Origin of the sequence: Lagierella massiliensis (assembly GCF_001407835.1) — a bacterium.
Lineage (GTDB): Bacteria > Bacillota > Clostridia > Tissierellales > Peptoniphilaceae > Mediannikoviicoccus > Mediannikoviicoccus massiliensis.
In genome coordinates, this window is the sequence record NZ_CYUO01000005.1 from 1 (window position 1) to 115343 (window position 115343).

A 115343-nucleotide genomic window follows, 5' to 3' on the forward strand; every position below is an offset into this window, starting at 1 on the left:
GGAGGTATTTAATGGGAGTAAACTTAAGAGGAAGAAGCTTTTTATAATTATAAGAGTACATAATAGAAGAAATTGAATATCTAATGAAGTTATCAGAAAACTTCAAAGATTTAAAACGTGCAGGAACACCACACAAGTACTTAGAAGGAAAGAACATAGTTCTTCTATTTGAAAAGACATCAACAAGAACAAGATGTTCCTTTGAAGTAGCAGGATATGACCTTGGAATGGGAGTAACCTACCTTGACCCAGGCAGCTCACAAATGGGACACAAAGAAAGTATCAAAGATACAGCAAGAGTACTTGGAAGAATGTATGACGGAATCGAATACAGAGGATTCTCACAAGAATTAGTAGAAGACCTTGCAAAATATTCAGGAGTGCCAGTATGGAACGGTTTAACAGACAAATTCCATCCAACACAAATGATAGCAGACTTCCTAACAGTAAAAGAGAACTTCGGATACCTAAAAGGACTTAAATTCGTATACCTTGGAGATGCAAGAAACAACGTAGCAAACTCACTAATGATAGTATCAGCAAAATTAGGAGTAAACTTCGTAGGATGCTGTCCAGAAAAATTAAAACCAGAAGAAAGTCTAATAGAAGAAGCAAAGAAGATAGCAAAAGAAAACGGATGTACAATAGAATTTGAAACAGACGTAAAGAAAGCAACAAAAGATGCACACGTTCTATACACAGACATCTGGGTATCAATGGGAGAACCAGCAGAAATTTGGGAACAAAGAATAAACCAACTAAAAGCATACCAAGTAAACAAAGAAGTTATGGAAAACGCAAACGAAGAAGCAATCTTCTTACACTGCCTACCATCATTCCATAACCTTGAAACAACAACAGCAGTAAAAGTAAATGATCAATTTAACATTCCAGAAATGGAAGTAACAGACGAAGTATTTGAATCAGCAAAATCTAAAGTAATGGATCAAGCTGAAAATAGAATGCATACAATAAAAGCAGTAATGTATGCAACATTAAAATAAGGTAATAATTGCATAGCAATTAAATATAAAATAGGAGGAACAAAATGAAAATAGTTAATTCATGGAACGACTTTGACCCTTTAAAAAGAGTTATAGTAGGTAGAGCAGATAATTGTTGTATTTCACCTTCAGAACCAGCTTCTGAAGCTAAAGTACCACTAGACAGCCCAATGAGAGGTATGACAGGCCCAAGACCATTGGACACAGTTGAAAAAGCAAATGCACAACTTGATAATTTAGTAAAAGTATTAGAAGATCATGGTGTTACAGTAGATAGACCAGAACCACTACAATTTAACCAAGCTATAGTAACTCCATTCTTTATGACAGGTTCTCAATTTGGCTGTATGCCACCAAGAGACGTATTACTTACTATTGGTAGCGATATAATCTGTGCATCTATGTCATTTAGATCAAGATTCTTTGAACATTATTGCTATCATAAAAACCTTCGTGAATATTTCGAAAAGGACCCAGAATTTAGATGGTTCTACGGACCAAGACCACAATTAAGTGACGAAAGTTACGATATGCACTACTGGGACGACGTAGATGGACACCCAGTTACTGAAGAAATATTACTTGAAAGAACTGCTAACTTAGAAATGGTTACTAAAGAACACGAAATTCTATTTGACGCAGCAGATGTTATGAGACTTGGTAAAGACTTATTCATCCAAAAAGGTTTAACAACTAACTGGAAGGCTATGGAATGGTTAAGAAGAATGTACCCTGATTTCAGAGTTCACTCACTAAACTTCCCTGGCGACCCATACCCAATCCACATTGACGCTACATTTGTACCATTAAGACCGGGTCTAATTATAAATAACCCACATAGAAGATTACCTGAAGAACAAAGAAAGATTTTCGAAGCTAACGATTGGGAAATTGTTGACGCAGCAATGCCAGCTCACAAGGAACCACCAGAATTATGTTACTCAAGTGTATGGCTATCAATGAACTGCTTAGTTCTTGACCACAACACAGTAATAGTAGAAGCTTCTGAAACTGCACAATGTGAACAAATGGATAAATTAGGTATGAACGTAATACCTGTACCATTTAGAGATGCATATCCATTTGGTGGAGGATTACACTGTGCTACAGCTGACGTTTACCGTGAAGGAGAATGTCAAGATTACTTCCCTAACCAAGTTGAAGATCCTACTCTTATCACTTACGCAGACAAGAGATGGTAATTCATTAGTTAAAAACAAAGCTGTTACAAGAAATTGTAACAGCTTTACTTTAACAGAAAAAAATTAAAATAAACCTTTCAAGGAGGTAATTATGACAAGTTCATGGGCAGTTAACTGCTTTATAATAGGAAGTATAATACTTTTGGTCTATCCTGCAATAACGTTTATCTACAGAGAGACCAAATCTAAAGGCAAAAAGAGGTAATTTATGGCTAATTGGATAATATTTATAGTGGCTTCATGTGTCCTAATTGGTGTAGGATACATGTCAGGAAGAAAAATACAAAAAGACCAAGTAGAGGGAGAAGGTTTTCTTCTGGGAGCAAAACAAATTGGACCGTTTATCGGTGCTGGAACATTAATGGCAACAGGATATAGCGGTTGGGGATTTATAGGTTCTCCTGGTACTGCATATGCCTATGGAACAATTGAGCTATTGGCAAACTTTTTCTTTGCACCTGCAATAACCTTTGGTACACTTTGGTTTGCAAATTACATGAGAAAAAATGCAGAATCCATGGGTGGACTTACCGTACCAGAGTATCTATCAAAGATACATAGAGGTACAGAAGCAGAACAAAGAAGAGTACACTTGTTAGCAGGATTTGCTACACTTATGTTCTTAACTGTATATATAGTTGGACAAATCAGAGCTGTCGGCCTTGTCGCATCAAAATGGCTTGGAGTATCTGAAGCTATAGCAGCAACAATATTGTTATTAGTAGTAATCATATTCACTATGCAAGGTGGACTTTTAGCGGTAGCTATAACAGATACAATCATGTGTGTAGGAATGTTGGTTTCAGCAGTTATAGTAATAACAGTTATAAAACAAGATATTTCTATAATGGAACTTATTGATAAATTAGGTGAAATAGATCCTAAAATAACAAACCCTGTTACATCAGTACCTTATGGACGTAGCAAATACCAGGTATTTTTAGTATTTATCTATGCCTTGTTATTTACAACAACACTTCCATATATGTCAGTAAGATTTCTGTCATTGAAAGAAGATTTAAAAGTTCATAAAATGGCTCTATATATGGCACCTATGGGACTAATACTTAGTTTTATTCCTATGGTAGGTCTTTATATGAGATATAAAAATCCTGGACTTGACAATCCAGATGCAGCAATGCCAGTATTTCTAAACACCTATGTACACCCTGCAATAGGTGGTGTAATAACACTATTCATACTATTTGCGATGCTATCAACAATTAGTTCAGTATTACAAACACAGGCATCAGCTTTATCTCACGATATGTATGTTTCAATAAAGAAAAAAATGCATCCAAAAGGAGATAAATTCAACAGACTTATGGTGCTTGTAATAGCGTTAGTATCTTTATGGTTAACATTCGTTGCACCACAAGGTATGTTAAATCAAATAGCATATATAGGAACAGGTGGTCTTATAGCAATGTTCTTAGGACCTACAATTGTACAAATTTTCATAAAAGCTAATGCTAAGACATGTTTTGTTTCAATGCTTGCAGGACTTATTACAAACGTAGTATTAGTATTAGGTGTAAATACAGGTTGGGTAGAAGCTCCAATTCTTGGAGGACTTGCTTCAGCAGTTGTATATGCAGTTATGGGATATATAACAAATGGAAATAAGAGAATACCTGATGGTTACAGTGAAAAGAAGGTACAAGCAGCTCTTGACGATGCAAAGATCCAAGAAGAACTAAACTAAACAACAATTCAAATATTTAAATAAACAAAGAAAGAGGAGTTCTATAACAATAGAATCTCCTCTTTTATTCTTAAAAAAAGTGATTAAATTAAATCTTCAAGTAAATCTGGGCGTAAAACTTTTATATTAACACCATTTACTTTTATAATTCCCTCGCTCTCCATATATTTTAATTCTGTATTTAAACAAGATCTATTAACTCTTAAAAGGTCTGCAAGCATCTCTTGAGTTTTTGGAAGCTTTAAAGAATCTATTTCATCTATATGTAGAAGCCAATAGGCTATGCGTTGATTTATTTTGTAGTACTGGGTAGCACGAAGTACAAATTTATTGAAGCATAGATATTCGGAAACGAAAGCCAACACATTTTTCATAAGAATTGGATCCTTATCTATTATTGGTTCAAGTTCATCAAAGGGAACAAAATAAACTTCTGATTTTTTCACTGCATATACATCATATGGAAAATTTGTATAGTTACCATAATGAAGATAAAAAGGAAAAGCGTCTCCTTCACTATAGTAGGAAGAAACAATTTCCTTACCATTAATCATATATTCAGTTGTCTTTAAACATCCCTTCTTAATAAGTAATACGTATTTTAATGTTTCGTCATTTCTTATAGAAATATTCTTTGGTTCATAGTAATAAATTTGTGGATTTATATCCATAATCGCATTTTTACTATCTTCTGATATACCTTTAAATATTTTAAAATCCAATAAATCCATGAAACTCTCCTTATAAAATGTAATTTCAATTAAATAATTCTTCAGCTAAATTGAAATAAAAATATTTATTGATTGTAAATTACAAGACTGAAAACAATATTATTTGTTACTTTAAGTTTAACATATTACAGTTATAACTAAAAGAGTAAATAATAGTTGACAAAACATATTAGTAATATCAAATTATTAGCATTTTATAGAAGTAGACAGATAATTATTCTTTCGTATTACTTAAAGTTGTAACAAGTTCTTTTAGAAATATCCATACTCTCCTTACGGAATCAATACTAAGTCTTTCGTTTGGGGTGTGTACATCATGCATAGTCGGACCAAAACTTATCATATCTACATTTGGTAGATGTTTTTTTAAGATTCCACATTCCAGACCACAGTGGATTGTGTGAACGGTTGGATTTGCATAGTATATTTTTTTGTAAACATCAACGGCAATGTTTTTTAAAGTAGAGTTCTCATCATGCTCCCAAACAGGATATCCACCATCATCAGTCAAAGTAAAACCAAATGCATTGACTATAGTTTCATAAGATATTCTATATTCATCAAGACATGACTGTACTGTTGAACGAAGAAGAGCTACAAGGGATATTTCGTCATCAGTTTGCCTTAATACACCATTTGAAATACTTGTTTGAACAAGACCCTTAAACTCTGGATCCATATATATAACTTGGTCAGGAACAGAAATAAGACAATTTAAAACATCTACTTTACTTTTTTCGCTCCAAACCATGTCAAAGACCTCTTCTTCTTTCTCAATATCTATCTTCATAAGAGGATCAGTTTTTCTATGTTCAAATTCTAAAACTCTTGCTCTTTTTTTTATTTCATCAATAGAGTTCTCATCAGTATAAAAATAGACTTTTGCATATGAAGGAATTGCATTTCTTTTGTAACCGGCATCTACATAAGCTATTTCAACATTTTTTAAATTATGAAGAAGTCTTGCCACAAACTTAATCGAGTTTGATCTGAAGTTTTCTATCTGCATACCAGAGTGTCCACCTTTTAATCCGTATATACGCATACAGTAGTGATCACTAAGAGAAGGCTTTACAAAAGTAATCTTCTTTGTAGAAGTCATTGTAACAGCTCCAGCACAACCAACTAATAAATCACCCTCAAGCTCTCCATCCATATTTATAAGATACTTGCCTTCTAAGTCAGAACCATCAACCTTGGAAGCTCCACCCATGCCGAGTTCTTCCATAGTTGTAAAAAGTATCTCTAAGTTTGAGTGGGGAATGTCCTTGCTATCTAAAAGAGCAAGACAGTAAGCAACAGCAATTCCGTTGTCAGCACCAAGAGTAGTCTTATCTGCACGAATCCATCCATCATCAATCTTTAACTTCAGAGGATCCTTTAAGAAGTCATGTTTCGAATCTTCAGTCTTAACACAGACCATATCCATGTGACCCTGCAAGATAATGGTAGGACCATCTTCAAGTCCCTCAGTTGCAGGTTTTTTTATGATTACATTGTATACTTCATCCCTCTTTGCATAAAGACCCCTCTCCTTTGCAAAGTTTAACATATACTCACTTATTTCTTTTTCATTTTTTGAACCCCTTGGGATATTGCTTATCTCTTCAAACCAGTGTAGAACATCCCTTGGTTCCAATTCTTCAAACATATTATCTCCTATATTTTAAATCTTTCAATACTATTGTACATCAACTTAATACATATGTTAAAAGTTATATTCTTCATAAATCAACAAAAGTGTAATAACCAGTAAATTAGGGATATGTTTAAGGCAAGTTAAAGGTAGCTAATCTAAAATAAAGTCATAAAGAGGTGATAAAAAATGAATGATGACAGATTCGAAAATAATGGATACGAATCAGATAGCGAAAGAGATGAAAACAGATATTATTACAATGGCGGAGGCTATGATTATTATAATGGAAACTATAGAGAAGCCTCTCCTTCAATGGACGATATTAAAAAAGTTGTAAGAGATGAAGTAAAAAGAGTTCCTCAAAAAAAGACTCCATGGCTTAGAATAATTATTATTACACTTTTATTCTCTGTGCTTTCATCAATGGCTACTGCAGTCAAGGTGAAAGACATTGTGGAAGCTGAATATGGAAGAGAAAGTCAAAAAACTACTTCTGCAAAGACCACAATAAATGTAAAAGGCGATGAAAATGTAGAAAACGCAGTTGCAAAGAAAGCTATTCCTTCAGTTGTAGGTATCACAACAGTAACTCAATCAAACGACATATTCAATTTAAACAAATATGTTCAAGGAGTTGGGTCAGGTGTAATAGTAAGTTCAGATGGATACATTCTTACAAATTCCCATGTGGTTGGAAATGGAAATGCAAAAGAGATGAATGTAATATTTAGCAATGGAGAAAAGACTCCAGGAAAACTTATCTGGCAGGACGAAAGCTTGGACTTAGCTGTAATAAAAGTTGAAAAGACAGGACTTCCTGTAATGGACATCGGCGACTCAGACAAAGTATCAGTTGGAGACAAGGCAATAGCAATTGGAAACCCTCTTGGACTTGACCTACAATCTACACTAACTTCTGGATACATCTCAGGACTTAATAGAACGATAAATATGGAAAATGGAGCGTCAATGGACGGACTTATCCAAACGGATGCAGCTATAAACGGAGGAAACTCTGGAGGAGCACTTTTAAACGCAAAAGGTGAGCTAATAGGGATAAACACTGCAAAGGCAAGTGGCGGTGAAGGAATTGGTTTCGCTATACCAATTAATATTGCAAAGACAATCGTTAACGAAATAAAAGAAAAGGGTAACTTCGACACAGTTAAACTTGGAATACAAGGTGTAGACTTGAAAATATATGAAAAGTACTTCCAAGTTGAAACAGGAGCAGAAAACGGTGCAGTAGTAATTAAAGTTGAACCTACATCACCTGCAGGAAAAGCTGGACTTCAAGCAAATGATATAATTTTAAAACTTGGCGACAAAGAGGTAAGTGGAATGAATGACATTAGAAAAGCACTTATAAACTATAGAATTGGCGATGAAGTTGAGCTTGAAATATTAAGAAATGGAAAGAACGAAAAAGTAAAATTAAAGTTTGAAGAATTTACACAAACTGAAAATTAGAAAAAGGGCGTAGAGATACGCTCTTTTTTAGGAATTTTTTTAAAATTAAGATATAATTAAAGGGAGGTGAATTTATGAAAAGAAAAATAATATCATTATTAATGATTTTTGTATTTGTACTTACATCATGTAAAAATAATCAAGATAATGTTAATCAAAGTGAAGATAATCAAAAAGAAACTACTCAAAATATTGCTACAAAAGATAATACTGAAATAGAATACGAAAAATATTCAGATACATTTTTTGACGTGTTTGACACAATAATAAGCTTTACTGCATATACACAGGACAAAGAAGAATATGATAAGTATTATACAGTAGTTAAGTCAGAATTTGAAAGACTTCATAAACTCTACACACATTTTGATGAGTACGAAGGAATAAATAACGTCAAGACCATTAACGATAATGCAGGAGTAGAACCAGTTAAGGTGGACAAAGATCTTTTTGACCTTATAAAATTTTCAAAAGAGATGACAGAAAAATACTCAGATAAAACAGACATGGCGTTTGGCCCAGTTTTAGATGTGTGGCATAATTATAGAGAAGAAGGAATGAAAAACCCAGACAGTGCAAAAGTTCCTACAGAAGAAGAATTGAAGAACGCTTCTACACATACCGATATCAAAAAGGTAATTTTAAACGAAGAGGACCAAACAGTATTCTTAGAAGAAAAGGGAATGGCACTTGACCTTGGTGCAACATCAAAAGGCTTTGCCTCACAAATCGTTATGGATAAAGTAAAAGAAGCAGGATGTAAGTATGCCATCCTTTCAGCAGGAGGAAATATTATTGCACTTGAACGACCAAACATTGAAGGTAGAGATAAATGGGCAATAGGAGTTCAAGATCCAGATGTTGAAGGAGAAGAAGAAAAACAACCAATAGAGATAATTCGAGGAAATAACCTCTCTATAGTTACAAGTGGAGACTATCAAAGATTCTATACAGTTGATGGAAAAAGATACGCTCATATAATTGATCCAGAAACCCTACAACCGGCAGAAAAATTTAAATCAGTAACCATAATTACAAAAGATAGCGGTCTTGCAGACTATCTTTCAACAACACTTTTTATATTAGACCAGGAAAAAGGGCTTGAATTGTTGAACAAATTTGAAGATGCTGAAGCTATGTGGGTTGACAAAGATGGAAATATAAAACAGACAGAAGGATTTAAAGAATATACAAAAAATTAGAGGCTTAGCCTCTTTTTTGTTGGAAGAAAAAAGCTTTTGAGGTTTTGATGTGTACCCATAAAACTGGACACATTATTAAATTAATTATTTGCAAGTGGATGCTAACTTTAAGGGAGAGCATCCCCAATGGATTCTTTAAAGCCATAACTTTTTCCACCACAGGGTGGCTTTTCTTTGCTAAATTTTATCAAAGCATTGAAATTGACAATCTCTAAGCAACAGGCTAAAATAGTGTTGAATTGATATAAATAGATAATTATTAATTAATGATGAAATAGAAGGAGATATTATGACACTAACATTACCGGAACGTTTTGAAGAGCTTTCTGATGCAAGAAAAGAAGGCTTTGTAAAAGTTATGAAGTTAAAGGAAGAGGGCAAGGGCATTGTAGGAGTTTTTTGCGCATACACACCTACTGAAGTGCTTGATGCAGCTGGACTTGTGTCTGCGGGGTTATGTGGAACAAGTCAAGAGACTATTCCAATTGCTGAACAGACTCTACCAAAAAATCTTTGCCCCCTTATTAAGTCATCTTATGGATTTGCTGTTTCTGAAAAGTGTCCGTATACATATTTTTCTGATCTTATAATTGGAGAAACAACTTGTGACGGTAAGAAGAAGATGTATGAATTATTAAGGGACTTAGGTAAGGATGTTTATGTAATGCAGCTTCCTCAAAGTAACAAAAGGGCATATGCAGCACAGGTTTGGAGAGAAGAGATAAAGCTCTTAATAGAATATATCGAAAAGAAATTTGATATTGAAATTACAGACGAGATGCTTCGTGAATCTGCAAGAAAGATGAATAGACTTCGCAGGGCAAAGCATAGAATGTTTGAACTTCAAAAGATGGATCCACCTCCAATGTATGGTATAGATATGGTAAAGGCAACTGAAGGAGAAGGATTTAAACTTACAGTTGATGACAGAATAAAAGCGATTGAAGACCTATGTGAACATATTGAATCAAATTACAAGGAAAATGGTACCGACGTGCCTAAGACTCAAAAGAGGATTATGCTTACAGGTTGCCCAATGGGTGGAGTTATGGACAAGGTTGTAAAGACCCTTGAAGACAGTGGCGGAGTGGTTGTAGTATATGACACTTGCGCTGGAACCAGAACTTGTGAAGATCTTGTTGACGAGGATGCAGATGATATATTACTTGCAATTGCAGAAAGATATTTAAAGATCGGATGCTCTGTAATGCATGACAACACAGAAAGAACTGACAACATGGAAAGACTTATTAAAGAATATAAAGTTGATGGGGTTGTGGAAGTTATTCTTCAAGCATGCCACACATTTAATGTAGAAGCAGTTAAGATCGAAAGAGAAGTTCGACGTGCAGGAGTTCCATACACAAAACTTGAAGTAGACTATTCAGATACCGATAGAGGACAAATTTCAACAAGGATTGAAGCCTTTCTTGAAATGATTGACAAATAGTAGAAAGTGTACCTTAACTGGTGCACTTTTTTAATGATATACTAAAAATAAAAAAGGATAAGATATGAAAAGACAAATTATTATTGACACAGATCCTGGAATTGATGATGCTATTGCCATTGCATTGGCACTTTCTTCAGAAAAACTTGACGTAAGATTAATAACCACAGTAAATGGCAATGTAGGTATTGAAAATGTTACTGAAAACGCCCTAAAACTACTTTCCTTTTTAGATAGTGATGTAAAAGTTGCAAAGGGAGCTTCAATGCCACTTTTACGTAACAGAATAAACGCAGCCAATGTCCATGGTGAAACAGGAATGGAAGGATACGTTTTTCCAAGTGCAAATAGAAAAAAACTATTAAAAGAAAATGCAGTTGAAGCAATGTATCATACTTTGTCAGATTCAAAAGATAAGATTACCCTTGTCCCAATTGGGCCTTTAACAAATATTGCAATGCTTATTAGAAGCTATCCAGAAATTACTCCAAAGATAGAAGAAATTGTAATGATGGGAGGAGCATTTGCAAGAGGAAATTTTGGAGTATATTCAGAGTTTAATATTGCATGTGACCCAGAAGCTGCAAAAATAGTTTTAGAATCTAAAATACCAATAATTATGTGTACCCTTGATGTTGGATTAAAGATACCGATATATAAAGAAGAGATTGAAGAAATTCGTAATATGAATGAACTTGGTGAGATGTTTTATGGATTATTTCAAAGATATAGAAGTGGAAGCTTTGATGATGGATTAAGAATGTTTGATAGCTGTGCAGTGGCATATTTGTTAAAACCAAACATGTTTCAGATGAAGGATGCCTATGTTGCAGTTGAAACAAAGGGACACTACACCTATGGAGCAACCTGTATTGATTACTTGGGAATACTTGGTGAAAGTCCAAATGTAAAATTCACCTATGATATAGACGTTGAAATTTTTAAAAAGTGGTTTTTAGAATCCATAAGACAATGGAAGAAGTAGATATTGAAGGAGAAGCAAAATGATTTTATATTTTTCAGGAACTGAAAACAGTGAATATTTAGCAAAAAGACTTGGTGCTTTTTTGGACGATGAAGTAATAGATTTATTCAACTACATTAAAAACAACGATAAGAAAAACTTTAACTCAGAAACACCATTTGTACTTGTATCTCCAACCTATTCATGGAGAGTACCAAGATTTTTAACAGATTATCTTGATAGATGTAGCTTTACGGGAAATAAAAATATGTATGTTGTTATGAACTATGGAGATTCATGTGGCAATGCTACTAAGTACATAGGAGAAGACATAAAGAGATGGAATTTAAATTACAAGGGATTATACGGAGTAAAGATGCCTGAAAACTACCTTGCACTTTTTGAACTGGATTCAGATGAAAAAAATAGAAGTATAGTAGAAAATGCGGACAAAGAAATTAAAAAGATAGGACAAGTTATAAAAGAAGGAAGGGACTTCGATAATATAGAAGTAAGTTTAGGCGATAAGTTTTGCTCTGGAGTTGTAAATAAAATATTTTTCAAATTCATAGTTAAAGATAAAAAGTTTTATTATACCGATAAGTGCATAAAATGTGGAAAGTGTGCTAAAGTATGCGTACTTAATAACATTAGCTATAAAGATGGATACCCTAATTGGAATGGAAACTGTACTCACTGCATGGCTTGCATCTGTAAGTGTCCAACAGGAGCGATTGAATACGGAAAGAAGACTGTGGGCAAAGAAAGGTATTTACTTAGTAGGACTGTTGGAGGGGAAAAGAATAATTAAAAATGGGATTTTCAGGTATAGGATATAGCATATTTTCATGGGTGTAAATTCAAATTAAATTTATATATAAAACTGTAGTTAAGAGCCAAAATATATTAGCTCTTAACTAATTTTCTAAATACTCTTCAAAGCCAGTAATTTCTTTTAATACATCCCTTAGCGACTCCACTTCAAAGCCATTAAATCCCGTTATTTTTTCTGCATGGAGCATGGAACTTAGGATGGATTCGTGAATAGCTTCTATTGTTGCGGAGAAAACAGCATCTATTTTATCGTCTGCTAAGCACTTAATATTAAAAAAATTATCTTCTTCGTGAGGGATTTTGTTAAAAGTTGAAAAGGCGAGAGCTACTTCACCACTTCCATTTCCTGAGTTTGCTCCAGTTCTTGAAATGCCAGACATAGCTCTTTTACAAACTCTCTCTAATTGTCTTGATGACAAGGGAAGGTCTGTAGCTATAACAACTATAATTGATCCCTGTTCTTTTTCTTTATTAATAGGTATTTCATTTTTTAATTTTTCTTCTTTTAATTTCTTAATATTTTTCCCATCTATGGTGAGTTCGTTAAATTTTGCATGATTAGTAAGAACCAAAACACCTATAGTATAGTCTTTGTCATAACGAAGTACTCTTGATGAAGTTCCTATTCCGCCCTTTAGTTCATGGCACCTCATGCCACGACCTGCACCTATAGCACCTTCTTCAACTTGTTCAGATGAATTTTCTATTGCGGCTATAACATCGTCTTCTCTAATGTGAAGACCTCTAATGTCATTTAATCTCATATCGTTACATTCTAAAATGGGACAGTTTATGGTTCCAGTGTTGATACCTATTTCAGGATTTTTACTGAGCATATATTTTACACAGGCTGTCAATGCAGTTCCTACAGAGAGTGTATTTGTCAACACAATAGGGGATTCAATTGTACCGAGTTCATCAATTTGGATTAGGCCCTGTGGTTTTGAAAAACCATTTACAACATGGCTTGCTGATAGAAGTTTCTCTTTAAAGATGTTTTCCTTAGGGACTATTGCTGTTACTCCAGTCTGTATTCCGCCTTTATTAATTGTAACTTGACCGACTTTAACACCTTCTACATCAGTGATTGAATTTTTAGCTCCTTTTTTGTATATGCCAATTTGTTTTTTTATTCCCATAAGACACTCCTTTTGAAATATTATATCATCATATTTTTTGAATAATTTTGTAAAAAAACTGTTGAGATGACAAATACCAAACTCAACAGCTTCTTAAAATATAATAATCATTACATGCCATATCAATTTTTGAATACAATTTCTCCATCAATTAAAACATATTTAATTTCTGTTTCAAGTTTCATAGGGTTGCCGTTTGTGATTACAAGGTCTGCATCTTTTCCATTTTCTATGGAGCCAACTCTGTTTTCAATCCCCAAGTGCTTGGCAGGATTTATTGTTATCGCCTTTAATGCTTCATATTCATCCATTCCCCATTTTACTGCAAGGCCTGCACAAAGTGGCAGATACTCTTGTGGGATTACTGGAGCATCTGTGATTATCGAAACATCACAACCTGCCTTTGAAAGAACTCCTGGTGTCTCAAAGGTAACATGTTGCATTTCAAATTTTACTGGATGACTAAGTGATGGACCTACTGCCATTCTAACATTTTCTTTTGCAAGTTCATCTACTATTAAATGGCCCTCTGTAACGTGTTCTAATGTTATATCCAAATCAAACTCTCTTGCGATTCTAAGGGCAGTAAAGATGTCGTTTGCTTGATGTGCATGGGCTTTTAGAGGAATTTCTTTTTTTAGAACGGGTATAAGGGCTTCGTACTTTGAATTGAATTCAGGTTTTTTGCTATTATCGTCTTTGGCGATCTCTTTCTTTTCCATGTATTCTTTTGTCTTATTCAACATATCTCTAAAGTTTGCTGCAGTAGACATCCTTGTACTGATTCCCTTTTCTCTGTAGACTCTCTTTGGATTTTCTCCAAATGCACATTTCATTGCAACAGGATCTTTAACTACCATGTCATCAATTCGCTTTCCAAAAGTTTTAATAGCAACAAAAGTTCCTCCAATTATATTTGCAGAGCCAGGGCCAGTACCTACAGTTGTAACTCCACCCTCATATGCCTTTCTCAAAGATGGATCCATAGGATTTAACCCATCGATTCCTCTAAGCTCTGGAGTTAAAAATTTATTAAGTTCATTGTAGTCTTCGCCCTCATATCCAATACCAGATCCATCAAGTCCAAGGTGGCTGTGACAGTCGATAAATCCAGGATAGATTTCAAAATCTGTTCCATCAATAACTTCACCTGAAAAATCTTTTTCATAATTTCCCTTAACAATTTCTTTAATTTTTCCATCATCAACTAATATTGAACCTAAAAATCCTTCTTTAGAATCTTTTTCGTCCATTGTGTGAACGGTTATATTTTTTATAAGTAGCATTTTTCTTCCTTTCTGTAGTGTTTGTTAATATTAGTTTATTACAATTGATTGACAAATACAAGAATATAAAATTTAGTTGTTGACAATGTAAAATTTAGGTGTTATATTAAATATGTAATCGGTTACATATCTAATGCTGGAGCAAACGATTACAAGGAGGTGAAGGCTTGAACATAAAGGATATTGCACGGATTGCAGGGGTATCTTCGGCAACGGTTTCAAGGGTTATAAATGACTCTGGGTATGTGAGTGATAAAACAAGAGAAAAAGTTACAGAGACTATAAAAAAATATGATTATGTACCTAATCTCACTGCCAGGAGTTTAAGTAAAAAAGTTTCAACATATATAGGAGTGGTAATTCCAGATATTGAGAATGAATTTTTTTCGAAGATGACTACTGGTATAAGCACTGTTGCTGGAAGTGGTGAGTTTAATATTCAGCTTTTAAATTCCAATGAAAATGTAGAAATTGAAAATAAATTTTTACAGGGCATAGTGGGACACGACTTAGCTGGATTAATTATTGCGCCGGTTGCCTGTGACAATATCTATTGTAAGGAAAAATTAAATTCATTACATGAGCAAGGCCTTCCAATTGTCCTTATTGATAGAGATATTGACGGATTAAAATTACCTTCGGTATTTGTAGACAATATAAATTCGAGTTTTGAAGCTGTAAAGGCATTGATTGATGAGGGTCATAAAAAAATTGGAATAATAAAAGGTACTATGAATTCTAAACCAGGAAGGGAAAGATATTTAGGTTATTTGAAAGCTCTTGAATATGCAGGAATAGAGATAAAATCTGAATACATAGTCCAAGGAGACTTTAGACTTGAAGGGGCTTATCAAGCTTGTAAGAGTTTGCTTGATTTAAAGGATCCTCCAACTGCAATCTTTTCTTCAAATAACTTTTCCACATTGGGATGTATTAAGGCTTTTAATGAAAAGGGATTAAAACTTAGCGAGGATATTTCTCTGATAGGTTTTGATGATATTGAAGTGTTGAGCATTTTGAATTTTAATTTGTCGGCAGTTCATAGACAGGCGAAGATGCAAGGAATGGAAGCGATGAAGCTTCTTCTTAAAATGATTAATGGAGAAGATGTAAAGAACAAAGAGATTATTGTGCCCAGCAAATTGATTTTAAGGGGTTCAGAAAAAAGAAAGGTGGATAGAAATGAAACTGAATAAGATGATAGATCATACTATCTTAAAAGCAGATGCGAAGAGAGAAGACGTTTTAAAATACTGTGAGGAAGCAAAGGAATATGATTTTATGTCAGTTTGTGTAAACAGCTGTAATGTAAAAATTGTAAAAAAAGCGCTTGAAGGTTCTGATGTTAAAGTGTGTTGCGTAGTTGGTTTTCCTTTAGGTGCCATGGCAACTGAAACAAAGGCCTTTGAATCTAAGTACTGTGTTGATAATGGTGCAGATGAAATAGATATGGTTATAAATATCGGCGCATTAAAAGACGAAAATTATGACTATGTAAAAAAAGATATTGAAGAAGTTGTAAAGGCTTCAAACGGCAAGGTTGTAAAGGTAATTATTGAAACCTGTCTATTAAGTGATGAAGAAAAGAAAAAAGCATGTGAACTTGCAAAGGAAGCAAAGGCTGATTTTGTAAAGACTTCAACAGGTTTTTCATCAGGCGGTGCTACTGCGGAAGATGTTAAGCTTATGAAGTCTGTTGTTGGAGATGAACTAAAAGTAAAAGCTTCTGGTGGAGTTAGAACTAAGGAAGATGCCATGAAGATGATAGAAGCAGGAGCAGATAGAATTGGTGCAAGCTCTGGTATAAATATAGTTAAGTAGGTGAATTAAATGGGAAAAAAAGCAGTAGTTTTCGGTAGCTTTGTAGTTGACCTTATGTCAAGAGGATCACATTTGCCAAGTCCTGGAGAAACTGTAAAAGGTACGGATTTTGCAATGGGTCCTGGTGGTAAGGGATTCAACCAATGTGTTGCGGCTCACAAGGCAGGTACAGATGTTCTAATGATGACAAAGCTTGGTGATGATGAGTTTTCGAATGTGTGTCTTAACACAATGGATTCACTTGGAATGGATAAAAAACATGTAATTATAACTGACAAGAGTTCCACTGGTACTGCACTTATTATGGTGGATGAAAATACTGGAGAGAATCAAATTCTTGTAGTTCCAGCAGCTTGTACAGAAATTACAGATGAAGAGGTAGAAAGTTTAAAGGAAACTTTGAAAGATGCAGAATATGTCTTAACGCAACTCGAAACAAATATTTCAGCTGTTGAAAAGTTAGTTGAAGTTTCAAAAGAAACTAACACTAAAGTAATACTTAACACAGCTCCAATCCAAAAATTTGATGAAGAAATGTTAAAAGACATCTATATGGTTACTCCAAATGAAGTAGAGGCTCAAACTCTTACAGGAGTAAAAGTTACAGATTTAGATTCTGCAAATGAAGCTTCAAAATGGTTTATGGACAGGGGAGTAAAACAAGTAATTATAACTCTTGGAAGAAACGGAGTCTATGTAAATGACGGACACAAGTCCGATATAATCAAAGCTTTTAAAGTTGATGCCATTGATACAACAGGAGCAGGAGACGCCTTTAACGGAGGACTTTTGGCAGGCCTCAGCGAAGGAATGGATATATGGGAAGCTTCCAGACTTGGTAATGTTGTTGGTGCACTATCAGTTCAAAAACTTGGAACTACACCCTCAATGCCGACAAGACAAGAAATTGATGAATTTAGGAGGTCTTTAAATGATTAAAAAGGGAATTTTTCATCCTCAACTTCTAAGAGTTTTAGGAGAATTAAGACATAGAGATATGCTTGTAATAGGTGATGCAGGTCTTCCAATACCAAAAGGCGTTGAAAGAGTTGACCTTGGATGGATTGAAGGAGAGCCTTCCTATTTAAAAGTTCTGTCCGAGATTTCTAAAGTTATTGTGGTTGAAGATGCCATTTTTGCAAATGAGGCAAAGGAAGTAAGTCCTGAGATTCATAAAGAAGCATTAAAACTACTTCCAGAAGATGTCAAACTAAAATATGTGGATCACTCAGAATTAAAAGAAATAAGTAAAGACGCAAAAGCAATAGTATTAACAGGAGAATTTACAGGATATACGAATGTGATATTAGTTTGTGGATGTGCGTATTAGGATTAGATATGAATGATAAACCAATACTTGAATTAAAAAATATTGTAAAAACATTCCCAGGAGTTAGAGCTCTAAAGGGAGTTGATTTAAATATATATCCTGGAGAGGTGCACGCTCTATGTGGCGAAAATGGTGCAGGTAAATCTACATTGATGAAGATTATTGCCGGCGCTCAACCATATACCAGTGGAGAAATGATACTGGATGGAAAAAAAGTTGAGTTTAAGTCTACAAAAGAAGCTGAAGAAAATGGCATCGTTATGATCTACCAAGAGTTTAATTTGATTAGAGATGTCAGCGTAGCCGAAAATATGTATATGGGCCATCTTCCAAAGGGAAAGTTAGGAACTGTAGATTGGAAAAAATTAAATACTGATGCTAAAAAGATGTTGGATAAATTAAAACTGAATCTAAATCCTGAAACCAAGGTGAGAAATCTAACTATTGCAGAATGTTCTATGGTGGAAATAGCAAAGGCTTTAACTGTGGGAGCAAGAATAATTATCATGGATGAACCTACAGCTGCTCTTGCAGAAGAGGAAATGCAAATTTTATTTTCAAAGATAAAAGAACTGAAGGATGAGGGCATAGCAATTATCTACATCTCCCATAGGATGGATGAAATTTTTGAAATTTCAGATAGAATAACTGTTTTTAGAGATGGTCACTTCGAAGCTGAAAAGAGAACCAAAGATACTGGATATGAAGAAGTGGTGTCACACATGGTTGGTAGAAAGATGGATAGACTTTACCCGGACAGACACTATGTGGAAGATGAAGTTATATTTGAGCTTGAAAATATTTCAGGAAGTATTGTAGATGATGTTAGTTTAAAACTACACAAAGGTGAAATCTTAGGAATAACTGGACTTTTAGGTGCAGGTACCCACGAGCTTTCAAAAATGATTTACGGAGCAATGAAGAGAGATTCTGGAAATATCATTTTAAATGGAAAGAAGGTTGAAAACAAAAATCCTAAGCAAGCCCTTAGAGAAGGAATAGCTCTTATATCAGACGATAGGAAACAGGAAGGATTAGTTCTAATCAGACCGGTAAATGAAAACATATTGATGGCTTCACCAAAGAACTATACAAAAAAATCTATTATTGATTCTAAAAAAGAAAAGGAAATAGTAGATGAACAGATAAAAAAACTTAATATAAAAGTTTCTGGACAAAATCAAATAGTTAATAATCTATCTGGAGGAAATCAACAGAAGATTGTATTTGCTAAAGCTTTAGAGTCAAATCCCGATGTCATGATATTGAACGAACCAACAAGAGGTGTTGACATAGGAGCAAAATCAGAGATATATGACATCATAAACGACCTTACCAAGGAAGGAAAGAGCATTATATTGATTTCAACTGATTTACCAGAAATAATTGGGATATCAGATAGAGTCATTGTAATGAGAGAGGGTCAGATTGTAAAAGAACTTTCTAAAGAAGAGGCTAATGAGGAGATAATATTGGCATATGCATCAGGAGGAGTAAATGGATAAAAAGAAAAAGTTTGTAGGTAAACTAAATATTTATAGATCCCTTATTATACTTGTGATAATGTGTGCAGTTGCATCCATACTTTCACCAAGTTTTTTAAGGCTTAATAACATATTTAATGTCTTTAGACAGGTGGCAATAGCAGGTATATTAGGTGCTGGGATGACTTTCGTCATTTTAACTGGAGGCATAGACCTTTCAGTAGGCTCAATATTGGGACTTGCAGGTTCAGTTGCAGCAGGGGTTTTGGCTAAGACAAACAATGCGCTTTTAGCCTGCCTTGTAGCTATTTTAATTGGACTTATAGCAGGAACATTAAATGGATTTTTTGTAGCGAAACTTAGAATTCCTCCTTTTATTGCAACTTTGGGAATGATGACTTTACTTAGAGGTTGCGTGCTTGTGTATACAAAGGGATCGCCAATACCTATCAAGTCAGATGCATATAAATTTATTGGTAAAGCGTCAATAGCAGGTATACCTTTACCGGTATTAATTTTGATTGTGGTATTTTTGATAGCCCATTTTATTTTGTCAAAGACAATTTTTGGAAGAAATGTGTATGCACTTGGTGGAAATAGAGAAGCAGCAAGACTTTCAGGGATTGATACAGTGAGAACTGAATGGTTAGTATATATAATAAACGGTTTACTTTGTGGATTAGCTGCCATTGTATTAACTGCAAGACTTGGTTCGGCACAATCAACCCTTGGAGAAGGAATTGAAATGGACGCCATTGCGGCGGTAATACTTGGTGGAACAAGCCTTTCAGGAGGAACAGGATATGTGCTTCCTACTGTAGCTGGTGCGATGATTATGGGGATTATAGATAACATTCTAACTTTGATGAATGTAAACCCACATGCAACAAGCATAGTAAAAGGCGTGGTAATATTGCTTGCAGTTATTTTAGATAAAAAGGTTAAAGACCTATCTGAAAAAACTGAAATAAATCAAAAAAATAAGAAAGGGGCAAAAAAATGAAAAAAATTTTTAAATTAGGAGTTTGCGCACTGCTAACAGTTTCATTGTTCGCATCATGCACAGGTAAAGGTGGAAATGATTCAACAGAATCAGCAAGTGACAAAGGTGGAAAAAAGAAATATGTTATTGGCTTAGCCATGAATACACAAACAAATCCATTCTTTGTAACCGTTAAGGAAGGTGTTCAAAAGGCAGCAGATGAACATGGAATCGAACTTCATATAACTGATGCTCAAGATGATCCGACAGTTCAAATGAAGGATATGGAAAACTTGATAACAAAAAATGTAGACGCTATTTTAGTTGACCCTTGTGACTCCGATGCGATAGTTTCCTCTATTGAAGCTGCAAACGAAGCAGGAATACCTGTTTTCACAATGGATAGAGAAGCTAAAGGTGGAGAAGTTGTAGCCCATATCGGATATGATGCAATCAAATCAGGAAAGATAGCAGGACAATTTTTAGTTGATGAACTTGGAGGAAAGGGAAAAATCGTAGAACTTCAAGGTATAATGGGAACAAATGTTGCACAAAACAGATCAGAAGGCTTTCACTCAATCATAGATAAAGAAAGTGGAATGGAAGTAGTTGCTTCTCAAGTTGCAGACTTTGACAGAGCAAAGGCAATGAGCGTTATGGAAAATATTCTTCAAGCAAATAAAGAAATAGACGGACTTTATGCAGCAAATGACGAAATGTTATTAGGTGCATTAGAAGCTATTGAAGCGGCAGGAAGAAGAGATGAAATAAAGATGATTGGATGCGATGCACTTGATGAAACAATAGAAGCCATTAAATCCGATAAAGTTGAAGCAACCATTGCAGAACCACCTTTCTTCTTAGGTAAAGCCATTTTAAATACAGCTTTTGACTACCTTGAAGGTAAAGAAGTTGAAAAAACAGTTATTTTGGATAACTCTTTAGTAACTAAAGAAAATGTAGACGAACTTGTAACAAAAGAAGAATAGAATAACAAAAGAAGAATAGAATAACAAAAGACGGCATAGAAAAAATTATGCCGTCTTTTCTATTTTGATTATCAAATTATTAAAACTAAAAAACTTATGATAATATCTATAAGAGGGCAATAAAATTGTAATAAAGGGGGATTATTATGAGATATTTTGATATAGGGGGAGTAGAGGTTTCAAGACTTGGATTTGGATGTATGAGATTTCCAGTAATTGATGATGACAATGGAAAGATTAATAAGGAAGAATCTGAAAAGTTACTCTTAGATGCTATTAAAAGAGGACTTAACTACATAGACACAGCCTATCCATATCATGAGGAAACTTCTGAAGATTTTGTAGGAGAATTTTTACAAAAACACAATCTTCGTGATAAGGTACAGCTTGCTACAAAGTTACCATGCTGGCTTGTAGAAAAGGAAGAGGATTTTGAAAGACTTTTAAATATTCAGCTTGAAAAACTTCAAACGGATCATATCGACTTTTATTTATTACACTCCCTTGACATAAAGAGATTTAGAAAAATTATGGATTTAGGAGTGCTTGATTTTTGTAAAAAGATTAAGGAGAAGGGAATTGTAAAACATATAGGTTTTAGTTTTCATGATGAATATAAAGCATTTGAAGAAATTTTCAATGCCTATGACTGGGACTTTTGCCAAATTCAATTAAACTACTTAGATATAGATTATCAAGCGGGGATGAAGGGCTATGAACTTGCAACAAAAAATAATGTTCCTGTTATCATAATGGAGCCACTTAAGGGAGGAAGACTCTCTAATCCACCAGAAGAGATAAAAGATATGTCTAAAAAATTTGAACCGCTATCATATTCACAAGTTGCATTAAAATTCCCCTTAAGTCTTCCAAATGTAATGACGGTTTTAAGCGGAATGAATAGTTTTAAACAGGTCGAAGAAAACTGTGATATGGCAGATAAGGTAGATTACAATAGCTTGACCGACGAAGAAAAAGAATTTTATAAGGTTTCAAGACAGGTGTATAAAAATAGAGAGCAAATTGGATGTACAGCTTGTGAATACTGTATGCCATGCACTGTGGAAATAAATATACCAAAAGTTTTTAGTCTTTGGAACAAGGCCTTTTTATATGACGAAGAAGAAAAAAGCAAAAGTGACTACGAAAAGTATTTAAAAGATGGAGTAAGCCCAGAAGAGTGCATTGAATGTGGTAAATGTGAAGACATCTGTCCACAACATCTTGAAATTATTAAGGGATTAAAAGATGCTCATGAATTTTTAAAATAAGCCCATAGGGCTTTTTTTAATGAAATAAAAATTTAAATTAAAGAGGGCTATTTCAATTAGGGATAAGTTATTGAAATAAGAATTTAAAAATCGACTCTTTATTTCAACTAATATTGACTTACTGAAATAACTTAGAAAAATTCGTATCTATTTAAAAATAAAAAGGTAGTAAGGTCGTCCCTACTACCTTTAATAATTATAAAATTTCTAAAACTTTTTCCATTGGAAGAATTTCCTTTGAAATAGCCGCTCTTATTGTAACTTTTGGGTCAACCAGTTGAGAAATTCTTAAATCAACAGCAAGACTTGACAATATTAAACTCTCTTCAAAGCTTAAGTCAAGAGATTTTTGAATTAACTCCATTATGCTTTCGAGGGCTTCTTTATTTGCTTCATTTATATCTTCTTCGCTTGAAAGAATCATTACTTCATTTTCAGTTTCAAGGATTGGCCAGTCAAAGCTCTTTCTCTTTAGAACTTTTACTTCTAAAGTCACTTCTCCAGGTATTTCAAGACCTGTTCCACTGACTTCCCCATCTCCCATTACAGCGTGCAAATCTCCAAGTGCAAGCATTGCACCTTCAACTGCCACAGGAAAGTATAGAATTGAGCCTTCAATTATTTCAGCTGTATCCATGTTTCCACCATGTCTATAAGGAGTGTCTGTTTCCCACTCGCCGTCTTCTTTATAGGTTCCAACTCCAATAACGCCAATCATAGGCTTTATAGGAATCTTTATATCTTTTGAGAAGTAAGCATAACCATCTTTAACTTCGATAATCTTTGTAGCGGGAGTTGTGACCTTGTCGCCCAATACTCCAAACTTTGGAATCGCCAAAGAACATCCTGAGTCTGATACATCAATTTTTTTTATTTTTACTTTTAGCAAATCTCCCTTTTCAGCACCTTCAACATAAATTGGACCTGTTGCAGGGTTTAAGTTATCATGATTTATTTCATCAAGAACCTTGTCTTCATTTTTGATTTGTTGGTAAAAGCAGTCATTTGTTTCAACTATAAATTCTTCATTCTGTTTAACTTTTTGAACTTCTTTAAGGTCGTTAGTGAACTTGTAAATTACATTGTCTGAACTAATTTTTTGCATTTTTTACCTCCAATTTTTTTGCTTTTTTGTCGATGATAGTTATTATTGCGCAGTTACCTGCAACTGAACAAGCTGTTCCAAAACTGTCTTGTGCAAGGTATAGGGCAATCATCAATGTGCTTTGAGTGTCATTAAATCCAAGATGTGCACCTAAAAGTCCAAGTGCTGCCATAATTGCACCTCCAGGAACTCCTGGCGCTGCCACCATGGTTACACCCATTAATAAAATGAATATCGCAATAGAACCAATGCTTGGACTCATATTGTCCATTAACATTACTGCCGTTGCAAACATAGTAATTGCGATTGAACTTCCAGGGAAGTGAATAGTTGCAGATAATGGTATAAAGAAATCTCTAATGTCCTTTGAGGTACCATTTGCCTCTGCAGTTTGTAATGTGATAGGTATTGTTGCCGCTGATGATTGAGTTCCAATAGCTGTAAGCCATGACGGAATTTGATTTTTTATAAACTGTGCAAGGTTAGGAGCTTCTTTATTGTATGCTTTCGCAATTATATACTCTAAAATATTTGCGATTATTTGGAATAACACAACTGTTATAAACACGGTTCCATAAGATTTTAAAATCTCTTTTATATTTCCACTGAAAGTCAATTGTGCAAATATTCCAGCTATATACCAAGGTAGAAATGGAATGATTGACTTTTCAAGCACCATATTTATTATTCCGTGAAATTCGTTGAATAGACCCTTTATCTTCTCAGCTTTTAATATAGAAATACCAATTCCAAGAATGAATGCAAGGATAAGTATTGAAGTTATATTTGCAAGGGGAGGCATTTCTATCTTGAAGAAGGGTTCTATATCTCCCATCTCTGACACGATTGAAGTCCCTGAAAGATCTAACATCTTTGGAAATAGCAACATTGAAATTATGTATGCAATAACTCCCCAAAGAACTGTTGAACCATAGGACATAAATACAGAAAACCCAAGTATCTTTCCAGAACCATTTCCAAGATCGGAAATTCCTGTTACTACAAAAGCAAGAATAATAAGAGGAACTACAAAGTTAAGATAGTTACTGAAGATGTCAATAACTGTTATAACGCCTCGCATAAGAACTTCTGGAGCGAAGGATCCTATTAAAATTCCTGCAATTACACCAATAATGAGTTTAGGTAATAAACCCAATTCAAACGTTTTCTTCTCTTTCATAATACACCTCTTTCAAAATAATAAAAGCTCCAACACTTTACTTTACTATATCATAAGATTCTGTTACAAACAAATAAAAAAGTTGATATGGATATCCACATCAACTAAAATTATTTTATTAAAGATTTTTTTAGAGGTCTAATTATAAATCCTACAAGCACAGAAGTAGCAAGTATTTCAAGGGGCAAGTTTGATGCTGCAACACCAAGAAGTACTTTTCCTGCATTTGCTGAGTCAAAAGCTTTTGCTATCTTAGGTGCATATAGAATATAACCCATACCTAAAACAAGAACTGTGTTTATTATCGCTCCAATAGCACCAACTAGAAATGGAACAAAGAAGTTGTTCTTAAATTTTTCATTTAACTTTTTATATAACAGTCCAGTTAATACTCCTATTAAAACCCTTGGAACAACAGAAACGAGAGGATTTATAAACATAAAGTAAAGCACAGATGATGGAGCTGTCAGGTTTGTGAAAAGAGAAAACAGTCCAAACACCAGTCCAACCAGTCCTCCTATTAAAGGTCCACATATGATTGCACCGATTATAGTTGGTATATGTAATGTGGTTACTCTTATTACTCCAAAGGGAATATATCCTAATGGAGTAAGTCCAAACAAAATTGTTATTGCTGAAAGAAGTCCAAGTATTGTTAAATCTTTTGTAGTTAATTTTTTCATTTCTCCTCCTAAGTTAAATAATAAATAATTTCATAAGTTATTATAACAGATATTTCAAACGAAAAAATTCGACTTTAACACATGTTGAAAAATAAATTCATTCGATAAGTTTTTAATTTAAATTTAGTCCAAATGTTTATTATTTTTTTTATTTTAGGCATATAATTATTGAGAACCTGTTATTGTTAAGCCTTTGTGGTATAATATTAGAAGTTAATTAGTTAATTTTTTTTGGAGGAATTGTGGAAAAAATAGTAGTAAGTAATAGTGGTCCATTATCCGGAAGTGTAAAGGTATCTGGTGCAAAGAATGCTGCACTACCAATTATTGCAGCTTCGCTTTTAGGAACAGAACCGATTATTTTGGAAAATGTACCCAAATTAAGTGATATTAATGTAATTTTAAAAGTTTTAGAATCTTTAGGTTCTAAAGTTAAATATTTAGATGAAAACACAGTAGAAATAGACTCATCAAACCTTACAGGTCATATAGCACCTATGGAACTTATGAATAGAATGAGAGCTTCATTCTTAGTTATGGGTCCTCTTCTTGCAAGAAGAAGAGAGTCTATGACATATCTACCAGGTGGTTGTGCCATTGGTAAAAGACCAATAGACTTACATCTTAAAGGATTTAAGGCCCTTGGAGCAAAAATAAATGAAAGTCTCGACAGAATAGAAGCTGTTGCAGAAGACGGACTTAAAGGTGATGTTATATACATCGACTTCCCTTCAGTAGGAGCGACTCAAAATATAATGATGGCTGCTACCCTTGCACAAGGAGAGACAGTTATCGAAAACGCAGCTAAGGAACCAGAGATAGTTGACCTTGCAAACTTTTTAAACAAACTCGGTGCAAATATAAAGGGAGCTGGTACTTCAGCCATTAGAATAAAAGGTGTTGAGAAGCTTGGAGGAGGACAACACGCAATTATACCTGACAGAATAGAAGCGGCAACCTACATGATTGCGGGAGCGATTACAAGAGGAGATGTAACTGTAGAAAATTGTATTCCAAGCCATGTTATGCCAATAGTTGCAAAGCTTAAAGAAGTTGGATGCAAAGTGTATGTAAATGAAGACAAAGATGTTATAAGAATTATCGGAACAGATAACTTAATTGGAACAGATGTAAAAACACTACCTTATCCTGGTTTTCCAACTGATGCACAGGCGCAGTTTATGGCTCTTTTAACAACTGCAAAGGGTCAGTCAATGGTTACAGAAACTGTATTTGAAAATAGATTTATGCATGTTGATGAGCTTTTAAAAATGGGAGCAATTATTGCAACGGACGCAAGAGAAGCAAGAATTGCAGGAGTTCCTACCCTTAGAGGAGCAGAGGTAAAAGCAACAGACCTTAGAGCAGGAGCAGCCCTAATACTTGCAGGACTCTGTGCTGAAGGAAAGACATATGTATCTGGTGTTGAACATATTGATAGAGGATATGACGATATTGAAGGCAAGTTAAGAAAACTTGGAGCAAAAATAGAAAGAATCAGTGAATAGATGCGGGGGAAACCCCGCTTTTTTAAGATGGGAACATTATGAAAATTGAAGGTATAGTAGAAAATATTATCTTTAAAAATCAAATAAATAACTACACGGTTTTAAAAATGAAAACTGATGATGGAGAAATAGTTGCAGTAGGATACATTGCAGATGTAAAGGTTGGAGATAGTATCGATGTGGAAGGCGAACTTATCTACCATGATAAATACGGTGAGCAACTAAGTGTTTCTAATTATTATGTAACGGAAGGATCTTCAATAATTTCAATAATAAAGTATCTGTCATCTGGTGCTTTTCCTCATATTGGACCAGTTATGGCAAAGCGAATCGCAAATAGATTTGGCAAGGAAACTTTAAACATTATTAATGAAACACCATCAAGACTTCTTGAAATAGATGGAATTGGCAAAAAGAAATTCGAAGATATTGAACAGGCTATAAAAGAGCAAGAGAAGAGCCAAGAGACCATTATGTTTTTACAAAGTTTGGGAATTTCTCCAACTCAAGCCCAAAGGATCATAAAGGAATATGGCGATGATACAGTAGAGCAAATTAAGACAAATCCCTATGCGCTCATTAACGATGTTTGGGGAATTGGATTTAAAAGAGCCGACGAAATTGCCCTTAAGACGGATATTAAAAAAGATTCTCCATTTAGAGTTAAGGCATGCTTGTCTTACTTTTTAACCAACGAAGCAGTTTCAAATGGTCACTGCTACATGCCCTATGAATTTACCCTTTCAAAAGTATGTGCACTTTTAGACCTTTCAAGAGAGGAAGTGGAAGAGCATATTGCTCCTGCAGTCTTTGATGCAACCTTAGTCTTAGATGAGTACAGTGACGAAAAAATTCTTTATACTCCACATCTTTATGAATCGGAACTAAAAGTAGGAGAATCCTTTGGAAGACTTTTGACAAACGAAGACATCTTTACGGGAATAGATTGGGATAAAGAAGAGAAAAAGATTTTAAAAGATAAGTCCATTACCTATGACGAGGAGCAGATTAATGCAATTAAATATGCCTGCACCGAAAATATTCTTGTAATCACAGGGGGGCCAGGAACGGGAAAGACCACTATAGTAAAACGAATTGTAGATATCTATAACGAGCATAAGTTAAAGGTGTTACTGGCTGCACCAACGGGACGGGCAGCAAAGAGGATGGAAGAAACTTCGGGCATGGAAGCGAAGACTATTCATAGACTACTTGGATACACTCCAGTGGATTCAGGAAAGGGAATGATATTTGAGCACAATCAGGAAAATCCTCTTGAAGGAGATATACTTATAATTGACGAAGCATCCATGATAGACTTAGTCCTTTTGGAAAATTTATTAAAGGGAATTTCAGCACAGACTAAATTAATATTTGTAGGAGACATTGACCAATTGCCCTCCGTTGGAGCGGGAAATGTATTAAAAGACATAATCGACTCAAATCTAATTAAGACGGTAAAATTAAAAAAGATTTTCAGACAGGGACAAGAGAGCAATATTGTTTTAAATGCCCACAAGATAAATAAAGGAGAGTTTCCAATCTTAAATGAAAAGGGAAAAGACTTTTATTTTATAGAGGAGAATGATCAGCTAAATATAAAAAAATCCCTACTGAAACTGGTATCAAAAAGGCTTCCCGACTTCTACAATATTGAGAGTATAGAAGACATTCAGGTGCTTACACCGATGAAAAAGACAAGTATTGGTACGGTGGAACTTAATAACAGTCTTCAAGAAGTGTTAAACCCTAAGACTCCGGATAAAGAAGAATTTGTAAAGGGAGATAGGACATTTCGAGAAGGGGACAAGGTTATGCAGATTAAGAACAACTACGAAAAGGAATGTAAAAGTATTGAAGGACAAGTTACCCAGGGAGTTTTTAACGGAGATTTTGGTACGATAAAAAATATAGATACTTACTATGACAAAATAGAAGTTCTCTTCGATAACGATAGAACCGCTTCCTACAGCTACAACGAAGTGGACCAACTTTCCCTTGCATATGCTATCACCATACACAAGTCTCAAGGTTGTGAGTTTCCAGTTGTTGTTATTCCAGTCGGTCCGGGACCATACATGCTTATGACCAGAAACCTAATCTACACAGCCATAACAAGGGCAAAAAAACTGGTTGTAATGGTTGGAGATAGGAGATATCTTGGTGCAATGATACAAAACGAATATGTAGTTAATAGAAATTCAACACTAAAAAAGAGGATTGAAGAATATTATAAAGTATATTCAGGGATAGGAAAATAATATGTTTAACTTAGTAGACTTAATATTTCTTCCAAAAAACACATGCTATTGTTGTCGTGAAGAAAAAACAAAAGACTATATCTGCGATGATTGTATAAAAACTCTTGAAAGTATAAGTGATTTTAAGACCATTGAAGGCTCCACTTGCTACAGTCCCTATCTCTATGCAGGTCACATTGAAAGAATGATAATAGAATACAAGTTTAGAGAACAAAGGTACTATGCAAAAGTATTTGCAAAATTACTCTCTGACTTTTACATTTCAAATGGGCTTGATTATGATATTATCCTTCCAATACCACTGTCTCAAGAAAAACTAATAAAAAGGGGCTTTAATCAATGCGATTTAATTTGTGATTTCTTGTCGAAGCGCATAGGTGTTCCCGTAGATAAAGAGATTTTATTTAAAGTGAAAGACACTAAAGATCAACATCTTCTTTCAAGGGCAGAAAGAAAGGACAATTTAACTTCAGCATTCAAAGGAAATAGAAAAGAAGGAACTTTAAATAAAAAAATATTAATTGTAGATGACATTATAACTTCTGGTTATACTTTGCAAGAAGCTATAAAAACACTAAAAAAAATTGGATACAAAAATATAGATGCGCTTGTGATCGGAAAGGCAAAACCAGAGAGCATTTTTAAAAGTGGAAGATAAAATTAAAAATATTTATTAAACATACCCCATTAAAACTATAGATTAGAAAAATAAATATAAGTTTAAAATATCTTGAACAATTCTATTTAACGTGCTAACATAAAGATGTACTCTTTAATATACTAAATTTCTTTAAAAGTGTGGTTAATATGATTAGAAAGAAAGTTAAAAAAGTTGAAAAGGTAGATAATATTATTTTAGATGTAAATGAATTAATTTTTGAAGCTGTTCAAAGAGGTTGTTCCGATATTCATATTGAACCCTTTTCGGAAACTGTAAGGGTAAGGTTTCGTATTGATGGGAGACTTTATAATGAAAGAACTCTTTTGAAATCAGAGTATGAGAGGTATGTTAGCAGAATAAAGGTAATGTCAGGACTTAATATCGCTGAGAAGAGACTCCCACAGGATGGTTCTTTTAATTTTGATTATGAGAATTTGAATGTGGATATTCGTGTATCTACAATTTCTACTATCTATGGGGAAAAGGTTGTACTTAGGATTCTTGAAAAAGATGAGAAAAAGATTAGCCTTAAGAACTTAGGGCTATATGATGAAGATTTAAATATGCTATTAAACTTAGCTAAGGTTGATAATGGTTTAATTTATTTAACTGGGCCTACTGGTTGTGGCAAGACTACAACTCTATATTCTTTGCTTAGGGAATTAAATGATGAGAGGGTAAATGTTATCACAGTTGAAGACCCTGTCGAGTTTAAAATTTCTGGAATAAATCAAATTCAAATAAACGAAAAAGCGGGGATTAATTTTTCTACAGCTCTTCGTTCAATCTTAAGGCAAGATCCAGAGATTATTTTGGTTGGAGAAACCAGGGACAAAGAGACTGCACAAATTTCCGTAAGGTCATCTATTACTGGACATAAAGTTTTTTCAACTTTACATACTAACGACGCCTACTCTGCTATTATTAGACTACTTGATATGGGTGTTGAGGATTATTTGATTAGGGCAAGTCTACGAGGTGTGGTATCTCAAAGGCTTATTCGAATTTTATGTCCTCACTGCAAAAAAGAAGTTTCTTTAGACTCTAAAAGGATAGATTATCTAAAATCTTTTGGAATTTCTGAATTTCCTGAAAAGGTATATGAACCATGTGGATGCGAGCTTTGTAACGAAGGTTATCTTGGAAGAAAGGCTCTTGTTGAAATAGTTATTATCGACAGGGATTTTAGAGATCTTATTAAACACGATGTTAACTTGGACGAATTAAAGGCACTTGGTAAGAAAAAGGATATTAAAAATTTACAGTATAAGGGTTGCGTTGAGTATTTAAAGGGTAACACTTCCTTTGAAGAACTCGCCAATCTTTCTATAGTATGATTATGGATATTTCAACTGTTAGGGAAATAATTAATAAGCCTATATATCTAAAACAAAATAATAAAGAATTATCGATTTTTCTAAAGGAGTTTTCCTCTTTGCTCAAGGCTGGAATTAACTCTGAAGAGGCGATTTTTATCCTCAAGGACCAAAAGGAAATTAAAAGTTTAAATTATATTTTAAATGCAGTATATGATGATCTTTTAATGGGACATAGTCTTTCCGAGAGTTTTTTAAGACATGGAAAATTTGAAGAATTTTTTATAACTATGATTAAAACTGGCGAAGAAACTGGTAGAACCGAAGAGATTTCAAGAAATCTTTCCCTTTACTACAAAAGAACTGACCAGATTGACAAAAAGATAAAGGGTGCTTTAGTATATCCAATTATTTTGGTGTTGACAGCAATCTGTGTTCTATTTTTTATTTTTACATACGTTATGCCAACTTTTTTAGAATTGTTTAAGGAAAGTGAAACATCTCTTCCTAAGTCTACTAAAGTTTTAATTGCAATAGTTTCTTTTTTTAACAATCACGGTGTTATACTGCTGGTTGCTATTTTAATGCTTATTTTTATCTTTATTCTTTTGTATAGAAGGACCGATTTTAAAGTGCCTGTTGATAAAGCTAAATTCAAAATTCCCATAATTGGGAAGAATTATTCAAAAGTTTTAACTTCGAAATTAGCGATGGCGTTGTCAATTTCAACAAATGCAGGGCTTAATTTCATAGATGCGGTTTCTATAATTTCACAGGGTCTTGGAAATGGATATTTAGAAAAGAGAATTAAGGATGGGATTTTAGAAATTGAAAATGGAACAAGTATTTCTGAAACTTTTCACGAGATAAAAGAACTTCCAAAATTATTTTCATCTATGATTGAAGTTGGGGAACAAACAGGAGAACTTTCCGATATATTACAAGTTATCTCAACTCACTATAGCGAAGAAAGTGACTATGCTATAGATAACATGCTAAGGGTTTTTGAGCCTGTAATCATCATAGTGATGGCTATAATAATTGGATTTATTGTTATTTCCATTGCCACTCCTATGTTTGATTTAATAAATAATTATAATTTTTAAGGAGGAGCTATGAAAAAACTTATTAAAAAGAAGTCAAAGGGTTTTACATTAATCGAACTTATCATTGTTATTGCAATTCTTGCAGTTCTTGCGGCGATTGCACTCCCTAAGTACAACAACTCCAAGAGGAAATCTGTTATAACTGCCCACAACTCAAATGTTAGAGTGCTTGAATCAGCAGCACTTAACTATGTTGCAAATGGAGGAGTGGCTGTTACTTGGCCAGATGAAACTAACAGTCAAAATGACTATATAAAGAACTATCCAAAGGTCCCAAAGGGAATTGAAGAATTAAAGGATAAAGCAGGACAGGACTACACTGTTACAATTACTGGAGATGGAAATGTTACAGTATCCCCTGGGATTATAGAGCTTGATGATTAATGGAGTTTTTTTATTTATACTGGGTTCTGTTATGGGATCATTTTTTAATCTTCAAATAATGAGAAAGACTTCTGAAAACCCTATAACAGAACCTTTTTCAGTATGCGATTACTGTCATAGAAGGCTTCGATTTTATAATCTTATTCCAATATTATCCTTTCTATTTCAAAGGGGACGAAGTAGCTGTTGTAATAAAAAGTTATCAAGTAGGTATCTGATTACGGAAGTTTTATTTGGATTTTTATTTGTCATAGTCTACTTAATGGTTAAAAATTTTTACAAAAGTATTTTTATGGCTACTTTAGTTTCTACACTAATCGCCATGTCTATAATAGATTTAAAGACAAAAGATATTTATTACTCCCATATAATTGGCGTATTTTTTATTTGCATTATTCTTTCCTATGATAATTTTTGGTTTAAAGAAGAGGCTATATATAAATTTATTTTTTCGAGCCTAATCATTTTGATTGGATATATGCTTAGTAAAAAAAACTATGTTGGCTTTGGTGATATTTTACTTATAGTATGTCTAAACCTTAGCCTAAATTTTTATGAAACAACAATTTTTCTATTTCTTATTAGTGTGGTAGGTGGTTTAGTGGCACTCGTGTTATACTTAAAGAAGAGAGATAGAAAGATGGAGATTGCTTTTGTGCCAATTATTTCTTCGTCTTTTGTCATACTTGAAATAATAAAGGGCATGATAGGATGAAAAAATTACTAAAAGTATTTATATTTTTAATAATGTTAATAACAATTGCCTGCTCAAGGGGGCAGGTAAAAGAAGTGGAAAAGGAAGAGTACAACATTCAGGACATGGATATTGATTACAGCATGATAGAGTATAAGCTTCCTCAAATAAAAGAAGAACATGAGATTTTAAAGGCAAATAAAAATAGACTCTACATCTTAATTCATGATGTGGAGGATGAAGAAAGTAAGAAGTTGATGGATTCTCTAATGGTATATGACTTTCAAAGTGAAAGAGAAGTTAAAAGATATAACTTTCAAAATGGAATGAAGATTCACGACCTAATGGTCTACCAAGGAGATATTTATATAAGTTTTGGCGATGGAGAAAAAGCCTTTTTTAATGAACCAACGGAAGGAGTTTCCACTGTTGATACCACAGAGAGTTCAGAGGAAAGAACTGAAGCAACGGATATACAAAAAAAAGTTGAAAAAAATATTTTTCCGACAAATAATAGACAAACCGAATCATATTTTGGGAAGAATATTGAAAACAAAACCTATTCTATCGGAAAGTTAAATCATAGTGGAATAAGCCTGATTAAGACTTTAGAAAAACAAAAGTTTGCACCAAAGTTTTTGTTTGTGTTTAACGACCTTTATTACCTTGGGCTAAAGGATGGAAATTATATTGTATCTCCACTGCTTGACGAAAATCAAAACAATGAATTTTCCTTCGAATTTGTAGATGAGATACAAGATAGAATATATACCAATGGTAACCGTTTGATTGCCCAGGGCAAAGAGAAAAAAGAAAGCTATTTTTATATTGTTGATGAAAAGAACAATGTTGAAAAAATTCCTATAGAGCCATCAGAACAGTTTTTTTCTTTTATCGCACTAAGAAATGGGATTTTTTCTTCCTATACCGATATATTTGACAGAGAATCTTTAAAGATTATGTATATTGACACCAAGCCAAAGGGTGAAGAGAAATATAAGAAAAAAATCGTGTCATCAGATAGCCTTTATAAATTCTATTCAAATAACACAGATAATATCTTGGCAGAAGGATCTAATGGAGAGATTTACTTTATACGTGTTAAAAGAAGTCAAATCTATCGAGGAAATGTTAATGGTATCGGAGACAATAAGTATAAGATACTACCAAATGAAGATGCAAGGTATGGTTTTATAGATGAAGAACATGGAATGTATTTAGATATTTACTTTAATTAATTATGAAAAAGACAAAGGGATTTACATTAATTGAACTACTTTTAACCCTACTTATAATGGGGTTATTAGTCGGAATTGCCTCTTTGCGATTTGATTTTTTGAACCAGTATCAGGAGAGGCTCGAAATAAAATCGGTTATTATGACTATAAACGAGGCGAGAAACAAAGCTGTTGTAAGTGGATATTCTTCAATTGTAGAGTTTGATAGAAGAGAAAATATAGTACAGCTATATGAAGAAGGGGAAGTAGTAGAAAAAATATATCTAAAACACATAGCTGTTAAGGGAGATAATAATAGAATCAAATTTAATTCTACAGGTGCGCCTAATAAAGCAGGAGAATACCTATTTGAAGGACAAAAAAAGAAATATTTTATTACTATTGAAATTGCCACAGGGAAGGTGAATCTTGATGAAAAAGAAATTTAGAGGATTTACATTAATGGAATGCCTGGTGGCACTTTTTATTTTAGCTATAATAGTGGTGTTTACACTGCCAGCTCTTGGTAATATTTCAAATCTTCGTAACAGACAAAAAAACTACCTGGAGTTTACAAACTACTCTAAAACGGTTACAGAAAAAATAATTTCGGAACTTTCAACGAATAGAGAAATTTCAATAAGAGAAAACGAAAAGTATATTGTAAACTACGATATATCTTCAGAAGGTGACTTTAGAAAAGTAGAAGTTAGAATAACTGACAGAGAAAGTGAAATGGAGCAAATTTATGAAACAATCATTCCTAAATAAAAAAAGCAAGGGATTTACTCTAATTGAAATTATACTTGCAATGGCTATTTCTCTTATAATACTTTCAGTTTTAACGGTTTTGCTTGGATTTTCATTAAATATCTTAAAAACTGACTTTGACTACAGCAAAAGAGAAGCCTCTGTTTCATATGCTCAAAGTTATATAGAAAAGGAAGTTGCAAGGTCATATAAGGTATATGAAGCAAGTGAATTTCCTTTAAATCTTAGGGAAAACAACTTAGGTTTTGTAATTGAAATACTACCCTATAACAATTCAGATGGATATAATCATGACTACGTATATTATTATTTAAAGAAAGACAAAATTCAACGAGCTATTTACAGTAGCCCTACCCCTGTGGAAGAAAAAGGCTACTTAAATTATCAAGGCACAAATGTTATCTGTGAAAACGTGACTTCAGTTGAAGGAAGTTACTTTGATAAAGCTTCTAACTATATGGAATTAAACTTTTCTTTTGAAGAAAGTGGTTTAGAAAAAGAGAGCTTGTTAGGTATATTTGTGGAGGCTAAAAGTGAAGAAGACTAAGGGATATGTTTCAATTTATACTCTGATAATATTTATGCTTTTAGTTTCGATAATAACTGTGCTTATATTGGGAATTAGGATGGAGTCAAAGAAAGTCATAAACAAAGGAGATTATTATCAAAATAAGTTGATTGCAAGGTCAATCTACTACAAGATTATAAACAGTGAAGACTTTATGGAATTTGCAAAAAATCCTTCAGAACAAAAATTAAAACAGATTCAAATAGAAGATACAGGTCTTGACTGTTACAATGAAAAAATCAATTTAAAACCAGGAAAAAATGATAGAGGATTTTTAATCAATTACAATATAAAGTATAAGGATACTATTACAAAAAATACAATTGTAATAGAAAAAAACAAATCTGAACTTCTAAGTAAATATTCCATAATCAAGTTAAGTGATGAAGAAATTGAAAAAATAATTGATAACAATCTTGAAAAAATTGGAGATGATTTGGTTTTTTATCAAGATGGAGAAACTCTTTATTATCTACAAAGGGATGAGTATGAAAAACTTCTTAATGAAATTATAGAAAGTTTAGAAGATAATTTGATAGAAGGTACTGAAGATGAAGAAGTTGAACCCAACGAAGAAATAGAAATAGATATAAAAGAATATTTAAATAGATTTAAAGTACTGGAGGGAGATTATTTTTATACTTTAAAGAGTTTTGAAGTTCTATCGGTAGATATGCCACAACTTAAAGGAATAGCTGTTTTAGAAGAAGGTGAAAAAGTTGGGAAGATAAAGTTAGATGGGATACTTATTAATTACTCACCCTACTCCGATATAAGAGTTTTGGGAAAGGTTGTTGAAGTTCAAAAATATGAAGGAAGAGCAACCTTATCAATAGATAATATTTTTAGACTAAATGAATATATTGGACTTAATTTAAATCCAAAGGTTCATAGTCTAATGATTAAATAACCTATGCTATAATTAAAATAGGTGAGAAGATGAAAGATAGATTTGGACGAGAGATAGATTATCTAAGAATTTCCATTACAGATAGATGCAATTTAAGATGTAGGTATTGTATGCCAGAAGATGGTTTCCACAAGGTGGACTCAAGGCAGGTACTTACCATTGATGAATATATAGAAATAGTAAAGGCTTTCAAAGAGCTTGGCATAAAAAAAGTTAGAATTACCGGGGGAGAGCCACTGGTAAAGTATGGAGTAATAGACCTAATAAAGGGGATAAAAGAGCTTGGAATTGAAGATATTTCAATGACCACCAATGGAATCCTCTTAAAGGACATGGCGAAGGAATTAAAAGATGCTGGACTAAATAGAGTAAACATATCTTTAGACAGTTTAAAAGAAGATAGATATAGCCACATAACCAGAGGTGGCAAACTAAAAGACGTACTTGAAGGCATTGAAGCTTGCAAAAAGTATGGTATCAGTCCAATAAAAATAAACACTGTAGTACTAAGGTCTTTTAACTTAGATGAGTATAAAGATTTTTTAGAACTTACGAAGGACGAAGATATTATCGTAAGATTTATCGAGCTAATGCCAATTGGAGAAGCTATAAAGAATAAAGACGACTTTATTTCAAACGAAGAGCTGATAAATTTATGTGGCAATTTGAAACCGGTTAGAGAAAGTATTGGATCGGGACCAGCAAAGTACTATAAGATAGATGGCTACAAGGGAGAAATTGGATTTATAAACCCAATATCATGTAACTTTTGCAAAAACTGTAACAGAATTAGACTTACAGTTAAGGGGAATTTAGTTTTATGTCTACATTCTAAAAAGACAGTGAATATTAAGACGCCACTTAGAAATGGCGAAGATATAAAACAAGTTATATTACAGGCAATTGACGAAAAGCCCGAAAGACATTCCCTAATACAAGGCAAGTACAATGAAACCGACATGAATGAAATTGGAGGATAAATGGATTTAACTCATATTAACGAACAGGGTAGAGCCAAGATGGTGGACGTGTCATCAAAGGAAGATACCCTTCGAGTTGCTACGGCAAAGGCAACTATAAGAATGAAAAGAGAAACCATTAATAGGGTTAAAAGTGGTGGAATAAAAAAAGGCGATGTGCTTTCAGTGGCACAAGTTGCAGGAATTATGGGAGCAAAGAACACTCCACAGCAAGTTCCAATGTGCCACACCATATTACTAACGGGAGCAGACATTGAGTTTGAAGTAAAAGAAGATTGTATTGACATATATTGCACAACAAAGACAACGGGGAAAACCGGAGTTGAAATGGAAGCACTTGTAGGTTGTTCAACAGCAGCCCTAACAATATATGATATGTGTAAGGCTATAGACAGAGGCATGGTAATAGAGGAAGTGAAATTAATGGAAAAAGTTGGAGGAAAGTCCGGTCACTACAAAAGAGGCGTTGGAGAAGTAATTGACGTAAACATCTCAAGGGAAAAAGGTGTAATAAAAACTCCTGTAGAAGTTGGAAATTTAATAGAAAACTTTGGACTGGAAGGAGACGCCCATGGAGGAAACTGGCATAGACAAATAAGTTTACTTGCAGTTGAAAGCATTGACAAGATGAAGGCCATGGGGCTCCCTGATTTAAAAGACGGAGACTTTGCAGAAAATATTACAACAAAGGGACTTGTTCTACACGAAATTCCCGTTGGAACAAAGTTTAAAATAGGAGATAGCCTTTTAGAAGTTACACAGATCGGAAAAAAATGCCATAAGGGCTGTGCAATAAAACAAAAAGTTGGAAGTTGTATCATGCCAACGGAAGGAATTTTTGCAAAAGTATTAAAGGGAGGACTTATTAAAAAAGGTGACAAGATAGAGCTGTTAGACTAAGGAGTTATTATGTATTCAAAGATATATACCTGTTTTCTTGAAGGTTTACAAGGATATAAAGTAGAAGTTGAAGCAGACATAGCGAGAGGACTTCAAGCATTTAATATAGTCGGGCTGGCAGATGTATCAATAAAAGAAGCAAAAGAGAGGGTTCGTTCAGCAATAACAAACTCTGGATTTAAATTTCCCGTTGGAAGGATCACCATAAACCTGGCACCGGCAAATTTAAAGAAGGAAGGTTCACAATTAGATATTTCAATTGCAATCTCAATTCTTACAGCCTATGGAACAATAATAAAAGAACCAAAGGACAACATTGCATTTATAGGAGAGCTTGCCCTTGATGGAAGGCTTATGACGGTGGACGGAGCCCTGCCCATGGCAATATCACTAAAGGAAATGGGCTTTGAAAAAATTATAGTACCTGTCGACAACAAAGAGGAGTGTTCATTAGTAAAAGACGTTGACATAATACCTGTGGACAATCTTACAAACCTTGTGGATTATCTAAATGAAAATATAGATATAGAACCATTTAACGAAGATGTGTTTAGCGACTTTGAAGAAGAAGTAGAATACGACATAGACTTTTCTGAAATAAAGGGACAAAAAAATCTAAAAAGAGCTATGGAAATAGCAGCAGCAGGAGAACATAACCTGCTTATGATAGGGCCACCAGGGGCAGGAAAGACAATGGCGGCAATGAGACTTCCTACCATTCTACCACCACTGGACTTTGAAGAGTCAATGGAATGTACAAAAATTTATTCGGTGAGTGGCGAATTAAAAGAAAATCGACTTATAAAGAAAAGACCATTTAGAGCACCACACCACACAAGTTCTTCAGTGTCCATCATAGGTGGAGGTCGAATTCCAAAGCCGGGAGAAATATCCTTAGCACATAACGGAGCGTTGTTTTTAGACGAGCTTCCAGAATTTCCGAAATCAACCATAGAAGTTTTGAGACAACCCTTGGAAGAAAAAACCATAACAATTTCCCGTGCAAACGCAACACTTACTTATCCTGCAAATTTTTTATTTATCGCAGGGGCAAATCCGTGTCCATGTGGATACTACGGTAGTGAAGAACACGAGTGTACATGTAGTGCGTCACAAATACAAAGATACCTTGGCAAGATATCAAGGCCAATCCTTGATAGAATAGACCTACATGTAGATGTTAAGCCAGTAAAGCTAAAGGACTTAAGAGACAAAACACCAGAAGAGTCTTCTAAAGAAATTAGAAAAAGAGTTGTTAAGGCGAGAAATATTCAACGAGAGCGTTTCAAAGGAGAAAAGACCAAGACCAATGGTCAAATGAACAATAGACTTATTAAAAAATATGTTAAACTTGACGACAACTTAAATGAGTTATTAGAAGCGGCGTACCAAAAATATAAATTCTCAGCAAGAAGTATCAATAAAATTCTAAAACTTTGCAGAACCATAGCAGACCTTGATGGAAGCGAAGATATAAAAGAAAAGCATTTGCTTGAAGCGATACGCTTTAGAACAGTTGATACAAAGTATTGGGGATAGATAATAACACTGGAAGTTTTTAAGATTTTATTGTAGCTTATAAAGAAAAATATTTCATTTAAACTTTAAGAAGGTGGTAAAAATGAAAAAGAAAAATATATTAACTTTATCATGTATATTTCTTATTCCAATCATGCTTTTATTATCAGGTTGCAGAGGGGCTGAAAATAAAACGACAAAGACAGACTTTCCACTGGATGAAAAAGGATATCCGAAGAATGATGTTGTCTTAATTAATGACAAGTCCTATCCAATAAAAATTGCAAAAAGTTCAAAAGGAAATTCTGAAATTGTTATTAAATTGGAAGAAGAAAGCGATGTCGTTGATCTTGTTGTTCCTCAATATCTACCCATCAATATTTGGAGTGTAGACGAAAAAAATATTTTAGATTTAATATCATATAGCAGAGTTGATTGTTCAATAAAAGATAAAGATATGGTTGAAGGAATATCAAATTCAGTACAAAAATTTAAGTTTCAAGTTACACAAGGTGAAACAATATTTTTAAAATGGTCAAATATAAATGAAATAGAGAAACCATTTAAAGATAAAAACGAAGACTACTTATTAAAGGTTGTGGTTTCAAAGTAAAAGAATATAAAGCTATCACCCTGGAAATTTCCAGGGTTTTTATTACAAAATTTAAGATGTATAACGTATATTTGAAATAAATATATCATATTGTACATAGATTGATTTTATATTATAATATGGCAAGGTGATTAAATGAAATATTTATTTTTGCTCAGCAAAAAAGCGGGGAGTGGTTTTTTTACTGAGTTGGAAAATAAAATTGTTCGCTGTTACAGTGAAAAAAATTTAGAGTATGAAATCATAAAAACTGAATACAAGAATCATGCAAAGGAAGTTGTTAGTAAGTATCATGATGAAAAAGATTTGTTTTTTTATGTTTGCTCTGGCGATGGAACTTTAAATGAAGTGGTAAATGAGATGAAGAAAACTGATGCAAAGTTTACTCTGGGACTTATTCCATCTGGTACTGCCAATGATTTTTCAAAGAATTTCAATTATAAAAATTTTAGTATAGATAAAACTATAAATCCAATTGTTGAAGATATCGACTTAATCAAGGTGAACGACAGATATTGTATTAATGTGTTAAGTTTTGGATTTGATACAATAATTTTGAAGGATGCCTATGACTTGCTAAAAAAGAATCCAAAATTAGGAGAAAGAGCATATCCAAGGGCAGTGTTTAAAAATATATTTAAGATACCTAAGTTTAAGATAAAATCTACAATTCAAAATGTTGAAAATACTTCTGTTAGTGTAGATGGTGAGTTTCTTCTTGGTGCAATTTGTAATGGGGGATACTATGGTGGTGGGTTTAATCCATCTCCAAATGCAAATATAAAAGATGGTGTGCTGGAGATTTGCTTAGCGGAGAAGATGTCTTTAATTAAGATGGTCCCTCTTATTTTTAAATACAAAAAAGGAAGGCATCTTTCACATAAATTAATTCACTTTCATAAGCTAACTAAGGGACGAATAGAGTTTGAAAAAGAGATTATGGTCAATGTTGATGGTGAAATTTTTAAAACTGATTATTTAGATTTTAGAGTTTCACCAAAAGCTTTGAAATTTGCAAACATATGTAATGAAAAAATATAAAAATGTCTCTTTACCATGTGATTTGGTAAGGAGACTTTTTTATGCTTTTAAATCCTATTAGATTTTGAATTCTTTGTGTAGTCTCAAGATTTCAAGGAGCATTCCATCTCTGTACTTTGCGAGACTTTCGTTGGTGTTTCCTATATTGGACGGTCTGTTTTTGATAGCTTCTTTAACTCCGTCTACAGTTTTTTTCTTTATGTCATCGGTAAACTCGGTCCATGTGGCTGCGTCTTTTAACCAGGTTTCCATAGAAGGACCTATATGATCAAGAAGTCCTTTAAGCCCGTGTTCACCTCCACCGAGTTCAAATATCTGTCCCGGTCCCATAATCGCCCATCTTATTGCTGGACCAAAGGTAAGTGCAGTTTCAGCATCTTCCATACTGACTACATCTTTATAAACTAAGTCCATCATCTCTCTTAATACCACAGCTTGAAGTCTGTTAGCAATAAATCCGGGAACTTCGTTTCTTATAATAATTGGTTTTTTACCTAATTTTATAAAAAGTTCTTTTATCTCATCTGCCAATATAGGGTCTGATTTTTCTCCTTGTGAAATCTCTATTAGAGGGATTAGGTGAGGAGGGTTGTAGGGGTGAACTCCAAAAATTCTTTCGGGGTACTTGGCGTCTTCTGCTATTTTTGTAATGAGTAGTCCAGAGGTTGCAGAACATAGAACGCATTCTTTATCTGAAAAACTATCAAAAGTCTTTACAAATTCTTTTTTTATATCATAGTTTTCTGGAAGAGCTTCTTCAATTATGTCAGCGTATTTGATAGCATCTTCTTGACTATTGGTAAAACTTATTCTTGAAAGAATAATATCTCTGTCTTCTTCTGAAACTACATTTTTTTCCACTAACTCGTTTAAGTAGGTTTCGATCGTATTTTTAGATTTTAGTTCTCCTTCAGAACTTCTGTTATAATTTTTTACATTCATTCCGCCCATCGCAAAAAGCAATGTAAAAGACGAACCTATTACTCCACCGCCTATGACGGATGCTGTTTTAAATTCTCTAACCATTATATCCTCCTTTTTAATTTTCTATTTTTATATTATATACCCAAAAGCATAGTTGTTTTTATAATAGATTAATACTTTATTTAAAAATAGACATACCCATTAAATAAATTGGACATTTTAACGATTGACTGATATTATAAGTGTGTAAATAAATTTATTCAGGAGGGAAAAAAATGAACTTTTACGAAAAATCAAAGGAATTTGCTAAGGAACATGTTGAACCATTCAATCGTCGTAGTGACGAAGAAGGAAAATTCCCAGTAGAAACATTTAAAGCTATGGGAGAAGCAGGATATTTTAAACTTCTTATTCCAGAAGAATTAGGAGGACTTGGAAAAACTGCTGTAGAACATCAACAAGCTGTTTTGGCATTTGCAGAAAGCAATCCAACAACAGGTCTATGCTATATGATGCACAACGTTGCACTTATGACAGTACTAACTAATGGAAATGATGAATTAAAGAAAAAAGTTGTAGATGACATTGTTAACAACAACAAATTTATGGCTTTAGCTTATTCGGAATTCGGAACAGGAACACATTTTTACATTCCTGAAGTTAAAGTAACTAACAACAATGACGGTTCATTTACATTTAATGGAACTAAGTCAATGGTTACAAGTGCTTTAAACGCAAGTTATTACTTAATCTTAACTCCATCAACAGAAAAAGAAGGAGCTATAAACAACTGGTTGGTTCCGCTTGAAGCTGAAGGATTAGAATTTAAGATGGAACACTGGAAAGGCATAGGAATGAAGGGAAATGTTTCTTGCCCAATGAGATTAAATGATGTAAAACTTGATGAAGTTAATAGAATCGGTGAAGAAGGATCAGGACAAGACCAAGTATTTAATGTAGTAGCTCCATACTTCATCTTAGGACTTGCAAGTGTTTACACTGGATTAAACTTAAGATTATCAGGTGTTACAAACAATTACGCTTTAAATAGAAAATATCCTGATGGAAAGAACTTAGCTAACATAGAAACAGTTCAAATACACCTTGCAACAATTTACAAGAATGCAATGAGTTCAAAGGCTCTTACAGAACTTGCTGCAAGATCATTAGTTGATGGAGAAGCTGATGCAGTAGCTAAGATTATCGCTGCAAGAATCGCTGCAATTGACAACGCAATAGCTTCTTCAACACTTGCAATGAGAGTTGGTGGTGGAAAGACTTACAACAAGGCAAGTGAAATCGAAAGATTGATGAGGGATGCTTATGCAGGACAAATTATGGCTCCATCATTAGACGTTCTTAATGTATGGTTAGGCAAGGCAATTACAGGACAACCACTACTATAATATAAAAAAAGGAATGATATAATGAAAAAATTAAAGGTTGGAGCAGTTATATACGCTCCTCGTGTTACAGTTATTTGGGAAATGATAGAAAAGTTTTATAAGGATCATGGAGCTGATATAGAACCAGTTTTCTTTAAAGACTATAAACTTCAAGTAGATGCTTTAGTGAATGGAGATATTGATGTGGCTTGGAACTCTCCACTTGCACAACTTGATGCAAGACTTAGACTTGAAGGAAAAGAAAAAATAGGCTGCATGAGAAACACCGACAGAGATAGAAGAACTTATCTTGTTGTAAAAAAAGATAAATTCAAAGAAGTTAATGACCTAAAGGGAAAGACTATTGGTTTTGGTGCAATCGACTCTCCTCAAGCAAGACTTATTCCTATTAACCACCTTCATAAAAATGGTTTAGAATTTGGAAAAGACTATGAAGAAAAGAGATTTGATATTGGTGTAGGATTACACGGAGACCATGTTGGTGGAGAACTTGACAGCATGAAAGCTATGTTAAATGACGAAGTTGACGCAACTTTCTGTCTTGACTTAAACTATGACGCATGGGTAGCTGATGGAACTATTGACAAAAATGCTGTCGAAGTTTTAGATAAGACTGACCACTTTGACCACTGTATCTATACTTTTAATCCAGAAGTTTCAGATGAAGATATAAAAGCTTTTGACGATATAATGTTCAAGATGGATTACAACAAAGAAGAAGACAAGGAAATTATGGATCTTGAAGGACTAACTGAATGGGTTCCTGGTAGACGTGACGGATTCAAACAAATCACAGAAGCCAATGAATATTTAGACAATTTCATAGAAGGCTTTAATAGTGGAAAGTAAATTATTTCAAACTGCTCTTATAGGCTCTATGCCAAGGGGTAAAGAGATTTTACTGGCCCGTAGAAAACTTTCAGCAAATTTGATAGACAAAGCGTCTTATGATAATTTGGTAAAAGAAAAAACTAAAGAAGTTATCAAATTACAAGAGGACTTGGACATAGATATCATCACAAGCGGAGAAATCGAAAGAGATAACTATGTTTCATTTATATCTGACAAACTTGGTGGAGTTACCCAGATGAGCATGGCAGAGATGCTCGATTATGTAGATGACAAGAGAGAATTTGAAAACATCTTGACAACTTTAGATGTTCCCGCATCTTCAATAAAAAATGCTATATGTACTGGCAAATTGGAATATAAGGGAGACATAGTTTTAAATGAATTAAAACTTTTGAAATCCCTTACAAAGAAACCGGTTAAAATAACAATGCCAGGACCATACCTTGTGACAAGAAGCATGTGGTTAGCAAATGTTAGCTCAAATTTCTACGATAGCAAGGAAGATCTTGGTGAAGATGTAATTAGAATTTTCAAAGAAGAAATAAAAAATCTACAAGAAATTGGAGTTGATGTAATTCAATTTGACGAACCAGTTCTAACAGAAATTGTATTTACTGAAGGTAGACCGAGAACTTTTATGTGCGCATCTTTATCACAAAGAAAGGATCCGACAGAAGAGTTAAAGTTTGCAACTCATCTTATAAAAGGTGTTATGAATGGAATAGATAGAGAAAAATCCATTGCATCAATGCATGTGTGTAGAGGAAACTGGAGTAAAAATGAAAGTATTTTATTAGAAGGACCATATACACCATTACTCGATTTATTTGCAAATATTAATGCAGATTTACTTTCCCTTGAATTTTCTACACCAAGGGCTGGAGAGATAAAATCTCTTTTAAGTGACGATAGGATTAGGGACAAAATAATCCTTGGACTTGGTGTAATCAATCCACGCTTTGATGAAAAAGAAAATGAAGATGTGATATATAATAGGGCTAAGGAGGCGCTTGAATATATTGAACCAAAAAATCTGTGGTTAAATCCAGACTGTGGCTTTGCAACTTTTTCAAATAGACCGGTAAATGAATACGAAAACATCAAAAACAAATTACAATCTATGATTGATGCTCGTGACAGACTAAGGAAAGAATATGGAAGATAATATTAATTTCTTTGAGAAAAACTATAGAGCAGTAGTGAAGAGTGACGAGGTAAAGGTATATAACGAAAAGTCACAACTTGCCATAGACTCCGCAATTTCATTTGACTCAGAGAAAGAAGAATTTACATCCATAGACTATTTTATTTCAGCAATAGTATCTGAAATAATCCTTACAATGGAAAGAGTAGCAAAAAAACGTGGAGAGATTCTTCAAGATATTGAAGCGAAAGTCAGTTTAATAATAAAAAATCCGATGTATCTGCTTAATGTAATTGGATTTGAAGAAAGTGCTTTAATAGAAAAGATAAATATAGATATCTATTTGTTTTCGTTTTTAGAAGGTGAAGAGTTAGAAGATTTTTTAAAAGAAGTTTTAGACAGGACATTAATCTACAACTCCTTTAAAGAAAAAATTGAGGTTAATTTTAAAACTGTCTTATAGGACTGTTGGGGTGTATGAAAGTACGCTCCAGCAGTTTTTTATGTTTTTATTCTGTTTAAAAACTTATCATTTTGGTATAAATTTACTATAAACCTTAGAGGTGATAAAATGAATAGAAATAAATTTTTTGTAATTTTGGTGATAATTTTAATCGCCATTGGAGTTAAGTTTTATAAAAATAACTTGAGCACAAATTCGAACAAGGGAAATACGGAAGGGACTGATATAGATATGAGTAATATAAAAAATAGAAATGAAATCTACTTAGCTGGTGGTTGTTTTTGGGGAGTGGAAGGCTACTTCAAGAAGATTCCAGGTGTTCTTGACACATCTGTTGGGTATGCAAATGGCAAAACCAAAGACACCACCTATAGAAAGGTAAAGGAAACCGACCACAGCGAAACAGTAAAAGTAATTTATGATGAAGATAGAGTTTCACTGCAAGAGCTATTGGAGCATTATTTTAGAATAATTGATCCCACATCTGTAAATAAACAGGGCAACGATAGAGGAAGACAGTATAGAACTGGGATTTATTATACAAATCGAAACGATAAACTCATCATTGATGAAATTATTAGGCAAAAACAAGAAGAGTATAGTGAAAAGATTGCAGTTGAAGTTGAACCATTGAACAACTTTGTTCTTGGAGAGGACTATCATCAAGATTATTTAGATAAAAATCCAGGAGGCTATTGTCATATTAACCTTGCACTGGCAGATGAACCACTGGACACAAAGGGCAAAGTCATCGAGAAGGATCAAAAGGAATTAAAGGAAAAACTTACAGAAGAACAGTATAAAGTAACTCAAGAAAATAAAACCGAAAGAGCCTTTACTTCTGAATTTGACGACTTCTATGAAGAGGGAATCTATGTAGATGTAGTAAGTGGAGAACCGCTATTCTCATCAAGGGACAAGTACGATGCAGGCTGTGGATGGCCTTCATTTACAAAGCCAATCGACTCAAATATAAATTACAAAAGCGACAACTCTTTTAATATGAGTAGGGTTGAAGTGAGAAGTAAAAATGGTGATTCCCATCTTGGTCATGTGTTTAATGACGGTCCAAAAGACAAAGGTGGTGCAAGGTATTGTATAAATGGTGCATCACTCAGATTTATTCCGCTAAGCAAGATGAAAGAAGAAGGATATGGAGACTATATTGACAAAGTAAAATAATTAATAGGGAGACGAAAGTCTTCCTTTTTTTAAAATTCAAATGTCTTTATCCAAGGGATGGGGGTTATTGCTATAGAAAAAATATTATGGTATTCTAAGCTATGAAGTGTTTACTTGGCACCCACTTAAAAAATCAAGATGTGATGGATATCTGTCTCGTCTTTTAGCGAGACTTTTTTTATTTTATATATCCTTGGTGTCATAAAACATAAATATTTTTTAAGGAGATGTTTTATGAACAAAAAATTTAATCAAAAATTCTTAGTTAGACAGGGAATCGTTGCGGCGCTTTACGCAGTGCTAACACTGGCATTTCCAAACCTTGCCTATGGACCATTACAGTTTCGGGCATCAGAAGCAATGACTCTGCTTGCATTCTTTAACCCAGAGTACGTTTGGGGACTTACTCTTGGATGTTTTCTTGCAAATATTTTCAGTCCATATATACTGGATATAATAGTAGGAACATTTGCATCCTTCATAGCAGTTTACTTTATGAGCAAATGTAAGAATATTTTTGTGGCGTCTATTATACCAGCCATAGCAAATATTTTAATCGGAGTGCAAATCTACTTTGTAACGAAGGGAGAGGCGGCGTTCTTTTTAACAACAGGACAAATAATGCTTTCTGAGATAATAATTGTTACAATAATAGGTGTACCACTATTTAAACTACTTACAAAAAACAAAGAGTTCGTAAATATTTTAGACTTAGATAAGAGAGGACTCGTTTAAAGGAGAACAAAATGAAATGTATAGGAACCATCGGTAGATATTTCAATGGACCACTTTATAAATCTTCATATATAAAAGAAAGTTCGCTAAACTTGGCGAAAGAGTCGGACATAGTACTTTTTTCACTGCCAATAACTAAGGATGAATCAATAATAGATGAATTACTTTTAAAACTGGACGGGCTTTTTATCAGTGGAGATGAAGAAGTAAATCCATTTTTATTTGGACAAGACCCTATAGACAATAGAGGAAAGTTTGACCTATTACAAGATGATGTAGAACTTATCTACATTGAAAGGGCAATAAAAAATAATATTCCACTACTTGTTACAGGTAGGGGAGCGCTTTTATTAAACATCTACTTTGGTGGAAACCTATATCGTGATTTAGAAAAAGAATTAGGTCAAGAAGTGTATCACAAAGGTGAAGAAGAAAGTACATTTCACTTTGTGGAATTAGAAAAATCATTTTTAAAAGATGTTTTTAAAGAAGAAAAAGTTGTAGTGCCGTCAAACCACAGACAGGGAATTAAAGTCCTGGGAAGTGGTGTTAAAGTTACAGGAGAGTCTTTAGACGGAGTTGCGGAAGTTATAGAACCTGAAGGGGACGAAAAGTTCCTGGGACTACAATTTAACTTGGAAGATATGGAAATGGAAGCAGCAGTTAAGATATTAAAAAGCTTTTTTGAAGGGGGACAAAATGAGTAAGATAATAGGAATACCTCTTTGGACACATTCAGATGTAGTCAGGCGACAAGAAACAAATAATAGTTTTGTGGAAAAATTAATATCACTTAATGCCATTCCTCTAATGTATCCACAACAAAAAGACGACAGGGCAATTGATGAGTTTATAAATCGAATAGACGGACTTATCCTTACTGGAGGTGCAGATGTGTCCACAGTGTTATATAAGGAAGAGATGTCTAATGCTCTACAAGAGACCCAGTACCATAGAGACCTTGTAGAAATAAAAATATTTGAAAGGGCAGTGGAAAAACAAATCCCGATCTTTGGAGTGTGTCGAGGGCTGCAGCTAATAAATGTATTCTTTGGAGGAACCCTTTATCAAGACATTTACTCACAGTTTGATAATCCCTTCCTACATTCAGATAAAAATGACAAGGGATATGAATACCATCATATGATCGAAACGATGGAAGGAAGTATATTAAGAAAAGTCCTTGGAGAAAGGGATTATGTAAACTCCATTCACCATCAGGCAATTAAAGATTTGGGACAGGGATTAAAAGTTACTGCTACAGCTTCAGACAAGATGATTGAAGGCATTGAACATGAAAGCCTTCCAATATTTGCAACGCAGTTTCATCCCGAACTTGATAAGTATAATGAAAAGTATATAGATATATTTAAAGCCTTTTTAGAAATGATAAAGTAGCCGCGAATTGACGGCTACTTTTTAATTTATTTTAAATTAGTATTAACACACCCAAATTGTTGGGTAGAAATTAGCAAAATAATGGGTTAAGATAAAATCATAATAGAGAATAAATCATTTTATTTTTAGAATTGTTGGAGCGAGTGTAACTTGGAAGGTGATAATTTGAGAGATAACGATAAACTCTTATTAAATATCGGCGAAAGAGTAAGAGAATATAGAAAAAAATTTGGATATAGTCAGCTTAAATTATCTGAAGTTTTAGGAGTGTCTTTAAACACCATTCAAAATATTGAAGCAGGAATAAGGATGCCTTCCGTTGAAGTGGTTATACAACTGGATGCTTTATTAGATACAAATATCGGAAAATTAATTCAAGAACACATAAGTGCTCCAGAGATAAAATTCAAAGATTATGTTGAGCTATTAGAAAATGCTTACTTTTTAGGAAGATACAAAGATTTTAGCAGATACTTAGAAGAACTTATATACTTTAGCGATGAGTACAAAGCTTATTTTGAAATCAATTCCTATGAAAGAAAGATATACAAATATTTTTTAGGCAAACAGCAGATTATAGAAAAAAATTACGATAAGGCTTACGATTTATTATCCGAAGCTCTGAAAGTAAGAACAAAAAAATCAGAAAAAAGTATAACACTTGATAAGAGAATAGAAGTTAATAAGCTCAAAGTTAAAACAGATATTATAAAAGCTACAAGAGATTCGAAAAAGATTTATAAGATAGTCGATAAACTTTGTAAGTTGCTAAAACAAGAGAGAGACAATTCACTCAAAATGGATCTCATTCACTGCATTGCTGAAATCTATATTTTCAATTTAAAAGACTATCAAAATGGTTATGAGTTTTTAAATGAAATAGAAGATGAACATTTTATTACTACAAATCCTTCATATTTTACAAGAATTTTCTTTTTAAAATCATTTTGCGCGCGCAAGTTAAATTATGATAATGCAGGTGAACTGGAAACGGCTCTTAGATTTTTCGAAGTGTTTGGTGGAGGAGAAGAGTACGAAAGGTTAAAAAGAATGTACTCTGATATGGATGGTAAATTTTAAATATGATAATGCATTTAGGATAAATTAATTTTAAAAAGACATAAGGAGTTATTATGCGTAGATTAATTAAAAATCATAAGTCTAATTTTATTTTAGACATGGTACTTACAGTAATTGAAATACTAACCGACATACTTTGGGCTTTTGTTGGAAAGTACATTCTTGACTATGCTACTGGCGAAACGAACATGACCTTACAAAAGGTTATTTTTATTGCTATCGGCGCAATTGTAATAAGAATTTTGTTTTTCTCTTTAAGGGAAGCTCAGGATGAGAAGCTTGTAAGGAATATTATGGCGGAGTACAAAACTGATATCTTAAATACATATATTAGTTCAAAGGGCGAAAAAACAGGCTCGGATATTATAAACACGCTAACTAATATTTGTACTAATTTAGAACAGATGTACCTGAAGCCAAGCCTTCAATTAATTCAAAAGATATTGCTTTTTATAGGTGCTTGTACAGCTGTCATAATGATTCAGTGGAAGTTATTTGTAGTTATTATTTGTACAAGTTGGATTCCTTTGGTTATACCAAGAGTGTTGGATAAAAAAACACAGAGTTTAAGAGAAAAGGCAATAAAGCAAACAGAATATTTTATTTCTCGTCTTAGAGATATTACTAATGGATTTGAAATAATAAAAGCTTTTAACATTGAAAACAAGATGAAGAAAATTGGGCAAAGTGAAATTGAAGACAACGAAAAGGCTCAAAAAGATGCAAATGTGTTTCAAGTTGCCCATGAAGGTTTTGGCGCTTTTCTAAGCTTGCTAACCTACATTATAATTTATCTTGTTGCAGGATATATGGCAAAGAAAGGCATAATTACCATAGGGGAAATTATGGCGACAACAATGCTATACAACTCCATTGGAAATGCAATTAACTATATAACCAAACTAACAATTATGATAAAGGGATTTAGTGGAGAGTATCAAAAGTTAAATGAATACATTGACTCTTCTAAGAATTTTGATGGATACAAAGACTTTGAATTCAATAGAGAGTTAGAGATAAAAGATTTAAGTTTTGCATATGACGAAAAGACAATTCTAAACAATATTAATCTAAAAGTCGAAAGAGGTAAAAAGTATGCAATTATAGGTGAGTCAGGATCTGGAAAGTCTACTTTAGACAAATTGTTGTTGAGAAGTCTTTCTGGATACGAGGGAGAAATACTTTTTGATGGAATAGAATTAAAAAATATAGATCAAAAATCTTTTTATGAAGGTGTTTCTCCAGTAACTCAAAATGTATTTATATTTAATGACACCATAAGAAATAACATAACATTATATGCAAATTACTCTGAAGAAGAAGTTCAAAGTGCAATTGAAAGCTCGGGACTTGATAAAGTTATTAGAAATCTTCCCGATGGTATAGATACGGTTATTGGTGAGTATGGAACTGACTTATCTGGTGGGGAAAAACAAAGAATTTCAATAGCGAGATGTTTGATTAAGAATACAAAAATAATCGTTATGGATGAAGCAACATCATCCTTGGATAAAACGACAGCAAGAAATATCGAACAATTATTATTGGATTTGGACAAGACAGTAATTGTCATAACACATAGGATTGATTCAGAAATACTTTCTCAATACGAAAGAGTGTTTGTATTAAAAGATGGAGAATTTATAGAAGAAGGCAAGTGGGATGAAATAAATTCATATAAGAATTAAATAAGGCACCCTGTTCAAAGTATTTGAAAGAATAGGGTGCTCTTTTTATTTTTTTATTGACTCATTATGCCTTTTTGCATACTCTTTTAAAATTTCATAAAATTTCTCGCCTATGCTTGACAGTGTTACGTCTTCATGGACAATGGTGCCAATAATAATCTCTTCATCCGCGGACACAGGTATTGAAATAATATCCTTGTCATGCAGATACTCTGGAAAGATACCTGAAGAGAAGGTGTAGGCGTTTAGTCCCATCATAAAGTTTACCACGGCGGCTCTGTCTGACACATTAATGGATCTTTCCACTGGGAGGTTGCTAAAGACTTCTTCGCTATAGTAAAAGGCGTTATACATTCCCTGGTTAAATGAAATCTTTGGATACTCTCTTAGGTCCTCCAGGTCGATTAACTCTTCCTTTGCCAGTGGATGTTCTTTATAGAGGAAAACATGGGGTTTTGCCCTAACAAGCTCTTCAAAGATTAAGTTGTTTTCTGAAAGAATTTTTCTAATAACTGCCTCGTTGTACTTTGAAAGGTATAGTATTCCAATTTCAGAGTAAAGTGTCTTTACATTTTCGATAACTTCATATGTAGTCGTTTCGCTAAGTGTAAAGTTGTAGTCATCTTCTTCATATTCCTTTACCAGTTCCACAAAGGCATGGGACACGAAGGGATAATGTTGTGACGATGCACAAAAGGACTTAATCTGTTTTGTCTTCTTAATATATTTTTCTTCCAAAAGGTCTGCTTGGGTTATAACCTGTCTTGCATAGCCTAAAAACTCCATCCCTTTGTGGGACAGAGTTACTCCTCTATTTGTCCTTATAAATATTGGAAAGCCCAGTTCTTCCTCTAACTCTTTGATTGAGTTTGAAAGACTTGGCTGTGATACATATAAATATTTTGCAGCTTCATTGATAGAACCCTTTTCTGCTACAATAATAATATAGCGTAATTGTTGTAATGTCATTTTCTTCTCCTTTGTAAATATCATACCACAATTTAGGGGTATAATATAAAAAGGGGGATGATCATGGTAGATAATAAAATTTTAAGATTCTTCAAAGTAATATTACTGGTACTGATTGCTTCATACATCATTTATGAGGTGTATGGGCTATATAGCAAATCATTTAAAAGTGTGTTTGTTCATGTGCTTTTAATTGTTTTTTTGCTTTATGTTTTTTACAAGATAATTGTAGGACTATACAGGTATATCAAAGAAAATAAAATAAAAAAATAAGACGGTCACCCGTCTTATTCAAAGGAAGTTGTTATGAAAAAAGTCATCTCTCAATTATTATAGTAGTACAACTTGCTTAAAAATTTCTTAAAAGGAGAAAAGAATGGAAAAAGAGAAAAACAAAAAGAAGACGAATAGGCTTCCCATAGCCATTGGTCTTGGAGTGGTGTTTGCACTAATTTATTTTTATGTGGTGCTTCCACCAATAAATCTATACTCTGCAGAGTTTTATGTGTCACTTACAATTGTTGTGGCAGTGACATCACTACTGGTGGTGCTGTTACATACCAGAACATTTAAAAACTTTTTGCAGACTGGGAAGGTCTTTATTGGAATATTGGTTCTTGCATGGGGAATTTTTATTTGTATGAACATAATATCCCTTCCAATATTTCACGCAAAAGCCTATTCAAACCTGCTTGGTATCGAAGATGGCGTGTTTAAAGAAGATGTAACTCAAGTGGACTTTAATAGAATTCCCGTAGTAGACAGGGATACTGCAGCAAAACTTGGTTCAAGAAAGATGGGAGAGATGGGAGAACTTGTTTCACAGTACAATATCGACTCCTCCTATAGCCAAGTTACCGTTGACGGAAAGCCAGTTAGAAATACGCCACTGGTGTATTCGGATTTAATAAAGTGGTTTCAAAATAAAAAAAGTGGAATACCATATTACATCTCAGTTGATATGACAGAGCAAGATGTTAAAATGGTTAAACTGGAAAAGTCAATTAAATATTCCTTCTCAGACAAGTTTGGAAGAAATATTCACAGACTAATAAGATTTAAATATCCAACAGCGATTATTGACGAAATAAACTTCGAAGTTGACGACAACGGAAAACCATATTGGGTTGCATCAACAGTAAAGCCAACCATTGGACTTGCTGGAGGCTTTGACTCAAACTCAGTTATAGTAGTTGACGCTTCAACGGGAGAAGCCAATAGATATGATGTGGGAAATGTACCAGAGTGGGTTGACAGAGTTTACTCTGCAAACATAGTTATGAAACAACTAAAATGGAATGGGGGGTTAAAAAGAGGTTTTATAAATCAATATATTGGTCAAAAGGGAGTTAACCAACCAACAGACGGATACAACTACCTTTCAATAGATAACGACATCTATATGTACACAGGAATCACATCCGTATTACAAGATGAATCCAACATAGGCTTTGCACTTATTAACCTAAGAACCAAAGAGGCGAAGTTCTATCCAGTATCATCAGCAGACGAAAAGTCTGCAATGGAATCGGCGGAAGGCGCAGTGCAGGAAAAGGGATATAAGGCTACATTTCCAATCCTTATAAACCTATACAATAGACCGACATACTTCCTTTCATTAAAGGACAACGCAGGACTGATTAAGACCTATGCATTTATAGATGCACAGAACTACCAAACTGTAGCAACGGGGGCAACTGTAGAACAAGCCCTTAACGCATACGATAGCACTTCAATTTCAAAGGAGACCCCGACAGAAGAGCTTGACGAAAAGACCATTACAATTTCAGAAATAATTCCAGTAACAATAGATGGAAACACAAATTACTTTATTAGAAATAAAGGAGATGACGTGGTCTATGTTGCACCAATTTCAGCAAGCAATAAATTGCCATTTATGAAAGAGGGCGACGTGATTAAGATAAAGGGCGAAGATTTGGGCAAACAGTTTAATATAGCAAATATTGAAGAATAGTTTATGAAAAGAAGGCAGAGATGCCTTCTTTTTTAAGTACATTAAATTTAGTGATTTAAGAAAGTTAATGGTATTAAAATTATTCTTGAGTAATCGTGAGAAAGACAAAGGATATCCGATTTAATCAGACGATGTTTATTATTTTAAACAACAAATGATATACTGAAGTTGAAGCTTTAAAATTAATAAGGAGAACAAATTGAAAAAAATTTTAATCATAGAGGACAATAAAGAAATTGCATTGCAGATAAAAAAATTTCTTTTAAAAAATCAATATGAAGTTGATGTTGCGAATTCATATTTTGATGCCCTTAATAAAATTGATATTAAGTATGATGCTTGTTTGTTGGATATTAATTTGCCAGACAGAGACGGACATCATTTAATAGATGAACTTAAAAACAAAGATATTCGAATCATAATTACTACAGTTAAAAGCGATGAGAACTTTATTATAGATTCTCTCGATAAAGGGGCAGATGATTATTTAATTAAACCATTTTCACTTGCCATATTGCGAGCAAGAATTGATGCGGTTTTAAGAACAATTCCTCTAAGTCAAGACAAAAAAATTACTTACAAGGATATCAAAATAGATTTAAATCAGTCAAAAGTTTATTTTAAATCTAAACTTATAGAATTAACTCCACTTGAATACGAAATGTTATTATTATTTATCAAAAATCCTCACAGAGTTTATACAAGAGGCCAGCTGCTTGAAATGTTTTGGGAAGATAGGGATAAGTTCGTAAATGATAATACTCTCACATCAACTATTAAGAGAATCAGAGAAAAGCTTGATAGGGAAGTTATCACTACTGTTAGAGGAATTGGTTATAGGATGGATTGAGATGCTATATGTATTTTGGATAATAAGTCTGGGACTACTTTATTATTTCTTGGAAAAAAGAAAGAAAAATAGAATAAATGAACTTATAGATCTGATAGAAAATATGAAAAATCAAAATTATAAAATTCCTATGAAGCAAGATGATTTTTCAATTTTAGAAGATAAAATTTACAAGCTATTTACAGAAATAGTAGAAGCCAAAGAGAAAAGCACTAAAAATAGCGAAAAGCAAATCGAATACTTGGAAGATATCGCCCATCAAATCAAAACTCCCATCACATCTATGCTTTTTTCCATAGAAAATTTGGAGATGGACTACCCAGATAACGAAGATGTAGAAATTTTGAAAAGACAAACAATTAGATTAAACTCTCTTTCCGATATACTACTTAAGCTTTCAAATTTAGATGCAAATAAGAATATGATGAAAAAAGAGTCTGTGAACTTGAATGAAGTTTTAATGTATGCACTTGACACTCTAAACGTAAAAAGCGGTATAGATGTAGTAGTGGATAACAGTTTAAAAGAAAAATATATTGAGGGAGATTTTTATTGGATCTGTGAAGCTATAATAAATATTTTGAAAAATGCTTCAAATAGACCAGCTTGTGACAAGATTATTATTAATTCATACAAAAATCCACTCTACACTTCGATTACAATTGAAGATAATGGAGGAGGAATAGAAAAAGAAAATATAAAAAAGATATTTAAAAGATTTTACAAAACTCCCGACTCAAATGGATTTGGAATTGGACTTGCCATGGCAAAGACAATTGTTGAAAAGAATAATGGAGAAATAGTTGTTAAGAACGTAGATGACGGGGCAGTTTTTGAAATAAAATTCTATAATGTCACTTAATAATCACATTGGTTTTATATGATGACCTTAGACAGGGAGGTTATTATGGAGATATTAAAAGTAGAAAAATTAAGAAAAGAATATGGCGAGGGTAATTCTAAGGTCATTGCCTTAGACGGTGTCAACCTTGAAATTGAAAGAGGAGAATTTGTCGCTATTGTTGGACCAAGCGGATCTGGGAAGTCAACGCTTTTACATATCATTGGAGGAGTGGACAACCCAAATGATGGGAAAGTTTATATAGATGGTAATGATATTTCAAATTATACTTCAAAGGAATTGGCATATTTTAGAAGGAGAAAAGTTGGACTAATCTATCAGTTCTATAACTTGATTCCAAATTTAACAGTCAGACATAATATAGAACTTCCTCTTAAATTGGATAAAAATAAAATTGAGACAGAATTATTTGATGACATTGTAAAAAAATTAGGTATTGAGGACAAATTAGACTCTTTTCCAAGTGAACTATCTGGAGGACAACAACAGAGGGTTGCCATTGCAAGGAGTTTGATTTATAGACCTTCAATTATTCTTGCAGATGAGCCGACGGGTAATTTGGACAGGAAAAATTCGAAGGAAATAATTGAAATTTTCAAATACTTTAATAAGACATTAAAACAAACCATCATACTTATAACTCATGATGAAGAAATGGCCTTACAAACAAAACGCATTATCACAATAGTAGATGGAAAAATTGTAGGAGATGAAAGAAATGAATAAAAAGAATTTTCCTATTTTCATTTCCTTATTTATTGTAAGTCTATTTTTCACCATTATTTTTTATTTTGGATATAGAAGCTTGACATCCAAATATGGTAATTATATGGCTTCAAGCTTTTATCATGGGGAGATTAAAGAAGAACTTTCAAATGAAGATGTTGAAAAGTTAAAATCCATTGAAGATATAGACTTGGTTGGGAAAATGTCCCTTAATCCTGACAACGGAAAGCTTGGCGACGATTTAGTCGTTGTCAACTACCAAGACGAAGCAATCAATAAAATGAGAGAGTATTCAAGACTTATTGATGGTAGATTTGCTGAAAAGGAAGACGAAATTATACTATCTGAAAGTCTTGTAAAGGAAAATGAACTTAAAATAGGCGATCGTGTAGAACTTGATTTAGGCAAAAGATTTTTAGATGGGGAAGAGATAGGCCCTACAAGTGCAAATACTGGCAGGGAAAAATTTGAGAGCAAAGGTTCTAAGAGTTTTACTTTAGTCGGTGTTTATGGAGATGTTTATAACAAGTACAGTAAACTAAGTTTTGCCTTGGGGCTACAAGATAAAATGACCACTTTTAGAACCTTTGTAAAATTTCATTCATTTGAAGAAGCTTATAAAAATAGAGATAAGATACAAAATGAAATAAATAATACACTTGGTAAAGATGTTCATTTAGAATTCTCCGAGAGTCTTATAAATTATTACGGAGTAGAAAACGACCCCTTACAAAACATAACGAGCAAGGCCGTTCTTGTTTTATCAGTCCTTGGATGTATAGCAATCTTTGTGTTTTTTATAAAAAACATCTTTTGGGTTTGGGGGCTAAGTAAGATTCGAGAGCTGTCCATTTACAAATCTATAGGATCTACCAATGGACAAATCTATCTGCTGCTCCTAAAGGAAGGACTTCTTACATCTGGAATTCCAATACTTTTAGGACATCTTGTAGGCTTTTTCTCTATATATTATCTGTACAAATACATTCAAATAGACAAACAATTAAGTGAATTTAATCTAGTAAAGTTTAATCCCTTATTAAGTTTGGCAATAATTTTAGTTTCTTTTATTATTGTGGCAATAGCCATTAAATCCCCTGCGAAAAAGATTTCTAAAATAAACATTATAGACGGCATAAGAGGAAATATAGATTTTTCAAAATCAAAGAAGAAAAGAGCCAAAGATTTTTGGAAGGAATTAAAACTCAACAACTTGGCTTCAATAAAATCACAGAGATATATTTCTGCAATAGGGATAATAATTATCTCAATGTTTATAATCATCATAGGCATCGGAAGTTACTACAGAGATTTTTATCATTACGATGATGGCTATAATTTTTCTGTGGACTATTTTAGCAAAAATAACCAAGTCCCAAAAATATTAAAAGAAATTGTAGATAGAATTTCTAATGAGAAGTCTTATATTTCAAAAGACAAGTATGTTCAAGTTGAAAACAATAACGAATTCTCAAAAGAAGCAAAGGCAGCTGGCTTAGATGAGGAAGCGAGAAAGAATATTAAAAAATATAAGTCAGAGGGTATGGCTGGATTTATCATCGCCTTGGAAGAAAAAGACTTAAGAGAACTTGGAGGAAAGAAGGGCGAATTTATTCTCTACAATACAATTCAAGAAGATTCTTCTATTCCAATAGCTAAGGCAAAGAGAATATCCTATTTTGAAAACCCACAGACTTTAGATATCAACATAAATGATTATAAGAAGACGATTGAAATTTCAAAGACAATAACAGATTTGGGAAAATATAAGTCGAGAACAATGCCTTTTGATGTAAAAGTTTATACAGATTTTGACACTTATTTTAAACTTATGGAAGAAGCAGGTGATGAAAAACACACAAACTATGCTTATAAATTAAATATGAAGATAAAAGATTCTGACACCAAAGATGTAAAAGAATATGTAGAGGCCATGATTAGAGAACAAATTTCACCTGAAGATAGATTTAATATCACAACAGGTGAGGAAACCACAAAAAATGAATATAATGATTTGAAAAGTCTAATAAAAATTGTAATAGGAATTGCATCGATCATTTTTGTATTAAATATCACTAACGGCTACTCATCCATTAATTTAAGTCTCATGAGCAGAAAAAAAGAAATCGCCAGCCTTTACTCTTGTGGAATGGATGTAGATGAGTTAAAGAACATCTATCAAAAGGAATTTATTGAAGAACAGGTAAAATCCTTTATAATTTCTATTATGGTGAGCTTAGGAGTTATGTTTGTAATATCATTAATCGCTTCTGATTTAAGGATGAGTACTTTAATAAAATATTATGACTACAAAAGCTTCCTTGGATTTTCCATAGTGGTCTATGGAATAAATTTATTGATATATCATTTCTCCCTAAAGAGGATCTTAGATAGACCGACTATAGATTTGATTAGGACAATTTAAACTAAGTAAAATAGCCCGTGAAAAGGGCTATTTTTAGTATAAGAGATAATGGTATACTATTAGTAGCTATAGAAAAGGAGACTAAGTAAGTGAAAAATATTTTAATAATAGAAGATGATAAACATCTTAATAAGGGATTATCTATAGCATTAGAAAAAAACTATGGAGTGATTTCTACATTTTCTATAAGCGAGTCAAAAAAACATATTAATGATTCTGATTTAATTTTACTTGATATGAATCTTCCAGATGGAGATGGACTTGAAATAATAAAATACACGAGGGAAATTTCAACAATACCTATAATAGTTCTTTCTGCTATAGATTTAGAAGCCTATATTATTTCAGCAATTGAATTAGGTGCGGATGACTACTTAACTAAACCTTTTTCTTTGGGTATTTTAGAGGCTAAGATAAAGAGGGCATTTGAGAAAATCAACTCTGATGATTTAACTACTTATAAAAGAGATGGAATTGATTTCAATTTTAGTGAGAATAAGTTTTCAGTCGATGGTGTTAATTTTGATTTGACGAGAACAGAAATTAAAATTTTATATGTATTGATAAAAAACAAAGGGCAGGTTTTAACAAAAGAAACACTATTTGATTTAGTTTGGGGAATTGATGATGAATTTATAGATAACAACACTCTTAGTGTAAATATTTCAAGAATCAGAAATAAACTAAAGCCCTATGATCCAATTGAAACTGTGTTTGGAGTTGGTTATAAATGGCAATTTTAATAGGTCTTTTAGCTCTTATAATTGGAATTATTTTATATAAATATATTGTCTTGAGAAGTGAAATGAGTGAACTCTCAGAGTATATTGATAAGGCTTTGGATGGAAATTTAGAAATTACAGAATTTGATGAAAAGGAATTATCTAAAATAAAATCAAAACTTGTGAAATTTTTATATGCTAATCAAGTTAAGGAATCTAAATTAAATTTGGAAAAGAATAAAACTAAGGATTTAATAGCAGATATATCCCATCAAACCAAGACACCAATTACAAATCTTTCTCTCTACATTAGTTTATTAGAAGAAGATCCAAAAGAAGAATATATAGATATTATAAAATATGAATTGGACAAACTTAAATTTTTAATTGATAACCTGGTAAAATCTTCCAGGCTTGAATCAGATATCATTGTTTTGCAAAAAAATAAAGCTAATTTAAGAGAGTTGGTAGATGATGTGTTAAGAGAATTTAAAGAACCACTATTAAATAAAAATATAAATATTTAATTTAAAAAAGAGGATTGCATTTTCAATTTAGATGAAAGATGGATGAAAGAAGCAATTCATAATTTAATAGAAAATGCGATTAAATATTCACCAGACGATTCAACTATAAATATATCTGTTTATAAATCTTACCTAAACTATAATATAGACATAGAAAATGAGTGCAAAGACTTATTAGAAGAAACTTTGCCAAAGATATTTGAAAGATTTTATAGAGGAAAAAATTCAGTTTCCAAGGACGGTTTGGGTTTAGGTCTATATATAGCCAGAGAAATTATAGAAAAACATGGCGGAAATATAAAAGCGTCTTTGGACAAAAATAGAATAAAATTTTCAGTAGACTTCCCATTGTGAGAAGTCTTTTTTCTTACAAAACTGTAAGAAGTATTGTAAGTTGTTTGTAAGATGAGTTTGGTATTCTTTTAGGCAAGAGGTGATAGAGATGTTAAAAGTGGAAAATTTAAAAAGATATTATAAAACAAATGACGTGGAAGTAAGGGCTCTTGATGGAGTTTCTTTTGATGTGAAAAAAGGAGAATTTATTTCTATAATTGGAGCAAGCGGTTCTGGTAAATCGACTCTATTACATTTATTAGGGGGACTTGATTATCCTACAAGCGGGAAAGTTTTTATTGATGATACGGACATTTATGCTTTAAAAGATGATGAGAGAACTATTTTCAGGAGAAGAAATATTGGTTTTGTCTTTCAAGCATATAACCTTTTGCCCATGCTAAATGTGTATGAGAATATAATTATTCCCTTTGGTCTTGATGGGGACAAGGTAGATAAAAAATATGTTGATTCTGTAATAGACATACTTGAGATAAGCGATCAAAAAAATAAAATGCCAAACGAATTATCTGGTGGACAGCAACAAAGAGTTGCCATAGCAAGAGCCTTGGTTACCAAACCTTCTTTAATTTTAGCCGATGAACCTACAGGTAATTTGGACTCAAAATCATCTTCGCAAGTTGTTTACTTATTAAAAAAGATTAATAAAGAGCTTGGAAATACTATTCTTATGATTACTCACGATGATGCTGTAGCTCAAGCTGCGAATAAAGTGATTCGAATTGAAGATGGGAAGTTGGTGGAATAATGAAAGTCAAAAATAAAGCTTATATAAGGCATCTTGCAAAAAATATTTTAAATGCGAATAAAAATAGAAGAAATATTCTCTTAGGTGCAATTGCTTTGACTTCTATACTATTTACAAGTCTGTTTTCCGTAGCCTTAGGTTTAGGGAAAAGCATGGAAACTCAAACGATGAAAACTATTGGATCAATCAGCCATGGTTCTTTTAAAGAACTCTCTGACAAAGACATAAATATTTTATCTAAGGATAAAGACATAAAGGAATTTTCAATAATAGAGAAAGTTGGAATACTTGATGATGAAAAAGTGACTGCGGAACTATCTTATATGGATAAAAAAGGATTTGAATGGTCTCTAATAGAAAAAGTTAAGGGAAAGTTTCCAGAAAAAGAAAACGAAGTTTTTATAGATATATCAACTGCTAAAAAATTAGGTTGTAAGGGTGAAATTGGAGAAAAAATAGAAATTCCCTACAATATTGAAAAACCTTACATTGGAGAAATTATCGAAAAGAAAAGTGATAAATTTATTATTTCTGGAACTTTTCAAAATCCTATTGACTCCAATGTGGGTGTAGGTCAAATTTATTTATCAAAAGCTTATGTAGATAAATTATCCCTTCCAGAAAATAATAAAGACTTGGAGGTAATGTTAAAGAATTCCTTTATGATAAGGGATAATCTTTTAAAAATTGCAGAGAGAAAGGGCTATAAAGTGGTAGATGAGCCTGGAAATTTATCCGACAAGGAAATAAGGATTGGTGTTAACTTTGCCTATCTTTTATCTGGTGATAGTAGTTTTGATTTTAATGAATTTCTACCTTACTTAGCTTTCTTGATTTTGGTAATGGTCGCAGGATACTTAATAATAAACAATATTTTCAAGATATCCGTAAATGAAGATATTAAACTACTGGGGCTTTTAAAAACAATTGGAATGACAAAGCCACAAATCAAAAAACTTGTTCATCTTGAGTCTTTAGCAGCCTCCCTTCCATCAATAATAGTTGGAGATATAGTAGGAATTTCTATAGGAAAAATTATTTTAAATAAAATATTTGTAAGTAATGAGATGTTGACGAATGTAAAATTATCGCCTGCAGTAATAATCTTAATTATTTTATTTTCCACAGCCTTTACTTTGCTTACAGTATTTCTATCAGTGATGAGACCTGCAAGATATGCAGCAAAAGTTTCTCCAATAGATGCCAGCAGATACAACGAAACCACGATAAAAAAGAAATATAAAAGTGATAATATTTCTTTAGGCAAGCTGTCAAGAAGACAAGTATTTTCCAATAAATTTAGATTTATATCCATAGTTCTTTCCATTAGCCTATATGCTGTTATTTTGAACAGTGTTTTAACTTATACTGGTAATATTGATTTAGAAAAGGGGATATCTGATGTAATTGCAACGGATTATAATATAGCAAGCCCAAAATATTTTAGATACATGTACTCAGGAATTGATGACGAAATTGACAAAGAATTTATTGATAAAATAGAAAATCAAAAGGGATTTATAGGTGGAGGCGCCTTATATTCCTATGGATATGAATACTATTATCCAGATATTAAAATAGAGGACAAAAAATTCGCGCCGTTTCTATTTGGAATGGATGATTTTCTGATAAACAAACAAAAATTTATTGATGGAGAGTTTGATAAAGAAAAATGGCAAACAGGAAATTATGTTATCATAGGAGAATATGAAGATAAAAAATCTGCATTTAAACCTGGCGATAAAATAAAGATTAATGTAAATAGCAAGGTAAAAGAAGTCCAAGTGATGGGCAAGATTGAATATAATTTTTCAAATGGATTTAGATACTTTCCTGTAATTAAGGAAGATATAAACGACGAATCAAGTCCTACTTTAAACTTGGAATATATTTATATGAATCCGAATGAGTATAAAGAGCTCACAGGAAATAAAAGTATAATGTCCTATGGATTTGATGTGGCGGATAGTGAAAAGGAAAATTTTGATAAGTTATTAAAAACTTTTGAAAATGAGCCAGAATTTTCCTACGATTCAAGAGACCTTCAGATTAAATCTACAACGGAATTCAAAAATTTAATAGAATTTGCTGGCTATAGCTTATCTATAGTATTGTTCTTAATTTCTGTGCTGAACTTTATTAATGTTATTGCTACTGAAATCTTGAAAAACATGGTGAACTTGTCAATCCTTGAAGCAATTGGAATGACAAAGAAAAATATAAAAAAATATTTGGTGAAAAAGAATTTGATTTATTCTTTATGTGGCTTAGTATTTTCTTTCATCATTATGCTTCTTGTAGATAAATTTATTTTGATTGATTTCATGGAACAGACTAAGTGGACTTCATATAAATTTGTAATTATGCCACTTATCCTTGTAAACTTTGTAAATATAATTATCGGGATAATATTTACTGGAAAGTTCTATGAAAAACACAGTAAAAACAGTCTGGTTGATAGAATTAGAAGTTTAGAATAATATATAAAATTCAATTTTAAAAGGCGATGAAACCCATCGCCTATTTTCTATTCTATTTCATTTAACAACTGGAATACTTTCTTTTTTAAAACTGGATGTACCAAAAAGGGTTCAATTTCATTTAGTGGTTCCAATACAAATTTTCTTTCTTCTATATATGGATGTGGAACTTTTAGTCTGTCGTTATAGATTATTTCGTCGTCAATGAAAAGTATATCTATATCGATTGTTCTTGGTCCCCACTTTTCGTGACGCTCTCTACCTAGTCCCAGTTCTATTCTTTGAGTAATATCTAAAAAGTCTAAAGGCTCTTCAAAGGACTCTACCACCACCACTTTGTTTAAAAAGTCATCTTGGTCAGTCTTTCCCCATGCCTTTGTCACATAGTCACTGGACTGTCTTATTATTTCAAAATATTTAGACAGTTCTTCTATGGCTCTATTCATATATTCTTCTTTGTCACCAATGTTTGAGCCAAGGGACAGGTAGTATCTTCTCTTTGTTCGTGATATTTCAACTGAAACTGTATCCAGTGGAAGATGTACCGGCGCCCAAGGTTTTTTTAATTCCAGGTCAACTCTTTCTACCATTTTATATTTATGGAAGATAAATTCCACAAGTTTTAAACATGCCTCTTCAATAAGGTCATAGGACTCTCTTTTAAATTCTTCAGTTAGCTCCTCTGCCAAGACTCCATAGTGAATTGAAGACTCAAGGTCATTTTCACGGGCAGCCTTTGTCATGTTATAATAAATTTTCAAATCTAACACAAATTTTTGTCCAAGATTTTTTTCTTCTTCAAACACGCCATGCTTACCAAAAATTGTTAAATCTTTTATTCTGAGTGTATCCATAACTCTCCTCTAATAGGTAATCCTGTGATTTTTCTTCTCTTCAGACCAATAGCAAATATCATAAGCTGGGCATCTAAAGCAAATTCGTGAAAGCTTGTCTGCCTTATAAAAAATTTCGTTTAATGCAGTGCTCTCTTGTTTTTCTCTATGCTTTCTGATGCAGTCCAGAATCATTTCTATTTCTTCTTCATTAAACGAAGTAAGAGGAAGTAATTTTTCTGCAATATCGGCGGAGGCCTTATCATGGTCCGTTCCATATCGGTACTGCATAACCCTTCCAATGTCGTGAAGAAGGGCAGTTGTATAAATTAAGTCCTTTGATATATCAAGACCTTCTTCCAAAACCATAATGTAACATATCCTCGCCACGTCTAAAAAGTGAGCAAGATCATGTTTGCAAAATGGTCTTTCTCTTTCAAACTCCTCCAACTCGTTTAAAAGTTTTACATACTCCTCATTAAACATTATGATATTTGTGTTTTCCATATTACATCTCAATCAATCTATAGGCTTCGTTTCTAAGATCTAAATCTGTTTCCATTTCTCCAAGGGCAACTGAAGTTACTGTGTAAGAGCCGGGTTTTTTTACTCCACGCATTGTCATACACATATGTTCAGCCTCAATAACTACAAGCACAGCCTTTGCCTGTAAATAATCCATCATAGCCTCAGCCACTTGAAGATTTAATCTCTCTTGAAGTTGTGGTCTCTTTGCATAGGTTTCAACTGTTCTTGCAAGTTTTGAAAGACCGGCAACTCTTCCATTTGGTACATAGGCGATATGTGCCTTGCCATGCACCGGTAAAAAATGATGTTCACACATTGAGAAGAACTCAATGTCTTTAACCACAACAATATTGTCATTAACATATTCGAAGGTCTTTGAAAGATGTTCTTTAGCATCTTTTCCAATACCTGAAAAAATTTCTTCATACATTCTTGCCACCCTTTGAGGGGTTTCAAGAAGTCCTTCTCTATTTGGGTCTTCTCCTACAGCTTCAATTATCATCGATACTGCTTGTTCAATTTTCTTTTTATCCATTCTACATACCTCTTTCTTGTTTTTACAAATAAAATTAACCAGTACCAATAGGTACCGGTCTTCCGCAAGTATGATAATAATATTAGCGGAAGCGATAAGACACCGCAATTTAAAATTTTCGTTAAAGGGCAACTCCCTATCCCTTTACACTTAACGCGTCTTACCTACTCTATTCTGTATTCAATTATACCATACAAAGGGGGTATGGTATTCTAATTATTATAATACCCGTAAAATAAAATTTTTAACATGAGTTACAAATTTATTAAACAGGGTATATATTTTATGAAATATTTTACATAAAAAATTCAAGGAGGATGTTATGGAAGGTGTAAAGAGCGCAAAGAAAGGCTTCACAGTTAAATTAATCGTTGTAATTGCTTTTTTAGCAATACTCTATCTGTTCAGAAACACAACATGGGTTCAATTGACATCCATAGGTGCTTTTGGTTCTTACTTAATCTACGATGAACTTGCATCACATGGTGCTAAGGAATTAGCTTTACGTGTCATAATATTATTTTTGGTACTTGAAGCCATTACAATTTCAATTTTTATGAGGTGATAAGGTTACAAAATAGTTTACAAAAACCTAAACGTACATTATAATGTACTTGGAGGTGCATTCTATGAGTTACATTAATATTACAAATTTTAGAAAAAATGCATTCGAATATATTAACTCTGCTGTAGAATTTGGAGATGTGATTAATATAAGTACAAAGAATGGAAATGCAGTAGTGCTAAGTGAACAAGATTATAGGGACATGTTGGAATCAATATTTTTTGCTCAAAACAGCACAATGGCAGACATTTTAATAGAAGGTAAAAACACTCCGTTAGAGGAATGTGAAGAATTCGAGTGGTAATGTACAAGCTTGTTATGACTAAATCCGCAAAAAAGGATAGAGATAAAATAAAAAATGAGAAGAACTTGAAGAATAGAGTTCAATCTCTTTTAGAAGTTATACAAGAAGATCCATATAAGAATCCACCGCCATTTGAAATGTTAAAAGGAAATTTTAAAGGATTGATTTCAAGAAGAATCAATATACAACATAGACTTGTATATGAGGTATTTGAAGAAGAAAAGATAATAAAAATAATTAGTATGTGGACTCATTATGAGTTTTAGAAAAGAGAGCTGGTAAAACAGTTCTTTTTTTGTTTTAGCAATCAAATAAAATCTTTTAAATATAACTCTTTATTTTACATTTTACTAAATTTGATGTATCTTTATCATAGAGTTCCTAAGGGAGGTATAAAGGTGGAAAGAATATTTAAATATAGAGATAAAGTTATAAAATCCGGTGGCAAGACTATTTTATGTGGAATTGTAAATGTGACTCCGGATTCTTTTTCTGATGGTGGCAAGTGGTTTGACACTGAAAAGGCCATTGAACACGGTCTTGAACTTGTAAAGCAAGGTGCGACTATGATAGATGTTGGTGGCGAGTCTACAAGGCCCGGTGCTACAAAGGTTGATGTGCAAGACGAAATTGACAGGGTCGTTCCTGTAATAAAGGGACTTAAGGAACGTACTGATGTACTAATTTCCATTGACACATGGAAGAGTGAAGTTGCAAAGGCTGCCATAGATGCAGGTGTTGATATTATAAATGATATTACAGGAATGCTTGGAGACCCTAACATGGGTAGTGTTGTTGGAGACTCAGATGTTGGAGTTGTTGCAATGTTTAATCCAGTTATCCTTAGACCAGAGCACAAGTCATCAAAGGCCTTTATGAAGTTTGGTGGCGACGGTGTGTTCACAAAAGAGGAAGAAGAAAGGGCAATGAGGGAATCAATAGTTGACTCATGCAAGATGTACTTTGAAAAGACTTTGGAAGTTGCAAAGAAAAATAATATTTCTAAAGAGAGAATCATGCTTGATCCAGGAATTGGATTTGGACTTACAAAGAGAGAAAATCTTGAGCTAATTAAAAATTTTAAATTCATTCATGAATGGAATATTTTTGCATTTATCGGAGTATCAAGAAAGAGATTTATTGTAAATATTCTTGAAGAGGGTGGATTTAATGTAGACTCAAATACTGACGAAGGCTTTATAAATAGGGACGACGGCTCAGCTGCCCTAACATCAATTGCAGCATTTATGGGTGCAGAGGCCCTTAGGGTACATGTTATTCCAAGACATAAGATTGCAGCGGACATTGCAGACGCTGTTAGGATGGCGGAAGAAACTGAAGATATAAACTTTGAAGCATATAAAAAATAAATTCCATGGTTCTGCCGTGGATTTTTTTATTTTGATGTTCTCCATATAAATATATGTTAAAATATACCTGAAAGGAGAGGGCTATGAAGATTAAAAAAAAGGATTTAGCAAATCTTGAAAAAGAAGCAAGAAGAAAAGAATACATAAATATGACAATAGGAGTTATTTTAATTGCACTTGGAATACATTTGTTTTTGGCTCCTAACAATCTAACTTTAGGTGGGGGAGCAGGGCTTGCAATAGTACTAAGTTCGATATTTCCTATATCAACAGGACCACTACTTGTGATTATAAACGTGGTTTTATTTATTGTTGGGTTTATCTTCCTTGGTCCTTCCTTTGGGAAGCGTACTATAGTTGCATCGATTGGACTTTCTTTGTTGGTATGGGCGCTGGATATATTTTTCCCTATTAATGAACCGATAGTTGACAATCTTTTTATACAACTTGTAGCATGTGTGCTTATGTATGGTAGAGGGGTTGCAATGGTTTTAAATAACTATGGCTCTACAGGGGGATCAGACATATTTGCAAAGATTTTAAACAAGTATTTTGGTCTTGACTTAGGTAAGGGATGTTTAATAGTTGACTTTGCAATAACTATGTTTGCATGGTATCAATTTGGTACAGAAATTGCTCTTTATTCACTTGTGGGAGTTGTACTTAATGGAACCATTATTGACAACACTATAAACGGACTTAACACTTCAAAACTATGTTTTATAAATACATCCAAACCAAAAGAAGTATGCAGCTTTCTTACAGATAATCTAACTCGTTCAGCAAACGTATATAAAGCTGTAGGCGCATACACTGGACTTGAAAAGGATGTTATTCAAACTGTCGTATCAAACAGGGACTATATTATTTTAAAGAGATATATAAAAGATCTTGACCCACTTGCCTTTATAGTTGCGGCGTCAGCTTCAGAGACACTTGGTTGGAGATGGAGAAGTATTATAAGATAGACGGAGATGAAAGTTTCCGTTTTTTTATTGGGCATTTATTAAATTTTATACCTGCTTTATCTATGCTATAATAAAATGGCTGAGGTGATAATGTGATCGTTGTAGAAAATAATAGTGTAAATCCTTCTTATAACCATGCACTGGAAGAATATTTTTTTAATAATTATGATGATGACATCTTCATAATTTGGAGAAACAGACCGACGGTGTTACTTGGAAGGAATCAAAATATATATAAAGAAGTAAACTTGGATTATTGTATTGAAAATGGAATTGATGTGGTTAGACGACCTTCAGGAGGAGGCACAATTTACTGCGATTTGGATATTATACAATACAGTTTCATAACTAAGGAAAGAGAAGGAGACTCTTTTAGATATTTTACAAAGCCAATTATAAATACTTTGGCGAAGTTTGGAATAGATGGGGAGTTCACGGGAAGAAATGATCTTGTGATTGAAGGCAAAAAATTTTCTGGGAATGCTCAATATCACAACAAGGGAAAAGTACTACATCACGGTTCAATTCTTTTTGGTGGCAACGTTGAAGTGATGAAACATGCCCTAAGACCAAATCCATTAAAATTTGTTGGAAAAAATGTTTCTTCCATCTCCAGTAGAGTGGGGTGTCTAAAGGAATTGTTAGACATGTCTGTAACTGAGTTTATGGATGAAATTTCTAAAACCGTAATGGAAGACTTTGAAATTACAAAATTTATAAAAATTGATAGAGATATTGACAGAGAAATTAGAAAAATTGTAGACAACAAGTACGGTTGTGACGACTGGAACTATGGAAAGAATCCAAAAGCAAACATAAAGTATTCAGTAAAACACGACTTTGGAATAGTTGAATATGCTATTGGTATAGAAGAGGGCATAATAAAAGAGATGAAGATGTATGGAGATTTTTTTGGAATGGAAGATGTAAAGTCTCTTACAGATAAGCTTCAAGGAATAAAGTTTTCAGAAAAACATTTAAGAGACGCTCTAAAAGACGAAGATATTTCTTGCTACATAACAGGACTTTCAATAGAAACCCTAATCAAAGACCTGTTCTATAAAGATTTGATTGACAAAGAATTAGTTGCAAATGAATAAGGATGGTGACGTTTTGAAAATAAAAAGAAAACCAGAATGGATGAGAATTAAAATTCAAGGTGGAGAAAAGGCTGCAGAAGTTAGAAATCTAATTTCCGATTTACATTTAAATACAGTTTGTTCAGAGGCTAACTGTCCAAATAGGATGGAATGTTTTGAAGCAAGAACAGCTACATTTATGATTCTTGGAAGTAGATGTACAAGAAATTGTAACTTCTGTGATGTTATTCATGGAACTCCAGACATGGTAGACAAGGAGGAGCCAGCACATATTGGAGAGGCGGTAAGAAGACTTGGACTTAAACATGCAGTAGTAACATCAGTTACAAGAGATGACCTTCCAGATGAAGGAGCTACTCAGTTTAGAGATGTTATTAGAGAAATAAGAAAGAAAAATCCAGGCACAACTGTGGAAGTATTAATTCCAGACCTTCATGGCAAAGAAGAATTTATGGATATAATCTATGACGAAAAGCCAGACGTGCTTAACCACAATATCGAAACAGTTCCATCACTATACAAGAAAGTAAGACCAGGAGCGAATTTTGAAAGATCATTAAAAGTTTTAGACTATGCAAAGAAAAAAGGTCTTGTTACAAAAACAGGTATCATGGTTGGTCTTGGCGAAACTGAAGAAGAGATGATAGAAACATTTAAGGCACTTAGAGAGATTGATGTAAATATGCTTACCATCGGTCAATACTTAAGACCATCACTTGATCACTTGGAAGTTGAAGAGTATATAACACCAGAACAATTTGACAAGTACAAGGAGATAGCTTTAGACATGGGCTTTAAAGAAGTTGCATCAGGTCCATTTGTAAGATCATCCTACAAGGCAAAGGCTATAAAATTAGATGAATAAAAAGAATTATTATATAGAATTCGAGAAGGTGATTAGGGAGATAGATTTAGAAAATCCTCCCTCTTTACTTTTACACTCCTGTTGTGGTCCATGTTCCACATCGGTTTTAGAACTGCTCAGTGACTACTTCAAAATTACACTGTTATATTACAATCCAAATATCTATCCAAGAGAAGAATACTATAAAAGGCTGGAAGAGCAAAAAAAGGTTTTAGAAAAGGTTAATGGAAGATTTGAAATTAAATTTTTAGAAGGAAGGTATGACCCTGCAGAATACTTTGATGCGGTCAAAGGAGTGGAACAACTTCCCGAAGGTTCACAAAGATGTTTTAACTGCTATGAGCTTAGACTAAAAGAAGCGGCGCAGTTTGCAAAAAATTTAAACATGGATTACTTTGCAACAACCCTTTCAGTAAGTCCATACAAAAATGCACAGATAATAAACAAACTTGGAGAAAAAATTGCACAAGAATATGGAGTTAAGCATTTACCAAATGACTTTAAGAAAAAAGATGGATACAAAAAGTCGGTGGAACTTTCAAAGGACTGGAACATCTATAGACAGGACTACTGCGGATGTCCATTTTCAAAAAGAGAAGCTGAAGAAAGAGAGAAAAAATAATCTCTCTTTTTTAATTATTACAATTTGTCTAAGTCGAATAAATAAAGTTTTAATAATGTATAATAAAGTCAGGAGGGCAATATGAAGATATTTATTGTAGAAGACGAAAAGAAAATCTGTGAAGAATTACAGTTTCAACTTCAGACCTGGGGATATGAAACAGGTACAGTTAAGGACTTTAAAAATGTTGTGGAGGAATTTAAAGAGAAAGACTATGACTTGGTGCTAATGGATTTAAAACTTCCATATAAAAATGGATTTATATTTTGTGAAGAGATTAGAAATTTTTCAAATGTGCCAATAATCTTTTTAACTTCCGCCGGTGACGACATAAATTTAATTAACGCCATCAATTATGGTGGAGATGACTTTTTAGCAAAGCCATTTCAAATGCAAATACTTCGTTCGAAAATAAAGGCGCAGCTTCGCCGTGCATACACATTTAACAAAAACTCCAACTCACAAATAAAACATGGAGACGTGGCACTGGACCTTGACGCTATGACAATAATATATAAGGACAAAGAACAGCCACTAAGCAAGAACGAATATCTAATTTTGGAAATACTTATGGAAAATATCGGCCGAGTTGTAACAAGGTCACAAATTATGGATAAGCTTTGGGCAACAGACTCTTACATTGACGACAACACCCTTACTGTAAATGTGACAAGGCTTAGAAAAAAGTTACAAGATGTGGGAATAGAAGACTTTGTGGAAACTAAAAAGGGCGTAGGTTATATAATAAAATGATTGATTTTTTTAAGATAAATAAAGGCTATGTAATATCATACATAATCATGTGTGTGGCAAGTGCATTGGTGTTCTTTGCCTTTGAAATAGATTTAAAAATAATCGCCTACTACATGGGACTGTCACTATTTTTTCTGTGTATCCCCATGATAATAAGGTATTTTATATTTAAATCAAAACTTAACTCAAATGAATATGTGGTTTTAGATAAGAACACATTAAGTTTGAAAAATAAAAAGGCATACGTAGAACTGGAAAGGGAAATGATTGAAATAAACAGTAGAAACCAAAGTGATTTAAGGGATTTAAACTCATACCTAACACTTTGGGCACACCAAGTAAAGACACCACTGGCGGCAATTTCCCTTATGGCAGAGAGAAGTGCAGAAAGTTCTGTGGAGCTTGAAGTGCAAAAGACAGAAGAATATATTAGTCAGATGATAAACTATATGAAGTCCATGGAAAAATCAAAGGACTACAGCTTTAAGAAAGTATCACTTGAAGGGGTTGTGAAAAAGACCATTAGAAAGTATAGACTATTCTTTATTGAAAAGAATTTAAAATTGATTTTAGATGTTAAAGACATTGAAATAGTCACAGATCCAAAGTGGTTTAGCTTTGTGTTAGACCAAATTGTGTTTAACTCACTTAAATACACAAAAGATGGCTATATAAAAATTACAAATAGTGAAGACACTAAGGTACTTGTTATAGAAGATAGTGGCATAGGTATTCCAAAGGAGGACTTGCCAAGGGTTACTGGCTTTGGCTTTACAGGCGAAAATGGCAGAGAGTTTTCAAACTCCACAGGCATTGGACTGTTTTTAGTTAATGATATACTTCATAAATTAAAATATGATTATGTAATTGAGTCAGAAGTGGGAGTTGGAACGAGGTTTAAAATTAATTTACAAAGAAGAGAGCTAATAGAAGATTGAGAGTGAAGTTCCTTCGCTCTGTCATTCTGAGCGAAAAAATCCCAGAGGAATTTTGCAGTCGAAGAATCTCAAGAAAACAAATAGAATTGTTAAAATAATAAAGACTGAAAAAGAAAATCTTTAAAAACACATTACCAAAACAGGAAAATCCAAAAGATTTTCTTCCCCTTTCACAACGGGGTCTCGGGGCTGGCCCCGAGTCGTTGGGAGGTAAAGGGGGTTCCCAAGGGGGAAAGGAACGTACGAAACGGTTCCTTTTTCCCCCTTGGTGGAATAATAAAGCAATAGAAATAATAAAATAATAGGTCACAGACCTACAAAACAAATCAATAAACTTTTACCGAGATTTTCTTAGAAAATCTCGAGGTCGCCTTCTGACACTTTTCTATTGGAAAGTGAAACGAGATCGACATTTGACCTACAACGAAGACTTCGTCTTCTGTTAGGTCAAGAATACTTCGACTCGCTGTCGCTCGCTCAGTATGACAATACTGGACAACCTAAACCTCGTAGGGTGTAACCCTACATAACAACCCCCTCTAATCTTACAACTTGTAAGTTTAGAAAAAAACTGTAAGGTTAAATTTGGGATTAATTCCAAAAAAAACTATATTATAATCTCAACGAAATATTAGGAGGTTAAAATGAATATTCTTGAAGTAAAGAATTTGAAAAAAGTTTATAGAGGAAAGAAGACTTCGGTAGAAGCCCTTAAGGACGTTAACTTTACAGTTGAAGAGGGAGAGTTTGTTGCAATTATGGGAGAGTCTGGTTCTGGAAAGACTACATTACTAAATATTATTGCAACTGTAGATAGCCCAACTTACGGAGAGGTCAACTTAAAGGGTGAGAGCATTTTTAAAAAGAGTGATGAAGAAAGAGCCGTCTTTAGAAGAAATAATTTAGGTTTTGTGTATCAAGATTTCAATTTACTAAACTCATTGAATAACAGGGACAATATCTATCTTCCACTGGTGCTTTCAAATGAAAAAATATCTCTAATGGAAGAAAGGCTTAACAAAATTTCAAAGGAGTTAAGGATAGAAAGGCTTATTGACAAGTATCCATACGAAGTGTCTGGAGGACAAAAACAAAGAGTTGCCATAGCTCGTGCCATGATAACAAATCCAAAGATTTTACTTGCAGATGAACCGACAGGAGCTCTTGACTCAAACTCCAGCATGGAACTCTTAAATGTGTTTGAGGACTTGAACTTAAACGGGCAGACCATACTAATGGTAACCCACTCCACCATGGCGGCAAGTCGTGCATCAAGGGTTCTCTTTATAAAGGACGGAATAATCTTTCACGACATTTACAAAGGTGATATGAATAACGACCAGATGTATAAAAAGTTAGTTCAAACACAAATGATGTTACTTGCGGGAGGTGGAAGCCTTGAAGAAGCTGGAATTTAAAGTAGCCCTAAGTAATATCAAGAACAACAAGCTTATATACATCCCATATATCTTTGCATCATCAATTTTTGTATATATCTACCTTTTACTTTTGAACTTGGACGGTTCCGAGTTTATTAAAGAAAGTGAAGGGTCAAGAACCATATTTATGGTACTGGGATTTGGAACATGGATTATAATGGTCTTTGCAGTACTGTTCCTACTATACATTAACTCTGTCCTTAGAAAGAGCAGGCTCGGTGACTTGGCACTTTATTCCATGATTGGTGTTTCAAAAAAGAGCATTGGCAAAGTCATTGCCATAGAAACTTTTTTAACCGCCATTATATCGATGATTATAGGAATAGTTACAGAAATTATAACCTATCCATTAGTGTTGAGGATGGTTGTTAAAATACTTGATGTAAAAGCTATTGACGTGTTTTCAGTAAATAAGTTTTTTATTTTTGAAACAGTTAGAATTTTTATAATAATCCATTTGGTTTTAGGTTTTATAAATATCATCTCCACAAGAAAGCTAAATCCAATTGAGCTTATGCAAAAGAGTAGGGAGGGAGAGAAGGAACCAAGGGCAAATATTATTGGAATAGTTATAGGTATGGCTCTTTTAATCTTTGGTTACTATCAGGCCCTATCCACAGACTCCATATTTACAAGTATAAAAATATTTTTTGTTGCAGTAATTGCAGTTATAATTGGAACTTTTTTTCTCTTTGGCTCAATATCAGTGATAATTTTAAAGGCGTTAAAGAAAAATAAAAGAGTTTATTATAAAGAAAAGAATATGAACTTTATCTCAGGACTTTTGTTTAGAGTTAGACAGTCTTCCGCATCCCTTGCAAGCATCTGCATAATCTCCACAATGTTTTTAGTTGTGTTTACTTGTCTTACGGGAATGTTAAAGAGTAGAGATGTATTTTTAGAAGATGCCTTCCCGGCTGACTACAATATAAGTTATTATGCCTTTGATGACCAATTGGAGAAAGATATAGAAGGGGAATTACAAAAACTTTCAAAAGAAACTAATATGCCTATAAAGGATATTAAATCTGTAAAGACAATTAAGTTTGAAACCAAAAGTGAAAAGGAAAACTTTACACCAAAGCTATATGTAGATGGGTTGGAACAAAAAATGGAAGATAACACCGACTTAATCAGTGTAGTTGACATAGAAGAAATGAATAAGATTTCAGAAGAAAAGTATGAGCTTAGTGACGGAGAAGTTTTAATTTACTCAAACAAGAAAAAAACTTTCGAAAACTTCCATATGGGAGATTTAAATTTCAAAGTAAGAAACTTAGAAGAAAAACCAAAATATATTTCAGATCCTGCCCAAGGCCTATTTCACAATTTAATTATTGTGACAAAGGATACTAAGGCATTTACCGATGAAATCGATAAATTGATTAAAGACCATGAAGATAATGGAAGCTACCATAAATTCACAGACATTTTTATCGACTTAGTTGACAATAAAAATGTAAAGAGCAGTTTTTATAATGGAATCGGTGAACATATTGTTGTAGGCCAGATAGACGGAAAATATGAAGCATCATTTGGAAATGGCATAGCATCAAGACAGGAATTTAAAGAAATCTACAGTGGAATCTACATTGTCTCCACATTGCTTTCCATAATATTTATAATAACCACTTCAATAATAATATTTTACAAACAGATTTCCGAGGGAATTGAAGACGGAAAAAATATTTCTATTATGAAAAAAATCGGTATGAGCAATAGACAGATTAAAAACCAAGTGGGAAGACAAAACTTTTTTATGTTCTTTGCACCACTGATAGTTGCCCTTTGCCACACCATGGGAGCGTCGAAAATAGTCTTTGACATCGTAAAGATAGTAGGAGTTATGGACAAGACGACATTTATTAAGTCCACCGCCATTGGCATGGGAATATATCTTGTGGTTTACTTTGTAATGTTTAAGCTTTCAACAGTGGTGTATTTAAAGATGGCAAAGAGATATGAAAATAGATAATATTAAAAGAGCGAATAAATTTCGCTCTTTTAATATTTGTTTTTGGTCAGTAGGGTTTTTCACCCTATTACCTTTTTTTATTTCTAGTATATTATCATTTTTTATTCCACCAAGGGGGAAAAAGGAACCGTTTCGTATGTTCCTTTCCCCCTTGGGAACCCCCTTTACCTCCCAACGACTCGGGGCCAGCCCCGAGACCCCGTTGTGAAAGCGGAAGAAAATCCAAAAAGATTTTCTTTTGGTTTTGTAATTGTATTTTGAAAGATTTTTATCCTTATTAGAAATGTGACTCCCCGCTTTGTCATGTTGAGCGAGCGAGAGCGAGTCGAAACATCTCCGAGCGAAGCGAGGCTATCCCTACATCATGAAGCGAACTTTTTAGTATGGAATGTTATCATCTTATATACTTTTTTATTTCCATGTATCTTTTCAGCTCCGCGAGATTCTTCGACTTCAATTTTTGCTATGCAAAAATTTCCGCTCAGAATGACATGCAGGAAAGATAATCACTATATTTCAGCGAAAGCATGTCGCAAATTTTAATCTAACTTTTATTTATTGTTATGCAATATCTTTACAATCTTTTCCGCTGCGTTTCCACTTCCATAAATATTTTCTTCAAATACTACATCGTCATTACTCATAATATGTTTATAAATATCTTCCGGAGCGGAAAGCATATTTATTCCCTTGTCCGTAAGTTCTCTCCATGAAGTGTCTTCCATAACTACTACTGCACGCTTGTCGGCAAAGTAGGATTCTTTTTGAAATCCACCGGAGTCTGTTAAAACCATTTTACATTTTTCTGTAAGACCCATTAGGCTTAGGTAGTCAATAGGGTCTAATACTTTTACATTTTCAAGTAGTTGAGACAGACCGAACTTTTCAACCCTCGACTTTGTTCTTGGATGAATTGGAAACACCACTGGAATCTCCCTTGAAACCCTGTCAACCTGTGTAAGGATTTCTTCTAAAGTCTCTTTTTTATCCACGTTGAAGTCCCTGTGTAGGGTCATAAGTATAAATTTATCTTCTTCCAGGGACAGCTCCTTCATTAGTGAGTCGTCAAAGGAAGGTCTCATCCTTAAGAAGATGTCATACATAACGTCTCCAGTGAAGTAAACATTATTTGTGATGTTTTCCTTCTTAAGATTTTCAAGGCCATATTCGCTTGGAACAAATAAAAAGTTTGAAATTCTATCGGTAAGAACTCTATTTATCTCTTCCGGCATTGTCTTAGGTTCCTGTCTTAGGCCTGCTTCAATATGGCAGACACTTATACCTAACTTTGACGCTGCAATTGCTCCCGCCAAGGTGGAGTTGGTGTCACCGTATAGGATTAAAAGGTCCGGCTCTTCCTTTAGTAAGATTTTTTCTATTTCAATAATCATATTGCCGGTCATTTCGCCATGGGTCATGCCATTGATGCCTAAGTTGTAGTCGGGCTTTTTCATCTTTAGCACGTCAAAAAATACTCCCGACATATTTTCGTCATAATGTTGTCCAGTGTGAACAACAACTTCTTCAATATCATCATATTTATTTATTTCATGTTGCACAATGGCCTCTTTTACAAACTGAGGTCTTGCACCTATAATTGACATAATCTTCATTTACTTAGATCCTCCTTTACCTTCGTTGCCCTTGCAGTCCAAGTGTTTCGTGGAATAATTTCCCTTGTGTTTCTCGTCTTAATTTCGATTTCATTTTTGTCTTCGAAAAATTTTATAAGTAAATTTTTTAGTTCATATGATGAGTAGGGCAGTACCCAACCAATATCATTTTTTTCTACAAAGTTAGAAACGGCAGAGCCTTCGACGGAAAGAATTGGCTTTGAGTACTTAATATATTCAAAAAGTTTTACTGGAATTGCAAAGTCCCAATACTTTATTGGCTTTACAAAAAGCACAGCTATGTCTGATTCTTTTAAGTATGGAGCATAACCAGAAGGACCTTCATGAATAATTTTAACCCTTTCATTTAAGTAAGGAGAATATCTGTCTTTAATGTTTTTCCATTCATCTTCCCTTGTGCAAACTGTGACCGTTACAAAATCAAGGGAGCTTACAGCTTTAAAGAACTCATCCAGTTGATAAAGTTCTCCCATTCCACCAACATAAAATAGTTTTAATTCTTTGTTTTCAGTTTTTTCATATTCTATTTCTTCATCTATGGCTGGGGGAAGCTCTTTAAAATTAAGATTTTGATTTATAGGGATATAGTTTTTCATCTTCAAACTTGGCAAGTAGATTATATCCACAAGGTCAACATACTTTTTCAAGTCGTATTTATAAAAATAAGTTGAAATTGCTCTTTTCAAAAATGAAACATTGTTCTTGTATTGTTCAAAGAGCCAGTGTATATCTCTATAAAAAAGTCCAATCTTTATATTTTTTGATTTCAAATATTTAAAGAAGCCAAAGTCTAAGTTTGGGTACTTAGGTAAATGATTATTTTCTGTAAGTAGTGTTGGCATGGTGGAGCTTTCGCTGTAGCAAAAGTCATATAAAACTCCCTGTTCAATATTTTTTTTAATATTTTCTATTTGAGTCTTTCTTTCGGCGCCATAGCCCATAACCACATCAACATTGAATCCAATCTTTTCAAAGGCTTCAATCATCTTATATGGTCTTATATTTGAACCACTTAAATGGTTTTTGTCCGCATAAAACGGAATGTGAAATATAATATTTTTATTCATAATAATCCTTTCTTTCCGTATGATTATAACATAGCCTTTCAAAATTTACATTAAAAAAGGACAATCCGAGGATTGTCCTATAGTCTATAAATCGACTTTGTTATCTAACATATATCTGGTTAAGAAGTAATATACTATACAAAGCACTGTGAATAGTACTGCTGCTGCAAGGTTAAAGGATAAAAACATATCTTGAGGAGGACCCTGTGCAAACATATCAAAACTTCTTTCAACTAATTCAATTCTCTTAAAGAACTCAACTCTATATGGCACCATTAGGTTTATAAAGTATGATGCTATTGAATGTGCAATAGAGAAAGCTAAATAAACTAATAGCCAAAGTATTCCTGAGTTTGAATTTTTAAACACTGCCTTTGTAAATGTTATGGAAAAGTATAATAATACAAAGGAAAAGATGCTTTGTAAAAACTGAATAACGGCTATAATTATCACATGGCTAATATTTATTTCTGTATTGGTCAATGCCATACTAATTGATTTTATAACTGCTTCATGAATATTTGGGATTAAGAACTTTGAGAAAAAGTAAAATCCTGCTGTTATTGTTACATTTAGTATTATTGTCCATATTATTATGTTGATAAGTTTTGAGTTTAAGAAGTCCTTTCCATCTATTGGAAGGGTAAACTTAAGTAGAGATTGGTTGTTATATAAATCTCTTTTGTAGTTTGAAACAACATAAAATATAAAGCATATCAATATGGCAGTAGCAATTATTACTGATACTATCATTGTTATTGGAAAGATTAGACCATTATCATTAACTGTGTTAAGTCCTGGTTCAAGATTATCGCCAGTAAAGGATTTAATTCCTAAAATTAATAGACATGAGGCTATAAATCCACCTACTATAAGATACAAGAAGTAGGACGAAGCCTTTTTAAATTCATATTTTAAAAGTTTTCCCATTGTAAACCTCCAAATACTCTTTTGTATTTTTCTTCTATAGAAGAGCCATCTCTTTCTCTAATATTTTCTGCTGTGTCAAAAAGAGCTATCTCTCCGTCTTTAATAAATATTACTTGTTCAAAGATGTTTTCGATGTCCTTAACCAAGTGGGTTGATATAATCATAAGACTTTCCGGCGCAATATTATCTATTATGGTGTTTAAGATTTCGTCCCTTGCCACAGGGTCAACTCCTGCAATAGGTTCGTCCATAATATAAATCTTTGCCTTTCTTGAAAGGACCATGGCAAGGTGAAGCTTTTCGTTCATGCCCTTTGAAAGTGAAGAAATCTTTTGACTTGGATTAAGTCCAAGGCTTTCTAAAATCTTTACAGATTTTTCTCTGTCGAAGTCTTCATAAAAGTCCGCATAATATTTTATGCAATCAGAAATCTTTTTAAAAGTGTATAAGATCTCTCTGTCTGCAAGGTAGGACACAAATGCTTTTGTAGTCTTTCCTGGTTTGAAGTCATCAAGTAGTACTTCGCCTTGGTAGGTGTTGATAAGCCCTGCGATAATTTTTATTAGCGTTGTCTTTCCAGAGCCGTTAGGACCTAAAAGACCAATTACCTTACCTTTTTCTAAAGATAGATTTATGTCTTTTAAGGCGTAGTTGCTACCATATTTTTTATTTAATTCTCTTATTTCAATTAGATTGCTCATGTGCCTGCCACTCCTCTTCTAATAAATTGAAACACTCTTCTTTATTAAGTCCAAGGCTTTTTATTTCGTTATAGAAATTTGAAATAATCTCTCTGCCTTTAACGACATTTAATTCTTTTAATATCTTTTCATCTGATGTTATAAAATTTCCAAGTCCTCTTTGAGAATAGATAATCCCTTCGTTCTTAAGTTCTTGAAAGCTTCGTTGAACAGTGTTGGGATTGACCTTTAAAACGGAGGACACATCCCTTACAGATGGAATCTTTTCGTTAGGTTTAAGTTCACCTCTTATAATCTTGTACTTAAAGTAATCCATAATTTGTACATAGATAGGTTGAAAATCATTAAATTCCATAAAGCACCTCCTGCTGTGTTATCTTAATAATACAGCAATATGATAGGAATGTCAATATTTTTATTCTACATATAGATTGTTTAAGTCCTTTGAAAAGTCTGTAAACACCTTAACGCCATTTTCAATTAAATCCATTAAGTATGTTACATCTTCTTTTTTTATTATGTCACCTTTTTTTAAATATATATTTCCAGGTGGATAGATAATAATATTTTCCTTTAATTTTTTTCCTTCAGACTTTGAAAGTGAAGATGTATTTTCTTTATTTATATTATCATAAGTTATAAAATCCTTATAGTCCTTCAGATTAAAAGATTTTATTGCTTTTGAAAGTGCTTTAAAATCTTCCTTTTTATCCATCGGGCTTGTAATTAAAACCATAATATTTTTTGTGATCATCTCAATATATATTCCCTGTTCTTCAAGGTGATGACGAAGATAAACTGCGGGGAAAGAGGTTTGTAATATTATTCTTGAAAAATCTTGTTCCAAATCTTTAGAAAAGGAAGGATAAAATACAAAATCCAAGTCCTCAATAGACTTATAGAAGTCATTCACATAATTTTTTAAATCTTCAAACTTTTTTTCGCCACACTTTGTCATATAGGCGCTACTTAACTCCAAAGACATCATAAAGATGTAAGAGGGAGAAGAGGTCTGAAGTTTTTCAATCATAGATAGGACCTTTGCAATATCTTCGTCACTCATATTGTAGCCAAAGTTTATGACAGATGTCTGTGTAAGTGCTGGCAAGGTCTTATGAAATGAGTTTACTGAAAGACTTGCTCCAAGTTCCATTGCATCTACAGTCAAGGCACTATGGTATTTAAGATGTGATCCATGGGCTTCGTCCACAAAGAGATACACATCATTTTCATTGCAGTACTTTGCAAGCTCTCTAATATCTCTTGACAGTCCAAAGTAGTTTGGTCTTGAAAGAATAACCATCCTTATGTCTCTATCATTTTTTAAAACCTTTAAAAATTCTTCTTCTGCAATTGGAATTTCAAGTCCAGTCTCAGTTTTTTCGTGTTCCAAGATAATTGGAACAAGTTCATTAAGTTCGATTGCATTGTAAACGGACTTGTGACAGTTTCTTGCAATTAAAACCTTGTCTTTGTGATTTGTCAGCGCCATTATGCCTGCAAGAATCCCAACGGTGGTACCATTGGTAAGATAAAAAGATTTTTTTGAGCCTCTTTCCTTGGACAAAAGCTTTAACGACTCTTCAATAATTCCATTAGTGTTATATAGGTTGTCAGAACCGTTGATTTCGGTGAAGTCAAGTTGTAGTAGATTATCTATAATCGGTTTATAGAGTTCATCAGCATGGCCCTTGTGCCCAGGCATGTGAAATCTTATTTTGTCATTGTCTTTTAGTTTTAACAGTCCCGACAGTATTGGCGTATTAAGTTTTGTCATTTAATTTTCCTTTAACATCTTTTCAACTTCCGTGTATATTGCACATTCCGTTCTCTTCTTTTGCATTTCACAGCCGACAGCATAAGGCTTATGGATATCACCATTAAAGTTATATGCATTGGCATGACATCCTCCAGAGCAGTAAAATTTGTTCCAGCAGTCCTTACAGTCTTCCTTTTCAAATACATGGGCTGAGCCAAATAGTTCTTGTGTTTCTTTAGGCATTGTAAAGTCTTCGTCTAAGATATTGCCCATTTTAAAATCTTCGTTACCTACAAATTGATGGCATGGATACACGTCCCCTTCTGGAGTAACAGCCACATATTCACATCCGGCGCCACAACCAGAAACTCTCTTTAAGATACATGGGCCCTGGGTTAGGTCCACCATAAAGTGGAAGAACTTAAAATGGTCACCTTCAACTTGAAGCTCTGCGTAGGTCTTTGCATAGTCTTCATATTCCTTTAAAATAACTGGCAAGTCCTCTTCTGTAATTGCATATGGATTGTTGTCTGGGTCCACGACCGGCTCAACGGAAGATAAATTAAAGCCTAAACTTCTAAAAAGTTCCAAGTCCTTTGAAAAGTCCAAATTATTTTTGGTAAAGGTTCCTCTAACATAGTATGACTTCTTTCCTCTTTTTGAAATTAGCTTTTGATACTTTGGAACGATTATGTCATATGAGCCCTTGTCATTTAAAGTTGGTCTCATCTCGTCATTAACTTCCTTACGGCCGTCAAGACTTAGCACCACATTGTGCATATTTTCATTTATATAGTCGATGATTTCGTCATTTAGTAAAACTCCATTGGTGGTTATTGTAAAACGGAAGTACTTTCCATTTTCTTCTGCGATTTTATTTCCGTACTCTACAAGTTTTTTCACAAGGGGGAAGTCCATAAGGGGTTCGCCACCGAAGAAGTCAACTTCAAGGGCCTTTCTTGAACCAGAGTTTTCAACAAGGTACTTTAGCGCTTTCTTGCCAACCTCTTCCGTCATATATGCCTTGTGTCCACCAAAGTCCCCTTGGGATGCAAAACAGTATTTGCACTTTAAGTTACAGTCGTGTACCACATGAAGGCACATTGCCTTTAAAACAGGTTTTTTATTTTTAATTGCATCAAAGTCGATGTAGTCGTCGGAGGAATAAAGCAGTCCATTTTTCTCCATGTTTTCAATTTCGTCATAACAGTCGGACACGTCAGTCGCATCGTACTTTGAAAGTAATTCTATTATCTCTTCCTTATTCTTATCTTTATAGTAGTCTAAAATATCAAAAGAGATGTCATCAAATAAGTGAACAGCTCCACCGTTAACATCAACTACGATATTTCTACCATGCATTTTATATTTATGAATCATAAAATCTCCTTCAATAATCTATTTAAATTTATAAAGTAAAAAAGGGATGAAATTAATCAACCCCTTCTCAGTTATCTGTTTTCGTTTTCACACTCTTGGTTACCTACAGTACAAGAAGTCTTGCAAGCAGATTGACAAGAAGTTTGGCATTCTCCACATCCACCTTTACAAGCAGATTCTTTAAGAGAATTACCTGAAATAGTAATAATATGTTTTTCCATTATGTACCTCCTCATTGGTCTTATTATAACATATAAAGATAAGGGAGAGAAATAAAATTTTTAGATTGTGAGAATTTGTGGAAAGAAAAGACAATCCCATTTGAAAAGGGATTGTCTCATAAAATTATTTGACTTGATTCAATTTCTCATCTTTATTTAATGCAAATAGCATTAACAATATTAACCAAACCATTTTGTTGTCAAGAATACCATATCTTGAACTTATAGAAATGTCCCCAAGCACTGTTAAAGCGATTAGAAATATAAAAAGTGTATCATAGGGAACTATTTTTCTTATTTTAAAAAGGTAGACAGGTATTGAAATAAGCATTAAAAATGTTATTATAACTTTTATTATTCCTCCGTCTAAGAGATCTACTAAAATAAAGTTATGTGGATCTAATGTGTTTTCGGGAATTTTTTTCCAATATTTCATATTTATTATTTCACTATTTTTCTTTTCGTTATATATATCGAAATGCGCAGAAGAACCTTTACCAATAATTTTATTTTTTAAAGGATAATCCTTATATGAGTTTATAGCTAAAGTCCAAATTAGTTCTCTTTTATCCAAAGTGTGTAAGTCATCTAAAACTTCTGCTGTTCCTTTATCTACAGAAAGACCTTCTCCACCTTGTCCCATAGTTGCTGAGAGAATCTTTTCTGTAGTAATAAATGTATAACTTGAAATTATCAAAACAGTAACTAAATAAGTTGTTATTGCTCCGACTATATAAAAAGAAATATTTTTCTTTTTGTTTACAGAATTTTTGTAGCTATCTACTAAAAATGCTATAAACAAAATTAATATTATAATATTCATCATACGGCTTGTTCTTCTGGAAGCAGTAAGGTGTATAGTTGAATAATATAAAATTGTAGTTATAAACATGGTAATGTTCTTGATTTTTATGTTTTTTATAACCCTTGAAGCCAAAAACATTGAGCTTAGGAATCCAAAAAACAGAGCCATACTGAATTTGTTATAATCAATTAAAAGAGACAATCTTCTAACATACATAGTAGTTCCAAACATAAATTCATAAACCCAAACATATATAAGTAGTATTAAAGAAGCTCCTGAAATAAAAGCTAAAATCCAATTTAATGAGTTTTTAAATTCAGGTGAATGAATCATCAATATTGATAAAAATAATATTGCAAGCATGGATACTATAGTTACATATTTCCATAAGGAAATATGGACATTATTAGTGTACGATAGGCTTATAATATCAAAAATTATATATATAGCTATCATCACAACTAAAAAAGAAATGGGTTTTACACTTTTTCTTAAAGCGTCAAAAATATACTTTAGGGTGTTTTTTGGGTTAGTAAAAAGAGAAAACAAAAATAATAAACCAGCAGATAACAGAGTTATCTTATATGGAGTAATAAAACTGTAAATTTGCATATTCGAACCAATTTCGGCAACGACAAATAAAATGCTTAACAGTACTAAGCTTGAATAAACAAATATAAATTTTTTATTTTCAAACAAATTTTTTTTCATTTATTACCTCGATTCTCTAAGTTGTTTAGGTAGTAAAATGTCATTTAGGATATTGAATTGTTCAAACTCTTTGAAAGAATGAATGCTTGTTCTAATACCATCTTTTTCAAGAGTTATAGAGAAAATTATTTTTTTGATTCCCATATCTGTGCTATCGAGATTATAATTTATTAGAGCGTGGGTGTTGTCCCAATTTCCGTTAAAAATATCCTCAATAGTCAAGTCCTTATATCTCTCTATGTCTTTATCTATTTCAAGTTTTGTAAACAATTCTTTAACTTCATCATTTTTTATGTCATCATACTCTTTAAGGAATACATAAAATTTATCTATCTCATTGTATCCTACAAAGTTAGATATTTCTTTAAGTTCATCAGTTATTTTTTTATAGTCAAAGATATGGATAAAATTATCACTTTCAGTTAATGGAGATAACTTTTGAACATAATCTTTGTCATCAGTTATAACTATTTCATTATTTAATGATGATTTTATTTTACCGTTTTCTTCGATGTAAAAACTTTGTATTGGTTTATCGTCTCTTTCTACATAGTCCGTAGCGTATCTTTTTTCAAAACCATCATCCTTATAAAAAAGTTCATATCTTTGTATATTTGAATAATTTGATATCAAAGCTTGTTTTTGCAAGTCTTTTAATCTGTTTTTTTCTTCCTCAGTTTTTTCCTTTTTCTTTTTATTAAGCAAGGTATTTTTGAATATTTCAGAAAATGTTTCGTTTTTAACTTCATTTGCTTCATCAAGTTTAGGATTTATTTTAGATACAGTTACTGAAAAACTATTTTTCTGAATATAATTGTCTATCTTGTTATTAGCTTGGTCAACCATTTTGAATAATGTATTTAAATCTAATCCCGCATTAGGTTTAACGACATTGATTGCGAAAAAAGAAAAAATGACGCCAAGAAGTAATGTATATTTTAATTTTTTCAAAATTTCTCCTCCTATAAAAGCTCTGTATTCAATTATAAATAGTAACTCAAAAAGTTACAAGCAAAAAAAGGCTCCAAAAGTTACAAAAATATTAAATTTTCAAATCATTAATCTGTAAAATGTAAAAAACAAATCCATTTAAATTGAAACAGAAAAATGGAAAAGAAATATTTACAGAATTATAAGATAATGTTATAATAAAGATGGATGAACTATAACGTTTATCCGAATATATTGAGGAGGTATAAATGATGAAAATTCTAAAAAAAGTAATGGCGATAATGCTGGCGATTTTATTAGTATTGCCTGCTATGAGTATGTCTTATGCTGATGAAGAGAATCTTAATGAAGAAGTCTTAAACATTGCGGAAGAATTCTTAACAAATTATTGGATTCCATCTAATGAAATAGATTATTTCGATTTAGAAAATCGTTTTCTAAATCCTTCAAATAACCTTTTCAATAAAGAAATTGAAGCCAGAGTAAGTTTTTCTAATTTAAGAGTAAAGGTAAATAAGGAAAATGGAGGAAATGTAATTGGTCATGAATTACATCAAAGTAAGAACATGACCTGTGAACAAGATGGAAATATATATACTGTAAAGGCAAATTGCGAAATAATATATTTATTTAAGGAAGAGGATAACTCTATAAGTAGAATCAGCTCTGAATTAACTGATGTTATTTTAAAATTTGAAAAAACAAACGAAGGATTAAAATTAATTGACTTAGTAGATCCTATTTCTTGCTATTTTAACAAAGACGTAGGAATAAATGGGCTCACAGAAGAGAAAGAACCATACTCTATAGATCCCACAACAGATTTACAAAAGGATGCACAGTCTTTAAAAAGTACAAAACCAGCTACCACTGAAGAAGACAAGGAATTAAATATTCAAAAAGCAGAAAAGGTTTTGGAAAAAAGAGCTTTAATGAATTTGAATTCTAATCATGAAGAAGATTTAAATGATGTAGAAATAATGCCGTATTCTTCTATTAGAAAATTAGATAGAACAAAGGCTAGAAACTATGCGGTAAAATGGGCGACAACACCTCCATACTGCGATTCAAGTAGATATATTCATATACCTACAAAATATCCTGGAAGTTATGATTGTGCAAATTTCGCTTCTCAAGTTTTGCATGAAGCAGGAGCACCATTTACAGGTACGGATATATCGAAAAAGAGTTACTCTAATGAATGGTTTGCTATGAACAGGGGAAATGATTATTCTCAAACATGGGGTTCAGCTGCGATGTTAAAAGAATTTCTTATTATGAATAGAAAATCATACCAAAAGACAGGACCTCAATATTGGAGAGGTACATGGTTTGATAGAGGAGAAGATAACACTTTATATCCTGGAGATTTAATATTTCTATGCTTAACTACAGGTCCCAATAATGGAACTGCTAAACATACATTAATTTGCTCTAAAGAAGGAGGAAGAAACAGAGCTTTATATTGTTCTCACAATTCATATGAAAAAGATCAACCTCTTTGGAGAAAATTAAATAATAATGTATATCCACGAGCAGTTGGATTAAATCTTGAGTATAGGTACTAAGTACAAATTAGAGCAAAAAATGAAAAAGATTATTATATTTATTTGCACTGCGTTGCTTTTATCTGGATGCACAAAAAAATCTAACTTAGAATTATTTGGATCACGATTTGATGAAATAAAAGAAAGTGATGCAAATTATGCAGAAGTAAAAGAAGAAATAGAAAATAGATACATTGATATTTCAGTTTCAAACAGAGAAAGAGATGACATAGCTGTTGAAAAGTTAAAAGCCTTTGACTTTTTATCTAAAGAGGACTCTCCTAAAATGTTTAAGAATGAAAAAGGTTCAATTGTAGTTCTTGACGCTAAGGACAAGTTGGTCTTCTATCATAAGGGCAATGGCGATGCTGATTTAAAACTTAAAGACATAATGGATTCAAATTTTTTAGAAGAGGGATATGACAAGGTTAATGAAATAAAAAATGATAATTGCAATAGAGTTTTATTAACAGGTTCTAATAAAACCATAACTAATTACTTAGACTCCTATGAATTTATCTTTGATGGCGAAAATGTAACTGACATTGTAAAAAGAAGGGAAGGAGTTCTAAAGGAAGAGCCAAAGGTTTTAAGTTTGGATGATGTACTTGATAATCTGTTTAAAGAATTAGGTCAAAGTGACTACAGTGACATTAAACCTGAAGATATTGACAAGGGCAATTGTGAGTTACTTGTTACAAATATGCTTTACGAGAGCTTGAAAGTAAATGGGGAAGAAATTATAACTATGGGAACTCCTTCAGAAGATTTAAAAAGTGAATTTGGAAACTTGTTTTATAGAATACCTACTAAGGACAATGAAAAAGTATTTTATATAGATCCATTTTCTGGAAAGTGGATAGCGAGCTTTGACAAGGGCATGTTAGATAATTAAAATAAATGAGAGCGGCGATAACGTCGCTCTTTTAAGTTATATATAATGAAGGAAATAAAAAAGAGTAAAATTTTAAAAAAAATTGTGAAAAACTTTGAAAAAGACTTGCATTAATGTCTTCTGTCGTATATAATGTATGAGTGTCAAAAATAGGAAAAGCGTAGAAACGGTAGGTTGCTGAGGTTTCTCAGGGAATTTCCGTGGAGTAAGTCTGGCATGATTCAGGCGAAAAAGATTACTTGGACCGAAAGGTCTTTTAAAAAATGTTGACACGATACACCCGGATGGGTTGACGCCGAAAGTAATCAGACGCTTCCAAAATTTCAAGGAGGTGCCTATAATGGCAAAACAAAAGATAAGAATTAGACTAAGAGCTTATGACCATGAGTTAATCGATCAATCTGCTCATAAGATTGTGGACGCAACTAAGAGAACTGGTGCACAGGTTTCAGGACCTATTCCTCTTCCAACTGAAAAGGAAGTTATCACTATCTTAAGATCAGTTCACAAACACAAAGATAGTAGAGAGCAGTTTGAGCAAAGAACACATAAAAGATTAATCGATATCGTGGAACCAAACCAAAACACTCTTGAAGCTTTAAAGAAATTAAATCTTCCTGCAGGTGTTGATATCGAAATCAAGCTTTAATCTTAGTATGATTGTAAGTGGACAATCCGCTGTAAGTAATTAGGAGGTGTGCTCATGAAGAGTATATTGGGAAAGAAAATAGGGATGACTCAAATCTTCGCTGAAGGTGGAGAGATTGTTCCTGTAACTGTTATAGAGGCAGGCCCTATGATAGTTACTCAAATTAAGTCAGTAGATACTGACGGATATAATGCAGTTCAAGTTGGTTATGTTGATATAAAAGAACATAAGGTTAACCAACCGCTGAAAGGTCACTTTGATAAAGCAAACGCAGGATACAAGAAATACTTAAGAGAATTTCGTGTTGACGATGTTTCTTCTTACGAACTTGGTTCTGAAATCAAGGTAGACGTATTAAAGGATGTAGAGAGAGTAGACGTTTTTGCAACTTCAAAGGGTAAGGGAACTCAAGGAGCTATTGTAAGACATAATTACGGTAGAGGTCCTGAAGGACATGGTTCTAAGTCTCATAGAGTTGCGGGTGCAAGATCTGCTTCTGCATATCCAGGACGTGTATTTAAAGGTAGAAAAGGTAGCGGTAAGATGGGAAATGAACGTGTTACTGTTCAAAATCTACAAGTTGTTAGAATTGATGAAGATAAGAATCTAATTTTAGTTAAGGGAGCTGTTCCCGGACCTAAAGGTGGACTTGTAACATTAAGAGAGTCTGTAAAGGCTAAATAGTTTAGGAAGGGGGATGGAATATGCCTAACATTAAAATGTTAAACCAACAAGGTGAATCTGTTGGCGATATAGAACTAAGCGAAGCTATATTTGGCGTAGAAGTTAATGAACATGTAGTTTATGAAGTTGTAAAGAATCAACTTGCAAATAAAAGACAAGGCACTCAATCCGCAAAGACGAGAGCTGAAGTTAGAGGCGGAGGAAAGAAGCCTTGGAGACAAAAGGGTACAGGACGTGCTCGTCAAGGTAGTATCAGAAGTCCTCAATGGAGAGGCGGCGGTGTTGTATTTGCACCAAAACCAAGGGACTACAGCTACAAATTACCTAAGAAGGTTAAGAGACTTGCTATTAAGTCTGTTTTAACTTCAAAGGTTAATGATGAAGAATTAATCGTGTTAGACGCTTTAAAACTTGATGATTTTAGCACTAAGACAGCTTTCGGTATATTAAATAACGTAAAGGCTTTGAAGAAGGCTTTAGTTGTTATTGGTGAAGATGACAAAAAGATTGCGAAATCTTTTGGAAACATTCCTGGAGTTATCGTAGCTACTGCTGACAAGATCAATGTTTATGACATGTTAAAACACGACTCACTTATACTGACTAAAGATGCAGTTGAAAAGATTGAGGAGGTGTTCGCATAATGATGTCACCTTACGATATTATTATTAAACCTATTATTACTGAAGCATCCATGGATAATATAGACAGAGGTGTCTATACTTTCAAGGTTGATAGAAGAGCAAATAAATCAGAGATAAAAAAAGCAATTGAAGTTGTTTTCGGAGAAGGGGTTAAGGTAGCTAAGGTTAATACTATGAATGTTCCTGGTAAACTTAAGAGAATGGGTCAAAACCAAGGAAGAACACCAAGTTGGAAAAAAGCTATTGTAACTTTAAAACCGGATTCAAAAGATATTGAATTCTTTGAAGGAATATAGTTAGGAGGTAATTAAATGGCTATTAGAAAATACAAACCAACCTCTGCCGGCGTACGTGGAATGTCCGTACTAAGCTTTGAAGAAATCACAAAGAATAAAAAACCTGAAAGATCACTATTAGTAGACTTAAATAAATCAGGTGGTAGAAATTCATATGGTAGAATTACTGTTCGTCACAGAGGCGGCGGTGCTAAGAGAAAATATAGAATAATTGACTTTAAAAGGGACAAAGATGGTATACCAGCTACTGTAGCTTCCATCGAATACGATCCAAATAGAACTGCGAATATTGCACTTCTTCATTACGCAGATGGTGAAAAGAGATATATTCTTGCACCAAACGGACTAAAAGTTGGATACAAGATTGAATCTGGAGAAGATGCAGATATCATGATTGGTAATGCATTGAAATTAAAAGACATCCCTGTTGGTACTACAATCCACAACATTGAGTTAAAACCTGGAAAAGGTGGTCAACTTGCAAGAACTGCAGGAGCTGAAGCTCAGTTGATGGGTAAAGAAGGTAACTTTGCAACATTGAGATTGCCTTCTGGAGAGTTTAGACTTATTCATCTTGAATGTCGTGCAACAATTGGTCAAGTAGGAAACTTAAACCATGAACTTGTAAACATAGGTAAAGCAGGTAGAAATAGACATTTAGGTAACAGACCTCACGTAAGAGGTTCTGCGATGAACCCAGTAGATCACCCTCACGGTGGTGGAGAGGGAAGAGCACCTGTTGGTCGTCCTGCACCATCTACACCTTGGGGTAAAAAGGCTATTGGAGTTAAGACAAGAAAGAAATCTAAGAAGTCTAATAAGTACATTGTAAGAAGAAGAACTAAGTAATAAGGAGGGGTTTTAATGGGAAGATCCGTTAAAAAGGGACCATTTTGTGATGAACACCTTATGAAAAAAGTCGAAGCTCTAAATGCTGAAGACAAGAAGAAGGTTATTAAGACTTGGTCACGTAGATCTACAATATTTCCACAATTTGTTGGACATACAATTGCGGTACATGACGGAAGAAAGCATTTACCGATTTATATAACTGAAGATATGGTAGGACATAAGTTAGGTGAATTTGTTTCCACCAGAACTTTTAGAGGCCATGTGGGAAGTAAAGAAAAAGGTAGTAAGGTTAGATAGGAGGACTAAGATATGGAAGTAAGAGCTGTTTCTAAATATGAAAGAATATCACCTCTTAAAGTTAACTTTATTTGCAAAGAAATTAGAGGTAAAAATGTTGATGAAGCTTTGGCGATTTTAAAGTTTACTCCTAAAAAAGGCGCAAGACTTTTGGAAAAAGTTTTAAAATCTGCTATTGCCAACGCTGAACACAATTTCAACTTAGACAGAGATGAGCTTATTGTAGCCCATGCATATGCAAATCAGGCTCCTGTTATGAAGAGATGGAGACCTAAAGCTAAGGGTTCAGCTTATCCGATTTTAAAGAGATCAAGCCACATAGGCGTTGTTGTTAAGGAAAGAGAATAAGGAGGGTAAGCGAATATGGGTCAAAAAGTTAATCCCCACGGTTTAAGAGTTGGTGTAATTAAGGACTGGAGTTCTAAGTGGTTTGCCGACAAAAAGGACTTCGCTGATTTACTTGTTGAAGATAATAAAATTCGTGATTTAGTAAAGAAGGAAGTTTATTTAGCAGGCGTTTCTGAAATAAAAATCGAAAGAGCTTCAAATAAAATAAAAGTTACAATTGAAACTGCAAAGCCAGGCATGGTTATAGGTAGACAAGGTGCTGGCGTTGAAGTATTAAGAAATAAATTAGAAAAATTAACAGACAAGCAAGTTATTATAAATGTTGAGGAAGTTAAAAGACCTGATCTTGACGCTCAACTTGTAGCTGAAAGCATTGCAGCTTCTCTTGAAAGAAGAATTTCTTTCAGAAGAGCAATGAAACAAGCTATTCAAAGAAGTATGAGAGCGGGAGCAAAGGGAATTAAGACTTCTGTTTCAGGTCGTGTTGGCGGAGCTGATATGGCCAGAACTGAAGGTTATAGTGAAGGAACTATTCCTCTACAAACTCTTAGAGCTGACATAAACTATGGATTTGCTGAAGCAGATACAACTTATGGTAAGCTGGGTGTTAAAGTTTGGATTTACAAAGGTCAAGTTCTTCCTGGAATGAAGGAAGCAGAAGTGCCTGAAGTAAAGGACAACAGAAGAAAAAATAAGAGAAATAGAAGACAAAACCCAAAGAGAAATAACAGAGGTCAATCAGAAAACAAATAGTTCATAGGAGGAAAGAATCTATGTTAATGCCTAAAAGAGTTAAGCATCGTAAGGTTCACAGAGGTAGAATGACTGGTAAGGCTCACAAGGGTAACACCTTAGCTTACGGAGATTACGGTCTTCAAGCATTAGAACCTTGCTGGATGACTGCTAATCAAATAGAAGCCGCAAGACGTGCGATGACTAGATATATTAAGAGGGGCGGAAATATTTGGATTAAGGTATTTCCGGATAAACCAGTAACTGAAAAACCTGCAGAAGTACGTATGGGTTCTGGTAAAGGTAATCCAGAGTACTGGGTAGCTGTTGTTAAACCAGGTAGAGTTTTATTTGAAATGGCTGGTGTTCCTGAAGACGTAGCAAGAGAAGCTATGAGACTTGCAGCACACAAGCTTCCAATTAAAACTAAATTTATAGCTCGTGATAATATGGAAATGGACGGTGAAGCTAATGAAAACTAAAGAAATTCGTCAAATGTCCGATGCACAATTACAAAGTTCTTTAAAGGATTTAAAAGCTGAACTTTTCAATTTGCGTTTTCAATTGGCAACCGGACAGTTAGACAACCCTATGAGAATAGGTGGAGTTAAAAAAGATATAGCCCGCATTAAGACCATCGTAAGAGAACGAGAACTTAATATAGGTAAGGAGGCTTAATCTCATGGAAAGAAATCAAAGAAAAACAATAATTGGTACGGTTGTATCAGATAAGATGGATAAAACTATCGTTGTAGCTGTTAACACTTTTGTTTCCCATTCGCTTTACAGCAAGCAAATGAAAAAAACTACTAAGTTTAAAGCTCATGACGAAAACAATGAATGCAATATTGGGGACAAAGTTAAGATAATGGAAACTAAACCTATCTCTAAAGAAAAGAGATGGAGAGTAGTTGAGATCCTCGAAAGAGCAAAATAATCTTATTACTAGAAAGGAGAAGCTAAATGATTCAACAAGAAAGTCGTTTAAGAGTAGCGGATAACTCCGGTGCAAAAGAACTACTAGTTATAAGAGTTTTGGGAGGTACTAAGAGAAAGTACGCCAACATTGGGGATATAGTAGTTTGTAGCGTTAAAACTGCAACACCCGGAGGAGTTGTAAAGAAGGGTGATGTTGTTAAAGCTGTTATAGTTAGAACAAAAACAGGTGTAAGCAGAAATGACGGAAGTCATATCAGGTTTGACGACAATGCAGCTGTAATCGTAAAAGATGACAAGAATCCGGTGGGTACAAGAATTTTCGGTACTGTTACAAGAGAACTTAGAACCGGAAACTTCATGAAGATAATTTCTTTGGCACCTGAAGTTATATAGTTGGAGGTGTATCACATGAAAATTAGAAAAGATGATACGGTAATTGTTATTGCCGGTTCTGATAAAGGTAAAAAAGGTAAGGTTTTAAAAACTTTTCCTAAGACTAACAAGGTGATTGTTGAAGGTATTAACATTCAAACAAAACACCAAAAGGCAAGAGGACCTCAAAATCCAGGCGGAATTGTTAAGTCTGAAGGTCCAATAGATGCATCAAATGTAATGTATTATGATTCTAAGCTTGGTAAGGGCGTTAGAATAGGATATAAAGTTGAGTCCGGTAAGAAACAAAGAGTTTCAAAGGCGGACAAAAAAGCTATAAAGTAGTGAAGGGGGTAATTTAGTGACTTCCAGATTAGTTGAAAAATACAGAAATGAAGTTGTTCCTGCAATTACAGAAAGCTTTGGATATGAAAATGTAATGCAAGTTCCTAAGCTTGAAAAGATTGTTATAAATATAGGTCTTGGTTCTCATAAGGACAATCCAAAAGCTGTTGAATCTGCAGTGAGAGATTTAACCATTATCACAGGACAAAGACCAGTTGTTACAAAAGCAAGAAAGTCAATTGCAAACTTTAAGTTAAGAGAAGGAATGAGCGTTGGTTGCAAAGTAACTCTTAGAGGCGAAAAGATGTACGACTTCTTTGATAAGTTAGTTAGTATTTCTCTTCCAAGAGTTAGGGACTTTAGAGGTGTTTCTTCTACATCATTTGATGGTAGAGGTAATTACTCTTTAGGTATTAAAGAACAACTTATATTTCCTGAAATAGAATACGATATGGTTGATGAAATAAGAGGAATGGATATCGTAATCGTGACAACTGCTGAAACTGACGAAGAGTCTAAGAAGTTGTTGGAATTAATGGGAATGCCATTCAAGAAGTAGACCAAGGAGGAATAACGTGGCAAAAAAATCAATGATTGCTAAACAACAAAAGCCTGCTAAGTACAGCACCAGGGCTTATAATAGATGTAAAATTTGCGGTAGACCTCATGCTTACTTAAGAAAGTATGGAATTTGTCGTATATGCTTTAGAGAATTGGCTTATAGAGGCGAAATCCCAGGCGTAAGAAAAGCAAGCTGGTAAAATAGAGAGGAGGAAGCTTTTATGATGACAGATCCTATAGCAGATATGCTAACGAGAATAAGAAACGCTAATAATGCTAAACATAAATCAGTTGAAATACCTTCTTCTAAAATAAAGAAAGACGTTGCTTCAATCCTATTGGATGAAGGATTTATTAGCGGTTTCAATGTTACAGAAGATGACAAACAAGGTATTATAACTTTAGATCTTAAATATGGCCCAAACGATGAAAGAGTAATCTCTGGTATTAAGAGAATCTCTAAACCAGGCTTAAGAGTATATGTAAAAGCTCAAGAACTACCAAGAGTGCTTGGAGGTCTTGGAATAGCAATAATCTCTACATCAAAAGGAGTTGTAACTGACAAGGTTGCAAGACAAGAAGGTGTAGGTGGAGAGGTTATCTGTTACGTATGGTAATGGATAGTATTATTAGGAGGTAAAAATGTCTAGAATTGGATTAAAACCAATAGAAATCCCAAGTGGAGTTGACGTAAAAGTTGGCGACAATAATCTAGTTCATGTTAAGGGACCTAAGGGAGAACTTAGCCAAAACTTAGATAGGGACATGACTATTAATATAGAAGACAATGTTATATCTATATCTCGTCCTTCTGAAAGTAAACATCACAAATCTATTCACGGATTAACAAGAACTTTATTGGCGAATATGATTGAAGGTGTAACTGAAGGTTACAAGAAGACTTTATTAATAGAAGGTACTGGTTATAGAGCAAGCAAAAGTGGAAATAAACTTGTAATGAACTTAGGTTTTTCTCATCCAGTTGAAATGGAAGAACCTGAAGGAATTTCAGTTGAAGTGCCTGAACCTCACACAATTGTAGTTTCAGGTATTGATAAACAATTGGTAGGAAGCTTTACAGCTAATATTAGAGATCATAGAAAACCTGAACCATATAAGGGCAAAGGTCTTAGATACTCTGATGAATACGTTAGACGTAAAGTTGGTAAAACCGGTAAGTAAAGGAAGGAGTATTAGATGTTAAAGCGCATAGATAAACAAAAAAATAGAAAAGCAAGACATACAAGAATTAGAAAAAATCTTTCCGGCACTTCTGAAAAACCAAGATTAAACGTATATAAGAGCAATGCCAATATATATGCTCAAATTATAGATGATGCTCAAGGAAAGACTTTAGTTTCAGCATCAACTCTTGAGAAGGATATCAAATCTGGTTTGGAAAACACTTCAAATAAAGAGGCTGCTAAAGTAGTTGGTAAGGCTATCGGAGAAAAAGCTGTTAAACTTGGTATTGAAGAAGTAGTATTTGACAGATCCGGATACCTATACCATGGTAAAATTAAAGAATTAGCAGATTCCGCAAGAGAAGCTGGACTGAAATTCTAGGAGACGGAGGTACAATATTGGAACTTTTAACTAAAAATGTAGAAGGTTTAGAATTAGAAGAAAGAGTTGTTGCTATCAACCGTGTTGCAAAAGTTGTTAAGGGTGGTAGAAACTTCAGATTCACAGCCGTTGTAGTAGTTGGAGATAAAAACGGTAAGGTTGGGATCGGTACAGGCAAGGCACATGAAGTTCCTGAAGCTATAAAAAAGGGAGTTCAAGATGCTAAAAAGCATATGATTGAAGTACCTTTAGTTGGAACATCTATTCCTCACGAAGTAACAGGAGTATTCGGAGCTGGAAGAGTATTCTTAAAACCAGCGTACGAAGGTACTGGAGTTATTGCAGGAGGTCCTGTTCGTGATGTATGTGAACTTGCGGGCATCAAGGATATTCGTTCAAAATCTCTTGGAACATCCAACCCTCGAAACATAGTGAATGCAACTATTGAAGGACTTAAGAGTCTTAAGAAAGCAAGTGATGTTGCTAGATTAAGAGGAAAGTCCGTTGACGAAATCATCGGGTAAGGAGGCTTTTTATGAAGAAGCTTAAAATAACTCTAAAGAGAAGTTTAATAGGTAGAACTGACAAGCATAAAAAAGCTATTAAGTCATTAGGACTTAAAAAGATTGGTTCTTATGTAATCAAAGAAGATAATCCTGCTTTAAGAGGAGTTATTAACAAAGTAGGGTATATGATAGATGTTGAAGAAGTAGAATAAAGGGGAGGTGTACTTTACGATGAAATTACACGACTTAAAACCTGCTAATGGTGGTGGCGTTAAACCAAAGAAAAGAGTAGGTAGAGGTTATGGTTCAGGTCTTGGACACAATGCAGGACGTGGACGTGACGGACAAAATTCAAGATCAGGCGGCGGTGTAAGACCAGGTTTTGAAGGGGGTCAAATGCCTTTATTCAGAAGACTTCCTAAGAGAGGTTTTACGAATATATTTAGTAAGGTATATGCAGAAGTTAATTTAGAACAATTAAATAGATTTGAAGATGGCACTTTAGTAACTCCTGAGCTTTTGATTGAAGAAGGTATTGTAAAAAAATCTAAAGCTAAAGATGGAGTAAAGATACTTGGTTCAGGTGAGTTAAACAAAAAGCTGACTGTTCAAGCTACTAAATTCACAAAGTCTGCTATGGAAAAAATAACTCAAGCCGGAGGAAAGGCTGAGGAGGTATAAAATGCTTCATACGCTGAAGAATGCTTGGAAAGTTAAAGAAGTTAGAGATAGACTTATATTTACTTTCCTAATGCTTGTAGTATATAGACTGGGCAATGTTATCCCAGTTCCATTTATGGATGCTAAGGTTGTCCAAGCTCATATGTCAGGACAAGACGCAGGACTTCTTTCAATGCTTAATGCGTTCTCAGGAGGAAGTTTATCAAATATGAGTATATTTGCACTAAGTATATATCCTTATATTACTGCTTCCATCATTATTCAACTTCTTACTATTGCAATTCCAAGACTTGAAGAAATTGCAAAGGATGGAGAAGAAGGAAAGAAAAAAATTGGACAATACACAAAGATTATGGGCGTTGTACTTGGATTTGTACAAGCCTATGCAATGGTAAATGTACTTTTCAGCGATGCTGTTCAAATAGCGAAAGGTAATACTCTTTCAAAGTTAATAATGTTATTAACTGTAGTTGCAGGTTCAATGTTCCTTGTATGGTTAGGTGAGATGATAACTGCAAAGGGAGTTGGAAATGGAATTTCTATAATAATTTTCTTTGGTATTATCTCAGGTGCTCCAAGAGCCGTTCAAACTATGATTGCCCAAAGAAGAGGCGGAATGGTTGCATGGTGGGCATTTTTGATATTTGTACTCGTTTCAATTGCAATACTTATTATAGTAATTGAAATAAACCAAGGGGAAAGAAGAATTCCTGTTCAATATGCAAAAAGAGTTGTAGGTAGAAAGATGTATGGTGGTCAATCCACACATATTCCAGTTAAGGTTAATATGTCAGGAGTTATGCCAGTAATCTTCGCATCATCTATTTTACAATTACCAAACACCATAATTTCACTTTTTGGAGGCAAAGCGCCTAAATGGTTAGAATATGTATTTAGTATGCAGACCATAAGCGGATTGATAATATACTGTATAATCAATCTGATTTTAATCATAATATTTGCTTACTTCTACAGTGCTATACAATTTAACACAGTAGAATATGCTAAAAACTTACAACAATATGGTGGATTTATTCCAGGAATCAGACCTGGAAGACCAACAGGTGAATACCTACAAAATATTTCTGGAAAGATTACTTTAATAGGGGCTTTAATACTTGCTGTAGTTGCAACAGCTCCATTTATTATAAACTATGCGTTAAAGCTTAGAATGATCTTTGCGGGAACTTCACTAATCATCGTTGTAGGTGTTATATTAGAGACAATAAAACAAATAGAATCAATGTTGACAATGAGACATTATAAAGGTTTTTTAAATAAATAGGAGATATAAATGAGATTGGTACTATTAGGACCTCCAGGAGCAGGTAAAGGGACTCAAGCAGAAAAAATTGTTGACGAGTTTGAAGTGCTACATGTTTCTACGGGGGACATTTTCAGGAAGAATATTAAAGAAGAAACAGAACTTGGTAAAAAAGTTAAAGGATATCTTGCAGAAGGTAAACTTGTTCCTGACGAACTTACAATAGATTTGGTATGGGATAGACTTGACCAAGATGACTGCAAGAATGGATTTATGTTGGATGGATTTCCAAGAACAATCAAACAGGCTGAAGCTTTAACTAAAGGTCTTGAAGAAAGAAAAATCAAATTAGATTCTGTAATAAATATAGACGTGGATTCCGAAGTTCTCATTAAAAGACTTGCAGGAAGAAGAGTTTGTTTAAACTGTGGAGCTTCATATCATGTTGATAATAAGCCTTCAAAGGAAGAAGGAATTTGTGACAGATGTGGACACGAGATAGTTCAAAGAGAAGACGACAAGGAAGAAACTGTTAAAAATAGAATCGATGTTTATAAGAAACAAACTGAACCTTTAATTGAGTACTATAGCAACCTTGGATTAATCTTTAATGTGGATGGAACTTTAGGACCAGATGAAGTATTTGGTAGAATTAAAGATCATCTTACACAACTGGACCAAATGTAATATTCTCGGGAGAGAAAATGGACCAATTTAAAGAGTTAGTTGAAGGTCAAGTGGTTAGATCCCTGTCAGGACGTGATAAAGGAAAATTCCAAATAGTTATAAAGCTCTTGGACAATAATTTTGTACAGGTCGTAGATGGGAAAAGAAGAAAACTTGAAAGACCTAAGCTGAAGAAGACAAAGCATTTACAAAAAACAAATAGCGTTTTTGATATGACTTATGTTACTAATGACAGTCATGTTAGAAAGCTACTAAAAGAGTTTATGAACGACAAGGAGGCTCATTAACTAATGGCTAAGAAGGATATAATCGAAGTAGAAGGTACAGTTGTTGAAGCTTTACCAAATACGATTTTTAAAGTAAAACTTGAAAATGGACATGAAATAACAGCTCATATCTCCGGAAAACTAAGGATGAATTACATTAGAATTCTTCCTGGAGATAAAGTGGTAGTAGAATTATCGCCTTATGATTTAACTAAGGGAAGAATAACTTGGCGTAACAAGTAGGAGGTTAGCATGAAGGTAAGATCATCAGTTAAAAAGATGTGTGAAAAATGTAAGATTATCAAACGTAAAGGACGTATAATGGTTATTTGTGATAATCCTAAACATAAACAAAGACAAGGTTAAGGAGGGACAATAATAGTGTCAAGAATTGCCGGGGTAGATTTACCCAGAGAAAAAAGAGTAGAAATCGGGCTTACAGCTATATATGGCGTTGGAAGAGCTCGTTCATTAGAAATTCTTAAAGCTGCCGGAGTTAATCCTGGAACAAAAGTAAAGGACTTAACTGAAGCTGAAATGGGAGCTATAAGAGAGCAACTTGATAATTACGAAATTGAAGGTGACCTACGTAGAACGGTTGCTATGAATATCAAGAGATTAAAAGAAATAAATTGTTACAGAGGAATTAGACACAAAAGAGGTCTTCCAGTAAGAGGACAAAATACAAAGAACAACTCAAGAACTCGTAAGGGTCCTAAGAGAATAGCTCAAAAGAATAAGTAAGGAGGGGATTTAATTGGCACAAAAGAAAGCAAAAACTCGTTCAACAAAATCAAAGAGAAGAGTTAGAAAAAATATTGATAAGGGTCAAGCTCACATAGTATCATCATTTAACAATACTATGGTTAGTTTAACAGACCTTCAAGGTAATTTAATTTCTTGGGCATCAGCAGGTCAATTAGGCTTCCGTGGATCAAGAAAATCTACTCCTTTTGCAGCGCAAGAAGCAGCACAAGAAGCAGCAAAAAAAGCTATGGATCACGGCTTAAAAGTAGTTGAAGTATATGTAAAGGGACCTGGTTCAGGAAGAGAAGCAGCAATAAGATCATTACAAGCTTCAGGACTTGAAATCAGTCTTATCAAAGACGTAACACCAGTTCCTCATAATGGTTGTAGACCACCTAAGAGAAGAAGAGTTTAATACGAATAATTATAAATATAGGATATCCTTAACTCGACGTACTTCATAGGAGGCGCAAATTATGACACAAAACTTAATGGCTAAAATTGAAATAGCAGATATTAACGAAGAAAAAAATCATGGAAAATTTGTTATAGCTCCTTTAGAGAGAGGTTTTGGAACTACACTTGGGAATGGATTAAGGAGAGTTCTTCTTTCATCTCTTCCCGGATCTGCAGTTACCAAGGTGCATATACAAGACGTACTACATGAATTCTCAACAATAAAAGGTGTTTTAGAAGATGTCTCAGAACTTATATTAAACATCAAAGGGATAGCTTTAAAGAGTTTATCCGAAGAGCCGATTAATATCGATATAGATCTTAAGGGACCTTGCATCTTTACAGCAAAAGACATTGAACAAGATGTAAACTTGGAAGTTGCAAAACCTGATCAGTATATTGCAACACTAAACGAAGATGCACATTTAAAAATGAGTCTTCGTATAGAAAATGGAAAAGGCTATAGAGTTTCAGATCTAAACAAGTCTGAAGAAGATCCAATAGGTGTTATTCCAATAGATTCTACATTCACACCAGTTACAAAAGTTAATTTTGAAATTACTGAACTTGTGTCAAATAAAGAAAAATTGGAATTAGATATATGGACAGATGGGACTATATCATCCCAAGATGCCTTGGCAAAAGGTGCTAAGATATTAACAGATTATCTTGCCCTATTTATAGACTTACCGGAATATACTTTTGAAGAAGAAGTAGAGGAAGAAGAAGAGTCTTCTATAGAGGGCTTATTATCTACAAGCATAGAAGAACTTGACCTTTCCCTAAGATCTTTCAACTGTTTAAAGAGATCTGATATAAATACAGTTGGAGATATAATATCAAAGGGCGTTGAGGAATTGAGCAAAATAAAGAATTTTGGTAGGAAGTCCTTTGAAGAAGTGGAATCTAAAATCCATGAATTGGGCTTAGAATTTTCAGATAAAGAAGATTAGGAGGAGGCATAAATGGCAAACCTTAGAAAACTTGGTAGAAGAACAGACCATAGACAAGCTATGCTTAGAAACCAAGTTCAATCTCTTCTTGAACATGGAAGAATTGAAACTACTCTTACAAGAGCTAAAGAAACCAGAAGAGTAGCAGAAAAAATGATTACCCTTGCAAAAAAAGGGGATTTACACTCAAGAAGACAAGTTATGGCTTATGTATATAAAGATGACGTTGCACATAAGTTATTTGAAGAAATAGCTCCGCAATACAAAGAAAGAAATGGTGGATACACCAGAATCTTAAAACTTGGACCTCGTATGGGAGACAGTGCGGAAATGTGTATATTAGAACTTGTTTAATAAACAAGTAGGTTAAATAAGATAGATACTGTGGCTTAAAATTATCCGCGGCAAAATAATTTTAAGGAGATATAAGATATGGCAAAAATGATGGAACCAAGATTTAAACAAGCAAGAAGACTTGGACTAAATGTTTCAGGACATCCAAAAGCTGAAAAAAGAATGGGAAAAGGTCTTGGCAGAGAAGATAAGAAACTAACAGAATATGGTAGACAATTACTTGAAAAACAAAGACTTCGTGCTTATTATGGAGTAATGGAAAAACAATTCTTCAACTACTTCAGAAAAGCATATAAATCTCAAGAATCTACAGGTGATGCTCTAATTAAGATGTTGGAAACAAGACTTGATAACTTAGTATATAGAGCAGGTTTTGCTTCATCAATTAGACAAGCAAGACAAATGGTAGTTCATGGACATATATTGGTAAACGGTAAGAAGGTAAATATCCCTTCATACCAAGTACAACCAGGAGATGAACTTGAATTAAGAGAAAAATCAAGAAAAAATGAAATGTTTAAAGAAAACTTTGAAACAAATTTCAGCTATTCACTTCCTTATATTTCAAAAGCAGAAGGATTTAAAATAAAATTAGACAGAATGCCTGAAAGAGAAGAAGTTCCAATAGAAATAACAGATTCATTAATAGTAGAGTTCTACTCAAGATTAGTATAATTATCAAGCCGGGAAGTTCACCTTCTCGGTATTTTTATGCCCAAAATTAAAAAAATCATACATATAGGGTATATAATAACTTGAAAAGAACTTTCAAAGAACATATAATAAGCTAATAAAGAAATAAAAATAAGGAGATAGAAATGGAAGACAAACTCTATATTATTATGCATAGACTAATAGATGAAAATGATGACTCAGGACTTTCAGACTATAAAATAGAATTTCCATTTGGAAATGCGGAAAATGTAAAAAAATTTAATGAAATTGCAAAAGAACTTTTTCGGTTAGACGGAATAGAAAAAACAGACAAAAAATTTACCATACAGATAAACTCACAAGATTATATAGTAAAGACTACATCTCCATATAAATACGATTTACAGACAATTCAAATTGAATATATTAAAGATGGAGATGAAAACAAAAACTATAAACTTTTAGAATTAGATAAAGAAGAAATTAGAAGTTTTTTCAAAAAACTTGTTAAAGCAGCAAAAACAGAAGAGATATATCCAAATAAAGAAGAAACACCAAATGTAAAACATAAACATCCACATCTATTACAAGGTGGAATAAATCCACCAAACACATCAAGGGAGTAGGTGCAAAATGAAGAAAGGAAAAATAGTTACAATAGTAATAATCATATTTATATATATTGGGGGACTTTTTTACTTTAACAATTACTCATATCCATTAACTAAAATCAATGGTGAAAAAAAAGCATTTGTAGCATTGAAAGATATAAAAGATCCAAATTATGAAGATTACACACTTAAAGTAAAAGGAAAAAACAACAAAAAAGAAGAATTTAGAGCAGAAGATTTAGATTTTAAAGTGGAAGAAAAAACTCCTCTAAAAATTAATCAAAAAGCTCCTCTTTGGTTTGTTGAAATATTTAAGAAACATGACTATAAATTAGATTACAACTATATCTTTAGCGAAGAAAAGTTAGACGAATCATTAAAAAGTTCAAAACTTAATCAAGATGTAGAAAAATCAAAAGATGCGCAAGTAGAACTTGTGGGAACAAAATATGAAATAATCCCAGAAAAATATGGCGACGAAATAGACTTAGAAAAAACAAAAGAAAGTATAATAGCAGCGTTTAAAAGTAAAGAAGAAGAAATAGAACTGGAGGAAGAATATATAAAGCCTCAATTAACAAAAGACAGTAAAGAATTACAAGAAGAACTTGAGACAAAACAAAGACTCTTCTCAACGATATTGACATTTGACTTTGACGATAGAAAATTCGAAGTGAAAGGCGACGAATTAATTTCATTTTATGATAAACTACAAGATGGATATCAACTAAATAGAGATAGAGTTAGAGCATACGTAGCAGATTTGGCAAAAAAAACAGATACATTTGGCACAGATAGAAAATTCCAAACTACCGGCAGGGGAGAAGTTGCAGTAGGAGGAGGAATATATGGCTGGCAAATGGATGTAGACAAAACAACAGAAAACACAATGAAAGCTATAGAAGAAGCCAAAAGTCAAGACGTAGAAATAGAATACAAACTTCGCTCCCTAACAAGAGCAGAAGATGATATAGGAAACACATATATTGAAATTGACCTATCAAGACAACATCTATGGTTTTATAAAGAAGGCAACTTAGTCGTAGAATCAGACGTTATAACAGGAGCCCCATACGGAGGCAGAGAAACACCAACAGGAGTATTTAAAGTTTGGTCAAGAGAGACAGATAGAAATCTTACAGGAGAAGACTACAGCTCACCAGTTTCATTCTGGATGCCAATTAACTGGAGTGGCGTAGGACTACACGATGCCTCATGGCAAGATAAGTTCGGAGGCGAACTTTATAAGAGTAGAGGTTCAAGAGGATGCATTAATCTTCCGTACGAAGTTGCAAAGAAAATATACACAGAAGTAAAAAACGAAACACCAGTTGTAATATACAAATAAATAAAAAACATTTGACAAAACAAAACAATAATGATATTATAATTAGGCACTCAAGGAAGTGCCTTTTTAAATTCGAAAATTTGCCAAAAATATTTGACAACAAGAACTTAACTTGGTACTATATATGAGTTGTCACTCAAGAAGAGTGCAAAAGAACCTAAACAAGTGAAAAGTGTAAAAAACTTTTGAGTAAGTACAACCAAACAATAATTCGGTGAAAAATAAAAGTCAGCGAAAGAGCTGATCAAACATTTAATAGAGAGTTTGATCCTGGCTCAGGACGAACGCTGGCGGCGTGCTTAACACATGCAAGTCGAACGATGAACCTCGAAATGACATCTTCGGAAGGATTTTCGAGAGGATTAGTGGCGAACGGGTGAGTAACGCGTGAGCAACCTGCCTTAGACAAGGGGATAGCCTCGGGAAACCGTGATTAATACCCTATGAGACTCCGCCTACGAGTGTAGAAGAAGTTAAAGCGATAGCGGTCTAAGATGGGCTCGCGTCTGATTAGCTAGTTGGTGAGATAAAAGCCCACCAAGGCGACGATCAGTAACCGGCTTGAGAGAGTGAACGGTCACATTGGAACTGAGACACGGTCCAAACTCCTACGGGAGGCAGCAGTGGGGAATATTGCACAATGGGGGGAACCCTGATGCAGCGACGCCGCGTGAGCGATGAAGGAATTCGTTTCGTAAAGCTCTGTCCTTGGAGAAGATAATGACGGTAACCAAGGAGGAAGCACCGGCTAAATACGTGCCAGCAGCCGCGGTAATACGTATGGTGCGAGCGTTGTCCGGAATTATTGGGCGTAAAGGGTACGTAGGCGGTTAAACAAGTCAGATGTAAAAACTTGAGGCTCAACCTCATGTAGCATTTGAAACTGTATAACTTGAGTAGTGGAGAGGAAAGTGGAATTCCTAGTGTAGCGGTGAAATGCGTAGATATTAGGAGGAATACCAGTAGCGAAGGCGACTTTCTGGACACAAACTGACGCTGAGGTACGAAAGCGTGGGGAGCAAACAGGATTAGATACCCTGGTAGTCCACGCTGTAAACGATGAATGCTAGGTGTTGGGAGTCAAATCTCGGTGCCGAAGTTAACACATTAAGCATTCCGCCTGGGGAGTACGGTGGCAACACTGAAACTCAAAGGAATTGACGGGGACCCGCACAAGCAGCGGAGCATGTGGTTTAATTCGATGCAACGCGAAGAACCTTACCAGGGCTTGACATATGGGTGAAAAGTATAGAGATATACTCCTCTATTTTATAGACATCCATACAGGTGGTGCATGGTTGTCGTCAGCTCGTGTCGTGAGATGTTGGGTTAAGTCCCGCAACGAGCGCAACCCCTATATTTAGTTACCAGCATTAAGGATGGGGACTCTAAATAGACTGCCGGTGACAAACCGGAGGAAGGTGGGGATGACGTCAAATCATCATGCCCTTTATGTCCTGGGCTACACACGTGCTACAATGGCAAGTACAGAGGGAAGCGAAGTAGTGATATGAAGCGAATCTCAGAAAGCTTGCCCCAGTTCGGATTGTAGGCTGCAACTCGCCTACATGAAGTCGGAGTTGCTAGTAATCGCGGATCAGAATGTCGCGGTGAATGCGTTCCCGGGTCTTGTACACACCGCCCGTCACACCATGGGAGTTAGTAATACCCGAAGCCAGTGACCTAACCATTGGAAGGAGCTGTCGAAGGTAGGATTAATGACTGGGGTGAAGTCGTAACAAGGTAGCCGTATCGGAAGGTGCGGCTGGATCACCTCCTTTCTAAGGAGTACAACAAAGTTTTTTACACTTAACTTAGGTTCAAAAACCAAAGCCATGTGGGGGTGTAGCTCAGTTTAACATGCTTACCCGCAAGCGAAGCGAGCGGCAAGGAAGCATTTATGCGGTCTTTTCCCAAGAGAAGCAAAGCTTCGATTGGTAAGAAAAGCACGTAGGGAGAGCGGAGCTTCGAAGAAGCTCAAACCTCAATAACAAATTAAATAGTAAAACAAAAAGATCTATGTGGGGGTGTAGCTCAGTTGGGAGAGCGCCTGCCTTGCAAGCAGGAGGTCAGGAGTTCGACTCTCCTCATCTCCACCAACCCTATTAAATTAGGGTAAAGAGTCGCAGCGTCAAATCAAAGATTTGTTAGTTAGCGACCATTTTAATTAAAAAATACAAAATATTTAAAAAGAACATTGAAAACAGAATAAAAGCAATAGACGAAAGCAAAAAAAAGGAAAAGTAAGAAATATTTCCGGTCAAGCGACAAAGGGCATAAGGCGAATGCCTTGGCACTAGGAGGCGAAGAAGGACGTGACAAGCAACGAAAGCGACGGTTAGGAGCAAATATCCATCGAGCCGTCGGTATCCGAATGGGGAAACCCACTTAGACAAACTCTAAGTATCTGTAGCCCAACCAATTAAGCTACAGAAGCGAACCGGGCGAACTGAAACATCTAAGTAGCCCGAGGAAGAGAAAGAAAACTCGATTCCCCCAGTAGCGGCGAGCGAAGAGGGAGAAGCCCAACTTAAGGAAAAGATAGGAAGAAGTTAGAAGAATCAGCTGGAAAGCCGAGCCAAAGAGAGTGACAGCCTCGTAATCAAAAACAGAAACCTACACCTTAGAAAGAGTACCACGGAACACGAGAAACTTTGTGGGAACACGGGAGGACCACCTCCCAAGGCTAAATACTACCTAGTGACCGATAGCGAATAGTACCGTGAGGGAAAGGTGAAAAGAACCCCGGGAGGGGAGTGAAAGAGAACCTGAAACCTTATGCCTACAAGCAGACAAAGTCGAGCACTCAACTTTGCAAAGATTTGGAGGAGTTAAATGTTTTACGTATACGTACTAACCATGAAAAATGGAGAGATTTATATAGGATTTTCAACAAATCTTAAAAACAGAATCAAACAGCATTACGAAAACAAAGTGATATCCACAAAAAACAGAGAACCAAAATTAGTTTACTACGAAGCATATATGTCAAAAAAAGATGCAATGGAAAGAGAACAGAAACTAAAGCAAAGAGGAAATGCAAAAAGATGGTTAAAAGAAAGAATATCCAATAGCTTAAACCAAGACACAAACAAAGAATAAGATTTGTGTGCGAAGTTGAGAGCTCGATGATGACGTACTTTTTGTAGAACGGGCCAGCGAGTTACGATATGCAGCAAGATTAAAGATTTAAGATCTGAAGTCGTAGAGAAATCGAGTCTTAATAGGGCGCAAGTTGCATGTTGTAGACCCGAAACCAGGTGATCTATCCATGTGCAGAGTGAAGTAGAGGTAAAACTCTATGGAGGCTCGAACCGGGTAACGTTTAAAAGTTATCGGATGACATGTGGATAGGGGTGAAAAGCCAAACGAACTTGGATATAGCTGGTTCTCCTCGAAATAGCTTTAGGGCTAGCCTTATCGTAGTAATTGAAGGGGGTAGAGCACTGAATAGTCTAGGGGCATATAATGTTACCGAAACTTATCAAACTCCAAATACCATCAAATTAGCGATAGGAGTCAGACTATGAGGGATAAGCTTCATAGTCAAAAGGGAAAGAGCCCAGACCACCAGCTAAGGTCCCAAAATATAGATTAAGTGGAGAAGGATGTAACACTACTCGGACAACCAGGATGTTGGCTTAGAAGCAGCCATACATTTAAAGAGTGCGTAATAGCTCACTGGTCAAGTGGTGATGCGCCGAAGATAAACGGGGCTAAAATCTAATACCGAAGCTGTGGATGCGTGTAAACGCATGGTAGAGGAGCATTGTGTAAGGAGCGAAGACAAGCTGTAAGGCGAATTGGACCAAACACAAGAGAGAATGCTGGCATGAGTAGCGAGAAGGTGAGTGAGAATCTCACCCGTCGAAAGCCAAAGGTTTCCTGGGGAAGGCTCGTCCACCCAGGGTAAGTCGGGACCTAAGCCCAGGCCGAAAGGCGTAAGCGATGGACAACAGGTAGAAATTCCTGTACTATCTTTAGCGTTAAGAGAGAAGTGTTGACGCAGGAGGATATGGGAAGCGTGCGAACGGTAGAGCACGTTCAAGTAAGTAGGAGGTAGAAGTAGGCAAATCCGCTTTTACAAAACTTCGAGATACGATGAGGAGCGAAAAACAAGTAGCGAAGTTCCAGATTCCACACTGCCAAGAAAAGGCACTATCCAGCAAAGAGATACCCGTACCACAAACCGACACAGGTAGGCGAGGAGAGAATCCTAAGACGCGCGGAAGAACCTTTGTTAAGGAATTCGGCAAAATGACCCCGTAACTTAGGGAGAAGGGGTACCGAGAATTGTATATGTAAAACACAAAAAGCAAAACTTGGTCGCAGAGAATAGGCCCAAGCGACTGTTTACCAAAAACACAAGTATCTGCTAAATCGAAAGATGAAGTATAGGTGCTGACACCTGCCCGGTGCTGGAAGGTTAAGGGGAAGACTTAACCGGCATTCAATTCTATGCATAATGTAAGGAGAAAAAAATGTATTACGTTTATGTAATAAAAATTCAAATTAAAAAGATAAGAGCATATCCAAAAGACTTAAAACAAAGAATAAAAAGTCATAATGGAGGATTCAACAAATCAACAAAAAATCACCAATGGGAATTAGTATATTACGAAGCATATAAAAACGAACAAGATGCAAGGAAACGAGAAAGAACATTAAAGAACTCAGGACAAGGAAGAAGATTCCTCTGGGAAAGAATAGAAAAATCTCTGAAATAACATTGTGTAAGGAATTGAGTGCCGGTGAAGGTTAGAACTTAAGCCCCAGTAAACGGCGGCCGTAACTATAACGGTCCTAAGGTAGCGAAATTCCTTGTCGGGTAAGTTCCGACCCGCACGAAAGGTGTAACGATTTGGGCACTGTCTCAACAAAGGATCCGGTGAAATTGTAGTAGTCGTGAAGATGCGACTTACCCACGGTAGGACGGAAAGACCCCGTGGAGCTTTACTGCAAGCTGACATTGGATTTTGGTATTGAATGTACAGGATAGGTGGGAGACGAAGAAGTTAGGTCCCAAGACTTAACAGAGTCAAAAGTGGGATACCACCCTTTCAATGCTAAAGTTCTAACTTGGCACCTTGAAACAGGTGTGAGGACACTGTCAGTTGGGCAGTTTGACTGGGGCGGTCGCCTCCAAAAGAGTAACGGAGGCGTTCAAAGGTTTCCTCAGAATGGTTGGAAATCATTCAAAGAGTGCAAAGGCAAAAGGAAGCTTAACTGCGACACCCACAAGTGGAGCAGATACGAAAGTAGGACTTAGTGATCCGGTGGTACCGAGTGGAAGGGCCATCGCTCAACGGATAAAAGCTACCCCGGGGATAACAGGCTTATCTCCCCCAAGAGTTCACATCGACGGGGAGGTTTGGCACCTCGCTGTCGGCTCGTCTCATTCTGGAGCTGGAGAAGGTTCCAAGGGTTGGGCTGTTCGCCCATTAAAGAGGCACGCGAGCTGGGTTCAGAACGTCGTGAGACAGTTCGGTCCCTATCCACCGTGGGCGTAAGAAATTTGAGAGGAGCTGCTCCTAGTACGAGAGGACCGGAGTGGACAGACCGCTGGTGTATGAGTTGTACCGCCAGGTGCACAGCTCAGTAGCTAAGTTTGGAAGGAATAAGTGCTGAAGGCATCTAAGCACGAAGTCCACCTCAAGATGAGATTTCTTTGTAGAAATACGAGAGAAACCAGGGAGAAAAGCTGGTAGATAGGTCAGAGGTGTAAGAGTAGTAATACTTTAAGCTAACTGATACTAATATATCGAAAGCTTGACCGGGAATATTTGTTACTTTTCAAGAAGTTGCAAAAGAAATGGGCGAAGATAGCGAAAGGGATACACCTGTACCCATCTCGAACACAGAAGTTAAGTCTTTTAGCGCCGATGGTACTATGGGGGAGAGCCCATGGGAGAGTAGGTATTCGCCCGTCTATAATCCTAGGTAGCTCAATGGTGGAGCACCCGGCTGTTAACCGGTAGGTTGTGGGTTCGAGTCCCACCCTGGGAGCCAACCATGCCGGAGTGGCGGAACTGGCAGACGCACAGGACTTAAAATCCTGCGATCCTTAAAAGATCGTACCGGTTCGATTCCGGTCTCCGGCACCAAGGCAATATGACGCGGGATGGAGCAGTTTGGTAGCTCGTCGGGCTCATAACCCGAAGGTCGTAGGTTCAAATCCTACTCCCGCAACCATAAAGTTACATTAAACCTTAACAGCAAACAATTTAATAAATTTTAATAAAGTATAAACACATATGGCCTTGTAGTTCAGCAGACTGTTTCTGCCAATCAGCTAAAGCTTCTTGGGAAACAGGTTGCATCAGACCTACTAAAGCTCACTGTGTTCGCTAAGTTAGGTCTTGAAGTTGGTACCCAACATCTAAACTTAGTAGCATATAATTCAATTAAGTTTAATGAAGCAAATAGATATTTGGCCTTGTAGTTCAGTTGGTTAGAATGCCAGCCTGTCACGCTGGAGGTCGTCGGTTCGAACCCGATCAAGGTCGCCAAAATTACTTTATTAAAACAAGACAGATAGGGCAAGCATGCCAGGCGAGCCTTTACAGACTGTTTCAACCAATCGGCTGTTGCCTCTTGGGAAACAGGTTGTATGTGACCTACTAAAGCTCACAAAGTTCGCTAAGTTAGGTCAAAAACGCTTAAGGTCGTCGGTTCGAGCCCAATCAAGGTCGCCATTTTATTTTTTATTAAATAGGTTAAATTAAATAAAAAATACTATTATTTTGTTAAATTTTATGCTATAATCTAATAGTAACTTTTAAGTTGATGTGGAAGTACCCTAACTAATTTAATATGCTGATGTAGCTCAATTGGTAGAGCAACTGACTTGTAATCAGTAGGTTGGGGGTTCAAGTCCTCTCATCAGCTCCATGTGGCGGAGTAGCTCAGGTGGCTAGAGCATGCGGTTCATACCCGCAGTGTCAGCGGTTCAAATCCGTTCTCCGCTACCAAATTCAAGTTGGAAAGTTTGAAGTGATATCGCTTCAACTTTCTAATTTATATGGCCCTATGGTCAAGCGGTTCTTGACCCTAACCCAAATCACGAAGTGATTTGCAGGTAGGTCAAATGTCGCGAAATAGAAATCTTTGATTTCGTAATGAAGCGACTAAGACAATTGCAGCGAAGCTGCAACCTTAGAAATATAAGTTGATATAATACAATAAACTATAATAATATGGCCCTATGGTCAAGCGGTTAAGACATCGCCCTTTCACGGCGGTATCCCGGGTTCGAATCCCGGTAGGGTCACCATACGATATGGGCGGTTAGCTCAGCTGGGAGAGCATCTGCCTTACAAGCAGGGGGTCACAGGTTCGAGCCCTGTACCGCCCACCATATTGTTAATTGCACAAATAAAATATGCGGAAGTGGCTCAGTGGTAGAGCATCGCCTTGCCAAGGCGAGGGTCGCGAGTTCGAGTCTCGTCTTCCGCTCCATTAAAGACTCAGAATAATTCTGAGTTTTACTTATATGCGTCATTAGCTCAGCTGGATAGAGCGTTCGGCTACGGACCGAAAGGCCAGGGGTTCGAATCCTCTATGACGCGCCATAATGGGAATGAAGTTCTCCCTTGTTAATCTAAACCGCAATTTTGCTGATGACTTCTGCAGAACGCAGAAGTTGTCAGCTTTTTTATTTTTAAAAAAATTCATGGAGGAAAAAATGATTTTATCTTTATCTCTTG

General features: G+C 34.2%; 122 protein-coding genes, 11 tRNA genes, 3 rRNA genes, 2 pseudogenes and 1 riboswitch (1 of these 139 running past the window's edge). Of the genes and pseudogenes, 116 read left to right on the plus strand and 22 right to left on the minus strand.

Annotated features, from left to right (window positions below; translation table 11 throughout):
* Positions 1 to 59: 59 nt before the first annotated feature.
* From argF to BN2746_RS03595, 3 genes are all read left to right on the plus strand, one after another.
* Positions 60 to 1004: an ornithine carbamoyltransferase gene (argF, locus tag BN2746_RS03585; RefSeq protein ID WP_404803083.1), complete on the plus strand. Its 945-nt coding sequence runs from the start codon at positions 60 to 62 to the stop codon at positions 1002 to 1004.
* Between the two features lie 44 nt (positions 1005 to 1048).
* A complete protein-coding gene (locus BN2746_RS03590) occupies positions 1049 to 2206 on the plus strand; it encodes a serine/threonine protein kinase (RefSeq protein ID WP_055078491.1) in 1158 nt (385 codons plus the stop codon).
* Positions 2207 to 2414: 208 nt separating this feature from the next.
* Positions 2415 to 3911: a sodium:solute symporter family protein gene (locus BN2746_RS03595; protein WP_055078492.1), complete on the plus strand. Its 1497-nt coding sequence runs from the start codon at positions 2415 to 2417 to the stop codon at positions 3909 to 3911.
* Positions 3912 to 3994: 83 nt separating this feature from the next.
* On the opposite strand, the gene BN2746_RS03600 is transcribed toward BN2746_RS03595, so the two are convergent.
* The gene (locus tag BN2746_RS03600; protein WP_055078493.1) at positions 3995 to 4642 is read right to left on the minus strand and encodes a Crp/Fnr family transcriptional regulator; all 648 of its coding nucleotides are present in this window, start codon (positions 4640 to 4642) and stop codon (positions 3995 to 3997) included.
* Between the two features lie 214 nt (positions 4643 to 4856).
* A complete protein-coding gene (pepD, locus tag BN2746_RS03605; RefSeq protein WP_055078494.1) occupies positions 4857 to 6293 on the minus strand; it encodes a beta-Ala-His dipeptidase in 1437 nt (478 codons plus the stop codon).
* Positions 6294 to 6467: 174 nt separating this feature from the next.
* On the opposite strand from pepD, the gene BN2746_RS03610 reads away from it, so the two are divergent.
* The 5 genes from BN2746_RS03610 (at position 6468) to BN2746_RS03630 (ending at position 12178) form a co-directional block, all read left to right on the plus strand.
* Positions 6468 to 7751 carry a S1C family serine protease gene (locus BN2746_RS03610; protein ID WP_197273086.1) on the plus strand — a complete coding sequence of 428 codons (1284 nt, stop codon included), beginning with the start codon at positions 6468 to 6470 and terminating at the stop codon, positions 7749 to 7751.
* A 74-nt stretch (positions 7752 to 7825) separates the two neighbouring features.
* On the plus strand, positions 7826 to 8953 hold the full coding sequence (locus BN2746_RS03615; RefSeq protein WP_055078495.1) for an FAD:protein FMN transferase: 1128 nt from the start codon (positions 7826 to 7828) through the stop codon (positions 8951 to 8953).
* A 289-nt stretch (positions 8954 to 9242) separates the two neighbouring features.
* The gene (locus BN2746_RS03620) at positions 9243 to 10403 is read left to right on the plus strand and encodes a double-cubane-cluster-containing anaerobic reductase (protein ID WP_055078496.1); all 1161 of its coding nucleotides are present in this window, start codon (positions 9243 to 9245) and stop codon (positions 10401 to 10403) included.
* A gap of 64 nt (positions 10404 to 10467) precedes the next feature.
* Positions 10468 to 11388, plus strand: coding sequence for a ribonucleoside hydrolase RihC (gene rihC, locus BN2746_RS03625; protein WP_055078497.1), 921 nt, complete (start codon positions 10468 to 10470; stop codon positions 11386 to 11388).
* 19 nt (positions 11389 to 11407) lie between these two features.
* Positions 11408 to 12178 (plus strand): EFR1 family ferrodoxin, encoded by a 771-nt coding sequence (locus BN2746_RS03630; protein ID WP_055078498.1) that lies wholly within the window; start codon positions 11408 to 11410, stop codon positions 12176 to 12178.
* Between the two features lie 106 nt (positions 12179 to 12284).
* Here the strand turns inward: BN2746_RS03630 and BN2746_RS03635 are convergent, their stop codons facing one another.
* Positions 12285 to 13340 (minus strand): DmpA family aminopeptidase, encoded by a 1056-nt coding sequence (locus tag BN2746_RS03635; RefSeq protein WP_055078499.1) that lies wholly within the window; start codon positions 13338 to 13340, stop codon positions 12285 to 12287.
* A gap of 122 nt (positions 13341 to 13462) precedes the next feature.
* A complete protein-coding gene (locus BN2746_RS03640; protein ID WP_055078500.1) occupies positions 13463 to 14626 on the minus strand; it encodes an amidohydrolase in 1164 nt (387 codons plus the stop codon).
* A 167-nt stretch (positions 14627 to 14793) separates the two neighbouring features.
* Between BN2746_RS03640 and BN2746_RS03645 the strand changes: the two genes are divergently transcribed.
* The 8 genes from BN2746_RS03645 (at position 14794) to BN2746_RS03680 (ending at position 22503) form a co-directional block, all read left to right on the plus strand.
* Positions 14794 to 15822 (plus strand): LacI family DNA-binding transcriptional regulator, encoded by a 1029-nt coding sequence (locus BN2746_RS03645; protein WP_055078501.1) that lies wholly within the window; start codon positions 14794 to 14796, stop codon positions 15820 to 15822.
* Positions 15809 to 16447, plus strand: a complete 639-nt coding sequence (gene deoC, locus BN2746_RS03650; protein WP_055078502.1) for a deoxyribose-phosphate aldolase — start codon at positions 15809 to 15811, stop codon at positions 16445 to 16447. Before BN2746_RS03645 ends, deoC begins: the two co-directional genes overlap by 14 nt.
* Positions 16448 to 16456: 9 nt before the next feature.
* Entirely contained in the window at positions 16457 to 17386 is a 930-nt protein-coding gene (rbsK, locus tag BN2746_RS03655; RefSeq protein ID WP_055078503.1) for a ribokinase, read from the plus strand.
* Positions 17379 to 17777 (plus strand): D-ribose pyranase, encoded by a 399-nt coding sequence (rbsD, locus tag BN2746_RS03660; RefSeq protein WP_055078504.1) that lies wholly within the window; start codon positions 17379 to 17381, stop codon positions 17775 to 17777. Before rbsK ends, rbsD begins: the two co-directional genes overlap by 8 nt.
* 8 nt (positions 17778 to 17785) lie before the next feature.
* The gene (locus BN2746_RS03665; protein WP_055078505.1) at positions 17786 to 19282 is read left to right on the plus strand and encodes a sugar ABC transporter ATP-binding protein; all 1497 of its coding nucleotides are present in this window, start codon (positions 17786 to 17788) and stop codon (positions 19280 to 19282) included.
* Entirely contained in the window at positions 19275 to 20264 is a 990-nt protein-coding gene (locus tag BN2746_RS03670) for an ABC transporter permease (RefSeq protein WP_055078506.1), read from the plus strand. The genes BN2746_RS03665 and BN2746_RS03670 overlap by 8 nt, the downstream gene beginning before the upstream one ends.
* Positions 20261 to 21232, plus strand: a complete 972-nt coding sequence (locus tag BN2746_RS03675; RefSeq protein ID WP_055078507.1) for a substrate-binding domain-containing protein — start codon at positions 20261 to 20263, stop codon at positions 21230 to 21232. Before BN2746_RS03670 ends, BN2746_RS03675 begins: the two co-directional genes overlap by 4 nt.
* A gap of 146 nt (positions 21233 to 21378) precedes the next feature.
* On the plus strand, positions 21379 to 22503 hold the full coding sequence (locus BN2746_RS03680) for an aldo/keto reductase (RefSeq protein WP_055078508.1): 1125 nt from the start codon (positions 21379 to 21381) through the stop codon (positions 22501 to 22503).
* Positions 22504 to 22699: 196 nt separating this feature from the next.
* On the opposite strand, the gene BN2746_RS03685 is transcribed toward BN2746_RS03680, so the two are convergent.
* The 3 genes from BN2746_RS03685 to BN2746_RS03695 all read right to left on the minus strand — a co-directional run bounded on the left by BN2746_RS03685 (position 22700) and on the right by BN2746_RS03695 (position 25471).
* Positions 22700 to 23608, minus strand: a complete 909-nt coding sequence (locus BN2746_RS03685) for an acetamidase/formamidase family protein (protein WP_055078509.1) — start codon at positions 23606 to 23608, stop codon at positions 22700 to 22702.
* Positions 23595 to 24788 carry a dicarboxylate/amino acid:cation symporter gene (locus BN2746_RS03690; RefSeq protein WP_077064922.1) on the minus strand — a complete coding sequence of 398 codons (1194 nt, stop codon included), beginning with the start codon at positions 24786 to 24788 and terminating at the stop codon, positions 23595 to 23597. The genes BN2746_RS03685 and BN2746_RS03690 overlap by 14 nt, the downstream gene beginning before the upstream one ends.
* A 110-nt stretch (positions 24789 to 24898) precedes the next feature.
* Entirely contained in the window at positions 24899 to 25471 is a 573-nt protein-coding gene (locus BN2746_RS03695; RefSeq protein ID WP_055078511.1) for an ECF transporter S component, read from the minus strand.
* A 242-nt stretch (positions 25472 to 25713) separates the two neighbouring features.
* Here BN2746_RS03695 and murA point away from each other — a divergent pair, with 242 nt between their 5' ends.
* The 18 genes and pseudogenes from murA to BN2746_RS03780 all read left to right on the plus strand — a co-directional run bounded on the left by murA (position 25714) and on the right by BN2746_RS03780 (position 41919).
* Positions 25714 to 26979 (plus strand): UDP-N-acetylglucosamine 1-carboxyvinyltransferase, encoded by a 1266-nt coding sequence (gene murA / locus BN2746_RS03700; protein WP_055078512.1) that lies wholly within the window; start codon positions 25714 to 25716, stop codon positions 26977 to 26979.
* A 38-nt stretch (positions 26980 to 27017) separates the two neighbouring features.
* The gene (recD2, locus tag BN2746_RS03705) at positions 27018 to 29240 is read left to right on the plus strand and encodes an SF1B family DNA helicase RecD2 (RefSeq protein WP_148445360.1); all 2223 of its coding nucleotides are present in this window, start codon (positions 27018 to 27020) and stop codon (positions 29238 to 29240) included.
* A 1-nt stretch (position 29241) separates the two neighbouring features.
* On the plus strand, positions 29242 to 29898 hold the full coding sequence (locus tag BN2746_RS03710) for a ComF family protein (protein WP_055078514.1): 657 nt from the start codon (positions 29242 to 29244) through the stop codon (positions 29896 to 29898).
* 149 nt (positions 29899 to 30047) lie between these two features.
* Positions 30048 to 31238 (plus strand): GspE/PulE family protein, encoded by a 1191-nt coding sequence (locus BN2746_RS03715; RefSeq protein WP_055078515.1) that lies wholly within the window; start codon positions 30048 to 30050, stop codon positions 31236 to 31238.
* A 2-nt stretch (positions 31239 to 31240) separates the two neighbouring features.
* Positions 31241 to 32323, plus strand: coding sequence for a type II secretion system F family protein (locus BN2746_RS03720; RefSeq protein WP_268909044.1), 1083 nt, complete (start codon positions 31241 to 31243; stop codon positions 32321 to 32323).
* A 9-nt stretch (positions 32324 to 32332) separates the two neighbouring features.
* Entirely contained in the window at positions 32333 to 32707 is a 375-nt protein-coding gene (locus BN2746_RS09230; protein WP_055078517.1) for a prepilin-type N-terminal cleavage/methylation domain-containing protein, read from the plus strand.
* Positions 32700 to 33422 carry a prepilin peptidase gene (locus BN2746_RS03730; protein WP_055078518.1) on the plus strand — a complete coding sequence of 241 codons (723 nt, stop codon included), beginning with the start codon at positions 32700 to 32702 and terminating at the stop codon, positions 33420 to 33422. Before BN2746_RS09230 ends, BN2746_RS03730 begins: the two co-directional genes overlap by 8 nt.
* Positions 33419 to 34639, plus strand: coding sequence for a hypothetical protein (locus tag BN2746_RS03735; RefSeq protein ID WP_055078519.1), 1221 nt, complete (start codon positions 33419 to 33421; stop codon positions 34637 to 34639). Before BN2746_RS03730 ends, BN2746_RS03735 begins: the two co-directional genes overlap by 4 nt.
* Positions 34640 to 34641: 2 nt before the next feature.
* A complete protein-coding gene (locus tag BN2746_RS03740; protein WP_077064924.1) occupies positions 34642 to 35067 on the plus strand; it encodes a prepilin-type N-terminal cleavage/methylation domain-containing protein in 426 nt (141 codons plus the stop codon).
* Positions 35051 to 35389, plus strand: a complete 339-nt coding sequence (locus BN2746_RS03745; RefSeq protein ID WP_055078521.1) for a prepilin-type N-terminal cleavage/methylation domain-containing protein — start codon at positions 35051 to 35053, stop codon at positions 35387 to 35389. Before BN2746_RS03740 ends, BN2746_RS03745 begins: the two co-directional genes overlap by 17 nt.
* The gene (locus BN2746_RS03750) at positions 35367 to 35936 is read left to right on the plus strand and encodes a PilW family protein (protein ID WP_055078522.1); all 570 of its coding nucleotides are present in this window, start codon (positions 35367 to 35369) and stop codon (positions 35934 to 35936) included. The genes BN2746_RS03745 and BN2746_RS03750 overlap by 23 nt, the downstream gene beginning before the upstream one ends.
* The gene (locus tag BN2746_RS03755; protein ID WP_055078523.1) at positions 35923 to 36867 is read left to right on the plus strand and encodes a hypothetical protein; all 945 of its coding nucleotides are present in this window, start codon (positions 35923 to 35925) and stop codon (positions 36865 to 36867) included. The genes BN2746_RS03750 and BN2746_RS03755 overlap by 14 nt, the downstream gene beginning before the upstream one ends.
* A gap of 29 nt (positions 36868 to 36896) precedes the next feature.
* Complete coding sequence (gene moaA, locus BN2746_RS03760; protein ID WP_055078524.1) at positions 36897 to 37847, plus strand: GTP 3',8-cyclase MoaA; 951 nt, start codon at positions 36897 to 36899, stop codon at positions 37845 to 37847.
* Positions 37848 to 38297, plus strand: a pseudogene (moaC, locus tag BN2746_RS09150) (cyclic pyranopterin monophosphate synthase MoaC); the annotation flags it as partial.
* A complete protein-coding gene (locus BN2746_RS09155) occupies positions 38271 to 38747 on the plus strand; it encodes an MOSC domain-containing protein (RefSeq protein WP_317133681.1) in 477 nt (158 codons plus the stop codon). The pseudogene moaC and the gene BN2746_RS09155, both read left to right, overlap by 27 nt.
* A 9-nt stretch (positions 38748 to 38756) precedes the next feature.
* Complete coding sequence (locus tag BN2746_RS03770) at positions 38757 to 40286, plus strand: YifB family Mg chelatase-like AAA ATPase (RefSeq protein ID WP_055078526.1); 1530 nt, start codon at positions 38757 to 38759, stop codon at positions 40284 to 40286.
* A gap of 82 nt (positions 40287 to 40368) precedes the next feature.
* On the plus strand, positions 40369 to 40878 hold the full coding sequence (locus BN2746_RS03775; RefSeq protein WP_055078527.1) for a hypothetical protein: 510 nt from the start codon (positions 40369 to 40371) through the stop codon (positions 40876 to 40878).
* A 135-nt stretch (positions 40879 to 41013) separates the two neighbouring features.
* Positions 41014 to 41919: a diacylglycerol/lipid kinase family protein gene (locus BN2746_RS03780; RefSeq protein ID WP_055078528.1), complete on the plus strand. Its 906-nt coding sequence runs from the start codon at positions 41014 to 41016 to the stop codon at positions 41917 to 41919.
* Between the two features lie 57 nt (positions 41920 to 41976).
* Here BN2746_RS03780 and BN2746_RS03785 read toward each other — a convergent pair whose 3' ends face one another.
* Positions 41977 to 42945, minus strand: a complete 969-nt coding sequence (locus BN2746_RS03785) for a 3-hydroxyacyl-CoA dehydrogenase family protein (RefSeq protein WP_055078529.1) — start codon at positions 42943 to 42945, stop codon at positions 41977 to 41979.
* Positions 42946 to 43118: 173 nt separating this feature from the next.
* On the opposite strand from BN2746_RS03785, the gene BN2746_RS03790 reads away from it, so the two are divergent.
* From BN2746_RS03790 to BN2746_RS03835, 10 genes are all read left to right on the plus strand, one after another.
* Complete coding sequence (locus BN2746_RS03790) at positions 43119 to 44249, plus strand: acyl-CoA dehydrogenase family protein (RefSeq protein ID WP_055078530.1); 1131 nt, start codon at positions 43119 to 43121, stop codon at positions 44247 to 44249.
* A gap of 21 nt (positions 44250 to 44270) precedes the next feature.
* Positions 44271 to 45098, plus strand: a complete 828-nt coding sequence (locus BN2746_RS03795) for a phosphate/phosphite/phosphonate ABC transporter substrate-binding protein (protein ID WP_055078531.1) — start codon at positions 44271 to 44273, stop codon at positions 45096 to 45098.
* A complete protein-coding gene (locus tag BN2746_RS03800) occupies positions 45088 to 46266 on the plus strand; it encodes a cobalamin-independent methionine synthase II family protein (protein WP_077064925.1) in 1179 nt (392 codons plus the stop codon). Before BN2746_RS03795 ends, BN2746_RS03800 begins: the two co-directional genes overlap by 11 nt.
* A complete protein-coding gene (locus tag BN2746_RS03805; RefSeq protein ID WP_055078532.1) occupies positions 46256 to 46708 on the plus strand; it encodes an OsmC family protein in 453 nt (150 codons plus the stop codon). Before BN2746_RS03800 ends, BN2746_RS03805 begins: the two co-directional genes overlap by 11 nt.
* Before the next feature lie 108 nt (positions 46709 to 46816).
* Positions 46817 to 47890, plus strand: coding sequence for a peptide-methionine (R)-S-oxide reductase MsrB (gene msrB / locus BN2746_RS03810; protein ID WP_082420197.1), 1074 nt, complete (start codon positions 46817 to 46819; stop codon positions 47888 to 47890).
* Positions 47891 to 48124: 234 nt separating this feature from the next.
* Positions 48125 to 48625 (plus strand): QueT transporter family protein, encoded by a 501-nt coding sequence (locus tag BN2746_RS03815; protein WP_055078533.1) that lies wholly within the window; start codon positions 48125 to 48127, stop codon positions 48623 to 48625.
* Between the two features lie 11 nt (positions 48626 to 48636).
* Positions 48637 to 49332, plus strand: coding sequence for a gamma-glutamyl-gamma-aminobutyrate hydrolase family protein (locus tag BN2746_RS03820; RefSeq protein WP_055078534.1), 696 nt, complete (start codon positions 48637 to 48639; stop codon positions 49330 to 49332).
* Positions 49325 to 50023 (plus strand): gamma-glutamyl-gamma-aminobutyrate hydrolase family protein, encoded by a 699-nt coding sequence (locus BN2746_RS03825; RefSeq protein ID WP_055078535.1) that lies wholly within the window; start codon positions 49325 to 49327, stop codon positions 50021 to 50023. The genes BN2746_RS03820 and BN2746_RS03825 overlap by 8 nt, the downstream gene beginning before the upstream one ends.
* 165 nt (positions 50024 to 50188) lie before the next feature.
* Positions 50189 to 51103 carry a helix-turn-helix domain-containing protein gene (locus tag BN2746_RS03830; protein ID WP_055078536.1) on the plus strand — a complete coding sequence of 305 codons (915 nt, stop codon included), beginning with the start codon at positions 50189 to 50191 and terminating at the stop codon, positions 51101 to 51103.
* Positions 51104 to 51156: 53 nt separating this feature from the next.
* A complete protein-coding gene (locus BN2746_RS03835; protein ID WP_055078537.1) occupies positions 51157 to 52791 on the plus strand; it encodes an ABC transporter ATP-binding protein in 1635 nt (544 codons plus the stop codon).
* Positions 52792 to 52836: 45 nt separating this feature from the next.
* On the opposite strand, the gene BN2746_RS03840 is transcribed toward BN2746_RS03835, so the two are convergent.
* Positions 52837 to 53760 (minus strand): LysR family transcriptional regulator, encoded by a 924-nt coding sequence (locus tag BN2746_RS03840; protein WP_055078538.1) that lies wholly within the window; start codon positions 53758 to 53760, stop codon positions 52837 to 52839.
* Between the two features lie 376 nt (positions 53761 to 54136).
* On the opposite strand from BN2746_RS03840, the gene BN2746_RS03850 reads away from it, so the two are divergent.
* The 10 genes and pseudogenes from BN2746_RS03850 (at position 54137) to BN2746_RS03890 (ending at position 65429) form a co-directional block, all read left to right on the plus strand.
* Positions 54137 to 55735 (plus strand): hypothetical protein, encoded by a 1599-nt coding sequence (locus BN2746_RS03850; RefSeq protein ID WP_055078540.1) that lies wholly within the window; start codon positions 54137 to 54139, stop codon positions 55733 to 55735.
* A 199-nt stretch (positions 55736 to 55934) separates the two neighbouring features.
* A complete protein-coding gene (locus BN2746_RS03855) occupies positions 55935 to 56585 on the plus strand; it encodes a response regulator transcription factor (protein ID WP_055078541.1) in 651 nt (216 codons plus the stop codon).
* Position 56586: 1 nt separating this feature from the next.
* Positions 56587 to 57447 (plus strand): sensor histidine kinase, encoded by an 861-nt coding sequence (locus BN2746_RS03860; protein WP_055078542.1) that lies wholly within the window; start codon positions 56587 to 56589, stop codon positions 57445 to 57447.
* 45 nt (positions 57448 to 57492) lie between these two features.
* Positions 57493 to 58173, plus strand: coding sequence for an ABC transporter ATP-binding protein (locus BN2746_RS03865; RefSeq protein WP_055078543.1), 681 nt, complete (start codon positions 57493 to 57495; stop codon positions 58171 to 58173).
* On the plus strand, positions 58166 to 60598 hold the full coding sequence (locus tag BN2746_RS03870) for an ABC transporter permease (protein WP_055078544.1): 2433 nt from the start codon (positions 58166 to 58168) through the stop codon (positions 60596 to 60598). The genes BN2746_RS03865 and BN2746_RS03870 overlap by 8 nt, the downstream gene beginning before the upstream one ends.
* Before the next feature lie 89 nt (positions 60599 to 60687).
* Positions 60688 to 61341 carry a response regulator transcription factor gene (locus BN2746_RS03875; protein ID WP_055078545.1) on the plus strand — a complete coding sequence of 218 codons (654 nt, stop codon included), beginning with the start codon at positions 60688 to 60690 and terminating at the stop codon, positions 61339 to 61341.
* The gene (locus BN2746_RS09160; protein ID WP_231718317.1) at positions 61329 to 61847 is read left to right on the plus strand and encodes a sensor histidine kinase; all 519 of its coding nucleotides are present in this window, start codon (positions 61329 to 61331) and stop codon (positions 61845 to 61847) included. Before BN2746_RS03875 ends, BN2746_RS09160 begins: the two co-directional genes overlap by 13 nt.
* Positions 61848 to 61889: 42 nt before the next feature.
* Positions 61890 to 62201 carry a sensor histidine kinase gene (locus BN2746_RS09165; RefSeq protein ID WP_231718318.1) on the plus strand — a complete coding sequence of 104 codons (312 nt, stop codon included), beginning with the start codon at positions 61890 to 61892 and terminating at the stop codon, positions 62199 to 62201.
* 88 nt (positions 62202 to 62289) lie between these two features.
* Positions 62290 to 62965, plus strand: a pseudogene (locus tag BN2746_RS03885) (ABC transporter ATP-binding protein).
* A complete protein-coding gene (locus BN2746_RS03890; RefSeq protein WP_055078546.1) occupies positions 62949 to 65429 on the plus strand; it encodes an FtsX-like permease family protein in 2481 nt (826 codons plus the stop codon). Before BN2746_RS03885 ends, BN2746_RS03890 begins: the two are co-directional and overlap by 17 nt.
* Positions 65430 to 65476: 47 nt before the next feature.
* Here BN2746_RS03890 and folK read toward each other — a convergent pair whose 3' ends face one another.
* From folK to folE, 3 genes are read right to left on the minus strand one after another with little or no spacing between them, the layout of a single operon-like run.
* Positions 65477 to 66283: a 2-amino-4-hydroxy-6-hydroxymethyldihydropteridine diphosphokinase gene (gene folK, locus BN2746_RS03895; protein ID WP_055078547.1), complete on the minus strand. Its 807-nt coding sequence runs from the start codon at positions 66281 to 66283 to the stop codon at positions 65477 to 65479.
* A gap of 9 nt (positions 66284 to 66292) precedes the next feature.
* A complete protein-coding gene (locus BN2746_RS03900) occupies positions 66293 to 66769 on the minus strand; it encodes an HD domain-containing protein (RefSeq protein WP_055078548.1) in 477 nt (158 codons plus the stop codon).
* 1 nt (position 66770) lies between these two features.
* Positions 66771 to 67325 carry a GTP cyclohydrolase I FolE gene (gene folE / locus BN2746_RS03905; protein WP_055078549.1) on the minus strand — a complete coding sequence of 185 codons (555 nt, stop codon included), beginning with the start codon at positions 67323 to 67325 and terminating at the stop codon, positions 66771 to 66773.
* 81 nt (positions 67326 to 67406) lie between these two features.
* A riboswitch (THF riboswitch) is annotated at positions 67407 to 67499 on the minus strand.
* Positions 67500 to 67647: 148 nt separating this feature from the next.
* On the opposite strand from folE, the gene BN2746_RS03910 reads away from it, so the two are divergent.
* The 12 genes from BN2746_RS03910 to BN2746_RS03965 all read left to right on the plus strand — a co-directional run bounded on the left by BN2746_RS03910 (position 67648) and on the right by BN2746_RS03965 (position 78224).
* The gene (locus BN2746_RS03910; RefSeq protein WP_055078550.1) at positions 67648 to 67890 is read left to right on the plus strand and encodes a hypothetical protein; all 243 of its coding nucleotides are present in this window, start codon (positions 67648 to 67650) and stop codon (positions 67888 to 67890) included.
* A 64-nt stretch (positions 67891 to 67954) separates the two neighbouring features.
* The gene (locus BN2746_RS03915; RefSeq protein ID WP_055078551.1) at positions 67955 to 68194 is read left to right on the plus strand and encodes a type II toxin-antitoxin system Phd/YefM family antitoxin; all 240 of its coding nucleotides are present in this window, start codon (positions 67955 to 67957) and stop codon (positions 68192 to 68194) included.
* The gene (locus tag BN2746_RS03920) at positions 68194 to 68460 is read left to right on the plus strand and encodes a Txe/YoeB family addiction module toxin (protein WP_055078552.1); all 267 of its coding nucleotides are present in this window, start codon (positions 68194 to 68196) and stop codon (positions 68458 to 68460) included. Before BN2746_RS03915 ends, BN2746_RS03920 begins: the two co-directional genes overlap by 1 nt.
* 132 nt (positions 68461 to 68592) lie before the next feature.
* Positions 68593 to 69564 carry a dihydropteroate synthase gene (gene folP, locus BN2746_RS03925; protein WP_231718319.1) on the plus strand — a complete coding sequence of 324 codons (972 nt, stop codon included), beginning with the start codon at positions 68593 to 68595 and terminating at the stop codon, positions 69562 to 69564.
* 83 nt (positions 69565 to 69647) lie between these two features.
* Entirely contained in the window at positions 69648 to 70532 is an 885-nt protein-coding gene (locus BN2746_RS03930; protein WP_082420200.1) for a YitT family protein, read from the plus strand.
* 92 nt (positions 70533 to 70624) lie between these two features.
* Complete coding sequence (locus tag BN2746_RS03935) at positions 70625 to 71632, plus strand: lipoate--protein ligase (RefSeq protein ID WP_055078553.1); 1008 nt, start codon at positions 70625 to 70627, stop codon at positions 71630 to 71632.
* Positions 71625 to 72497 carry a lipoyl synthase gene (gene lipA / locus BN2746_RS03940; protein WP_077064927.1) on the plus strand — a complete coding sequence of 291 codons (873 nt, stop codon included), beginning with the start codon at positions 71625 to 71627 and terminating at the stop codon, positions 72495 to 72497. The genes BN2746_RS03935 and lipA overlap by 8 nt, the downstream gene beginning before the upstream one ends.
* On the plus strand, positions 72490 to 73119 hold the full coding sequence (locus tag BN2746_RS03945) for an epoxyqueuosine reductase QueH (protein WP_055078554.1): 630 nt from the start codon (positions 72490 to 72492) through the stop codon (positions 73117 to 73119). The genes lipA and BN2746_RS03945 overlap by 8 nt, the downstream gene beginning before the upstream one ends.
* 81 nt (positions 73120 to 73200) lie before the next feature.
* Positions 73201 to 73872 carry a response regulator transcription factor gene (locus BN2746_RS03950; RefSeq protein ID WP_055078555.1) on the plus strand — a complete coding sequence of 224 codons (672 nt, stop codon included), beginning with the start codon at positions 73201 to 73203 and terminating at the stop codon, positions 73870 to 73872.
* Positions 73869 to 74810, plus strand: coding sequence for a sensor histidine kinase (locus BN2746_RS03955; RefSeq protein WP_055078556.1), 942 nt, complete (start codon positions 73869 to 73871; stop codon positions 74808 to 74810). The genes BN2746_RS03950 and BN2746_RS03955 overlap by 4 nt, the downstream gene beginning before the upstream one ends.
* Positions 74811 to 75454: 644 nt before the next feature.
* A complete protein-coding gene (locus tag BN2746_RS03960) occupies positions 75455 to 76228 on the plus strand; it encodes an ABC transporter ATP-binding protein (protein ID WP_055078557.1) in 774 nt (257 codons plus the stop codon).
* Complete coding sequence (locus BN2746_RS03965) at positions 76209 to 78224, plus strand: ABC transporter permease (protein ID WP_055078558.1); 2016 nt, start codon at positions 76209 to 76211, stop codon at positions 78222 to 78224. The genes BN2746_RS03960 and BN2746_RS03965 overlap by 20 nt, the downstream gene beginning before the upstream one ends.
* Before the next feature lie 551 nt (positions 78225 to 78775).
* Here the strand turns inward: BN2746_RS03965 and wecB are convergent.
* From wecB to BN2746_RS04010, 10 genes are all read right to left on the minus strand, one after another.
* Positions 78776 to 79837 (minus strand): non-hydrolyzing UDP-N-acetylglucosamine 2-epimerase, encoded by a 1062-nt coding sequence (gene wecB / locus BN2746_RS03970; protein ID WP_055078559.1) that lies wholly within the window; start codon positions 79835 to 79837, stop codon positions 78776 to 78778.
* On the minus strand, positions 79834 to 80925 hold the full coding sequence (locus BN2746_RS03975) for a glycosyltransferase family protein (RefSeq protein WP_055078560.1): 1092 nt from the start codon (positions 80923 to 80925) through the stop codon (positions 79834 to 79836). The genes wecB and BN2746_RS03975 overlap by 4 nt, the downstream gene beginning before the upstream one ends.
* 84 nt (positions 80926 to 81009) lie before the next feature.
* On the minus strand, positions 81010 to 81855 hold the full coding sequence (locus BN2746_RS03980; protein ID WP_055078561.1) for a hypothetical protein: 846 nt from the start codon (positions 81853 to 81855) through the stop codon (positions 81010 to 81012).
* On the minus strand, positions 81840 to 82556 hold the full coding sequence (locus BN2746_RS03985; protein ID WP_055078562.1) for an ABC transporter ATP-binding protein: 717 nt from the start codon (positions 82554 to 82556) through the stop codon (positions 81840 to 81842). Before BN2746_RS03985 ends, BN2746_RS03980 begins: the two co-directional genes overlap by 16 nt.
* On the minus strand, positions 82540 to 82911 hold the full coding sequence (locus BN2746_RS03990) for a GntR family transcriptional regulator (protein WP_055078563.1): 372 nt from the start codon (positions 82909 to 82911) through the stop codon (positions 82540 to 82542). The genes BN2746_RS03985 and BN2746_RS03990 overlap by 17 nt, the downstream gene beginning before the upstream one ends.
* Positions 82912 to 82971: 60 nt before the next feature.
* A complete protein-coding gene (locus BN2746_RS03995; protein WP_055078564.1) occupies positions 82972 to 84333 on the minus strand; it encodes an aminotransferase class I/II-fold pyridoxal phosphate-dependent enzyme in 1362 nt (453 codons plus the stop codon).
* The gene (scfB, locus tag BN2746_RS04000; RefSeq protein ID WP_055078565.1) at positions 84334 to 85695 is read right to left on the minus strand and encodes a thioether cross-link-forming SCIFF peptide maturase; all 1362 of its coding nucleotides are present in this window, start codon (positions 85693 to 85695) and stop codon (positions 84334 to 84336) included. It lies immediately after the preceding gene.
* Positions 85696 to 85766: 71 nt separating this feature from the next.
* Positions 85767 to 85916: a six-cysteine ranthipeptide SCIFF gene (gene scfA, locus BN2746_RS08790; RefSeq protein ID WP_077064928.1), complete on the minus strand. Its 150-nt coding sequence runs from the start codon at positions 85914 to 85916 to the stop codon at positions 85767 to 85769.
* Between the two features lie 124 nt (positions 85917 to 86040).
* A complete protein-coding gene (locus BN2746_RS04005) occupies positions 86041 to 87432 on the minus strand; it encodes a hypothetical protein (RefSeq protein WP_055078566.1) in 1392 nt (463 codons plus the stop codon).
* 3 nt (positions 87433 to 87435) lie between these two features.
* Positions 87436 to 88383, minus strand: coding sequence for a hypothetical protein (locus tag BN2746_RS04010; protein ID WP_055078567.1), 948 nt, complete (start codon positions 88381 to 88383; stop codon positions 87436 to 87438).
* A 248-nt stretch (positions 88384 to 88631) separates the two neighbouring features.
* On the opposite strand from BN2746_RS04010, the gene BN2746_RS04015 reads away from it, so the two are divergent.
* The 50 genes from BN2746_RS04015 to BN2746_RS04260 form a co-directional block, all read left to right on the plus strand.
* Positions 88632 to 89951 (plus strand): amidase domain-containing protein, encoded by a 1320-nt coding sequence (locus BN2746_RS04015; RefSeq protein WP_055078568.1) that lies wholly within the window; start codon positions 88632 to 88634, stop codon positions 89949 to 89951.
* A gap of 19 nt (positions 89952 to 89970) precedes the next feature.
* The gene (locus BN2746_RS04020; protein WP_055078569.1) at positions 89971 to 90825 is read left to right on the plus strand and encodes a membrane lipoprotein lipid attachment site-containing protein; all 855 of its coding nucleotides are present in this window, start codon (positions 89971 to 89973) and stop codon (positions 90823 to 90825) included.
* A gap of 340 nt (positions 90826 to 91165) precedes the next feature.
* Positions 91166 to 91474, plus strand: a complete 309-nt coding sequence (gene rpsJ / locus BN2746_RS04025; protein WP_055078570.1) for a 30S ribosomal protein S10 — start codon at positions 91166 to 91168, stop codon at positions 91472 to 91474.
* 54 nt (positions 91475 to 91528) lie between these two features.
* Positions 91529 to 92158, plus strand: a complete 630-nt coding sequence (rplC, locus tag BN2746_RS04030; RefSeq protein ID WP_055078571.1) for a 50S ribosomal protein L3 — start codon at positions 91529 to 91531, stop codon at positions 92156 to 92158.
* A 20-nt stretch (positions 92159 to 92178) separates the two neighbouring features.
* Positions 92179 to 92802, plus strand: a complete 624-nt coding sequence (gene rplD / locus BN2746_RS04035) for a 50S ribosomal protein L4 (protein WP_055078572.1) — start codon at positions 92179 to 92181, stop codon at positions 92800 to 92802.
* Positions 92802 to 93098: a 50S ribosomal protein L23 gene (gene rplW, locus BN2746_RS04040; protein WP_055078573.1), complete on the plus strand. Its 297-nt coding sequence runs from the start codon at positions 92802 to 92804 to the stop codon at positions 93096 to 93098. Before rplD ends, rplW begins: the two co-directional genes overlap by 1 nt.
* Before the next feature lie 15 nt (positions 93099 to 93113).
* A complete protein-coding gene (rplB, locus tag BN2746_RS04045; protein WP_055078574.1) occupies positions 93114 to 93947 on the plus strand; it encodes a 50S ribosomal protein L2 in 834 nt (277 codons plus the stop codon).
* 15 nt (positions 93948 to 93962) lie between these two features.
* Entirely contained in the window at positions 93963 to 94247 is a 285-nt protein-coding gene (gene rpsS, locus BN2746_RS04050) for a 30S ribosomal protein S19 (protein WP_055078575.1), read from the plus strand.
* A 12-nt stretch (positions 94248 to 94259) separates the two neighbouring features.
* Positions 94260 to 94595, plus strand: a complete 336-nt coding sequence (gene rplV, locus BN2746_RS04055) for a 50S ribosomal protein L22 (RefSeq protein WP_055078576.1) — start codon at positions 94260 to 94262, stop codon at positions 94593 to 94595.
* Between the two features lie 15 nt (positions 94596 to 94610).
* Positions 94611 to 95348, plus strand: coding sequence for a 30S ribosomal protein S3 (gene rpsC, locus BN2746_RS04060; protein WP_055078577.1), 738 nt, complete (start codon positions 94611 to 94613; stop codon positions 95346 to 95348).
* Between the two features lie 20 nt (positions 95349 to 95368).
* Positions 95369 to 95809, plus strand: coding sequence for a 50S ribosomal protein L16 (gene rplP, locus BN2746_RS04065; protein WP_055078578.1), 441 nt, complete (start codon positions 95369 to 95371; stop codon positions 95807 to 95809).
* Positions 95799 to 96005, plus strand: a complete 207-nt coding sequence (gene rpmC, locus BN2746_RS04070) for a 50S ribosomal protein L29 (RefSeq protein WP_055078579.1) — start codon at positions 95799 to 95801, stop codon at positions 96003 to 96005. Before rplP ends, rpmC begins: the two co-directional genes overlap by 11 nt.
* A 4-nt stretch (positions 96006 to 96009) precedes the next feature.
* A complete protein-coding gene (gene rpsQ / locus BN2746_RS04075) occupies positions 96010 to 96264 on the plus strand; it encodes a 30S ribosomal protein S17 (RefSeq protein ID WP_055078580.1) in 255 nt (84 codons plus the stop codon).
* A 26-nt stretch (positions 96265 to 96290) separates the two neighbouring features.
* Positions 96291 to 96659: a 50S ribosomal protein L14 gene (rplN, locus tag BN2746_RS04080; protein ID WP_055078581.1), complete on the plus strand. Its 369-nt coding sequence runs from the start codon at positions 96291 to 96293 to the stop codon at positions 96657 to 96659.
* Positions 96660 to 96674: 15 nt separating this feature from the next.
* A complete protein-coding gene (gene rplX, locus BN2746_RS04085; RefSeq protein WP_055078582.1) occupies positions 96675 to 96983 on the plus strand; it encodes a 50S ribosomal protein L24 in 309 nt (102 codons plus the stop codon).
* Positions 96984 to 96999: 16 nt separating this feature from the next.
* On the plus strand, positions 97000 to 97542 hold the full coding sequence (gene rplE / locus BN2746_RS04090) for a 50S ribosomal protein L5 (RefSeq protein WP_055078583.1): 543 nt from the start codon (positions 97000 to 97002) through the stop codon (positions 97540 to 97542).
* 16 nt (positions 97543 to 97558) lie between these two features.
* Positions 97559 to 97744 (plus strand): type Z 30S ribosomal protein S14, encoded by a 186-nt coding sequence (locus BN2746_RS04095; protein ID WP_055078584.1) that lies wholly within the window; start codon positions 97559 to 97561, stop codon positions 97742 to 97744.
* Positions 97745 to 97765: 21 nt separating this feature from the next.
* Positions 97766 to 98161, plus strand: coding sequence for a 30S ribosomal protein S8 (rpsH, locus tag BN2746_RS04100; protein ID WP_055078585.1), 396 nt, complete (start codon positions 97766 to 97768; stop codon positions 98159 to 98161).
* A gap of 25 nt (positions 98162 to 98186) precedes the next feature.
* Positions 98187 to 98726, plus strand: a complete 540-nt coding sequence (rplF, locus tag BN2746_RS04105; protein ID WP_055078586.1) for a 50S ribosomal protein L6 — start codon at positions 98187 to 98189, stop codon at positions 98724 to 98726.
* A gap of 15 nt (positions 98727 to 98741) precedes the next feature.
* Positions 98742 to 99110: a 50S ribosomal protein L18 gene (rplR, locus tag BN2746_RS04110; RefSeq protein WP_055078587.1), complete on the plus strand. Its 369-nt coding sequence runs from the start codon at positions 98742 to 98744 to the stop codon at positions 99108 to 99110.
* A gap of 17 nt (positions 99111 to 99127) precedes the next feature.
* Positions 99128 to 99634, plus strand: coding sequence for a 30S ribosomal protein S5 (gene rpsE, locus BN2746_RS04115; RefSeq protein ID WP_055078588.1), 507 nt, complete (start codon positions 99128 to 99130; stop codon positions 99632 to 99634).
* Between the two features lie 11 nt (positions 99635 to 99645).
* Complete coding sequence (gene rpmD, locus BN2746_RS04120; protein WP_055078589.1) at positions 99646 to 99828, plus strand: 50S ribosomal protein L30; 183 nt, start codon at positions 99646 to 99648, stop codon at positions 99826 to 99828.
* Positions 99829 to 99847: 19 nt separating this feature from the next.
* Positions 99848 to 100297: a 50S ribosomal protein L15 gene (gene rplO / locus BN2746_RS04125; protein ID WP_055078590.1), complete on the plus strand. Its 450-nt coding sequence runs from the start codon at positions 99848 to 99850 to the stop codon at positions 100295 to 100297.
* A 1-nt stretch (position 100298) separates the two neighbouring features.
* Positions 100299 to 101582 carry a preprotein translocase subunit SecY gene (gene secY, locus BN2746_RS04130; RefSeq protein WP_055078591.1) on the plus strand — a complete coding sequence of 428 codons (1284 nt, stop codon included), beginning with the start codon at positions 100299 to 100301 and terminating at the stop codon, positions 101580 to 101582.
* A 9-nt stretch (positions 101583 to 101591) separates the two neighbouring features.
* The gene (locus BN2746_RS04135; RefSeq protein ID WP_055078592.1) at positions 101592 to 102248 is read left to right on the plus strand and encodes an adenylate kinase; all 657 of its coding nucleotides are present in this window, start codon (positions 101592 to 101594) and stop codon (positions 102246 to 102248) included.
* Between the two features lie 17 nt (positions 102249 to 102265).
* Complete coding sequence (locus BN2746_RS04140; RefSeq protein ID WP_055078593.1) at positions 102266 to 102535, plus strand: KOW domain-containing RNA-binding protein; 270 nt, start codon at positions 102266 to 102268, stop codon at positions 102533 to 102535.
* Positions 102536 to 102538: 3 nt separating this feature from the next.
* Entirely contained in the window at positions 102539 to 102757 is a 219-nt protein-coding gene (gene infA, locus BN2746_RS04145; protein ID WP_055078594.1) for a translation initiation factor IF-1, read from the plus strand.
* Positions 102758 to 102766: 9 nt separating this feature from the next.
* Positions 102767 to 102880 carry a 50S ribosomal protein L36 gene (gene rpmJ / locus BN2746_RS04150; RefSeq protein WP_055078595.1) on the plus strand — a complete coding sequence of 38 codons (114 nt, stop codon included), beginning with the start codon at positions 102767 to 102769 and terminating at the stop codon, positions 102878 to 102880.
* A gap of 15 nt (positions 102881 to 102895) precedes the next feature.
* Complete coding sequence (gene rpsM, locus BN2746_RS04155; RefSeq protein ID WP_055078596.1) at positions 102896 to 103258, plus strand: 30S ribosomal protein S13; 363 nt, start codon at positions 102896 to 102898, stop codon at positions 103256 to 103258.
* 13 nt (positions 103259 to 103271) lie between these two features.
* Positions 103272 to 103676 carry a 30S ribosomal protein S11 gene (rpsK, locus tag BN2746_RS04160; protein ID WP_055078597.1) on the plus strand — a complete coding sequence of 135 codons (405 nt, stop codon included), beginning with the start codon at positions 103272 to 103274 and terminating at the stop codon, positions 103674 to 103676.
* 61 nt (positions 103677 to 103737) lie between these two features.
* Positions 103738 to 104670 carry a DNA-directed RNA polymerase subunit alpha gene (locus BN2746_RS04165; protein ID WP_055078598.1) on the plus strand — a complete coding sequence of 311 codons (933 nt, stop codon included), beginning with the start codon at positions 103738 to 103740 and terminating at the stop codon, positions 104668 to 104670.
* Positions 104671 to 104682: 12 nt separating this feature from the next.
* The gene (gene rplQ, locus BN2746_RS04170; RefSeq protein ID WP_055078599.1) at positions 104683 to 105024 is read left to right on the plus strand and encodes a 50S ribosomal protein L17; all 342 of its coding nucleotides are present in this window, start codon (positions 104683 to 104685) and stop codon (positions 105022 to 105024) included.
* 78 nt (positions 105025 to 105102) lie between these two features.
* Positions 105103 to 105699, plus strand: coding sequence for a 30S ribosomal protein S4 (rpsD, locus tag BN2746_RS04175; RefSeq protein ID WP_055078600.1), 597 nt, complete (start codon positions 105103 to 105105; stop codon positions 105697 to 105699).
* A gap of 143 nt (positions 105700 to 105842) precedes the next feature.
* Positions 105843 to 106304 carry a hypothetical protein gene (locus tag BN2746_RS04180; protein WP_055078601.1) on the plus strand — a complete coding sequence of 154 codons (462 nt, stop codon included), beginning with the start codon at positions 105843 to 105845 and terminating at the stop codon, positions 106302 to 106304.
* 7 nt (positions 106305 to 106311) lie between these two features.
* Positions 106312 to 107637, plus strand: coding sequence for a L,D-transpeptidase family protein (locus BN2746_RS04185; protein WP_055078602.1), 1326 nt, complete (start codon positions 106312 to 106314; stop codon positions 107635 to 107637).
* A 252-nt stretch (positions 107638 to 107889) separates the two neighbouring features.
* Positions 107890 to 109418: ribosomal RNA gene (locus tag BN2746_RS04190) — 16S ribosomal RNA — on the plus strand.
* A gap of 242 nt (positions 109419 to 109660) precedes the next feature.
* A tRNA-Ala gene (locus BN2746_RS04195) sits at positions 109661 to 109736 on the plus strand.
* A gap of 159 nt (positions 109737 to 109895) precedes the next feature.
* Positions 109896 to 113414 (plus strand): 23S ribosomal RNA (locus BN2746_RS04200).
* Between the two features lie 35 nt (positions 113415 to 113449).
* Positions 113450 to 113566, plus strand: a 5S ribosomal RNA gene (rrf, locus tag BN2746_RS04205).
* Together the 16S, 23S and 5S rRNA genes with 11 tRNA genes alongside form the textbook arrangement of a ribosomal RNA operon.
* A 5-nt stretch (positions 113567 to 113571) precedes the next feature.
* Positions 113572 to 113646: transfer RNA gene (locus BN2746_RS04210), tRNA-Asn, on the plus strand.
* A gap of 5 nt (positions 113647 to 113651) precedes the next feature.
* A tRNA-Leu gene (locus BN2746_RS04215) sits at positions 113652 to 113741 on the plus strand.
* A gap of 11 nt (positions 113742 to 113752) precedes the next feature.
* Positions 113753 to 113829, plus strand: a tRNA-Met gene (locus BN2746_RS04220).
* A 240-nt stretch (positions 113830 to 114069) separates the two neighbouring features.
* Positions 114070 to 114146 (plus strand) — tRNA-Asp (locus tag BN2746_RS04225).
* Between the two features lie 306 nt (positions 114147 to 114452).
* Positions 114453 to 114528 (plus strand) — tRNA-Thr (locus BN2746_RS04230).
* Positions 114529 to 114531: 3 nt separating this feature from the next.
* Positions 114532 to 114608, plus strand: a tRNA-Met gene (locus BN2746_RS04235).
* A 227-nt stretch (positions 114609 to 114835) separates the two neighbouring features.
* A tRNA-Glu gene (locus BN2746_RS04240) sits at positions 114836 to 114910 on the plus strand.
* Between the two features lie 8 nt (positions 114911 to 114918).
* A tRNA-Val gene (locus BN2746_RS04245) sits at positions 114919 to 114994 on the plus strand.
* A 26-nt stretch (positions 114995 to 115020) separates the two neighbouring features.
* A tRNA-Gly gene (locus BN2746_RS04250) sits at positions 115021 to 115095 on the plus strand.
* 36 nt (positions 115096 to 115131) lie between these two features.
* Positions 115132 to 115208, plus strand: a tRNA-Arg gene (locus BN2746_RS04255).
* 113 nt (positions 115209 to 115321) lie between these two features.
* Positions 115322 to 115343, plus strand: partial view of a cation:proton antiporter domain-containing protein gene (locus tag BN2746_RS04260; protein ID WP_055078603.1) — the beginning only. It continues 1175 nt past the right edge of the window; 22 of the gene's 1197 nt are visible here — the first part of the coding sequence; the start codon lies at positions 115322 to 115324; its stop codon lies off the right edge, out of view.

Coding starts and splice junctions, on each gene's coding strand:
- BN2746_RS03600 (WP_055078493.1), bottom strand. CDS start 4,642: ATGGATTTATTGGATTTTAAAATATTTAAAGGTATATCAGAAGATAGT.
- BN2746_RS04015 (WP_055078568.1), top strand. CDS start 88,632: ATGATGAAAATTCTAAAAAAAGTAATGGCGATAATGCTGGCGATTTTA.
- BN2746_RS03975 (WP_055078560.1), bottom strand. CDS start 80,925: ATGAATAAAAATATTATATTTCACATTCCGTTTTATGCGGACAAAAAC.
- rplB (WP_055078574.1), top strand. CDS start 93,114: ATGGCTATTAGAAAATACAAACCAACCTCTGCCGGCGTACGTGGAATG.
- BN2746_RS03780 (WP_055078528.1), top strand. CDS start 41,014: ATGAAATATTTATTTTTGCTCAGCAAAAAAGCGGGGAGTGGTTTTTTT.
- BN2746_RS03820 (WP_055078534.1), top strand. CDS start 48,637: ATGAAATGTATAGGAACCATCGGTAGATATTTCAATGGACCACTTTAT.
- BN2746_RS03695 (WP_055078511.1), bottom strand. CDS start 25,471: ATGAAAAAATTAACTACAAAAGATTTAACAATACTTGGACTTCTTTCA.
- rplD (WP_055078572.1), top strand. CDS start 92,179: ATGCCTAACATTAAAATGTTAAACCAACAAGGTGAATCTGTTGGCGAT.
- BN2746_RS03815 (WP_055078533.1), top strand. CDS start 48,125: ATGAACAAAAAATTTAATCAAAAATTCTTAGTTAGACAGGGAATCGTT.
- rplP (WP_055078578.1), top strand. CDS start 95,369: ATGTTAATGCCTAAAAGAGTTAAGCATCGTAAGGTTCACAGAGGTAGA.
- BN2746_RS03945 (WP_055078554.1), top strand. CDS start 72,490: ATGAATAAAAAGAATTATTATATAGAATTCGAGAAGGTGATTAGGGAG.
- BN2746_RS03770 (WP_055078526.1), top strand. CDS start 38,757: ATGTATTCAAAGATATATACCTGTTTTCTTGAAGGTTTACAAGGATAT.
- BN2746_RS03690 (WP_077064922.1), bottom strand. CDS start 24,788: ATGAAAGAGAAGAAAACGTTTGAATTGGGTTTATTACCTAAACTCATT.
- msrB (WP_082420197.1), top strand. CDS start 46,817: ATGAATAGAAATAAATTTTTTGTAATTTTGGTGATAATTTTAATCGCC.
- rpsS (WP_055078575.1), top strand. CDS start 93,963: ATGGGAAGATCCGTTAAAAAGGGACCATTTTGTGATGAACACCTTATG.
- BN2746_RS09165 (WP_231718318.1), top strand. CDS start 61,890: ATGAAAGAAGCAATTCATAATTTAATAGAAAATGCGATTAAATATTCA.
- BN2746_RS03740 (WP_077064924.1), top strand. CDS start 34,642: ATGAAAAAGACAAAGGGATTTACATTAATTGAACTACTTTTAACCCTA.
- BN2746_RS03745 (WP_055078521.1), top strand. CDS start 35,051: ATGAAAAAGAAATTTAGAGGATTTACATTAATGGAATGCCTGGTGGCA.
- BN2746_RS03680 (WP_055078508.1), top strand. CDS start 21,379: ATGAGATATTTTGATATAGGGGGAGTAGAGGTTTCAAGACTTGGATTT.
- BN2746_RS04180 (WP_055078601.1), top strand. CDS start 105,843: ATGGAAGACAAACTCTATATTATTATGCATAGACTAATAGATGAAAAT.
- BN2746_RS03735 (WP_055078519.1), top strand. CDS start 33,419: ATGAAAAAATTACTAAAAGTATTTATATTTTTAATAATGTTAATAACA.
- rplQ (WP_055078599.1), top strand. CDS start 104,683: ATGGCAAACCTTAGAAAACTTGGTAGAAGAACAGACCATAGACAAGCT.
- BN2746_RS03750 (WP_055078522.1), top strand. CDS start 35,367: ATGAAACAATCATTCCTAAATAAAAAAAGCAAGGGATTTACTCTAATT.
- BN2746_RS04005 (WP_055078566.1), bottom strand. CDS start 87,432: ATGAAAAAAAATTTGTTTGAAAATAAAAAATTTATATTTGTTTATTCA.
- rplX (WP_055078582.1), top strand. CDS start 96,675: ATGAAAATTAGAAAAGATGATACGGTAATTGTTATTGCCGGTTCTGAT.
- BN2746_RS03630 (WP_055078498.1), top strand. CDS start 11,408: ATGATTTTATATTTTTCAGGAACTGAAAACAGTGAATATTTAGCAAAA.
- wecB (WP_055078559.1), bottom strand. CDS start 79,837: ATGAAGATTATGTCAATTATAGGTGCAAGACCTCAGTTTGTAAAAGAG.
- BN2746_RS03710 (WP_055078514.1), top strand. CDS start 29,242: ATGTTTAACTTAGTAGACTTAATATTTCTTCCAAAAAACACATGCTAT.
- rbsD (WP_055078504.1), top strand. CDS start 17,379: ATGATTAAAAAGGGAATTTTTCATCCTCAACTTCTAAGAGTTTTAGGA.
- BN2746_RS03590 (WP_055078491.1), top strand. CDS start 1,049: ATGAAAATAGTTAATTCATGGAACGACTTTGACCCTTTAAAAAGAGTT.
- rplR (WP_055078587.1), top strand. CDS start 98,742: ATGTTAAAGCGCATAGATAAACAAAAAAATAGAAAAGCAAGACATACA.
- BN2746_RS03960 (WP_055078557.1), top strand. CDS start 75,455: ATGAATATTCTTGAAGTAAAGAATTTGAAAAAAGTTTATAGAGGAAAG.
- infA (WP_055078594.1), top strand. CDS start 102,539: ATGGCTAAGAAGGATATAATCGAAGTAGAAGGTACAGTTGTTGAAGCT.
- BN2746_RS03950 (WP_055078555.1), top strand. CDS start 73,201: ATGAAGATATTTATTGTAGAAGACGAAAAGAAAATCTGTGAAGAATTA.
- rbsK (WP_055078503.1), top strand. CDS start 16,457: ATGGGAAAAAAAGCAGTAGTTTTCGGTAGCTTTGTAGTTGACCTTATG.
- BN2746_RS03620 (WP_055078496.1), top strand. CDS start 9,243: ATGACACTAACATTACCGGAACGTTTTGAAGAGCTTTCTGATGCAAGA.
- secY (WP_055078591.1), top strand. CDS start 100,299: ATGCTTCATACGCTGAAGAATGCTTGGAAAGTTAAAGAAGTTAGAGAT.
- BN2746_RS03930 (WP_082420200.1), top strand. CDS start 69,648: ATGAAGATTAAAAAAAAGGATTTAGCAAATCTTGAAAAAGAAGCAAGA.
- BN2746_RS03840 (WP_055078538.1), bottom strand. CDS start 53,760: ATGACATTACAACAATTACGCTATATTATTATTGTAGCAGAAAAGGGT.
- scfB (WP_055078565.1), bottom strand. CDS start 85,695: ATGATTCATAAATATAAAATGCATGGTAGAAATATCGTAGTTGATGTT.
- BN2746_RS09230 (WP_055078517.1), top strand. CDS start 32,333: ATGAAAAAACTTATTAAAAAGAAGTCAAAGGGTTTTACATTAATCGAA.
- BN2746_RS03990 (WP_055078563.1), bottom strand. CDS start 82,911: ATGGAATTTAATGATTTTCAACCTATCTATGTACAAATTATGGATTAC.
- BN2746_RS03985 (WP_055078562.1), bottom strand. CDS start 82,556: ATGAGCAATCTAATTGAAATAAGAGAATTAAATAAAAAATATGGTAGC.
- BN2746_RS03720 (WP_268909044.1), top strand. CDS start 31,241: ATGGATATTTCAACTGTTAGGGAAATAATTAATAAGCCTATATATCTA.
- BN2746_RS03595 (WP_055078492.1), top strand. CDS start 2,415: ATGGCTAATTGGATAATATTTATAGTGGCTTCATGTGTCCTAATTGGT.
- rpsC (WP_055078577.1), top strand. CDS start 94,611: ATGGGTCAAAAAGTTAATCCCCACGGTTTAAGAGTTGGTGTAATTAAG.
- BN2746_RS03980 (WP_055078561.1), bottom strand. CDS start 81,855: ATGGGAAAACTTTTAAAATATGAATTTAAAAAGGCTTCGTCCTACTTC.
- BN2746_RS09160 (WP_231718317.1), top strand. CDS start 61,329: ATGGCAATTTTAATAGGTCTTTTAGCTCTTATAATTGGAATTATTTTA.
- moaA (WP_055078524.1), top strand. CDS start 36,897: ATGAAAGATAGATTTGGACGAGAGATAGATTATCTAAGAATTTCCATT.
- BN2746_RS03795 (WP_055078531.1), top strand. CDS start 44,271: ATGAAAAAATTAAAGGTTGGAGCAGTTATATACGCTCCTCGTGTTACA.
- BN2746_RS03890 (WP_055078546.1), top strand. CDS start 62,949: ATGAAAGTCAAAAATAAAGCTTATATAAGGCATCTTGCAAAAAATATT.
- scfA (WP_077064928.1), bottom strand. CDS start 85,916: ATGGAAAAACATATTATTACTATTTCAGGTAATTCTCTTAAAGAATCT.
- BN2746_RS03870 (WP_055078544.1), top strand. CDS start 58,166: ATGAATAAAAAGAATTTTCCTATTTTCATTTCCTTATTTATTGTAAGT.
- rpsH (WP_055078585.1), top strand. CDS start 97,766: ATGATGACAGATCCTATAGCAGATATGCTAACGAGAATAAGAAACGCT.
- rplV (WP_055078576.1), top strand. CDS start 94,260: ATGGAAGTAAGAGCTGTTTCTAAATATGAAAGAATATCACCTCTTAAA.
- rihC (WP_055078497.1), top strand. CDS start 10,468: ATGAAAAGACAAATTATTATTGACACAGATCCTGGAATTGATGATGCT.
- rpsD (WP_055078600.1), top strand. CDS start 105,103: ATGGCAAAAATGATGGAACCAAGATTTAAACAAGCAAGAAGACTTGGA.
- rplW (WP_055078573.1), top strand. CDS start 92,802: ATGATGTCACCTTACGATATTATTATTAAACCTATTATTACTGAAGCA.
- BN2746_RS03910 (WP_055078550.1), top strand. CDS start 67,648: ATGGAAGGTGTAAAGAGCGCAAAGAAAGGCTTCACAGTTAAATTAATC.
- BN2746_RS03675 (WP_055078507.1), top strand. CDS start 20,261: ATGAAAAAAATTTTTAAATTAGGAGTTTGCGCACTGCTAACAGTTTCA.
- rplN (WP_055078581.1), top strand. CDS start 96,291: ATGATTCAACAAGAAAGTCGTTTAAGAGTAGCGGATAACTCCGGTGCA.
- BN2746_RS03920 (WP_055078552.1), top strand. CDS start 68,194: ATGTACAAGCTTGTTATGACTAAATCCGCAAAAAAGGATAGAGATAAA.
- pepD (WP_055078494.1), bottom strand. CDS start 6,293: ATGTTTGAAGAATTGGAACCAAGGGATGTTCTACACTGGTTTGAAGAG.
- BN2746_RS03670 (WP_055078506.1), top strand. CDS start 19,275: ATGGATAAAAAGAAAAAGTTTGTAGGTAAACTAAATATTTATAGATCC.
- rplC (WP_055078571.1), top strand. CDS start 91,529: ATGAAGAGTATATTGGGAAAGAAAATAGGGATGACTCAAATCTTCGCT.
- deoC (WP_055078502.1), top strand. CDS start 15,809: ATGAAACTGAATAAGATGATAGATCATACTATCTTAAAAGCAGATGCG.
- rplO (WP_055078590.1), top strand. CDS start 99,848: ATGAAATTACACGACTTAAAACCTGCTAATGGTGGTGGCGTTAAACCA.
- BN2746_RS03805 (WP_055078532.1), top strand. CDS start 46,256: ATGGAAGATAATATTAATTTCTTTGAGAAAAACTATAGAGCAGTAGTG.
- folK (WP_055078547.1), bottom strand. CDS start 66,283: ATGGATACACTCAGAATAAAAGATTTAACAATTTTTGGTAAGCATGGC.
- BN2746_RS03785 (WP_055078529.1), bottom strand. CDS start 42,945: ATGGTTAGAGAATTTAAAACAGCATCCGTCATAGGCGGTGGAGTAATA.
- BN2746_RS04135 (WP_055078592.1), top strand. CDS start 101,592: ATGAGATTGGTACTATTAGGACCTCCAGGAGCAGGTAAAGGGACTCAA.
- BN2746_RS04140 (WP_055078593.1), top strand. CDS start 102,266: ATGGACCAATTTAAAGAGTTAGTTGAAGGTCAAGTGGTTAGATCCCTG.
- recD2 (WP_148445360.1), top strand. CDS start 27,018: ATGAAAATTGAAGGTATAGTAGAAAATATTATCTTTAAAAATCAAATA.
- BN2746_RS03685 (WP_055078509.1), bottom strand. CDS start 23,608: ATGCAAAAAATTAGTTCAGACAATGTAATTTACAAGTTCACTAACGAC.
- BN2746_RS03775 (WP_055078527.1), top strand. CDS start 40,369: ATGAAAAAGAAAAATATATTAACTTTATCATGTATATTTCTTATTCCA.
- rplF (WP_055078586.1), top strand. CDS start 98,187: ATGTCTAGAATTGGATTAAAACCAATAGAAATCCCAAGTGGAGTTGAC.
- BN2746_RS03835 (WP_055078537.1), top strand. CDS start 51,157: ATGCGTAGATTAATTAAAAATCATAAGTCTAATTTTATTTTAGACATG.
- rpmD (WP_055078589.1), top strand. CDS start 99,646: ATGAAGAAGCTTAAAATAACTCTAAAGAGAAGTTTAATAGGTAGAACT.
- rpsQ (WP_055078580.1), top strand. CDS start 96,010: ATGGAAAGAAATCAAAGAAAAACAATAATTGGTACGGTTGTATCAGAT.
- BN2746_RS04165 (WP_055078598.1), top strand. CDS start 103,738: ATGACACAAAACTTAATGGCTAAAATTGAAATAGCAGATATTAACGAA.
- folE (WP_055078549.1), bottom strand. CDS start 67,325: ATGGATAAAAAGAAAATTGAACAAGCAGTATCGATGATAATTGAAGCT.
- BN2746_RS03865 (WP_055078543.1), top strand. CDS start 57,493: ATGGAGATATTAAAAGTAGAAAAATTAAGAAAAGAATATGGCGAGGGT.
- BN2746_RS09155 (WP_317133681.1), top strand. CDS start 38,271: ATGGAAAAAGTTGGAGGAAAGTCCGGTCACTACAAAAGAGGCGTTGGA.
- BN2746_RS03640 (WP_055078500.1), bottom strand. CDS start 14,626: ATGCTACTTATAAAAAATATAACCGTTCACACAATGGACGAAAAAGAT.
- BN2746_RS03615 (WP_055078495.1), top strand. CDS start 7,826: ATGAAAAGAAAAATAATATCATTATTAATGATTTTTGTATTTGTACTT.
- BN2746_RS03610 (WP_197273086.1), top strand. CDS start 6,468: ATGAATGATGACAGATTCGAAAATAATGGATACGAATCAGATAGCGAA.
- BN2746_RS03730 (WP_055078518.1), top strand. CDS start 32,700: ATGATTAATGGAGTTTTTTTATTTATACTGGGTTCTGTTATGGGATCA.
- rpmJ (WP_055078595.1), top strand. CDS start 102,767: ATGAAGGTAAGATCATCAGTTAAAAAGATGTGTGAAAAATGTAAGATT.
- BN2746_RS03900 (WP_055078548.1), bottom strand. CDS start 66,769: ATGGAAAACACAAATATCATAATGTTTAATGAGGAGTATGTAAAACTT.
- BN2746_RS04185 (WP_055078602.1), top strand. CDS start 106,312: ATGAAGAAAGGAAAAATAGTTACAATAGTAATAATCATATTTATATAT.
- BN2746_RS03860 (WP_055078542.1), top strand. CDS start 56,587: ATGCTATATGTATTTTGGATAATAAGTCTGGGACTACTTTATTATTTC.
- BN2746_RS04020 (WP_055078569.1), top strand. CDS start 89,971: ATGAAAAAGATTATTATATTTATTTGCACTGCGTTGCTTTTATCTGGA.
- BN2746_RS03915 (WP_055078551.1), top strand. CDS start 67,955: ATGAGTTACATTAATATTACAAATTTTAGAAAAAATGCATTCGAATAT.
- BN2746_RS03715 (WP_055078515.1), top strand. CDS start 30,048: ATGATTAGAAAGAAAGTTAAAAAAGTTGAAAAGGTAGATAATATTATT.
- BN2746_RS03635 (WP_055078499.1), bottom strand. CDS start 13,340: ATGGGAATAAAAAAACAAATTGGCATATACAAAAAAGGAGCTAAAAAT.
- BN2746_RS03850 (WP_055078540.1), top strand. CDS start 54,137: ATGGAAAAAGAGAAAAACAAAAAGAAGACGAATAGGCTTCCCATAGCC.
- BN2746_RS03995 (WP_055078564.1), bottom strand. CDS start 84,333: ATGACAAAACTTAATACGCCAATACTGTCGGGACTGTTAAAACTAAAA.
- rpmC (WP_055078579.1), top strand. CDS start 95,799: ATGAAAACTAAAGAAATTCGTCAAATGTCCGATGCACAATTACAAAGT.
- lipA (WP_077064927.1), top strand. CDS start 71,625: ATGAATAAGGATGGTGACGTTTTGAAAATAAAAAGAAAACCAGAATGG.
- BN2746_RS03955 (WP_055078556.1), top strand. CDS start 73,869: ATGATTGATTTTTTTAAGATAAATAAAGGCTATGTAATATCATACATA.
- rpsJ (WP_055078570.1), top strand. CDS start 91,166: ATGGCAAAACAAAAGATAAGAATTAGACTAAGAGCTTATGACCATGAG.
- BN2746_RS03790 (WP_055078530.1), top strand. CDS start 43,119: ATGAACTTTTACGAAAAATCAAAGGAATTTGCTAAGGAACATGTTGAA.
- BN2746_RS03665 (WP_055078505.1), top strand. CDS start 17,786: ATGAATGATAAACCAATACTTGAATTAAAAAATATTGTAAAAACATTC.
- BN2746_RS03825 (WP_055078535.1), top strand. CDS start 49,325: ATGAGTAAGATAATAGGAATACCTCTTTGGACACATTCAGATGTAGTC.